The sequence below is a fragment of the Streptomyces hoynatensis genome, from assembly GCF_003626535.1.
Classification (GTDB): Bacteria; Actinomycetota; Actinomycetes; order Streptomycetales; family Streptomycetaceae; genus Streptomyces; species Streptomyces hoynatensis.
The window spans coordinates 54902-169373 of sequence record NZ_RBAL01000014.1 but is presented as its reverse complement, the minus strand read 5'-3'; the positions used below and the strand labels follow the sequence as shown (position 1 = coordinate 169373).

At 72.3% G+C, this 114472-nt stretch carries 101 protein-coding genes, 1 tRNA gene, 5 pseudogenes and 1 CRISPR repeat array (1 of these 108 only partly in view); of the genes and pseudogenes, 45 read left to right on the top strand and 62 right to left on the bottom strand.

Features of this window, described 5'->3' with window-relative positions; all coding sequences use genetic code 11:
• Nucleotides 1-460: 460 nt before the first annotated feature.
• A complete protein-coding gene (locus tag D7294_RS22325) occupies nucleotides 461-2248 on the top strand; it encodes a glycoside hydrolase family 15 protein (protein ID WP_120682551.1) in 1788 nt (595 codons plus the stop codon).
• Here the strand turns inward: D7294_RS22325 and D7294_RS22320 are convergent.
• Together D7294_RS22320 and D7294_RS22315 are read right to left on the bottom strand one after the other, a co-directional pair.
• Nucleotides 2214-3323: a sensor histidine kinase gene (locus D7294_RS22320; protein ID WP_120682549.1), complete on the bottom strand. Its 1110-nt coding sequence runs from the start codon at nucleotides 3321-3323 to the stop codon at nucleotides 2214-2216. The two genes, D7294_RS22325 and D7294_RS22320, sit on opposite strands and share 35 nt — an antisense overlap.
• Nucleotides 3316-4011, bottom strand: a complete 696-nt coding sequence (locus tag D7294_RS22315; protein ID WP_120682547.1) for a response regulator transcription factor — start codon at nucleotides 4009-4011, stop codon at nucleotides 3316-3318. Before D7294_RS22315 ends, D7294_RS22320 begins: the two co-directional genes overlap by 8 nt.
• A gap of 192 nt (nucleotides 4012-4203) precedes the next feature.
• On the opposite strand from D7294_RS22315, the gene D7294_RS22310 reads away from it, so the two are divergent.
• The gene (locus D7294_RS22310) at nucleotides 4204-5250 is read left to right on the top strand and encodes an endonuclease/exonuclease/phosphatase family protein (RefSeq protein WP_120682574.1); all 1047 of its coding nucleotides are present in this window, start codon (nucleotides 4204-4206) and stop codon (nucleotides 5248-5250) included.
• 272 nt (nucleotides 5251-5522) lie between these two features.
• On the top strand, nucleotides 5523-6677 hold the full coding sequence (locus tag D7294_RS22305) for a lipid II:glycine glycyltransferase FemX (protein ID WP_120682545.1): 1155 nt from the start codon (nucleotides 5523-5525) through the stop codon (nucleotides 6675-6677).
• Nucleotides 6678-6798: 121 nt separating this feature from the next.
• Here the strand turns inward: D7294_RS22305 and D7294_RS22300 are convergent, their stop codons facing one another.
• Nucleotides 6799-8142, bottom strand: a complete 1344-nt coding sequence (locus tag D7294_RS22300) for a UDP-N-acetylmuramoyl-tripeptide--D-alanyl-D-alanine ligase (protein ID WP_120682543.1) — start codon at nucleotides 8140-8142, stop codon at nucleotides 6799-6801.
• 238 nt (nucleotides 8143-8380) lie between these two features.
• Here D7294_RS22300 and D7294_RS22295 point away from each other — a divergent pair, with 238 nt between their 5' ends.
• From D7294_RS22295 to vanX, 3 genes are read left to right on the top strand one after another with little or no spacing between them, the layout of a single operon-like run.
• Nucleotides 8381-9421, top strand: a complete 1041-nt coding sequence (locus D7294_RS22295; RefSeq protein WP_120682541.1) for a D-isomer specific 2-hydroxyacid dehydrogenase family protein — start codon at nucleotides 8381-8383, stop codon at nucleotides 9419-9421.
• Nucleotides 9414-10457, top strand: a complete 1044-nt coding sequence (gene vanA-Sc, locus D7294_RS22290) for a D-alanine--(R)-lactate ligase VanA-Sc (RefSeq protein WP_120682539.1) — start codon at nucleotides 9414-9416, stop codon at nucleotides 10455-10457. The genes D7294_RS22295 and vanA-Sc overlap by 8 nt, the downstream gene beginning before the upstream one ends.
• Nucleotides 10450-11058 carry a D-Ala-D-Ala dipeptidase VanX gene (gene vanX / locus D7294_RS22285; protein WP_120682537.1) on the top strand — a complete coding sequence of 203 codons (609 nt, stop codon included), beginning with the start codon at nucleotides 10450-10452 and terminating at the stop codon, nucleotides 11056-11058. Before vanA-Sc ends, vanX begins: the two co-directional genes overlap by 8 nt.
• A gap of 842 nt (nucleotides 11059-11900) precedes the next feature.
• On the opposite strand, the gene D7294_RS22280 is transcribed toward vanX, so the two are convergent.
• The gene (locus D7294_RS22280; protein ID WP_120682535.1) at nucleotides 11901-12833 is read right to left on the bottom strand and encodes an aldo/keto reductase; all 933 of its coding nucleotides are present in this window, start codon (nucleotides 12831-12833) and stop codon (nucleotides 11901-11903) included.
• Between the two features lie 288 nt (nucleotides 12834-13121).
• Here D7294_RS22280 and D7294_RS22275 point away from each other — a divergent pair, with 288 nt between their 5' ends.
• Both D7294_RS22275 and D7294_RS33780 read left to right on the top strand, forming a co-directional pair.
• Nucleotides 13122-14444, top strand: a complete 1323-nt coding sequence (locus D7294_RS22275; RefSeq protein ID WP_120682533.1) for an MFS transporter — start codon at nucleotides 13122-13124, stop codon at nucleotides 14442-14444.
• A 794-nt stretch (nucleotides 14445-15238) separates the two neighbouring features.
• A complete protein-coding gene (locus D7294_RS33780) occupies nucleotides 15239-16075 on the top strand; it encodes a DUF4232 domain-containing protein (RefSeq protein WP_120682531.1) in 837 nt (278 codons plus the stop codon).
• Between the two features lie 104 nt (nucleotides 16076-16179).
• Here the strand turns inward: D7294_RS33780 and D7294_RS22265 are convergent, their stop codons facing one another.
• The 3 genes from D7294_RS22265 to D7294_RS22250 all read right to left on the bottom strand — a co-directional run bounded on the left by D7294_RS22265 (nucleotide 16180) and on the right by D7294_RS22250 (nucleotide 19524).
• On the bottom strand, nucleotides 16180-16905 hold the full coding sequence (locus D7294_RS22265) for an SDR family oxidoreductase (RefSeq protein ID WP_338325687.1): 726 nt from the start codon (nucleotides 16903-16905) through the stop codon (nucleotides 16180-16182).
• A gap of 886 nt (nucleotides 16906-17791) precedes the next feature.
• Entirely contained in the window at nucleotides 17792-18643 is an 852-nt protein-coding gene (locus tag D7294_RS22255; protein ID WP_206619541.1) for an arylamine N-acetyltransferase family protein, read from the bottom strand.
• A gap of 80 nt (nucleotides 18644-18723) precedes the next feature.
• Nucleotides 18724-19524 carry a helix-turn-helix domain-containing protein gene (locus tag D7294_RS22250; protein ID WP_120682527.1) on the bottom strand — a complete coding sequence of 267 codons (801 nt, stop codon included), beginning with the start codon at nucleotides 19522-19524 and terminating at the stop codon, nucleotides 18724-18726.
• A gap of 122 nt (nucleotides 19525-19646) precedes the next feature.
• On the opposite strand from D7294_RS22250, the gene D7294_RS22245 reads away from it, so the two are divergent.
• Nucleotides 19647-20003, top strand: coding sequence for a VOC family protein (locus D7294_RS22245; protein ID WP_120682525.1), 357 nt, complete (start codon nucleotides 19647-19649; stop codon nucleotides 20001-20003).
• 249 nt (nucleotides 20004-20252) lie between these two features.
• Here the strand turns inward: D7294_RS22245 and D7294_RS22240 are convergent, their stop codons facing one another.
• The gene (locus D7294_RS22240) at nucleotides 20253-20603 is read right to left on the bottom strand and encodes a zinc-binding dehydrogenase (RefSeq protein ID WP_158674681.1); all 351 of its coding nucleotides are present in this window, start codon (nucleotides 20601-20603) and stop codon (nucleotides 20253-20255) included.
• Between the two features lie 38 nt (nucleotides 20604-20641).
• On the opposite strand from D7294_RS22240, the gene D7294_RS22235 reads away from it, so the two are divergent.
• Nucleotides 20642-21079 carry a TetR/AcrR family transcriptional regulator gene (locus D7294_RS22235; RefSeq protein WP_120682521.1) on the top strand — a complete coding sequence of 146 codons (438 nt, stop codon included), beginning with the start codon at nucleotides 20642-20644 and terminating at the stop codon, nucleotides 21077-21079.
• A gap of 257 nt (nucleotides 21080-21336) precedes the next feature.
• The gene (locus D7294_RS22230) at nucleotides 21337-22785 is read left to right on the top strand and encodes a serine/threonine-protein kinase (protein WP_241562543.1); all 1449 of its coding nucleotides are present in this window, start codon (nucleotides 21337-21339) and stop codon (nucleotides 22783-22785) included.
• Here the strand turns inward: D7294_RS22230 and D7294_RS22225 are convergent.
• Nucleotides 22782-23087, bottom strand: coding sequence for a hypothetical protein (locus tag D7294_RS22225; protein ID WP_120682517.1), 306 nt, complete (start codon nucleotides 23085-23087; stop codon nucleotides 22782-22784). The genes D7294_RS22230 and D7294_RS22225 overlap by 4 nt on opposite strands.
• Before the next feature lie 754 nt (nucleotides 23088-23841).
• On the opposite strand from D7294_RS22225, the gene D7294_RS22215 reads away from it, so the two are divergent.
• Nucleotides 23842-26106, top strand: coding sequence for a protein kinase domain-containing protein (locus tag D7294_RS22215; RefSeq protein WP_120682513.1), 2265 nt, complete (start codon nucleotides 23842-23844; stop codon nucleotides 26104-26106).
• An 861-nt stretch (nucleotides 26107-26967) separates the two neighbouring features.
• On the opposite strand, the gene D7294_RS22210 is transcribed toward D7294_RS22215, so the two are convergent.
• Complete coding sequence (locus tag D7294_RS22210) at nucleotides 26968-27165, bottom strand: DUF397 domain-containing protein (protein ID WP_120682511.1); 198 nt, start codon at nucleotides 27163-27165, stop codon at nucleotides 26968-26970.
• A 5-nt stretch (nucleotides 27166-27170) separates the two neighbouring features.
• Complete coding sequence (locus tag D7294_RS22205) at nucleotides 27171-28001, bottom strand: helix-turn-helix domain-containing protein (protein WP_120682509.1); 831 nt, start codon at nucleotides 27999-28001, stop codon at nucleotides 27171-27173.
• Between the two features lie 270 nt (nucleotides 28002-28271).
• Between D7294_RS22205 and D7294_RS22200 the strand changes: the two genes are divergently transcribed.
• The 4 genes from D7294_RS22200 (at nucleotide 28272) to D7294_RS22185 (ending at nucleotide 35137) form a co-directional block, all read left to right on the top strand.
• Complete coding sequence (locus D7294_RS22200; protein WP_120682507.1) at nucleotides 28272-28487, top strand: hypothetical protein; 216 nt, start codon at nucleotides 28272-28274, stop codon at nucleotides 28485-28487.
• Nucleotides 28488-28613: 126 nt separating this feature from the next.
• A complete protein-coding gene (locus D7294_RS22195; RefSeq protein ID WP_120682505.1) occupies nucleotides 28614-33170 on the top strand; it encodes a DUF6531 domain-containing protein in 4557 nt (1518 codons plus the stop codon).
• 14 nt (nucleotides 33171-33184) lie between these two features.
• Nucleotides 33185-33604 carry a hypothetical protein gene (locus tag D7294_RS22190; RefSeq protein ID WP_120682503.1) on the top strand — a complete coding sequence of 140 codons (420 nt, stop codon included), beginning with the start codon at nucleotides 33185-33187 and terminating at the stop codon, nucleotides 33602-33604.
• Nucleotides 33605-34372: 768 nt separating this feature from the next.
• Nucleotides 34373-35137 (top strand): SDR family NAD(P)-dependent oxidoreductase, encoded by a 765-nt coding sequence (locus D7294_RS22185; RefSeq protein WP_120682501.1) that lies wholly within the window; start codon nucleotides 34373-34375, stop codon nucleotides 35135-35137.
• Nucleotides 35138-35298: 161 nt separating this feature from the next.
• On the opposite strand, the gene D7294_RS22180 is transcribed toward D7294_RS22185, so the two are convergent.
• Nucleotides 35299-35862 (bottom strand): DinB family protein, encoded by a 564-nt coding sequence (locus tag D7294_RS22180; RefSeq protein ID WP_120682498.1) that lies wholly within the window; start codon nucleotides 35860-35862, stop codon nucleotides 35299-35301.
• 97 nt (nucleotides 35863-35959) lie between these two features.
• Nucleotides 35960-36103 (bottom strand): annotated as a pseudogene (locus tag D7294_RS34105) (NAD(P)H-dependent oxidoreductase); the annotation flags it as partial.
• Between the two features lie 116 nt (nucleotides 36104-36219).
• On the opposite strand from D7294_RS34105, the gene D7294_RS22170 reads away from it, so the two are divergent.
• Entirely contained in the window at nucleotides 36220-36753 is a 534-nt protein-coding gene (locus tag D7294_RS22170; protein ID WP_120682495.1) for a VOC family protein, read from the top strand.
• Between the two features lie 226 nt (nucleotides 36754-36979).
• On the opposite strand, the gene D7294_RS22165 is transcribed toward D7294_RS22170, so the two are convergent.
• Nucleotides 36980-37402, bottom strand: a complete 423-nt coding sequence (locus tag D7294_RS22165) for a VOC family protein (protein ID WP_120682493.1) — start codon at nucleotides 37400-37402, stop codon at nucleotides 36980-36982.
• A 165-nt stretch (nucleotides 37403-37567) separates the two neighbouring features.
• Here D7294_RS22165 and D7294_RS22160 point away from each other — a divergent pair, with 165 nt between their 5' ends.
• Nucleotides 37568-38590 (top strand): helix-turn-helix transcriptional regulator, encoded by a 1023-nt coding sequence (locus D7294_RS22160; RefSeq protein ID WP_120682491.1) that lies wholly within the window; start codon nucleotides 37568-37570, stop codon nucleotides 38588-38590.
• 182 nt (nucleotides 38591-38772) lie between these two features.
• Here the strand turns inward: D7294_RS22160 and D7294_RS22155 are convergent, their stop codons facing one another.
• Nucleotides 38773-39456: a TetR/AcrR family transcriptional regulator gene (locus tag D7294_RS22155; RefSeq protein WP_120682488.1), complete on the bottom strand. Its 684-nt coding sequence runs from the start codon at nucleotides 39454-39456 to the stop codon at nucleotides 38773-38775.
• Nucleotides 39457-39671: 215 nt separating this feature from the next.
• On the opposite strand from D7294_RS22155, the gene D7294_RS22150 reads away from it, so the two are divergent.
• From D7294_RS22150 to D7294_RS32290, 4 genes and pseudogenes are all read left to right on the top strand, one after another.
• Nucleotides 39672-40229, top strand: a complete 558-nt coding sequence (locus tag D7294_RS22150; protein ID WP_120682486.1) for a hypothetical protein — start codon at nucleotides 39672-39674, stop codon at nucleotides 40227-40229.
• 165 nt (nucleotides 40230-40394) lie between these two features.
• Nucleotides 40395-40997 (top strand): hypothetical protein, encoded by a 603-nt coding sequence (locus tag D7294_RS22145; protein ID WP_147450892.1) that lies wholly within the window; start codon nucleotides 40395-40397, stop codon nucleotides 40995-40997.
• Between the two features lie 53 nt (nucleotides 40998-41050).
• Nucleotides 41051-41248 (top strand): annotated as a pseudogene (locus D7294_RS22140) (PIN domain-containing protein); the annotation flags it as partial.
• Nucleotides 41249-41435: 187 nt separating this feature from the next.
• Complete coding sequence (locus D7294_RS32290) at nucleotides 41436-41888, top strand: DUF1062 domain-containing protein (protein WP_174248408.1); 453 nt, start codon at nucleotides 41436-41438, stop codon at nucleotides 41886-41888.
• 247 nt (nucleotides 41889-42135) lie between these two features.
• On the opposite strand, the pseudogene D7294_RS33775 reads toward D7294_RS32290, so the two are convergent.
• Nucleotides 42136-42237: pseudogene (locus D7294_RS33775) on the bottom strand (DUF6228 family protein); the annotation flags it as partial.
• On the bottom strand, nucleotides 42231-42506 hold the full coding sequence (locus tag D7294_RS33770) for a DUF6228 family protein (protein WP_277751109.1): 276 nt from the start codon (nucleotides 42504-42506) through the stop codon (nucleotides 42231-42233). The pseudogene D7294_RS33775 and the gene D7294_RS33770, both read right to left, overlap by 7 nt.
• Nucleotides 42507-43701: 1195 nt before the next feature.
• Between D7294_RS33770 and D7294_RS22130 the strand changes: the two genes are divergently transcribed.
• The 3 genes from D7294_RS22130 (at nucleotide 43702) to D7294_RS22120 (ending at nucleotide 45177) form a co-directional block, all read left to right on the top strand.
• On the top strand, nucleotides 43702-44004 hold the full coding sequence (locus tag D7294_RS22130; protein ID WP_120682483.1) for a hypothetical protein: 303 nt from the start codon (nucleotides 43702-43704) through the stop codon (nucleotides 44002-44004).
• Nucleotides 44005-44182: 178 nt separating this feature from the next.
• Nucleotides 44183-44536 (top strand): hypothetical protein, encoded by a 354-nt coding sequence (locus tag D7294_RS22125; RefSeq protein ID WP_120682481.1) that lies wholly within the window; start codon nucleotides 44183-44185, stop codon nucleotides 44534-44536.
• Between the two features lie 353 nt (nucleotides 44537-44889).
• Nucleotides 44890-45177, top strand: a complete 288-nt coding sequence (locus D7294_RS22120) for a GNAT family N-acetyltransferase (RefSeq protein WP_338325686.1) — start codon at nucleotides 44890-44892, stop codon at nucleotides 45175-45177.
• A 418-nt stretch (nucleotides 45178-45595) separates the two neighbouring features.
• On the opposite strand, the gene D7294_RS22115 is transcribed toward D7294_RS22120, so the two are convergent.
• The 15 genes and pseudogenes from D7294_RS22115 to D7294_RS22040 form a co-directional block, all read right to left on the bottom strand.
• On the bottom strand, nucleotides 45596-46165 hold the full coding sequence (locus D7294_RS22115; protein ID WP_147450891.1) for a hypothetical protein: 570 nt from the start codon (nucleotides 46163-46165) through the stop codon (nucleotides 45596-45598).
• Nucleotides 46166-46362: 197 nt separating this feature from the next.
• Entirely contained in the window at nucleotides 46363-48414 is a 2052-nt protein-coding gene (locus D7294_RS22110) for a hypothetical protein (protein WP_120682477.1), read from the bottom strand.
• Nucleotides 48411-49538, bottom strand: a complete 1128-nt coding sequence (locus D7294_RS22105; RefSeq protein ID WP_120682475.1) for a hypothetical protein — start codon at nucleotides 49536-49538, stop codon at nucleotides 48411-48413. Before D7294_RS22105 ends, D7294_RS22110 begins: the two co-directional genes overlap by 4 nt.
• Before the next feature lie 119 nt (nucleotides 49539-49657).
• Nucleotides 49658-50311 carry a Crp/Fnr family transcriptional regulator gene (locus D7294_RS22100; RefSeq protein WP_241562541.1) on the bottom strand — a complete coding sequence of 218 codons (654 nt, stop codon included), beginning with the start codon at nucleotides 50309-50311 and terminating at the stop codon, nucleotides 49658-49660.
• A gap of 91 nt (nucleotides 50312-50402) precedes the next feature.
• The gene (locus D7294_RS31635; protein ID WP_147450890.1) at nucleotides 50403-50603 is read right to left on the bottom strand and encodes a hypothetical protein; all 201 of its coding nucleotides are present in this window, start codon (nucleotides 50601-50603) and stop codon (nucleotides 50403-50405) included.
• Between the two features lie 668 nt (nucleotides 50604-51271).
• Nucleotides 51272-51934, bottom strand: coding sequence for an IS30 family transposase (locus tag D7294_RS22090; protein WP_120682471.1), 663 nt, complete (start codon nucleotides 51932-51934; stop codon nucleotides 51272-51274).
• Between the two features lie 164 nt (nucleotides 51935-52098).
• Nucleotides 52099-52488, bottom strand: coding sequence for a hypothetical protein (locus tag D7294_RS22085; RefSeq protein ID WP_120682469.1), 390 nt, complete (start codon nucleotides 52486-52488; stop codon nucleotides 52099-52101).
• A 201-nt stretch (nucleotides 52489-52689) separates the two neighbouring features.
• A complete protein-coding gene (locus tag D7294_RS22080) occupies nucleotides 52690-53160 on the bottom strand; it encodes a DUF4279 domain-containing protein (protein WP_120682467.1) in 471 nt (156 codons plus the stop codon).
• An 84-nt stretch (nucleotides 53161-53244) separates the two neighbouring features.
• Nucleotides 53245-53658: a DUF4279 domain-containing protein gene (locus D7294_RS22075; protein WP_158674680.1), complete on the bottom strand. Its 414-nt coding sequence runs from the start codon at nucleotides 53656-53658 to the stop codon at nucleotides 53245-53247.
• Between the two features lie 46 nt (nucleotides 53659-53704).
• Nucleotides 53705-53920 (bottom strand): putative adhesin, encoded by a 216-nt coding sequence (locus D7294_RS22070; RefSeq protein WP_120682463.1) that lies wholly within the window; start codon nucleotides 53918-53920, stop codon nucleotides 53705-53707.
• 195 nt (nucleotides 53921-54115) lie between these two features.
• Nucleotides 54116-55039 (bottom strand): annotated as a pseudogene (locus tag D7294_RS22060) (RNA polymerase sigma-70 factor); the annotation flags it as partial.
• Nucleotides 55036-55974 carry an NAD-dependent epimerase/dehydratase family protein gene (locus D7294_RS22055; protein WP_206619540.1) on the bottom strand — a complete coding sequence of 313 codons (939 nt, stop codon included), beginning with the start codon at nucleotides 55972-55974 and terminating at the stop codon, nucleotides 55036-55038. The gene D7294_RS22055 and the pseudogene D7294_RS22060, both read right to left, overlap by 4 nt.
• A gap of 931 nt (nucleotides 55975-56905) precedes the next feature.
• Entirely contained in the window at nucleotides 56906-57664 is a 759-nt protein-coding gene (locus D7294_RS22050) for an SDR family NAD(P)-dependent oxidoreductase (protein ID WP_120682457.1), read from the bottom strand.
• 25 nt (nucleotides 57665-57689) lie between these two features.
• Entirely contained in the window at nucleotides 57690-59036 is a 1347-nt protein-coding gene (locus tag D7294_RS22045) for an MFS transporter (RefSeq protein ID WP_120682455.1), read from the bottom strand.
• A 79-nt stretch (nucleotides 59037-59115) separates the two neighbouring features.
• Entirely contained in the window at nucleotides 59116-59700 is a 585-nt protein-coding gene (locus D7294_RS22040) for a TetR/AcrR family transcriptional regulator (RefSeq protein WP_120682568.1), read from the bottom strand.
• 691 nt (nucleotides 59701-60391) lie between these two features.
• Between D7294_RS22040 and D7294_RS33885 the strand changes: the two genes are divergently transcribed.
• Nucleotides 60392-60880, top strand: a complete 489-nt coding sequence (locus D7294_RS33885) for an SDR family oxidoreductase (protein WP_338325685.1) — start codon at nucleotides 60392-60394, stop codon at nucleotides 60878-60880.
• Between the two features lie 11 nt (nucleotides 60881-60891).
• On the opposite strand, the gene D7294_RS22030 is transcribed toward D7294_RS33885, so the two are convergent.
• The 9 genes from D7294_RS22030 to D7294_RS21990 all read right to left on the bottom strand — a co-directional run bounded on the left by D7294_RS22030 (nucleotide 60892) and on the right by D7294_RS21990 (nucleotide 71675).
• Nucleotides 60892-61128 carry a hypothetical protein gene (locus D7294_RS22030; protein WP_147450889.1) on the bottom strand — a complete coding sequence of 79 codons (237 nt, stop codon included), beginning with the start codon at nucleotides 61126-61128 and terminating at the stop codon, nucleotides 60892-60894.
• Nucleotides 61129-61462: 334 nt separating this feature from the next.
• Nucleotides 61463-63339: direct repeats of the CRISPR family, unit length 37 nt; unit sequence GTTGCGATCCTCACCGACCGGTGCGGGCCGGTGCAGC.
• Nucleotides 63340-63512: 173 nt separating this feature from the next.
• Nucleotides 63513-63803 carry a CRISPR-associated endonuclease Cas2 gene (gene cas2 / locus D7294_RS22025; RefSeq protein WP_120682449.1) on the bottom strand — a complete coding sequence of 97 codons (291 nt, stop codon included), beginning with the start codon at nucleotides 63801-63803 and terminating at the stop codon, nucleotides 63513-63515.
• Nucleotides 63803-64834, bottom strand: a complete 1032-nt coding sequence (cas1c, locus tag D7294_RS22020; protein ID WP_120682447.1) for a type I-C CRISPR-associated endonuclease Cas1c — start codon at nucleotides 64832-64834, stop codon at nucleotides 63803-63805. The genes cas2 and cas1c overlap by 1 nt, the downstream gene beginning before the upstream one ends.
• Entirely contained in the window at nucleotides 64824-65495 is a 672-nt protein-coding gene (gene cas4, locus D7294_RS22015) for a CRISPR-associated protein Cas4 (RefSeq protein ID WP_206619539.1), read from the bottom strand. Before cas4 ends, cas1c begins: the two co-directional genes overlap by 11 nt.
• Nucleotides 65492-66361, bottom strand: a complete 870-nt coding sequence (gene cas7c, locus D7294_RS22010; protein WP_120682445.1) for a type I-C CRISPR-associated protein Cas7/Csd2 — start codon at nucleotides 66359-66361, stop codon at nucleotides 65492-65494. The genes cas4 and cas7c overlap by 4 nt, the downstream gene beginning before the upstream one ends.
• A gap of 71 nt (nucleotides 66362-66432) precedes the next feature.
• Nucleotides 66433-68190, bottom strand: coding sequence for a type I-C CRISPR-associated protein Cas8c/Csd1 (gene cas8c / locus D7294_RS22005; protein WP_158674679.1), 1758 nt, complete (start codon nucleotides 68188-68190; stop codon nucleotides 66433-66435).
• A 7-nt stretch (nucleotides 68191-68197) separates the two neighbouring features.
• Nucleotides 68198-68935, bottom strand: a complete 738-nt coding sequence (cas5c, locus tag D7294_RS22000; protein ID WP_120682441.1) for a type I-C CRISPR-associated protein Cas5c — start codon at nucleotides 68933-68935, stop codon at nucleotides 68198-68200.
• Nucleotides 68932-71226 (bottom strand): CRISPR-associated endonuclease Cas3'', encoded by a 2295-nt coding sequence (locus D7294_RS21995; RefSeq protein WP_120682439.1) that lies wholly within the window; start codon nucleotides 71224-71226, stop codon nucleotides 68932-68934. Before D7294_RS21995 ends, cas5c begins: the two co-directional genes overlap by 4 nt.
• Before the next feature lie 367 nt (nucleotides 71227-71593).
• Nucleotides 71594-71675 (bottom strand) — tRNA-Tyr (locus D7294_RS21990).
• Between the two features lie 132 nt (nucleotides 71676-71807).
• Between D7294_RS21990 and D7294_RS21985 the strand changes: the two genes are divergently transcribed.
• The 3 genes from D7294_RS21985 (at nucleotide 71808) to D7294_RS21975 (ending at nucleotide 74487) form a co-directional block, all read left to right on the top strand.
• Nucleotides 71808-72299: a YajQ family cyclic di-GMP-binding protein gene (locus tag D7294_RS21985; RefSeq protein WP_120682437.1), complete on the top strand. Its 492-nt coding sequence runs from the start codon at nucleotides 71808-71810 to the stop codon at nucleotides 72297-72299.
• A 368-nt stretch (nucleotides 72300-72667) separates the two neighbouring features.
• Nucleotides 72668-73780 carry a magnesium/cobalt transporter CorA gene (corA, locus tag D7294_RS21980; RefSeq protein ID WP_120682435.1) on the top strand — a complete coding sequence of 371 codons (1113 nt, stop codon included), beginning with the start codon at nucleotides 72668-72670 and terminating at the stop codon, nucleotides 73778-73780.
• Between the two features lie 80 nt (nucleotides 73781-73860).
• Nucleotides 73861-74487: a DedA family protein gene (locus D7294_RS21975; RefSeq protein ID WP_120682433.1), complete on the top strand. Its 627-nt coding sequence runs from the start codon at nucleotides 73861-73863 to the stop codon at nucleotides 74485-74487.
• Between the two features lie 38 nt (nucleotides 74488-74525).
• Here the strand turns inward: D7294_RS21975 and D7294_RS21970 are convergent, their stop codons facing one another.
• From D7294_RS21970 to D7294_RS21915, 12 genes are all read right to left on the bottom strand, one after another.
• The gene (locus D7294_RS21970; protein WP_120682431.1) at nucleotides 74526-74930 is read right to left on the bottom strand and encodes a YccF domain-containing protein; all 405 of its coding nucleotides are present in this window, start codon (nucleotides 74928-74930) and stop codon (nucleotides 74526-74528) included.
• A 15-nt stretch (nucleotides 74931-74945) separates the two neighbouring features.
• Nucleotides 74946-75809 carry a zinc metalloprotease HtpX gene (htpX, locus tag D7294_RS21965; RefSeq protein ID WP_120682429.1) on the bottom strand — a complete coding sequence of 288 codons (864 nt, stop codon included), beginning with the start codon at nucleotides 75807-75809 and terminating at the stop codon, nucleotides 74946-74948.
• A gap of 189 nt (nucleotides 75810-75998) precedes the next feature.
• The gene (locus D7294_RS21960) at nucleotides 75999-77627 is read right to left on the bottom strand and encodes an NADH-quinone oxidoreductase subunit N (RefSeq protein WP_120682427.1); all 1629 of its coding nucleotides are present in this window, start codon (nucleotides 77625-77627) and stop codon (nucleotides 75999-76001) included.
• Nucleotides 77624-79336 (bottom strand): complex I subunit 4 family protein, encoded by a 1713-nt coding sequence (locus D7294_RS21955; RefSeq protein WP_120682425.1) that lies wholly within the window; start codon nucleotides 79334-79336, stop codon nucleotides 77624-77626. Before D7294_RS21955 ends, D7294_RS21960 begins: the two co-directional genes overlap by 4 nt.
• Before the next feature lie 3 nt (nucleotides 79337-79339).
• Complete coding sequence (locus tag D7294_RS21950; RefSeq protein ID WP_120682423.1) at nucleotides 79340-81253, bottom strand: NADH-quinone oxidoreductase subunit 5 family protein; 1914 nt, start codon at nucleotides 81251-81253, stop codon at nucleotides 79340-79342.
• A 117-nt stretch (nucleotides 81254-81370) separates the two neighbouring features.
• The gene (gene nuoK, locus D7294_RS21945) at nucleotides 81371-81730 is read right to left on the bottom strand and encodes an NADH-quinone oxidoreductase subunit NuoK (RefSeq protein WP_120682421.1); all 360 of its coding nucleotides are present in this window, start codon (nucleotides 81728-81730) and stop codon (nucleotides 81371-81373) included.
• Nucleotides 81730-82275, bottom strand: a complete 546-nt coding sequence (locus tag D7294_RS21940; RefSeq protein ID WP_120682420.1) for an NADH-quinone oxidoreductase subunit J family protein — start codon at nucleotides 82273-82275, stop codon at nucleotides 81730-81732. The genes nuoK (D7294_RS21945) and D7294_RS21940 overlap by 1 nt, the downstream gene beginning before the upstream one ends.
• Entirely contained in the window at nucleotides 82272-82832 is a 561-nt protein-coding gene (locus tag D7294_RS21935) for a NuoI/complex I 23 kDa subunit family protein (protein ID WP_120682418.1), read from the bottom strand. Before D7294_RS21935 ends, D7294_RS21940 begins: the two co-directional genes overlap by 4 nt.
• Entirely contained in the window at nucleotides 82829-83782 is a 954-nt protein-coding gene (locus D7294_RS21930) for a complex I subunit 1/NuoH family protein (protein WP_120682416.1), read from the bottom strand. Before D7294_RS21930 ends, D7294_RS21935 begins: the two co-directional genes overlap by 4 nt.
• Entirely contained in the window at nucleotides 83779-84840 is a 1062-nt protein-coding gene (locus tag D7294_RS21925) for an NADH-quinone oxidoreductase subunit C (RefSeq protein ID WP_120682414.1), read from the bottom strand. The genes D7294_RS21930 and D7294_RS21925 overlap by 4 nt, the downstream gene beginning before the upstream one ends.
• Nucleotides 84837-85490, bottom strand: coding sequence for an NADH-quinone oxidoreductase subunit B (locus D7294_RS21920; RefSeq protein WP_120682412.1), 654 nt, complete (start codon nucleotides 85488-85490; stop codon nucleotides 84837-84839). Before D7294_RS21920 ends, D7294_RS21925 begins: the two co-directional genes overlap by 4 nt.
• On the bottom strand, nucleotides 85481-85852 hold the full coding sequence (locus D7294_RS21915) for an NADH-quinone oxidoreductase subunit A (protein WP_120682411.1): 372 nt from the start codon (nucleotides 85850-85852) through the stop codon (nucleotides 85481-85483). Before D7294_RS21915 ends, D7294_RS21920 begins: the two co-directional genes overlap by 10 nt.
• A gap of 273 nt (nucleotides 85853-86125) precedes the next feature.
• Between D7294_RS21915 and D7294_RS21910 the strand changes: the two genes are divergently transcribed.
• The 8 genes and pseudogenes from D7294_RS21910 (at nucleotide 86126) to D7294_RS21870 (ending at nucleotide 96695) form a co-directional block, all read left to right on the top strand.
• A complete protein-coding gene (locus D7294_RS21910; protein WP_120682409.1) occupies nucleotides 86126-87310 on the top strand; it encodes a sensor histidine kinase in 1185 nt (394 codons plus the stop codon).
• Nucleotides 87307-88614 carry a sensor histidine kinase gene (locus tag D7294_RS21905; RefSeq protein WP_120682407.1) on the top strand — a complete coding sequence of 436 codons (1308 nt, stop codon included), beginning with the start codon at nucleotides 87307-87309 and terminating at the stop codon, nucleotides 88612-88614. The genes D7294_RS21910 and D7294_RS21905 overlap by 4 nt, the downstream gene beginning before the upstream one ends.
• A gap of 307 nt (nucleotides 88615-88921) precedes the next feature.
• Nucleotides 88922-89581 carry a response regulator transcription factor gene (locus D7294_RS21900; RefSeq protein ID WP_120682564.1) on the top strand — a complete coding sequence of 220 codons (660 nt, stop codon included), beginning with the start codon at nucleotides 88922-88924 and terminating at the stop codon, nucleotides 89579-89581.
• 201 nt (nucleotides 89582-89782) lie between these two features.
• Entirely contained in the window at nucleotides 89783-91690 is a 1908-nt protein-coding gene (locus D7294_RS21895) for a 2-oxoacid:acceptor oxidoreductase subunit alpha (RefSeq protein WP_120682406.1), read from the top strand.
• Nucleotides 91680-92789: a 2-oxoacid:ferredoxin oxidoreductase subunit beta gene (locus tag D7294_RS21890; protein ID WP_120682404.1), complete on the top strand. Its 1110-nt coding sequence runs from the start codon at nucleotides 91680-91682 to the stop codon at nucleotides 92787-92789. The genes D7294_RS21895 and D7294_RS21890 overlap by 11 nt, the downstream gene beginning before the upstream one ends.
• Before the next feature lie 380 nt (nucleotides 92790-93169).
• Nucleotides 93170-94051 (top strand): EamA family transporter RarD, encoded by an 882-nt coding sequence (gene rarD / locus D7294_RS21885; RefSeq protein WP_241562550.1) that lies wholly within the window; start codon nucleotides 93170-93172, stop codon nucleotides 94049-94051.
• A gap of 559 nt (nucleotides 94052-94610) precedes the next feature.
• Nucleotides 94611-95174, top strand: a complete 564-nt coding sequence (locus tag D7294_RS21875) for a TetR/AcrR family transcriptional regulator (RefSeq protein ID WP_120682400.1) — start codon at nucleotides 94611-94613, stop codon at nucleotides 95172-95174.
• Nucleotides 95175-95191: 17 nt separating this feature from the next.
• Nucleotides 95192-96695 (top strand): annotated as a pseudogene (locus D7294_RS21870) (MFS transporter).
• Nucleotides 96696-96875: 180 nt separating this feature from the next.
• On the opposite strand, the gene D7294_RS21865 reads toward D7294_RS21870, so the two are convergent.
• Nucleotides 96876-97487: a TetR/AcrR family transcriptional regulator gene (locus tag D7294_RS21865; protein ID WP_120682398.1), complete on the bottom strand. Its 612-nt coding sequence runs from the start codon at nucleotides 97485-97487 to the stop codon at nucleotides 96876-96878.
• Nucleotides 97488-97882: 395 nt separating this feature from the next.
• On the opposite strand from D7294_RS21865, the gene D7294_RS21860 reads away from it, so the two are divergent.
• Nucleotides 97883-98623, top strand: coding sequence for an SDR family oxidoreductase (locus D7294_RS21860; RefSeq protein WP_120682397.1), 741 nt, complete (start codon nucleotides 97883-97885; stop codon nucleotides 98621-98623).
• 149 nt (nucleotides 98624-98772) lie between these two features.
• On the opposite strand, the gene D7294_RS21855 is transcribed toward D7294_RS21860, so the two are convergent.
• Nucleotides 98773-99429, bottom strand: a complete 657-nt coding sequence (locus D7294_RS21855; protein ID WP_206619538.1) for a TetR/AcrR family transcriptional regulator — start codon at nucleotides 99427-99429, stop codon at nucleotides 98773-98775.
• Nucleotides 99430-99510: 81 nt separating this feature from the next.
• Between D7294_RS21855 and D7294_RS21850 the strand changes: the two genes are divergently transcribed.
• Nucleotides 99511-100404: an NAD(P)H-binding protein gene (locus D7294_RS21850; protein ID WP_120682393.1), complete on the top strand. Its 894-nt coding sequence runs from the start codon at nucleotides 99511-99513 to the stop codon at nucleotides 100402-100404.
• A 239-nt stretch (nucleotides 100405-100643) separates the two neighbouring features.
• Here the strand turns inward: D7294_RS21850 and D7294_RS21845 are convergent, their stop codons facing one another.
• Nucleotides 100644-101675 (bottom strand): LolA family protein, encoded by a 1032-nt coding sequence (locus D7294_RS21845; RefSeq protein WP_147450888.1) that lies wholly within the window; start codon nucleotides 101673-101675, stop codon nucleotides 100644-100646.
• A gap of 346 nt (nucleotides 101676-102021) precedes the next feature.
• On the bottom strand, nucleotides 102022-103032 hold the full coding sequence (locus D7294_RS21840; RefSeq protein ID WP_120682389.1) for a polyprenyl synthetase family protein: 1011 nt from the start codon (nucleotides 103030-103032) through the stop codon (nucleotides 102022-102024).
• 150 nt (nucleotides 103033-103182) lie between these two features.
• Between D7294_RS21840 and fahA the strand changes: the two genes are divergently transcribed.
• The 6 genes from fahA to D7294_RS21815 all read left to right on the top strand — a co-directional run bounded on the left by fahA (nucleotide 103183) and on the right by D7294_RS21815 (nucleotide 108784).
• Entirely contained in the window at nucleotides 103183-104385 is a 1203-nt protein-coding gene (gene fahA, locus D7294_RS21835; protein WP_120682562.1) for a fumarylacetoacetase, read from the top strand.
• Between the two features lie 438 nt (nucleotides 104386-104823).
• Nucleotides 104824-105414, top strand: a complete 591-nt coding sequence (locus D7294_RS21830; RefSeq protein ID WP_147450887.1) for a hypothetical protein — start codon at nucleotides 104824-104826, stop codon at nucleotides 105412-105414.
• 164 nt (nucleotides 105415-105578) lie between these two features.
• On the top strand, nucleotides 105579-106148 hold the full coding sequence (locus D7294_RS32060) for a hypothetical protein (RefSeq protein WP_158674678.1): 570 nt from the start codon (nucleotides 105579-105581) through the stop codon (nucleotides 106146-106148).
• Between the two features lie 221 nt (nucleotides 106149-106369).
• Nucleotides 106370-106930 carry a hypothetical protein gene (locus tag D7294_RS21825; protein ID WP_120682385.1) on the top strand — a complete coding sequence of 187 codons (561 nt, stop codon included), beginning with the start codon at nucleotides 106370-106372 and terminating at the stop codon, nucleotides 106928-106930.
• Between the two features lie 346 nt (nucleotides 106931-107276).
• Nucleotides 107277-107837, top strand: a complete 561-nt coding sequence (locus tag D7294_RS21820; RefSeq protein WP_120682383.1) for a hypothetical protein — start codon at nucleotides 107277-107279, stop codon at nucleotides 107835-107837.
• A gap of 323 nt (nucleotides 107838-108160) precedes the next feature.
• Nucleotides 108161-108784: a hypothetical protein gene (locus tag D7294_RS21815; protein WP_120682381.1), complete on the top strand. Its 624-nt coding sequence runs from the start codon at nucleotides 108161-108163 to the stop codon at nucleotides 108782-108784.
• Nucleotides 108785-108871: 87 nt separating this feature from the next.
• On the opposite strand, the gene nuoN is transcribed toward D7294_RS21815, so the two are convergent.
• The 5 genes in view from nuoN to D7294_RS21790 are tightly spaced (at most 14 nt apart) and all read right to left on the bottom strand, a layout consistent with a single transcriptional unit that may run on beyond the window.
• On the bottom strand, nucleotides 108872-110479 hold the full coding sequence (nuoN, locus tag D7294_RS21810) for an NADH-quinone oxidoreductase subunit NuoN (RefSeq protein WP_120682379.1): 1608 nt from the start codon (nucleotides 110477-110479) through the stop codon (nucleotides 108872-108874).
• Entirely contained in the window at nucleotides 110476-112095 is a 1620-nt protein-coding gene (locus D7294_RS21805) for an NADH-quinone oxidoreductase subunit M (protein ID WP_120682377.1), read from the bottom strand. Before D7294_RS21805 ends, nuoN begins: the two co-directional genes overlap by 4 nt.
• 1 nt (nucleotide 112096) lies before the next feature.
• Nucleotides 112097-113992: an NADH-quinone oxidoreductase subunit L gene (nuoL, locus tag D7294_RS21800; RefSeq protein ID WP_120682375.1), complete on the bottom strand. Its 1896-nt coding sequence runs from the start codon at nucleotides 113990-113992 to the stop codon at nucleotides 112097-112099.
• A gap of 14 nt (nucleotides 113993-114006) precedes the next feature.
• Entirely contained in the window at nucleotides 114007-114306 is a 300-nt protein-coding gene (gene nuoK, locus D7294_RS21795; RefSeq protein WP_120682373.1) for an NADH-quinone oxidoreductase subunit NuoK, read from the bottom strand.
• On the bottom strand, nucleotides 114303-114472 hold the 3' portion of the coding sequence (locus tag D7294_RS21790) for an NADH-quinone oxidoreductase subunit J (protein ID WP_174248409.1). Its footprint extends 799 nt past the window's final position; 170 of the gene's 969 nt are visible here — the last part of the coding sequence; the start codon falls outside the window, past its right edge; it ends in the stop codon at nucleotides 114303-114305. Before D7294_RS21790 ends, nuoK (D7294_RS21795) begins: the two co-directional genes overlap by 4 nt.

Below are 114472 nucleotides of genomic sequence, written 5' to 3'. Positions count from 1 at the left end.
CACTTTCCGGCGAGAGGACCGGCCCCGCGCGGCGCGAACCGCCGCCGCCGCCGAAACGGAACGCACGCCCGCGGTGACCCCGGGTACCGCCTACGCGGTTCCCGCCCGCGCGGCGGCGAGCCCGGTGGCCGCCTTCGGCCGCCTCGATGGCGGCGTTGAGCCCGGTGAGCAACGCGCCGACGATCATCAGGTCGGGTGTCACTGGGCACTCCGAGCGCGCGGGCGAGAGAGGCGCGGGCACGGGGGCACCCGGGCGTGAGGGGGCGGGCGCGCGGGCGCGCGGGGCGCGAGCGGCGGCGGCGCGTGCGGGGGCGCGGGGGCGCGGGGGTGCGGGGGCGCGGGGTGGTGCGGCGGTACCCGGGTGGGGCGGGGATTGGGATGCCCGATGCGGGATACCCGGGCCGCAGACGTGGGTACCTTCGGCTGCGCCCGGGCCCCTGGGCGCACAGGAGGCTGACAGATGTCCGCCGAGATCGAGGACTACGCGTTGCTGGGCGACCTGCAGACCGGCGCGCTCGTGGGCCGGGACGGGTCCATTGACTGGCTGTGCCTGCCCCGTTTCGATTCGCGCGCCTGCTTCGCCGCGCTGCTGCACGACGAGAGCGCCGGCCACTGGAGGCTGGCGCCCGCCGCCGGGGGGACGGCCCACCGGCGGCAGTACCGCGGCGAGTCCCTGATCCTGGAGAGCGAGTGGCACACCCCCGAGGGTTCCGTGCGCGTCATCGACTGCATGCCGCCGCGCGGCGAGGCCGCGGACGTGGTCCGGGTCGTCGAGGGCCTCTCCGGCCGGGTGCCGATGCGGATGCATCTGCGGCTGCGCTTCGACTACGGCCACATCCTTCCGTGGGTGAGCCGCATCGAGGGGGACCTGAACACGGTGGCCGGACCCGACGCCGTCTGGCTCAGGACCCCCGTCGCCACGCAGGGCTCGGGCAACGAGACCTCCGCGGAGTTCACCGTCGGGCCCGGCGACCGGGTGCCGTTCATCCTGCTGTACCAGCCCTCGCACCTCCCGTCCGCCGAGCCGGTCGACGCGGAGTGGGCCCTCGCCGACACCGAACGGTTCTGGAGCACCTGGATGTCGGTGTGCGACTACCGGGGGCACTGGCAGGACGCCGTGCGGCGTTCCCTGGTCACGCTGAAGGCGCTGACCTACGCGCCGACCGGCGGAATCCTGGCCGCCGCCACCACCTCCCTGCCGGAGCAGATCGGCGGGGAACGCAACTGGGACTACCGCTACTGCTGGCTGCGCGACGCCACCTTCACCCTGCAGGCGCTGCTGGACACGGGCTTCATCGAGGAGGCGTACGAGTGGCGGGAGTGGCTCCTGCGCGCGGTGGCCGGGGACCCGGCCGACCTGCAGATCATGTACGCGCTGGACGGCACCCGCCGCATCCCGGAGTGGACCGCGGACTGGCTGGAGGGGTACGAGGGCGCCTCGCCGGTGCGGATCGGCAACGCGGCGGTCGACCAGTTCCAGCTGGACGTGTGGGGGCAGGTGCTGGACAGCCTGCACCTCGCGCGGGAGAGCGGCCTCGCGATGAGCGAGACGGCGTGGAACCTTCAGCACGCGATGCTGGACTTCCTGGAGGGGCACTGGAACGACCCCGACAACAGCCTCTGGGAAGTGCGCGGCGAGCGGCGGCACTTCGTCCACTCCAAGGTGATGGCGTGGGCCGGCCTGGATCGGGGCGTGCGGGCGGTGCACGAGGGCAGGCTGCCGGGTCCCGCCGACCGGTGGGCGGCGCTGCGGGACCGGATCCACGACGAGGTCTGCGCGAAGGGGTACGACGCGGAGCGCGGGACGTTCACCCAGTTCTACGGTTCGCAGGGGCTGGACGCCGCGCTGCTGCTGCTGCCCCGCGTCGGGTTCCTGCCCTGGTCGGACCCGCGGATGCGGGGCACCCTGGCGGCGGTGGAGCGGGAGCTGACCGAGGACGGCTTCGTGCTGCGCTACCGGCCGGAGGCCGACGGGGGCGTGGACGGGCTGCCCGGCACGGAGGGAGCGTTCCTCGCCTGCACCTTCTGGCTCGCCGACGCCCTGCACGGCACCGGCCGCGTGGCGGAGGCCAAGGCCCTGTTCGAACGCCTGCTGGCGCTGCGGAACGACGTGGGCCTTCTCAGCGAGGAGTACGACACCCGGCTGAAGCGGCAGATCGGGAACACGCCGCAGGCGTTCAGCATGGTGGGCCTGGTCAACACCGCGCGGAACCTCAGCGGCGGTGAGATTCGTACGGCCGCCGAGTAGCCGCCGGGGTGGCGGTGCCGGGGGTGGGGAGTTCGACGGTGATGCGGATGCCGCCGGTGGGGCGGGGGGTGAGGGTGAGGGTTCCGGCGTGTGCCTCGGTGATGGTTTTGACGATGGCCAGGCCCAGCCCGACGCCGGCATGGTCGCTGCGCTCGCTGTGGACGCGTTGGGTGCCGCGCCGGAAGGGCTCGGTGAGCGTCGCGGCCAGCTCAGGGGAAAGGTGCTCCCCGGTGTTCTCGACGGTCAGCACCACCGCGTCGGGGCGGGTGCCGGTGTGAACCCAGGCGGTGCCGCGTCCGGGCAGGTTGTGGACGATCGCGTTCTGCACCAGGTTCGTGGTCAACTGCAGCAACAGCGCACGCGAACCGAGCGTGGGGGCGGCGTCCCCGGAGGTTTCCAGGGTGACGCCGTGCTTCTCCGCCAGCGGCCACAGGGTTTCGGTGGCCTCCTCCGCCAACAGGGACAGGTCCACCCGTTCCCGGGTGAAGGAACGCCGGTTGGCCCGGCTCAGCAAAAGCAACGCCTCGGTGAGATCGATCGCCCGCGTATTGACCGCATGCAGCCGGTCGATAACCTCCCCCGGGTCCCGATCCGGATCGGTACGCGCCACATCCAGAAGCGTCTTCGAAATCGCCAGCGGAGTACGCAACTCGTGAGAGGCATTGGCCGCGAACCGCTGCTGCTCCACGATGTGCGATTCGAGCTGCTCCAGCATCGTGTCGAAGACGTCCGCAAGCTCCCGGAATTCATCCGCGGGCCCTTCCAGACGGACCCGATGAGACAGCGAACCATCCGCCGCCATCCGCGCCGCATGAGCAATCCGCGTCAACGGCGCCAGCATCCGCCCGGCAAGAATCCACCCACCCAAAAGACCGAACACCAGCAGAAAGACCAGGGCCGCGACGGCGGCAGGCGCGAAGCCGCGCAGGAGGTCGAATCTGGGGTCGCCCCTCGGCAGCCAGCGGACCACGAAGATCCAGGCGACGGCCAGCAGGAGGGCGCCGGCGAGAAAGAGAAACCCGGCATAGCTGAGGGTGAATTTCAGGCGGGCGCTGAGTCCTGGCCGTCTAGTCATGAGCGTCGCCGGTGCGGGTGGGGTCGGGGCCGGAGTCGATGCGGTAGCCGACGCCGGGCACCGTGGCGATGAGCCAGGGTTCGCCGAGTCGTTTGCGCAGGGCGGAGACGGTGATGCGGACGGCGTTGGTGAACGGGTCGGTGTTCTCGTCCCAGGCCCGTTCCAGGAGTTCCTCGGCGCTGACCACGCCGCCCTCCGCGGCGACGAGGACTTCGAGAACGGCGAACTGCTTTCTGGTCAATGCGACATAACGGCCGTCCCGGTAGACCTCGCGGCGGAAAGGGTCGAGCCGCAGGCCCGCGATCTCCCGCACGGGCGGCCTGTTGTATGCGCGCCTGCGGTCGAGTGCCCTGAGCCTGAGGACGAGCTCTTGCAGCTCGAACGGCTTGGTGAGGTAGTCGTCGGCGCCGAGTTCGAACCCGGAGGCCTTGTCGTCGAGACGGTCGGCCGCGGTGAGCATGAGGATCGGCATGCCGCTGCCCGAGGAGACGATGTGGGTGGCGATCTCGTCACCGGAGGGCCCGGGAATGTCGCGGTCGAGGACGGCGATGTCGTAGGTGTTGATGTCCAGCAGCCGAAGTGCGGTGTCGCCGTCCCCGGCGAGGTCGGCCGCGATCGCCTCCAGGCGCAGGCCATCGCGAATGGCCTCGGCGAGATAGGGCTCGTCCTCGACAATCAACACGCGCATAGCATGAATGCTACAAGTCGGCGCATATTGTCAGCGTATCGAACGTCGCATACGCGAGGGCAACATCGGTCCGCCTTGACTGGTGGGATGACGCGAACCCCGCCCTCGCCACGAACAATGCTCCGCCGGGTTCGCCGGCTCCTCCTCATCGCCCCGGCGACCGCCGCCCCGGCGACCGCCACGGCAACGACCATGCCGACCGGGTCGGCCGCCCCGGCGGCGTCCCCGCTCCCCGGCGCCCGGCCCGACGGCGGCCAGGGCGCCTGGCGAGGGCGCCTCCGCCGGGCGATCCGCGGCTGCTTCCGGCCGGGGCCCTGGAAGCGGGGCCTGGTGCTCGCGGCGCTGGCGCTGCTTCTCGGCCTGCTCCTGCTGGCGCACGCGGAGATCCCCAACGGCGGGACGGGAAACCTCGGCAGCCTGGTGGAGACGTTCCTGCCCTGGCTCGGCCTGTTCGTCCCGCCGCTGCTGGTCGCGGCCCTGTGGCGCCGCTCGGCCTCCGCGGTGGCCGCGCTGCTGCTGCCGGTCACGGCCTGGCTGCACCTCTTCGGGGGACTGCTCGTCGACAAGTCCCATCCGGGCCACAGCGACCTCACCGTGGTCAGCCACAACGTCGGCGCCGGCAATCCCGACCCGGCCGGCGCCGCCCGCGACCTGGCCGCCTCGGGCGCGGACCTGCTCGCCCTGGAGGAGCTGACCCCGCAGGCCACGAGCGCGTGCGAGGAGGAGCTGGCGAAGACGTACCCGTACCACACGGTGCAGGGCACGGTCGGGCTGTGGAGCAGGCTGCCGCTGTCGGACACGCGGCCGGTCGACGTCGCCATGGGCTCCCCCCGGGCGCTGCACGCCACGGTGGCCACGGACCGGGGGCCGCTCGCGGTCTACGTGGCCCACCTGGGCTCGGTGCGGGTGTTTCCCAGGAGCGGCTTCTGGACGATCCGGCGGGACGTCGGCGCGCAGGCGCTCGCCCGGGCCGTGGCCGCCGAGCGGAACGAGCGGGTGGTGCTGCTCGGCGACCTGAACGGCACCATGGACGACCGCGCGTTCGACGGCCTCACCTCGCAGCTGCGCTCGGCGCAGGAGGTGGCGGGGGACGGCTTCGGCTTCACCTGGCCGGCGACGTTCCCCGTGGCCCGGGTCGACCAGATCCTGGTCGGGGGCGTGCGGGCGGACAGCGCCTGGAACCTCCCGGCCACCGGCAGCGACCACCTGCCGGTGGCCGCGGGCATCAGCTTCGCGTGACCACGCGGGGCACGCAGGGCCGGAGGGCCGGAGGACCGGGAGACGGGGAGACCGCGGCCCCGGGCCCGTGCGGCGCCGGCCCGCCACCTATCGCCCGCGTATCGAAAACCGCATACGCGCCGGCAACAGCACCCCGGATTGACTTGAGGCATGCCCTACAGCGAACCAGTACCCACGGCAGCCCGGGGCCGGTGGCGCCCGGGGTGCGGCAGCGCCCCCTCCGGGAGCGCCGACGCGAAGACGGCGCAGGCCGGCGCGAGGACGGCGGAGAGGTGAGCGCAACCGCACACCGCCGGGGGGCGCGGCTCGCGGGCACGCGGCTGACCGTGGGGCCGATCAGCGCCGAACGGCATCTGGAGTTCGTGCAGGCGCAGCGGTCGGTCAGCTTCCTGCAGACGCCCGCGTGGGGCCGCGTCAAGACCGAGTGGCGCAGCGAGTCCCTCGGCTGGTACGACGGGCGGCGGCTGGTCGGCGCCGGGCTCGTCCTGTACCGCCCGGTGCCGCGGCTCGACCGCCTGACCCTGGCCTACCTGCCCGAGGGCCCCGTCATCGACTGGGCGGGCGAGATCGACGCGTTCCTGGGCCCGCTGGCGGACTATCTGAAGGCGCGCGGCGCGTTCGCGATCCGGCTCGGCCCGCCGGTGCGCACCCATGTGTGGGGCGCCGCCCGGGTCAAGGAGGGCATTGCCGATCCGGACATCGCGCGGCTCACCGACCTGCCCGGCGGGGAGGCCGACCCGGTCGGCGCCCGGGTGACCGGCCGCCTCGCGGAGGCCGGCTGGCTGCCGCAGAGCCCCCTGGACGGCTTCGGGGTGGGGCATCCGCAGTTCAAGTACGAGATCCCGCTGGCGGGCAGGTCCGAGGGCGAGGTGCTCTCGGGCATGAACCAGCTCTGGCGCCGCAACATCAAGAAGGCGGCCAAGGAGGGCGTCGAGGTCACGGTCGGCGAGGACCTGCAAGGCTTCCACGACCTGTATGTCCACACCGCGGAACGCGACCGGTTCACGCCCCGGCCGCTGCGCTACTTCGAGACGATGTACGCGGCGCTGCGGGCCGAGGACCCCGAGCGGATCAGGCTCTACCTGGCCCACCACCGGGGCGACCTGGTCGCCGCCACCCTCCTGATCCGCGTCGGCGCCCACGCCTGCTACGCCTACGGCGCCTCCTCCACCCACAAGCGCGAGGTGCGCGGCTCCAACGCCTGCCAGTGGGCGATGATCCGCGACGCGCTGGCGGGCGGCTGCGACGTCTACGACCTGCGCGGGATCACGCCCACCCTCGACGCCGGGGACCCGCACGTCGGGCTGATCCAGTTCAAGGCGGGCACCGGCGGTCAGGCGGTGAGGTACGCCGGCGAGTGGGACCTGCCGCTGCGGCCGATGGTCTACCGGGTCTTCGACCTGTACATGAAGCGGCGCAGGCGCTGAGCCGGGGGCCGCCGCGCACCGCACGGCGGCCACGGCGGCACGGGGTGCGGGACCGCGAAGTCACGGCGGCACGGCGGCACGCCGCCACGGTGCCGCGCCGCGGCGGGTTCCTCCCATCCCGCTAGGCGAGTTGGGCGGCGACCTCGTCGAGGCGCGCCCCGCGGGAGCCCTTCACGAGCACCAGGTCCCCGGCGGCGAGGTGGTTGCGCAGCCAGTCGACGGCGGCGTCGTTGCCGGCCAGCAGCACCGCCCGTTCGCCCGCGCCCTCGGCGATCGCCCGGGCGGCCTCCCCGACCGCGGCGACCACGTCCGCGCGGGCGGCGGCGTACTCCCCGACGGCGCGGTGCTCCGCCTCGCTGTCCTCGCCCAGTTCGAGCATCTCGCCGAGGACGGCGATGCGGCGCCGGGCCCCGATCGCCGCCAGGGCGTCCAGGGCGGCGCGGGTGGAGTCGGGGTTGGCGTTGTAGGAGTCGTTGAGCAGCACCGCCCCACCGGCCAGGTCGCGCGGTTCCATCCGCCACCGCGACAGCGAGGAGGTGGCCAGCGCCGCCGCTGCCGCGTCGAGGGGCACGCCGGCCGCCAGGGCGGCGGCCGCGGCGGCCGACGCGTTGAGCGCCTGGTGGGCGCCCACGTGCGGCAGCGTGACCCGGGCCGAGGCGCGGGCGGTCCGCAGCGTGAACGAGGGCCGGCCGAGCCGGTCGAGCGCCGGGTCGAGCACCCGCACGTCGGCGTGCCGCGCCCGGCCGAAGGTCAGCACGGGGCCCTCGGCGAACGCCCGCATCGCGGCCACCCGGGGATCGTCGGCGTTGAGGACGGCGGTGCCGCCGGGCGCCAGGCCCCGCACCAGCTCGCCCTTGGCCCTGGCGATGGCCGCGCGCGAGCCGAACTCGCCGAGGTGGGCCTGGCCGACGTTGAGCACGACGGCGATGTCGGGGGCGACCAGCGCGGTGAGTGCGGCGATGTCGCCGACGCGGCGGGCCCCCATCTCCAGGACGAGGAACCGGGTGGCCGGGTCGGCGCGCAGCATGGTGAGCGGCACGCCGAGTTCGTTGTTGAACGAGCCGAGGGTGGCGGTGGTCGGCGCGGCGCTCGCCAGCACGGCCGCGAGCAGGTCCTTGGTGCCGGTCTTGCCCTGGGAGCCGGTCAGCGCGACGACGGTCAGCCGGTCACGCAGCCGGGCCACGACGTGGACGGCGAGCGCCTGGAGCGCGGCCCGGACGTCCTCGACCAGGACGGTGGGCAACGCGGTGGGCCGGGAGCCGAGCACGGCCACCGCGCCGGCCTGGCGGGCCTGGGCGGCGTAGTCGTGGCCGTCGACGTGCTCGCCGGCGAAGGCGGCGAACAGGCCGCCCGGCTCGGCCTGCCGGCCGTCGAGCACGGCCGGGGCGGTCACCGTCACGGCGGCGTTGCCCTCGACCCTGCCGCCGACGACCGCGGCGATCTCGGCGAGGCTGAGCGGGATCACGGCCGGGCGGCGCGGACGCCGGCGAGCGGGAGCGCGCGAAGGAGGGGCGGCGGGCTGACGGGGTGTGCGGCGGACGCCGGTTCGCTGTGGGTCATGCCGCCAGTCAAGGCGCGTTGACGTTGCCGGCGCGTATCCGCTTTTCGATACGCGGAGAATAACCTTACCGGCCGGTAGTATATGGGCGGCTTATCGAAAACTGCATACGCGCCGGCAACGCCACGCCGCCTTGACTTGAGGCATGGTCTTCAGCGAACCAGCAAGAACGGCGGCCCATCCCACCTCCGCGCCGCCGGCCTCGTCCACCTCGGCCGCTCCGGCGACGGGAATCACCGTCTACGGATGCGGGCGGGACGAGGCGGTCCTGTTCCGGGAGCTGGCCCCGCGCCTCGGCGTGACGCCCACCCTCACGGAATCGGGCGCCTCCGAGGCGAATGCCGAACTGGCCCGGGGAAACCGCTGCGTCAGCATCGGCCACAAGACCCGGATCACCTCCCGCACCCTCCGCGCCCTCAGCCGGATCGGCGTCAGGTACATTTCCACCAGAAGCATCGGCTACAACCACATCGACGTGGAGTACGCGGCGAGCCTCGGCATTTCCGTGGAGAACGTCGCCTACTCCCCCGACAGCGTGGCCGACTACACCCTGATGCTGATGCTGATGGCGGTGCGCCACGCGAAGACCGTCATCCGCCGCACGGACGTGCACGATTACCGGCTGCACGGCATGCGCGGAAGGGAACTCCGGGACCTGACCGTCGGGGTGGTGGGCACCGGACGCATCGGCTCGGCGGTCGTGGAAAGGCTGCGGGGATTCGGCTGCCACACGGTCGCCTACGACAAACGCCCCAAGACGGCCGCCGACTACGTCCCGCTCGACGAGTTGCTGCGGTTGAGCGACATCGTCACGCTCCACGCGCCACTCGACGCGGACACCCATCACCTGCTGAATCGCCGGCGCATCGAGCAGATGAAGCCCGGCGCGTTCCTCATCAACACCGGGCGCGGCCCACTCGTCGACACCGAGGCCCTGGTCCCGGCGCTGGAAAGCGGAAGGCTGGCCGGCGCGGCACTGGACGTCCTCGAAGGAGAGGAAGGAATTTTCTACGCCGACCACAGGAACCGCCCCCTCGACAACAAGCCGCTGCTGCGGCTGCAAAAGCTGCCGAATGCACTCGTCAGCCCGCACATCGCCTACTACACGGACCACGCCCTGAGGGACATGGTCGAAAACTCCCTCGTCAACTGCCTGGAATTTGAGAGCACACATCAGCATGACTAGACTGAAGATCGGAATCATATTCGGCGGTGTCTCGGAGGAGCACCCGGTCTCCGTCAAGTCCGCGCAGGAGATCGCGCGGCACCTCGACGCCGAGAAGTACGAGCCGTTCTACATCGGGATCACCAGGAGCGGCGCCTGGCGGCTCTGCGACGGGCCCGAGCCGGACTGGGAGAACGGCAGGTGCCGCCCTGTCGTGCTCTCACCGGACAGAAACGTCCACGGACTGCTCGTTCTGGAGCAGGGACGCTACGGAACGATCGGCCTGGATGTGGTGCTGCCCGTCCTGCACGGCAAGCTCGGCGAGGACGGCGCAATGCAGGGCCTGCTGGAGCTCTCCGGCATCCCCTACGTCGGCTGCGACGTCCAAAGCTCCGCCCTGTGCATGGACAAGTCCCTCGCCTACCTCGTCGCCAAAAGCGCCGGGATCGCCACGCCCGCATTCCTGACCGTCGCGGCAAACGAGGACGTCGACCCCGACCGGCTCACCTACCCGGTCTTCGTGAAGCCGGCCCGTTCCGGCTCGTCCTTCGGCGTCAGCAAGGTGTCCGGAAAGGAGGAACTGCCGGGCGCGCTGGAAGCGGCCCGGAAGTACGACTCGAAGGTGCTGGTCGAGGAGGCCGTCGCCGGCAGCGAAATCGGCTGCGCCATCCTCGGAAACGATCCGGACCTGATCGCCGGCGAGGTGGACCACATCGCCCTCTCCCACGGCTTCTTCAGAATCCACCAGGAAAACGAGCCGGAAAGCGGCTCCGAGAACTCGACCCCGATCGTTCCCGCCGACATCCCGGCACAGGCACGCCTGCGCGTCCAGGAGACGGCAAAGGCCGTGTACCGCGCCCTGGGCTGCCGGGGAATCGCGCGGGTGGACATGTTCCTCAGGGAGGACGGCGAAGTGGTCCTCAACGAGGTCAACACCCTGCCCGGCATGACCTCCTACAGCCGCTACCCGAGAATGATGGCGGCGGCCCGACTGCCGCTTGCCGAGGTCGTCGACCGCTTGGTGTCCCTGGCATTGACGGGAAAAACCGATGCATGAGGACTTCGCCTTCGTCGACGAACTCGTGCCCGGGCTGCGCTGGGACGCCAAGTACGCCACCTGGGACAACTTCACCGGCAAACCGGTCGACGGATACCTGGTGAACCGGATCGCCGGCACCAGGGCCCTGTGCGCGGCCCTCACCAGGGTGCAGGAGAAGGCGGAATCGCTCGGCTTCGGCCTTCTCCTCTGGGACGGCTACCGCCCGCAACGCGCCGTGAACTGCTTTCTCCGCTGGGCACAGCAACCGGAGGACGGCCGGACGAAGGCGCGGCATTACCCGAACATCAACCGCGCCGAGATGTTCGAAAAGGGATACGTGGCCGCGAAGTCCGGCCACAGCCGCGGCAGCACGGTCGACCTGACGCTGTACCACCTGGATACCGGCGAACTCGCGCCCATGGGCGGCGACCACGACGTGATGGACCCCCTCTCCCACCACGGCGCACCGGGACTCACGGCAACGGAAGCGGGAAACCGGCGGCGGCTCCGGTCCCTCATGGAGGAGTGCGGGTTCCGCCCCTACGCCTGCGAGTGGTGGCACTACACGCTGGAGAACGAGCCCTACCCGGACACGTATTTCGATTTTCCGGTCGCGTAGCTGGTGTGGTGCGGCGCGGTGTTGTTCGGCGCGGCGCGGTGCGGCGGTGTTGTTCGGCGCGGCGGGGCGGACGCGCGGGGCGGACGCGCGGGGCGGAATCTGTGGGCGGTCTACGTGGCGGGTTGTCGGCCGGGTGCGGCGTCGTGCGGATGCACGAGGGGGAGGCTGGCTGCGGAAGGGGGTGCCGTGGGTGGCGGGGGGCCTTTGTCTGCCGGGGTGTTGGGGGTGGGGCGCCGTCCCGAGGTGGGTGGGGGTGTGGGCCGGTGTGTACGGGGGTGGCCCCTCTCGCCGGGGCGAGGGTCACCGATGCAGCTGCTGCCGCGTACGACTTCTCGACGCGGGCAACGGCCGGGCGCCGTTGTTGAGGCCATTCGCCGTGACGAGGGGACGCCGTGACGAGGGGACGCCGTGACGAGGGAAGGCCGTGACGAGGGGACGCCGTGACGAGGGGAGGCGGCCTGTCGTGTCGGAGCCTGGTGTCGGGCTCGCGGCGGCGGGGTCGGGCTGTAAGCGGCGAAGCGGTCCGCGGGCGGGGTCGTCCATGGGCGGGAGCGGTCCCCGGGCGGGAGCGGTCCATGGGCGGGAGTCGTCCGCGGGCGGGGGTGGTTGTCCACAGCTGTGGATGAATTGGCGGGCGGCCCGGGTCGCCCCCGGGCCGCCCGGCAGTGCGGGGAGGTGGGCGGCGAAGTGCCGGATGTTCTCGTCCCCGGGGGCTGGGCGGTGGCGGTGGGCGGAGCGGGGCGGCTGTTCTCTGGTCGGTGTCTGGCGCAAGTGCGCACGTCCTGGCGGGGGATCGCGCGTGGACGGGCCCATCTGCCGTATGGGTGGGGGTGGGTGGCCGGTCAGTCTTCCAAGGTCGACGGGGGCGTTCCGAGGGCGGCCAGCTCCGGCCAGAACGGCTCGGGAACGGCGGGGGCCTGGAGTTCCGCGAGCTGCGCGAGCCGTTCCGGGCGGCCGACGCCCACGACGGTCGAGGCGATTCCCGGGTGGCGCAGCGAATACCGGAGCGCCGCCGCGGGCAGGGGGACGCCCCAGCGTGTGCACAGTTCGCGGGCTCGCGCCAGCCAGGCCAGGAGACCGGGTCCCGCCTGGCGGTAGGCATAGGTCTCGCCCGAGCCCGCGAGGATGCCGCCGCCGAACGGGGCGGCGTTGAACACGCCGATGCCGCGGTCCGCCGCGTAGGCGATCAGCTCTTCCGCGCGGCGGTCCACGAGCGTGTACCTGTTGTGGGTCAGCAGGACGTCGAAGGCCCCGCTCTCGGCGTACCGGCGCATCAGGGACACCGGCCCCGCGGCGATGCCGACGGCCCCGACCAGCCCCTGGTCGCGCAGCTCGTGCAGCCCCTGCACGGCCCCGCCGGGCGCGAAGGCGTCGCGGACCTCGATCGTGTAGGGGTCGTGCAGGTGGAGCAGCGGGAGGCGTTCGAGGCCCAGGCGCGCCGTGCTCTCCTCGAACGAGCGCAGGACCCGGTCGCGGTCCAGCGCCCCGGTCTCCGGGTCGGCGTCGACCTTGGTGACGATCGCCTTGCCCACGGGCAGCCCCACGCGGCGGACGGCGCCCCCCAGCACCGTCTCGCTGCGGCCCTCGGCGTAGGCGTTGGAGGTGTCGATCACGGCGAACGGCCCGTCGAAGAGGGCTTCTGCCAGGGCGTTGGCTTCCGCGGCGGGTTCCCCCTGGGGTCCCGGCGGGTTGCCGAGGAAGGAGGTGCCGATGCTGATCGGCGTCGCGGAAAGGGAGGTCCCGGGCACGATCCGCGCGTCCGTCAGTCCGTCCATCGTTTCTCCCCGTTCTGGTCGTGCCGTGGCCGCCGACAGGCTCGCACGGCACCCGCCCGCGCGGCACCCCCGTTCCGGATGACGGGCACGCCCGGTGCGTTCCGGCCGTCGCGGGTCGCGCGCGGTGGGTGGTTCGCGCCGGGCGACCGCCGTGGGCGCCGGGGATGGGGGCCGGGCGAGGCGGCCGCGCCTCCGCCAGGGGGCGGCGAATTCCGTTGACTGCGGGCGGCCGAGGCACGAGAGTGACGCCCTGGTCGGGATCGACGGCAGGCGTGGGGACGGTGCGCGGTGGCTGACACGGACACGGCCCGCGGCCCGCAACTCGGCGCGGCCTCGCCCGAATCGCCCCTGTGGACGGCGGACTTCCGGCTGTTCTTCACGGCCCGCACCACCTCCCTGCTGGGCGACGCGATGCTGCCCGTCGCGATCACCGCCGCGGTGCTCGGGGCCGGATACGGCACGAGCGGCGTCGGCTACGCGCTGGCCGCGCTGGTGGCGCCGTTCGCCGCGCTGATCATCTTCGGCGGGGTGCTGTCCGACCGCTTCGGCGCCCGGCGGCTGATGGTGGTCTCCGACGTCACCCGGCTGTGCTTTCAGACGGTGCTCGCGCTGCTGTTCCTGCTGGGCACGCCGCCGCTGTGGCAGATCGTGCTGCTGCTTGGCCTGGTCGGGGCGGGCGGCGCGCTCTTCCAGCCGGGAGTCGCCAGCGTCACCCCGCGCATTGCCCGGGACGTGCTGAAGGCGAACGCGACCCTCCGCATCTCGGAGTCCGCCGCCGCCGTGGTCGGCCCCTCGCTGGCGGGCCTGCTGCTGGTCGTCTCCTCACCGGCGACGGTGGTCGCCCTCGACGCCCTGACCTACGGCGTCAGCGGCGCCTGCCTGCTCCTGCTCCGCTCGGTCCCGATGGGCGCGGCCGGGCGGGGCGGCGCCTCGTTCCGGGCCGATCTCGTCGAGGGGTGGCGGGAGTTCCGGGTCAGGACCTGGCTGTGGAGCGTCATCGTCGTCTTCATGCTGTGGCAGCTGGCCGGCGCCGGGCCCGCCACGACTCTCGGCAACAGCGCCCTGGTGACCGACTACGGAACATCCGCGTTCGGCCTGGTCATGTCGTCTCTCGGGGTGGGAAGCGTGCTGGGCGGGATCGTCGCGATCCGGCTCCGCCCGCGGCACCCGCTCCGGGCCGGCGCCTTCTCCATGGTCCTGTGGACGCTGATGCCGCTGGGGGTCGCGCTTGGCCTGCCCACGCCGCTCGTCGCCGGGTGCTACGGGGTGAGCGGGGTGGGCATGGCGTTCTGGGTCGTCATGTTCCACACCAGCGTGCAGACGCACGTCCCGCACGAGGTCCTCGGCCGGGTCCACGCCTACGACGCGGCCGGCTCGCTGGTGATGAAGCCGGTCGGGCAGGCGGCGGCCGGGCCACTGGCCGGGGCCGCGGGGGCGGTGCCGCTGCTCTACGTGTCCGCAGGCATGGCGCTCCTCACCTGCGCTCTGCTGCTGGCCATCCCGGCGGTACGCAACCTGAACCGCGCAGAACACCGACCACCGCTCCCCTCCGGCCTGCCGAAGGCGGCGAGCCAGCCCCCACCCCGGCGGCCACCGGCCCGCACCCCCTGACAGACCGGGAAGAGCGCCCGGCACCACCCCGCAGCTCCCCCGCCACGCAGAGCGGGCCGCTGGTGATCGCCCTGTGTGCCGGCGGGGCCTGTATGCAGACCCCGCCGGCCGGGGGTCAGGCGCGGGAGATGCGCCAGTCGGCGACGCTGGCGGCGCGGTTGTCGTAGACGTTGGTGCACACGTCGTACGTGCCGCCGAGGGGCCCGCGTTCTCGACCGGACGCCTCGCGCACTTGCGCTGCCCTTGCCCTGCCCTTCCGCAACGAGGAACCGAAGGGCCCGCGTCGCTACTCCGGTCACCCCGGTGGTCTTTCGTCACCGCGAATGGCATCAACAACGGCGCCCGGCCGTTCCCCACCCCGAGAAGTCGTACGCGGCAGCAGCTGCCTCTCTGACCCCCACCACCCCGAGACCCGCCACCCCCGTACACACCGGCCCGCACCCCCACCCACCACGGGACGGCGCCCCACCCCCCAACACCCCCGCAGACAGCCAACCCCCCGCCACCCACGGCACCCCCCCTTCCGCAGCCAGTCTCCCTCTCGTGCATCCGCACGACGCCGCACCCGGCCGACAACGCGCCACGTAGACCGCCCACAGACCCCGCGCACGGGCCCCGGCCTCTCCCCACGAACCCGCGCACCCGCGCACCCGCGCACCCGCGAGCAAAAAAAACGAGATTGCCGTGCCCTCCGCGCGAACTTCCGTGCGCCGCCCCGCATCGGACACGGGTGACGGAGCAGAGCGCGCCGTTCGCAGACGCGACGCGCAAGCGGGATGGCAAGGAGTAGGGCGATGGTGAACTTCCACGGCGGCGAGGCGGCTCAGGGCATCGGGGGCGCGCCGGTGGCGCACCGGAGCGCGGGCCGGGCCGCGCACCGGAGCCGGGGCCGGGCCCGCGGGATCGCGCTGGCCTCGGGCGTCGCCGTTCTGGGGCTGCTGCTCAGCGCCTGCGGGGACGAGGAGAAGCCGGGGGAACCGGAGAGCCTGTCGGGCACGGCACAGCCGGCGTCGGGCGACCGGGACAAGTTCCCGCAGGACGAGGCGACGGGTGAGGAGGCGCCGGAGGACGGGGCCCCGGCGGAGGGGGACGAGGCGGCGGACGGCGAGTCCGGAGGCGGCGAGGCGGCGCAGGGGGACGGGGCGTCGGGCGGCCAGCCGGACTCCGCCGCCTCGGATGACGGCGCGGGGGGCAACGGCGACGGCAGCGGTTCCGGAACCCGCTGCCACACCCGCGACCTGAGCCTGGAGATCGGCCAGAACCGGCCGGGCGCGGGGAACTCGCACTTCGCCCTCGTCGTCACCAACGGGTCCGACGAGAACTGCCTCCTCTACGGCTATCCCGGGGCGGCGTTCGTGGACGGCTCGGGCCGGCAGGTGGGCGGTGACCCGGAGCGCGAGGAGATCCCCGACATGCATCCCGTGGCGCTGGGCCCGGGCGAGAGCGCCTGGGCGGGTCTCTCCTTTGCAAACCCGAACATCAGCGGTGCCACCACGGCGGTGCCCGCGTACCTCTGGGTCACGCCGCCGGACGAGACCGATTCCCTGGCCATGCCCTGGACCCAGGGCGAGGTGCCCGTCTCGGGCGACGTCCCGTCCGTCTCCCCGTTCGTCCTGGGCGACGGCTCCTGAACGCGGCGGGCCCGCGCGTGGCGCGGGGCGCACCGCCGCCTGCGGCTCCGGCGAGGCGGGCGACGGGCCGCACCGGCACGGCGGCCCGTGCCCCGGCGGGGAGTTCAGCCCTGCTGTACGGGGACCACGATCAGTTCGGCGACGTTCACGTGGGCCGGTGCCGAGACGGTGAAGGCGACGGACTCGGCGATGTCCTCGGCGGACAGCGGCCGCAGGCCGGCCCGCATCTGCGCCAGCGCCTCGCGCATGTCACCGTTGCGCATGTCGTCTCCCAACTCGGTGAGGGTGACGCCGGGTTCGATGGCGTGTACGCGCACCTTGCGCGGCCCGAGTTCGGCCCGCAGGTTGCGGGTCAGATGCGCCACGGCGGCCTTGGTGGCGCAGTAGACGGACCAGTTGGGAAACAGGCCGTGCCCGCCGACCGAGCCGATGTGCACCAGGTCGGCCGGCCCGCTCTCGGCCGCGGCGAGCAGATCGCCGGCGAAAACGCGGCCCGTGAGCAGCAGCCCGCGCAGGTTGACGTCGAGCATGCGGTCCCATTCGGCGATGTCGGCGGACTCGAACGGCGCGCCGAGCATCGCGCCCGCGTTGGCCACGACGAGGTCCACCCGGCCGAGGGCGGAGCGCACGGAGGCCGCGGCCTCGGCGAGGGCATCGGAGTCCGCGAGGTCCACGGCCAGCGGCAGCACCCGACCTGCGGCCGCCGGACGCACCTCCTCGGCCAGCTCCACCAGCCGCTCCTCGCGGCGGCCGAGCAGCGCCACGGAGGTACCGGCGAGGGCCAGCCGCCGGGCGATCGCGGCGCCGATGCCACTGGTCGCGCCGGTCACGACGGCCACCCGCCCGGCGAGGGGGGTTGTGGGGGCGGCGGGGGCGGCGGGGGCGGCTGATACGGCGGACGCGGCGGAGGCGACAGGGGTCGCGGAGGGGGCGGGAGAAGTAGTCATGTCTCCACCGTGGGGCGAATGTGGGGGGCGCACCAGGTTGCGTTCCACCGGGGCGCGGGGGGCATGGGAGTGGTGCGGCCACCTTCGGTGGGGGCGGAAACGGTGGGGGCGGAAACGGTGGGCGGTCTACGTGGCGGGCCGTCGGCCGGGTGCGGCGTCGTGCGGATGCACGAGGGGGGAGGCTGGCTGCGGAAGGGGGGTGCCGTGGGTGGCGGGGGGTCCTTTGCCTGCCGGGGTGTTGGGGGGTGGGGCGCCGTCCCGAGGTGAGTGGGGGTGCGGGCCGGTGTGTACGGGGGTGGCCCCTCTCGCCCGGGCCGGGGTCAGAGAGGCAGCTGCTGCCGCGTACGACTTCTCGACGCGGGCAACGGCCGGGTGCCGTTGTTGAGGCCATTCGCCGTGACGAGGCCCGCAGCGGGTGCACCGATAGCGGGACACGGTGACCAGGGCCTGTTGCGGCAGTGGATCGTCGCTCGGCCTGCCGCCCTGAGGTGAAGATGACGTCGTCGGTGACCCAGGCGGCGCCGACCATTGAGCCGGGAGCTGCGCAACCCGGGGCCCCGCCAGGCGCCGCCCCGGGAGGACTTCGGCCGGCTCGCGCACACCGGCGGCCGGGTCCAGCCCTGCGTGCTCCACGCGGCAGACGTGCCGGGCCACGAGCGGACCGGCGGCCCGCCGCACGGCGGCGGCGTGGTCGTGCTGGTGGTCAGGCGCCGGATCGTGGAGGACCGGCCGGCCACGGCGGGCAGGAACCGGTGCGCCGACCGTCGTGTCAGGGCGTTGTCGCGTGCTGTCTCGCGGCTTCCCACTCCTGGTGCGCGGTGTGTATGCGGTGCCACAGCGCCGCTCGTGCGGGGGCGTCGACGTCGCTCAGGTTGAGGTGGAAGACGTCGGTCAGTGCGTCGTACCAGTCGTCGGCCGAGTCGATGGTCCGCTCGTACGTGCCTTCGGCGTCGATCCGGCGCAGCACGCAGCCGCGCAGCATGTCCACGCCCTTGGCGTCGCGGAGCTGGGCTTGGAAGACCCGGACGAATCCGGACTCGGGGGAGGTGGACAGCCTGTGGTGCTCCGCGGCGAAGGAGGACAGCTCCACGGGCTCGGGCGCGAAGACCATCGCCGTGAAGGCGCCGCGGGGGTCGTGGGTGAACCGCCAGCCGCCGGGCACCACCACCGACGGGGCCATCGCGTAGGTGAACGGCCCCTGGGTGTAGGTGCCTTCGCGCAGGGGCAGTGGCTCGTACATTCCGCCGGCGAGCCCGGTGTCGACCAGCCATCGCTCGCCGTCGAGCCCCACGGTGAGCGCGAGATGGTCGCCGCCCGGGCCCTCGGGGTCCTCGACCTCGCCCTGGACCCCGGCCCGGTGCAGGGTCACGTCGTAGCCGAGAGCCTTCAGCAGCGCGGCGAAGGCCCCGTTGAGGTGGAAGCAGTAGCCGCCGCGCCCGCGCAGGATCCGGGCGACGGATTCCGCGGCGCCGATGCCCGTCGGCCGTCCCAGCTGGTTGTCGAGGGTCTCGTAGGCGACCCGTTCCACCTGCGCCCGGTGCAGTGCCCACAGTGCTTCGGCGGTCGGGGCCGCCGGCCGGTCCACCCCCAGCAGGCCCAGATATCCGTCGACGTCGATCATGCTTTCCCTCATCATTCGAACGTCTGACCAGCTTAGCTGCCGGTACCGCACGTCTCGGGCCCCGCCTCCGGGCAACGACTTCACGCTGGCCGAGGCCCCGTGCCCCGGCGGTCCGCGTCGAGCAGTCGACGCAGTGCGGTCGGGGTGTGTCCCAGGTGTGCGCGGACGGTGCGGGTGAGGTGCGCCTGGTCGGCGAAGCCGAGGTCCGCGGCAAGGCGGGCGAGGCCGGTTTCGCCTTCCGCCAGCCGGTCCATGAACCGGCCGACGCGAACCCGGTTGCGGTAGCGGGTCAGGGAGACGCCCATCTGCCGGGAGAAGGCGCGGCTGAGCCGGTACGGCGAAGCGCCGAGCAGTCCGGCCAGGGCACACAGGCTCGCCGCCTCCGGCGCTCCCTCGATGATCGCCTCACGAGCCGCGGCGACCAGTGCGCGGTCGGCAGGCTTCGGCTGCTCGGTGGGCCGCCTGGCCGCGACCGTGACGAGCCGCAGCAGTTCCTCGGTCACGGCGTAGTCGATGTCGCCGCCGCGCGCGGCCGCCAGAACGCGGCGATGGGCCACGTCGACGCGCGCGTCCACGTAGATCGCCGTCGCGCTCTCGCCGCCTTCCCGGAATCCGGGCGCGAGGCTGATCGACGTGCACAGGTCGCCGCCTGCGGGGTGCGCGAACCGTTCCTCCTGTCCGGGCGCGCCCAGGTAGCCCGCTGTCGGGTCCAGGTCGGCCTCGTTCCCCCCGGCCGACCGCCGGAACCGGCCGCGCCGCACCAGCACCAAGCGGTGGTCTCCGCACTCCTCCGGCTCCGACCAGCGGGTGTGACGGGCCCGGCAGGCCACCGTGGCCACGGTGAACTCCGGTCGGGCAGCGAGGGTCGCAGCGGACAGCACGCCGCACACGCTATGCCCCGGGTACGACAACGCCCCGCAAGGATCTTCAAGACGCGGTGGTGCTCCGGCGCGGATGCTCAGTGGGCAGGCGACACAAGCGCCACACAGGAGGAGTCTTCGTCATGGCCGTCAGCACCCGACCCAGCGCCGTCGTCCTCGGCTGCGCCGACCCCAGGGCACTCGCCGAGTTCTACCGGAACGTGACCCGTGGGGAGATCACCCACAGCGACGGCGATTCCGTCTGTCTGGGCGACGGGCCCCTCCAGCTCGCCTTCCAGCGGATCGACGGCTACCGGGCGCAGCAGTGGCCGGAGAGCCCCGCGCATGCCCACCTCGACTTCACGGTCGCCGACCTCGCCGCCGCCGAAGAAGAGCTGCTGGTCCTCGGCGCGACCAAGCCCGACTTCCAGCCGGGCGAAGGCCAGTGGACGGTCCTGATCGACCCCGAGGGGCACCCGTTCTGCATCTCCGCCGCTTGACCACCAGTGCCAACGGCGCCCACCCGCAAGGACCTCGGCACGCCGCCCGGGCCACCACGCGCGGAAAGGACCTTCGCCGTCGGCAATCCCGTCGTTGCCGCGATCGTGTTCCCGGCCCGCGACCTCCAGGCCGGCTCAATGCCTGGACCACGGTCTTCGGCACCGGCCCGGCGTTCTCCCGCGCCGGAACTCGCCGACGCAGCCGGGTAGGCCGATCCTCGGCGGAGGGTGCAACACCGCGTGTGGGCGTTAGTCAACGAGGAGAACGAGCTTGCCACGGACATGACCGGTTTCGCTGGCCACGTGGGCGTCCGCGGCGCTGACGAGCGGGTAGGTGGTGATCGGCACGTTGATCTCGCCGGCGGCAGCGAGGGCGGCCACCTCCGTGAGGATGCCGGGCAGGTCGGCCGGCTCGCCGGACAGGAAGTGGGCGCCGAGTTGCTCGGCGGTCGCGTCGGCGAGGCTGATGACCCGTTCGGGCCGACCGACGAGTCGGATCAGGTCGGCGATCGCGCCGTGGCCGGCGACGTCCAGGGCGGCGTCGACGCCTTGAGGTGCGAGGGCAGCGATGCGCTGCACGAGGCCGGGGCCGTAGCGCACCGGAGTGACGCGCAGACGCGGTACGCAACCGAACAGCGATCCTCGCGGCCGCCTCCGAGCTGCTCGACCGTGGTGATGTCGTCACCGTCTCGGTGCAGGACATCGCGCAAGCCGCCGGCGTCAGCAAGGCCGCCGTGTTCCGGCACTTCGGCGATCGTTCCGGCCTGATCCGGCACATCCTCGAACCGCGCGCCACGACCCTGCGCGAGGCCGTGACCGGCGGACCGCCACCACTGGGCCCTGGAGCCGCCCCGGCCGACGCCCTCGCGGCCTACCTCGACGCGCTGTTCGACTTCGTCTGCCGCAATCGGGTACTCATCCGCGCCTTCGAGTACCTCGGCCCTGACGCTTACTACAGCAACGACGCCAGCCGGTTCTGGATCGCCGAACTTCGTCGTCGCTTGAGCGTCGTCAACCCCCGGCGCGACACGGACTACCTCGCCTACGCCGTGTTCACCGCATGCCCACTGAGGTAACCCCCCACCCGAGTCAGGGCAGATAGCGCCGGCACGCCGAGGTCTTCTCCATGAGCGGTGCAGGACCCGTCATCGGCGCGGCCTCGACCCCACACGCACCGACGGGCACCGCGCCCGCCGACGCGCCCCGCACCCTCCACTGCGAAGAGCCCCTTCGGCTGGGCGGCGAAAACCTTGCGGGAGAAGGGGAGGAGGCCGGTGCCCGGGTACGGGTGAGCAGCCCCGCCCCGGAAGGCAGGCCCGGTTATATTCCGTCCGTGGACGACGATGCGGCGCAGCTTCTCGCGGACCGGTACGAGTTGACCGGCCTGCTCGGCCGGGGCGGGATGGGCGCGGTCTGGCGTGCGCACGACCGGGAGTTGGGGCGGGACGTGGCCGTGAAGGAGCTGCGCCTGCCCGAGCATCTGGGGGCCGAGGAGCGGGCCACGTGGATGGCCCGGCTGGATCGCGAGGCGCGGGCTGCCGCGCGGCTGAAGCATCCGGGCATCGTGACCGTCTACGACCGGATCACCGGTGCGGACGGGCGGCCGTGGATCGTCATGGAGTGGGTGAACGGGGGGTCGCTGGACGACCTCATACGCCGGCAGGGTCCCCTGTCTCCGCAGCACGTCGCCGACATCGGGCGGCAGGTGGCCGCCGCGCTGAGTGCCGCGCACCGCAGCGGGATCACCCATCGGGACATCAAGCCGGCCAACATCCTCCTTGAGGACGGGCGCGCCGTCCTGACCGACTTCGGGATCGCCGCCCTGGAGGGCGACGTCACCCTCACGGCCACCGGCATGATCATGGGTACGCCTGCCTTCATGGCGCCGGAGCAGGTGCGGGGCCTCACGGCCACTGCCGCGTCCGACCTCTGGTCGCTGGGGGCCACGCTCTACTCCGCCGTGGAAGGGAACCCGCCCTTCGCGGGGTCGGCCCCGAGCGCCGTGCTGGTCGCCGTCGTGACAGAGGCCCCTGCCCCTGCCGTGCGGGCCGGGCCCCTCGCCCCCACGCTGGAGGGCCTGCTCCGGAAGGAACCGGCCGAGCGCCTCACCATGGAGCAGTTGCAGGCCCGGTTGGATCAGGTGGCCGGCGCGCCGCCGGCTCCCCACGCGCCGCCCGCGGAACCGGCCCACTGGCCCACGGCCCCCGCACAGCCGCCCGCCATACCGCCCGCCACGCCGCCCGCGGGTCCTGCGGGTGCGCCTGGGGCCCCTGGGGCGTCGGGAGGAGGAACGCCCGCCGGGGCCCGCGGCCGAATAGTCCGGCGGGTCGCGTGGATCGGCGCGGCAGTGGTGGCCCTTGTGGTTGCCTCGGTCCTGGCCACCCGCGGCGGGGATGAGGCTTACCGGGAAAATCTTCGGGTGGCCGAGGCCATGGGCCATCCGGCAACCTTCACCGTGGAGTCCAAGGAGCACGCCGACGGCGACCGGGCGCGGGTCGTCTACTCGGGGGGACCCATGACCGACGGGCCGAGCAGCCGGCAGTGGGCCGACATGGCGTCATGGCTGGAGGCGGCGCCGGGCATCGACTCGGCCGGGATGCCCGTCGACCCGCCCACGGATGCCTCCACGGAACCCCCCGCGTGCCTGACCGACGCCGTCGGATGCGTCTGGGGCACCGACATCGAAGACGGCTACGCCGAGCCGACCGTCCTCCTCGCCAACACCCAGGAGCGGGACGGCGAGTTGATCCTCGTGGTGGAGGTCGGTCCCTTTGGTGATTAGGCCGGGGGCGTGCGCCGGGCGGTGAACTCCTGGCGCAGGCGGCGATGCAGGGGGGCGATCAGCGCGGCGTTGGTCATGCCTGCCTCGGTGAAGCGGTGGAGGATGTTCGCGGCCTCGGAAAGCATCCGCAGGTCGGGGCTCCGGGCGAGGAACGCGTCGAGCGTCCGCGGGGCCTCGGCCTCGTTCGGCCGCAGGCAGTGGAGGAGGAAGAGGTTGCCCAGGGAGACGTCGTCCTCGGCCTCGGCCCCGCCGGCGAAGATCTCCCGGGCGCGCGCCCAGTGGGGTTCCTCGTCCTCGCGCAATTGCCGGGCAACAAACGCCCGGATGAGGTGTGCCCAGCCGGTGCCGGGCGAACGCTCCAGGGCCAGGGCGAGGTCCGCACGGGCGGCCTCGGCCGCGGGCCTCCTGCTCGGTGAACACGTCGAGCGGCACCTCGGATATCTCCGCGCTCCAGTCGGCCCAGTGCCGTTCGTCGAGTCGCCCCTGGCCCGAGAGCACCACCACGACGTTGGCCTCAAGCGAGCCGTAGGCGTCCGTGCAGATCATGTCGCGCAGCCAGGCGTCGAGTACGGGCCGGTCCGCTCGTCGACCTCGAAGAAGAGCACGACGAGCGGGTGGTCGCGGGCGATGGCGGCCAGGTCGTCCAGGAACGCGGGACCAGCTCCTGCCGCGTCAGACGTCGTTCTGCCAACCCTGGTCCCTCCCCGGTCATCCCCAACGCGGCGCGCCCGCACGGCTGTCAGGGCCGTGGGCGTGGCCACCCTGGTGCTCGGTTCAGGGTGCTGCAGGACGGTGCCGGCTGCAATCTCCCGGCTGCCGCGGGGCGTTGGGGCGGGGCCGTTGGGGTGGAGCCGGGCCGCGGGGCCGCGTGGCCGACGGGTGGCAGGGCCGCCAGGCCCCGGGGGCCGCCGGGCCGCCAGTCCCCCAGGTCGCCGGGCCTTCGCGCCGCCAGGCCCCCAGTCCGTCAGTCGCCCAGTCCCCCAGGCCGCCGGCCGGCCGGAGCTACGATGCGGGCTGACCGGGATGACAGTCGGACCGCAGCGGGGGGCTTGGGCCGTGGGAGACGGGGATCGGGTACTTGCCGGGCGTTACCGGCTGGTGCGGCCGCTCGGGCAGGGCGGCATGGGGGAGGTGTGGGAGGCCCACGACGAGAGTCTGCGGCGGCCGGTCGCGGTCAAGGTGGTCTCGGTTTTGGCGGGCGGCGGCGGCCGGGCCGCCGAGGCGCGGGCCCGTTTCCTGCGGGAGGCGCGGATCACCGCGGCCCTCCAGCATCCGAACATCGTGACCGTTCACGACCTCGGCGAGGCGGCCACCGCGGAGGGCACCACGCCCTTCCTGGTCATGGAGTTGCTCCGGGGCCACAGTCTGGAAGCCGTCATCCGCCGCGGCCCCGTCGGCGGGGCGGACACCGCGCGGTGGGGGGCGCAGGTCTGTGACGCGCTGGCCGAGGCGCACGCCGGGGGCGTGCTCCACCGCGACATCAAACCCGCGAACCTGTTCGTCACGGCCGCGGGCATCGTGAAGGTCCTCGACTTCGGCATCGCCCGCGCCGCCGACCCCGAGGCCACCGGCGACCGGCTGACCCACACCGGGTTCCTGGTGGGCACGGCCTCCTACATGGCGCCCGAGCAGGCGCGTGGGAATCCCGAGCGGCGCAGCGACCTGTACGCGCTGGGCTGCGTGCTGTTCGACATGCTCACGGGGCGGCCGCCGTTCACGGCCCCGGACGCCGTCGGGTACCTCATGGCGCACCTCAACGACCCTCCGCCCGCGCCGAGCAGCGTCGCGCCCGGCGTCTCCGGGGCGTGGGACCGCCTGATCCTGCGGCTGCTGGCGAAGGAGCCGCGGCTGCGGCACGAGTCGGCCGCCGCGCTCGCCGCCGAACTGCGCCGCCTCCAAGGGCAGGGCGGGGACGCGCCCGCGCCGGCCGCGGCGGACCTGGGCGGGCGGCCGGAGGACGCGGCGACCGCGACCGCCCCGGTGCCCGGGGTGGCCGCGCCGACGGCCGTGAGCACGGCGCCCGGCGGGCCGGCCGGCCCGAGGGGCCTCACCCGGCGCGGCCTGCTGGCCGGGGGCGGCAGCCTGGCCGCGCTGGCGGTGGCGGGCGGCGCGGGGGCGGTGTACGTCTCCGGGGACCCGGAGAAGGACCCGGTCGCCTGGTCGCGGAAGATCGACGGCATCGACCTGCTGAACGCCCCGGAGCCGCACCTCCTCGTGTCCGGCGGGCGCTGCGTCGTGGCCACGGGCAACGACTACCGCGACACCGCCGCCCTCTGCGCCGTCGACCTGGCCGACGGCGAGGGACTGTGGGAGGTCTCCCTCGACGGCCTGTGGGTGGGGGCCTCCCCGACGCGCTTCGCCGTGGCCGACGGCGTCGTTTTCGCGCTGACCACCAGCGGCACCGACAAGTCCACCAACGTGGTGCACGCCTTCGACGCGGCGGACGGCACGCGCCTGCTGCGGCGGGACCAGTCCCCCTCGCGGCTGGACGTGCACGGGCCGAGCGGCCTGCTGATCTCCGGCGAGGGAGGGCTGCTGACCGGCACCGACCCGCGCACCGGCGACTCCCGCTGGGTCATGGACGTCTCCTCGCCCTACGACGCCGCCTTCGTGCTCGCCGGGGACCTGGTGTTGTGCGACGGTGGGCCCGCGGTGCTCGCGGAGACCGGCGAAGTGCACTGGGAACGCTCGGACCTGGCCCCGAGGGGCGACCTGGGGCACGCCCTCGGCGAGGGGGTGCTGGCTTACGAGGCGGGCGAGACGGCCGCCGTCGACGTCGTCTTCCGCGCGGCGGACACGGGCGAGGTGGTGTGGCGAAGCCCGTACCGGGAGGAGGACCCGGAGCCCGTCGTCGGCGCCCTCCCGCCCCTCGCGTCGCTGGTGTCCGGCACGACCGTGCTCCTGCCGCCGGGCGCCGGGGAACGCACGAAGCCGACCGCCGTGGACGGGCTCACCGGGGAACAGAAGTGGACCTGGGACGGCGCGGGCGGCACGGACGCCAGGAGCGTGACGGGCGGGTTCGTCGTGCCCGCCGGGGAGACGACGGTGTGCCTGGCCGCCGACGACGGCTCGGAGCGCTGGCGCGACGAGGACGGCGGCACGCCGACGGTGCGGACCGCCGACGCGTACGCCGCGTTCTACCGCACCAAGCGGGAGCGGCTGATCCACCGCTGGACCACCGTGCGGGTCCTCGGCGCGGAGGGCGGCGACGAGGTGTGGAGGGGCCAGTTCGACAGCTCGACCGTGAGCGGCCCCGCGGCCGTCGAGGACCTGATCATCGTGATCGACGGGGACGGGATGCTGTGGGTCCTGCCGGGGTGAGTCCCTGCGCGGAGGGATTCGGCTTGCGGGGCCGCTGAGTTGCGCGCCGGCGCGCCCAGGCCCACCACCGCCTCCGGGTCCACCACCTGGCCCAGGCCCCGGGGCTTCACGTCACCGGGAATGGCATCGACAACGGCGCCCGGCCGATGCCCGCGGCGAGAAGTCGTACGCGGCAGCAGCTGCATCTCTGACCCCCGCCCCGACGAGAGGGGCCACCCCCGTACACACCGGCCCGCACCCCCGACCACGCCGGGACGGCGCCCAGCCCCAACGCCGCCGCAGGTCAACGACTTTGTGCCACCCCCGGCTCCCCCTTCCGCAGCCGGCCCGCTTCTCGTGCATGCGTACGGCGCCGCACCCGGTCGACGACCCGCCACGTAGACCGGCCACAGAGTCCGGGGTGGGGGGTGAGGATTTCGGTGCGGGCCTGTGGGCGGCGGGAGCGGAAACTGTGGGCGGTCTACGTGGCGGGGGGTTGGCCGGGTGCGGGTGGGTGCGGATGCACGAGGGGGAGGCTGGCTGCGGAAGGGGGGGGGTGCCGTGGGTGGCGGGGGGTTGTCTGTGTGCGCGGGTGTGGGGGGTAGAGCGCCGTTCCGGGGTGGGTGGGGGTGCGGGCCGGTGTGTACGGGGGTGGCTTCTTTCGTCGTGGTGGGGGTCAGAGAGGCAGCTGCTGCCGCGTACGACTTCTCTGTGTGGGCAACGGCCGGGCGCCGTTGTTGATGCCATTCCCGGTGACGAGGGGGTGGGTGGGGGTGCGGTTGTCCTGGGCGTTCCGGTGGTGAACTCCCTCCGCAACGCAGCGGCCAGGGCCGGCCGGAAGCCCGCCGGGCACCCGGTCATGGCCGCAGGCCCGCTGGGCGGTCAGCCCTTCACGTACGCCACGAACGCCGCCCAGGCATCCGCGGGAACGATCAACGCCGAGCCGGGAGCCTTACTGTCCCGCACCGGAACGACACCCGGGAAGCCGTCGGCAACCTCAACGCAGTTGTTCTGTCCTCCATCGCTGTAGCTGGACTTACGCCAGGCGGCACCGCTCAGGTCCGGGCTCGGAAATCGCATGCTCTCTAGCCGCCCTTCAACAGGTTGTGGATGAACTCCAAGGAGTCCTTGCGGGTGAGCGCGAGCGCACCGAGTTCATCGTAGGAGAGCCTGAGCTGTTCCACCGCCTCAGGCTCCTCGATCATTTCGCCGGATTTGCTGCCCTCCGAGTAGGCCGCGCAGGTGCCGTCGGGGAGCCACAAGATGGTCAGGGCACCCCCGAGGAGGGCGTGCAGCCCGTCCATGAACGGCAGGACCTGGAGGGTCACGTTCGGCAACTGGTCGTCGTCCAGGAGACGCTGCAACTGCCGATTCCAGGCTTCCCGGTTCTTCAGCGGGCGCCGGAAGACAGCCTCGTCCATCACGACACGCAGATGAGGAGCGGATTCCTCGCGGCGCAGGATGCGCTGCCGGTCCACGCGCAGGGCGAGTTGTTCCTCAAGAGCATCCTCCTCATCAGGACGGTGCGGCCTGGACCACAGCAACTCTCTGGCGTACTCCTCGGTTTGGAGTAGTCCCGGGATGGTCTGTGGGACGTACATCTGCATGACCCTCGCCCTGCCCTCCAACGCCATGTACCGCTGGTAGCGCCCCAGGTAGGCGTCGTCCTTGGCGAGTGACCAGAGGTTTTGGAGGCTGCGGCGGGTTCCGTAGACCTCGTCGAGGCGTCTGGCCGTGGCCAGGTCGCCGAGGCGTTCGCCGCGTTCCAGTTTGCCGAGGTAGGAGCGGTCGTACCGCGTCGCCTCCGACAGGTCGCCCAGGGACATGCCGGATTCCTCGCGGAGTTGGAGCAGTTCGTCCATGTACTTGCGTCGGGCCGGTGCGATCTGGTCCGGCGCCGGCTTGCGTGGGGCCATCGACTTCCCTCATCCGAACGCGCGTGTGTGGCCCGTCGCAGAGGCCACGTCAACCTGCTGGTCAGCGCCGTACCCACGGAGCAAACCTGGTAGTCGTCCGACTACAGAAAGAAGTCCGATCGTGCTGCCTCAGCCCTCCACAGCCACCGAGTCCCCTGCGCCTGGCACCGCCTGTCCCCATCCAGGCGAGCTGAAGGACATGAAGCAGTCGCCCGAGGGTTTGCGCTGTGCGGCCTGCGGCGCGCTGATCTACGGCCGTCCGGTCAGCCGGTGAACCTGCCGAAGGCCGAATGGGCCACCGTGCTGCCGTTCCCCGCGGGGACCCTGGTCAAGGACAAGTCCGGTCGGCGGGGAAGGCTGATGGGCGGCCTGATCGAGCGGAGCAAGGACACGGGCAGGATCGTCCGGCAGACGGCGTTCCTGCGGCCTGTCGGCGGCGGCTACGAGTGGCAGGCGCCCCTCGACGAACTCAGCCGGGCCGAATGACGGGAACCGCCGCCGGGCTTTGCCGTGTCCCTTGAGTGACGACCAAAACCGTTGGCCCGCTTGGCCCTTCATGTCTACCGTGCCCTGTATCGCACACGTCGCTTGATCGTCGGGGGGAGAGAGATCATGGCGCGTCCGTCCGACTGGAGTCCGGTGGACATGGACTCCGATCCGACGCCTGGAGATCCCGAGGAGATCCGGACGCTGGCCGATTCCCTCCAGGACTTCGCCGACGACGTCGGCGAAGCATTGGGAAAGATCCGCGCCATGGCCTCCGATCGCGCCATGCAGGACTGGGCCGGATTATCCGCCGAAGCCTTCCGCTCCGAATTCGACGAAGTCCCCGGCAACCTCACCAAACTCCACACCAGCTACCAACTGTGCGCCCAGGCCCTCTCCGCCTACGCCCCCCAACTCGACACCGCACAAGGCATGGCCGACCGCGCCCTCCAACGCGCCCTCGAAGCCCAAGCCGACCTGACCACAGCCCAGGGGCAGCTGGCCGACGCACAGGACTGGGTCTCGCGCGCGGGCGAGGAATCCGACCGCCTCCAGCAGGAGGGGCAGGGCAGCAGCGCCGCGCCGCCCGACGAGGCTCAGGTGCGTGCCGCCACCCGCAACGCCCAGGCCGCACAGGAGGCCGCCTCCGCAGCCCAGACCCGCGTGGAGGACGCCCAGCAGCGGCTGGACGCGGCCCGTGAACTCGCCCGCCAGGCCCGCGACATGCGCGAGGACGCCGCCCGCACCTGCGCCCAGGGCATCGACGAGGCCTCCGACGCCGGCATCCACAACCGCCACTGGTGGGAAGACGCCATCCACTGGGTCACCGAAAACTGGGACACCATCGTCGCCGTCTGCAAAACCATCGTCGCCGTCCTCGGCATCGTCGTCATGATCATCGGCGGCCCCCTCGCCTGGGTCGTCCTCGCCGCCGCCCTCGTCGTCCTCGCCGACACATTGATCAAATACGCCAACGGCCAAGCATCCCTGTGGGACGTCGCCTTTGCGGCCCTGGACTGCATCCCCGGCATGAAAGGCATCACCACCCTCGGCGGCCTCGCCCGCGGACTACGCGGCGGCCTGTCCGCCGCCCGCACCGGCCTGCGCGGGCTGCGCCAGGGCATCCGCGGACTCGGCCAGGGACTCCGCCGGATGGGGCGCGGCGGCGACAACCTCGTCTGCCGCACCGACCCCATCGACATGGCCACCGGCGAAATGATCATGGACGCCGTCGACGTGACGCTGCCCGGGGTCCTGCCTCTGATCGTTCGCCGGCACCACCGCAGCAGCTTCCGCCACGGCTCCTGGTTCGGCCCCTCGTGGGCCTCCACCCTCGACCAGCGCCTGCTGCTCGACGAGGCCGGGCTGCGCTTCGTCACCGAGGACAGCATGGTGCTCGACTATCCGCGCCCCATCCCGGGTGAGGAGGTCCTGCCGGTGGAGGGCCCGCGCTGGGGTCTGTCCTGGGACGGCGTGCCGGGCGCCCCCCTGACCGTGCACCAGCGCGACACCGGGCAGACCCTGCACTTCGCGCCGGTCGCCGGCCGCGCGGGTGGGGAAGTTCCCCTTGTCGCGCTCAGCGACCGCAACGGCAACAGGATCGAGCTTCGTTACGACGCGCACGGGGCGCCCAGCGAGATGATCCACCACGGCGGCTACCACCTCGGCGTCACCTGCGCCGACGGCCGCGTCACCGCGTTCCGGCTGCTGAGCGCCCCCGACCGGCCGGTCCTGGTTCGCTACGGCTACGACGAGGCCGGGAATCTCGCGGAGATCTACAACTCCTCCGGGCTGCCGCTGAAGCTGGGCTACGACCAGCAGCGGCGCGTCACCGGCTGGGAGGACCGCAATGGCACCTGGTACCGCTACACCTACGACGAGCAGGGCCGGTGCGTCGCGACCGACGGCACCGGTGGCTTCCTGGCCGGCAGCATCGTCTACGACGCCGAAACCCACCGCACCCTGTTCACCGACTCCCTCGGGCACACCACCGTCTACCAGTTCAACGACAGCTACCAGCTGATCACCGAGACCGACCCGCTCGGCCACCACACCCACCGCACCTGGGACCGTTACGACCGCCCCCTCACCGTGACCGACCCGCTCGGCCGCACCACCACCTACGCGTACGACGAGAACGGCCACGTCGCCGTCGTCACCCGGCCTGACGGCCATCGGGTGGAGTTCGAGCACAACTCCCTCGGCCTGCCGGAGCGGATCACCGAGGCCGACGGCGGCATCTGGCGGCAGGAGTACGACGAGGCGGGCAACCGCGTCTCCGTCACCGATCCCGAGGGGGCCGTGACACGGTACGCGCGCAATCCGGCAGGTGCGATCACCGCGGTCACGGACCCCATGGGCCACGTCACCGCCCTGGAGCGCGACGGCGCGGGTCAACTCGTCGCCGCCATCGGTCCGACCGGCCGGGAGACGCGGTACCGGCTCGATGCGTTCGGCCGGGTCGCCGAGGTCGTCGAGCCACACGGGGGCATCCGGCGGCTTGAGTGGTCCGTCGAGGGAAGGCTGCTGCGCCACACGGACGCGCTGGGCGGCACACAGACCTGGGTTCGGGACAGCGAGGGGAACTGCCTCACCCACATCAACGAGAACGGCGGCCGCACGGAGTTCGCCTACGGCGCCTTCGACCTGCCCGTGCTCCAGGTGCGCCCCGACGGCACGCGCCACACCTTCCGGCACGACACGGAACTTCGGGTGATCCGGGTGTCGGGCGATGCGGGCCTGACGTGGGAGTACGCCTACGACGCCGCCGGGCGCCTCGTGGCGGAGGTCGACTTCGACGACCGCCGTACGCACTACAGGCGTGACGCGGCCGGGCAGCTGAGCGCACGCGTCAACGCCGCGGGGGAGGTCGTCTCCTTCACGCGCGATGGCATGGGCCTCATCGTGGAGAAGGACGCGGCGGGGAAGGTCACGCGGTACGAGCGCGATCCCGCCGGGCGGGTGACACGGGCGGTGGGACCCGACGCCGAGCTGATCCTCTCCCGTGACCGCATCGGGCGTGTCCTGGCCGAGACCTGCAACGGCGCGACGGTCACCCACGCTTACGACGAGGTCGGACATCCGCTCCACCGGACCACGCCCGGGGGCATCACCACGGAATGGGCCTACGACGCGACGGGCCGACCGCTTGCGCTCGCCGCGGACGGCCATCTGCTCACCTTCGGGTACGACACGGCCGGCCGGGAAACGGCCCGGCGTTTCGGCAGCGTGCCGTTCCTGACGCGGGCGTGGGACCGCGGTGGGCGTCTGGTCAAGCAGAGCATCGTCAGGGCGGGCGCACCGGTCCGCGAACGCGACTATGCCTACCGCGCCGACCACTACCTCGCGGCGGTTCAGACGCAAGAGGGCGGGCTCTTGGGCCCGGTGGACGTTGCCCGCTTCGGCCTGGACGCCGACGGACGCGTGACCGAGGTGAACAGCCCTGCGGGCAACGAGTCGTACGCCTACGACGCGGCGGGCAACCTGGCCTTCGCCCAGTGGCCCGCGGCGGCGGGGACACCGGCGGCCGTGGGTGACCGGACATACTCCGGCACCGTGATCAGCCGTGCGGGTGGCACCCGGTACGAGCACGACGCATCCGGGCGAGTGGTCCTGTGCCAGAAGAAGCGGCTGTCGCGGAAGCCGGACACCTGGCGTTACTCCTGGGATGCGGAAGGGCGTCTCACGGAGGTGCGCACCCCGGACGGCAGCCGATGGCGCTATCTGTACGACCCGTTGGGAAGGCGGATCGCCAAGCTCAGGCTGGGCGAAGACGGCGCGGTCACCGAACGGGTGGACTTCTCCTGGGATGGTGCGTCCGTCGTCGAGGAGCGCCGTTCCCTCCGTGGGGAGCAGGCCGGACGGCACACCGTCACCTGGGATTACGTGGGCAACCACCCCGTGGCCCAGCGGGAGCGGCACTCGGCAGTCGACGCCCCGCAAGGCGAGATCGACGAGCGGTTCTACGCCATCGTCACCGACACCGTGGGCGCGCCCACCGAACTCGTCGACGAGTCGGGGCAGATCGGCTGGCACCACCGCACGAGCCTGTGGGGCAACCCGCTCGCCCCGAGCACGGGGCCTGCCCGCACCCCGCTGAGGTTCCCGGGCCAGTACGCGGACGAGGAAACCGGCTGGAACTACAACTACCATCGCCATTACGACCCGGAGACCGCTCGATACGCCTCGCCCGACCCCATGGGGCTGACCGCGGCTCCCCATCCGGTGGCCTACGTGCGCAATCCGCACATCTGGTCCGACCCGCTCGGCCTTGAGGGCTATCTCGACTTCTTCACCGTGCAGAGCCCCGAGGACGCGACGCGGCTTCGGGGGGACGGCACGCCCTGGCCGGGCGAGGCCACGCGGGGGCAGTGGGGCGACGGCGTCTACTCCTGGGGCACACGGCAGGATGCCGACGCGTACGCCGACCTGCTGCGCAACCGCAGAGGCGCCAACGTCGAGGTGCTGCACTTCCGGGTCTCCGAGGCGGACTTCGCGGCGATGAACCGCGCGGACATCACGGCCATGCCGGAGGCGGACGCCGAGGCATTCGTCGACCGTCACAGCAGGCTTTACGGTGAGGGCGTACCGCACAACCGGGACTACATCCGTGGGTTCACGAACAACTTCGGCAACGAGCACTTCTTCAGCAGCGCGGTCTTCTGCCGCCTGAAATTCAGCTAGGTCGGGAGAATCGCATGGCACGGGAGTATCGCTACCGTTTTCGGGCACCGGGCGGCAGAGGGGGCCTGGCCGCCGACCTGCGTGCCGAGGCGCACGTGCCGCCCGCCCCGGTGGAGCGCGGTGTGCGGGTCCACCGGGGCGTGTCGCTGGCCGTTCCGGATGGCCTGTACTGGCGGGACGCGGCCTGGCTGGCGGCGGGAGTCGACCTGTCGGGGCCCGCGCTGGCCGAACGGTTCCCTGCCGGGCTGCTGATCGAGGTCCACGAGCTCACCTATCCCCTGGCCGACTACCGCTCGGAGGCGGCCGCCCTGGCGATGGACGGCTGGCTGCGGGCGGAGTTCGGCCTGCCCGCGACAGGGGCGGGCGTCAGCGCGACCTCCGGGGGGCTCGCGTTCCAGTGGGGCGAGCACCGGGACCCGCTGCGCGAGCGCTGACGCCGTGCCACGTCCCCGGGTGGTGTGATCGGGGCCCGGAATCCCACCTGGGGCAGGTCAGCTCCGACCGCTGCCCCTGCCGACGGCATGACCGCGCCCCTCCCCCTCGCCGTACGCGTGATGTGCGGCCGACCGGGGGCTGTGCGCGGTCTACGTGGCGGGTTGCCGGCCGGGGCGGGGTCTGTAGGCGGCCTACGTGGCGGGTGGTCGGCCGGGTTCGGCGTCGTGCGGATGCTCGAGAGGGAGGCTGGCTGCGGAGGGAGGGGGGGCCGGGGGTGGCGGGGGGTTGGCTGTCTGCGGGGGTGTTGGGTGGTGGGGCGCCGTTCCGGGGTGGGTGGGGATGCGGGCCGGTGTGTACGGGGGTGGCTTCTTTCGCCGGGGCGGGGGTCAGAGATGCAGCTGCTGCCGCGTACGACTTCTCGGCGTGGGCAACGGCCGGGCGCCGTTGCTGAGGCCATTCCCGTCGACGTAAAGCAGTCATTCACCGGGCGCAACGTGGGCAAGGTCGTCTCCCCGGGGGACCGAGGGCCTGCCCTGGCTCACATCCAGGGGGCCCGTCCTGGTTCGTGCCCGAGGAGACGGCGCAGGCGTGGAGGGGGGAACGTACCGCCCTTCAACGGCCGTCGCCCGGCGCGGGGGTGACGCGCGCCACACCGCTGCGCCGTCACAGGGCCGGTGAGTGCGGCCTCTCCATGGCACCGGGACGACCGCGCCGCACGCGCGGCGCCCGCGACACCGTCACACGCCTGAGAAGGAAGGGACTCCCCCATGGACGAGCGCACTTCACCGCGGCAGGTGGCCCTGATCACTGGTGCGAACAAGGGGATCGGCCGCGCGGTCGCCGAGTTGCTGGCCGCGCAGGGCGGCACCGTTCTCGTCGGCGCCCGGGACGCCGGGCGCGGTGAGGCGGCCGCGGCGGCGATACGGGCCGCGGGGGGCGACGCGTACCCGCTCACGCTGGACGTGACCGACCCTGCCACGGCCCAGGCCGCCGCCGCCTGGATCGGCGACCGCTTCGGCCGACTGGACATACTGGTCAACAACGCCGGCATCTCCGGTTCCGGCCAGGCCGCGCCGCAGGATGCCCTCGACCGCGTCCCCAGCGCGGTGGACGTGGACCTGGTCCGCGAGGTCTTCGCCACCAACGTCCTGGGCGTGATCACGGTGACAAACGCCGTGCTCCCGCTGCTGCGACGGTCCCCGGCCGCGCGCATCGTCAACGTCTCCAGCCACGCCGCGTCCCTGACCATGACCGCCCAGGTGGACGGGCCCCTGTCCGGGCTCACGTCGGCGGCCTACTCGCCGTCCAAGGCGGCTCTCAACGCCCTGACCCTGCAGTACGCGAACGAGCTGCGGAAGGAAAACATCCTGGTCAACGCCGCCGCCCCCGGCTACGTCGACACCGACATCAACGGCCACACCGGCCTCCTCACCCCGGCACAAGGCGCAGCCGTGGTGATCCGCCTGGCCACCCTCGGCGAGGACGGCCCCACCGGCGGATTCTTCAGCGAAGAAGGCCCGCTGCCCTGGTAGCGGCCGGCGAGGCCACCCACAACGGAACCCGGCGACCGGCGCGGACCCCTTGCGTTCCTCCGCGCCGGGCCCCGGGGTGGGCAAGTGGGAACGCCGACGGCCCGCCGCCGTATCCGCTGTGCGTGCGACCGGGCGAAGTGCGATCGCCGGTTGCCGGGAAGTCATGTCGGGCGCGGCGCGGCCTCGTCCTGCCGACGGTAGAGGTCACGCAGCAGGGAAATCTCGGCGCCGTGGTGGATCATCTCCCTGTTGACGTGCAGGATTCTGTTCTCCATGGGGAACCGCTCGGGACCCACCCGGGGCGGGTTCTCCAGGTCGGCGTCCGAGAGTTCGCGGACCCCGGCGTTCCATCTCCCGTACATGTCGTCGAGCTGTTTCAGCGCCTCGTCGGCGGTCCCCGCGTAGGCGAACGTCTCGAAGTCGACGTCCTGGCCGCCGAAGTACCAGCCGACCCGGTAGCCCAGGCAGGAGACGATGAGGTGCGCCAGCCGCCAGGCGATTGTCGTCACCGGCGGGGGCACCGGTTCCGGGGACGCGAAGTCCATCGCCCATTCCCCCGAGCCTGCCGACACCGGTGCGGCGGACGTGCCGCGCGGGCGGATGCTCCAGCAGCCGGGCACCGGCTCCCAGAAGTACTCCTCATCGGCAAGACCGTGCAGCCGCGGCCGCAGGTTTTTCTGCCAGTACCAGTCCAGCTGGTCCGCGAGTCGCTCGCTTCTTGTCATTTCCGCACACTACCTACCGCGGAGACCCGGCTGTGCCCCTCGCGGTCGCCGTCGCCGGGAGTGGGCCGCGGGAGCGTACCGCGCCGGGAGGTGAACACGGGCGCAGGGCGTGTTCCAGGACCAGCGCGTGGTGATCCCCGCCGCCGGTCGCGGTGAGGAAGACGGGCTTGTTCGCGAGGGCGTACTGGCCGGCCAGGTCGGAGAAGTGCTTGAACAGGCCGGGGTACGAGCCGCGGAACACAGCACTCGGCGAGGTCGGCGAGGGGGTACGTGGGGCCTGGGCTTGTTCAGGAAAGAGGCGTGCCTCTTTCGTCGCTAGCGTCGGCGTTGGCAGGCAACGTCGGCGAGAGGACCGGTATGCCGGAGCAGATCAACTTCCAGCCCGAGGGGTACACCACGGTGGCGCCGTGGGTCGTGACCGACGACACGGGGGCCTTCCTCGACTTCGTCTCCCGGGCGTTCGGCGGACAGGAGCTGGGGCGGGTGGTGACCGAGGACGGCTTGATCGGTCACGGTGAGATCCGCGTGGGCGACACCGTGGTGCTGGCGTTCGACCGGCACGCGGACTGGCCCGCGATGCCGAGCCTGCTCCGGGTGTTCGTCGCGGACGCGGACCAGGCGCTCGCGCGGGCCGTCGCGGCCGGTGGGCAGGTCGTCACCGCGCCGGCGGACGATGCCTTCGGGCAGCGCGGCGGGCGCGTCAAGGACCCCTTCGGCACCATCTGGTGGGTGGTCAGCCGGGTGGCGGAGGTCGCCGAGGAGGAGATGTGGCAGCGGCTGGCGGACCCCGTCTACGCCGGGGCCATGCGCGTGGCCCAGGAGACGCTCGACGCCGAGTTGAGCGGTCGACGCCGCGGCCGCAGCAGCGCGCCCGTCAGGGCGATCGGCTGAGCGGTCAACGCCACGGCTGATCCGTACCGAGGTGGGGCACGTCCGCGGTCGGCTGCCGCCGTGCGCGGGGCGCTCGTTGCCCAAGGCGCTCGTTGCGCCCGGGCGTTCCGAGGTGGCCGGTGTTCCGGGGCGCCGGGCGTTCCGAGGTGGCCGCGCCGCCCGAAGCGCCCGCGCCGCCCGGTCGTCGTCGTGGCTGCGCGGGCGGCCGGGCGGTGCGGGCGCGGTTTCAGCTGTGGTGCGGCGCGGCGACGTCCAGCACCCAGGTGACGCCGAAGCGGTCGGTCAGCATGCCGTACAGCGGTGACCACTGCGCGGGCTCCAGCGGGCGCACGAGGGTCGCGCCCTTGGCGAGCCCGGCCCACAGGGCGCTGATCTCCTCGGCGTCCTCGCCGCGCACGGAGACGAAGAACGGGTTCTCGCCCTGGTTCCACGGCAGGTGGGAGGGCACGTCGTAGGCCATGATGTGGAAGCCGTTGTCGCCGGCCACCTCGCCCCAGGTCACCCAGTCCGCCTCGGTCTCGTTCTGTACGGCGCCGGCGTCCCGGTAGGTGACCGCGACGGTACGCCCGCCGAACACGGACTGGTAGAAGTCCAGTGCCTCCCGGGCGGTGCCCCGGAAGTTGAGGTGGGTGGTGGTCGTGATGGGCATGGCCTGCTCCCTGCCTGCGTTGAAGTGGCTGTTGCGCCGGCCGTCCGTCCGGCTCGGCGGTGGCCCGCCGTGGCCGGGGTTGCTCCCGAACGGCGGGTGCGCGATCGCCACGGTAGGAGCCGTAGCGGACAGGGTGTGTCCGCTACCGCGGGGAGGGTGAGGGGCATGCACAAGACGTCGTCGCGGCTGCTTGCGCTGCTGTCGTTGCTCCAGGCGCACCGTGACTGGTCGGGCGGGGAACTCGCCGGGCGGCTCGACGTCACCCCGCGCACGGTGCGCCGGGACATCGACCGCCTGCGGGAGCTGGGTTACCCGATCACCACCGTCAAGGGGCCGGCCGGCGGCTACCGGCTGGCGGCCGGCGCGCACCTGCCGCCGCTGCTGTTCGACGAGGGCCAGGCCGTCGCGCTCGCCCTCGCCCTCCAGACCGCGCCCCTGGGCACCGCGGTCGGCGAGGACGCCGCCCGTGCCCTGGCCACCCTGCGCCAGGTCATGCCTGCCCGCCTGCGCCGCCGGATGGAGTTGCTGCGCCTCACCGCCGTCCCGCCTCCCGCGGGCCGCGGCACCCCGCGGATCGATCCGGAGCTGCTGGTGGAGTTGAGCCGCGTCGTCCACGCCCGGGAGGAGTTGCGCTTCGACTACGCCCCGGGTCAGGGCTCCGCGGGCGATCTTCGCCGCGCGCAGCCGCACCACCTGGTGGTGTGGCGCCATCGCTGGTATCTGGTGGCGTGGGACCTGGATCGCGAGGACTGGCGCATCTTCCGCGCCGACCGGGTCCGGCCGCGCACCCCCACCGGCCCCCGCTTCGCCCCGCGTCCGCTTCCCGGCGGCGACGTCTCCGCCTTCGTCACCGGCCGGTTCCGGGGCGGCGACGGCAGCACCGAGGACTGGCCCTGCCGCGGCGACGTCGTCCTCCACCTTCCGGCCGCCGAGGTCGCGCCCTTCGCCGAGGGCGGGATCGTCGAGGAACTCGGCCCCGACCGCTGCCGGCTCGTCCTCGGCTCCTGGTCCTGGACCGGGCTCGCCGCGGCCATCGGGGGCTTCGGCGCGGACATCGAGGTCATCGGCCCGCCCGAACTGGCCGCCGCCTTCGGGGACCTCGCCACCCGGTACGCCCACGCCGCCCGCACCGCCCGCACCGCCCACGCCGCCCGCACCGCGGAGCCGGGGGCGGGCGCGGGGCGGTGAGAACGCGCCACGTTCCGGGGCGGCGGGGCGAGACGGTCCGGGGCGGCGAGGCACGTTTCGCTGCGGCGCCGGGGTGTGAGCCGGCGCAAGTGCGTTCCGTGCGCCGGATTCGGGCAACGAGGGCGCGCGGCTCGTCCCGGCCGCCCTCGGCGCCTGGCGCGGTCGGCCGGGCCGCCGGGGGGTTACGCGCCGGGGGGCGAGCAGGCGATGTCGGAGACCGCCGTGGCTGCCGAAGGCGCCTGGCCGGAGGCGGGAGCGGCGCCCTCGTCGGACTCGCGGCTCTGGTGGACGCGCAGCAGACCGTCGATGCCGCGCAGCAGGGTCTCGCCGGCCTGGACGGGGTCGCCGAGGTAGCCGGCGCTCATGGCGCCGTCGCGGAGCATGACGAAGTGCCGTCCGGCGTATGCGGCGGAGGTTTCCGTGATCTTGGCGAAGAGTCCGGTGACCGTCTGCAGGTACCACTCGCGGTGTTGGACGACGGCCCGGTGGACCGGGTGGTCGGGAGCGGGGTACTCCGCCGCCGCGTTGAGGAAGGCGCAGCCGCGGTAGCCGGGCGAGCGGATCTGCTCGGCCAGGGAGGCGCCGATGCCGCGGAGGATGTCGTCGGCCGGCGCGTCCGTGGCCGTCAGGGAGCCGACCTGGGTGCGGATCGCGTGGTCGACGCTTTCGATGTAGGCGACGGTCAGGTCTTCCTTGCTGCGGAAGTGGCGGTAGAAGGTGGCGTTGGTGACCTTCGACTCGGCGACCAGACGGTCGACGCCCACCGCGTGGATGCCCTCGGCGTAGAAGAGTTGCCCGGCCGTCCTCAGGAGCCGCTCTCTGGCCTCGGAGACCCTCCTGCCGGTGCGCGCTTCCGTCTGATTCATACCGCCGACTGTAGCAGGTAGAACGGTCTCTCTTGCTTAACCGGCCGAGGGTGTGCCAGTCTCTCAACGAGAGAGAGCGTTCTCTCTACCTCGGGGCGGCTTCCCGCGTTCCGTGCTGCTGCCACACGCCGCGCCGCCCCGGGGGAAGCCACACGCCCCGGCCGTGGACGGCCGGACCCGTCCCGCACCCGTTTCCGCACTCACCGGAGGACCTCATGGCATCCACCACATCCACCGCGCGCCTCGCCACCACGCCCGCCCTGCGACGGCTGTACGTCGTCCGCTTCGCCTTCGCCGTCGCCTGGGCGGCGCTCCTCCTGGTGTCCGGCTCCGACCTCACCGCCTGGGTCAGGCTGCTGCTGGTCCTCTATCCCGCCTTCGACGTGGCCGCGGCCGTCGTCGACGCCAGTTCGGCGCGCGTCGCCGGGCCGGTGAAGGGCCTGTACGTCAACATGGCCGTCAGCGCGCTGGCCACCGCCGGCGTCGCGGTCGCCGGCGCCTCGGGCGTCGCCGACGTGCTGCGCGTCTGGGGCGCGTGGGCGATCCTCTCCGGCCTGGTCCAGCTCCTCGTCGGCGTCGCGCGCCGGCCGCTGGGCGGCCAGTGGGCCATGATCCTCAGCGGCGGCATCTCGGCCCTGGCCGGTGCTTCCTTCATCCGCAGCGCCGCGCAGGACGACCCCTCGCTGACCACCCTCGCCGGCTACGCCACCCTCGGGGGAATCTTCTTCCTCATCTCGTCGATCCGCCTGCCCCGCCCGGCCACGAAGGGCTGATCCCGGCCGGCCGATCCGCGTCGACCGGGCAAGGGGGGTGCCGTGGGCGGCGGTGGGGTTGGTGGGGCCGGTGGCCGGCGGGCGGCGGGGGCCGGTGGCCGGCGGGCGGCGCGGGCCGGTGGCCGGCGGGCGGCGGTGTCAGACCCGGCGGGCATCCTGTCTGCCATGGATGTGCCGCGAACCCGGCCGCCGCGCGACCGCCACGAGCTGGACGCGGTGCTGAGCCGCGGCTTCGACCTCATCAGGGCCGTCGTGCCGAGGCTGGAACACCGGCTCGTCGGCACGGCGGCTGCTTGCCTGCAGGGCGTCGACGTGCCGGTGGGCGATGTCGACCTCCTCGTCGCCCGGCGCCAGGACGTCGACGCCGTGGCACAGGCCCTGGCGGGCCTGCCGTGCGTGACGGCGCCACGGTGGATCGAGGCGTCCGGGCAGTACTTTGCCTGCTACAGCCTGGACGGCATCCGCTTCGAGATCAGCACGGTCGAATCGCCGTGCGCCGAGGACGGGTGGGAGTGCCAGGGCCCCGGCCCGTGGCGGCACTTCGTCACCGTGGTCCGCGGCGGGCACCGCATCGACTGCGTGAGCCTGGAGCTCCGGCTGACCACCGAGTTCCTCCGCGACCGCCCCGACAGATACCGGCCCCTGCTGGCCCACCTCGGCGCCCACGGCGCCGACCTCCCGCTCCTCCGGCAGAGCATGGCCGTACGCAGGGTCCCGCACACGCTCGCGCGCCTGACCCGGGAACTCCAGGCAGCCACCCCGCCCTGATCCGCGGCCTCCCGGGCTCGCCCCGGACCGCAACGGGCCGGCGGCGCCGAACAATGCGCCGCTGGATGCGCCGCGGGCGCGTCGCCGTCCCGGAGATCACCGAGGACCACCTGGCCGCCGCTCAGTCGGTGCGCGCCCGCCACCGCGCCCTCGACCTCGACCTCGCCGACGCGGTGAACGTGGCCCTGGCCGCCGACTACGGCACCGACGCGGTCCTCACGCTCGACCGGCGCGGCTTCCGGGCCGATCGGAGGCGGCCACCCGGCCAAAAGTCGGTGGAGCCGCACTCCCGGGTGCCGTTACCGTGTTCCCGCCCGCAGTCACCCCGTCGAGGACACGCCGTTGTACACCGAGTGAGATCCCTCGAGCGCTGATCCGTCGCGCTGTGCGCCGCGCTCCTTTTCGCTGCGGTCTTCTCACTGGAACCGGTGTATCTCTGTGTCCAAGAACCGGGTGTTCATGCCCGCCTTCCTGCCGTTCGTTCTCCGCCGTTGCCACCCGCGCGCCCTCGGCCGCTTCGCGGCGAACGGCAGCTTCCACATCCCTGTGAACCACGAGTTCCTCGACGCCTGGCTCCTCGCGCCGTACACCGGCCGCGGGAAGGGCGCCGGGCCCACCGTCCTGGGGCGGGTGAACGGGCGTTCCCCGCAACGCGCGTTCCCGAACCCGCTGCGTGGCAACGGGCCCGGCCCGGCGGCCGCACTGCTCCCGGAGCAGGTCGTCCGGCGCCGTGGCGTGGGCGGCCCGGGCCGAACCGACCGGCCGGCCTGGCAGTCGCCGTACGGCCCGCCGCCGCGCCGGTCGGCCCGCGGCCGGTGGGCGCCCGTGCCGGTGCCGGCCAGGTCCCGGCTCCCGGAGCGGCGCGGGTTCCTGTGCGGCCGGTGCGACTGACCGCCGGGAGCTGCGGATTGCCGCCAGGCGAGGCCACAGGACCGTCGGCCGCGGAAAGCCGCGTGTCCCCCGGCCCGCCTGAGCGGCACCCGCACGGAACGGCACCCGCTGGGAGCGGAACTGCGCCCGCTCGGAGCGGAGCCGCACGGAGCGGCACCCGCATGAAGCGGCCGTGGGCGGCCTCCCCCTGGCGGAGAAATTCCCGCAGTTCCGCAGCCACAGCCGTCATCCCCTCCCCGGCTTCCATCACCGTCGTCACCGTGCACGTCCAGTCGACGGGGAAAAGGCCGGACCGAAGGGTCCAGCCCAGACGCACGTGACCGCCCGCCCCGAAGGTCGCCGTCACCATTTCAGGTTGTTGCCGTTCCAGACCCGTTCCCCCGCCCACCCGCGGAAGTCACGCGCGAGGCCGTCGAAGAACGCATCCATGTCGTCCCAGGAGGTGATGGTCACCGTGTCGAGCCGCGCCCGCACCCCCTCGGCAACGGCCTCCACCGCGAAGGCCGTCTCGTACTCGTCCACCCGCGACCAGTCGAACAGCCGGACAGAGGCCGCCGGCGTCCCCGGCCCCCGCACCAGGAGTTCGACCCGCCCGGACGCCGCCTCGATGAGACTCACCCGCCGAACGATACGGACCTCGCCCCGGCGACGGCATCACCGATTCCGCGGCCCGGGACCGCCGCTCACCCCCTTCCCAGTCCCGGCAACGCCGCCGCACCGCATGCGCCGCGACGGCCGTACCGAGCGGCGCGCGACCCTTTCCCTGACCACGTCAACGAATCGGGCGCGGATGCGGCTGTGGAGGGGAGTCGTGCGGATTCGGCGACCGGCCCCCGGAGACAGCATCAATTACCTTGGCTCCCAGGTCCACATCACCGGAGGCCACCACCGAACCGCCGAGATCGCGGACCGAGTCGGCCGCGGAGAAAAGTCTCCCGACGTCCTCATCGAGTTCTTCATACGCGCATGACCACCTGCCTCAGCATCCGCCTCTTCGCACAGCACACCGCCTGCGTCTTCGCCGCCGCAGGCAAGGCATGGGTGGGCCTCGCCGACGAACCGGCCACCCACCCCGCGGCCTGGGCACGGATCTGGGGCAGCCACGCCCCGGCAAGCGAGGCCGACATCAGCGGCCTGCTGCGCCGACTCTCCGAGGAACTGCGGCTTGAGACGGCGCCCGGCCCCACAGGCGCCGGCCCTCGGACCATCGTCGCCGGACACTACTTCTTCGACGGCTGGGAGTACTGGGGACCAGGAAACCCCGCCCCTCTGCTTCCGAACACGGCAACCCACTACACAAGCGAAGCCCGCACGGCATCACTCGAGGACCTGGCCCACTGGCAGCCCCCGGCGAAGAGACGTGAAGCTCTATCCCTACATCGGCCCCCGGGAACACCTCGCCAGAGCCCGGCCTGAAGCCGCCGGTCACGCCATCACCTCCCGCGGAGACCTCTCGGCATGGCTCGCCCAACAACCCTCAGACGACCTCGCCGAGCCCTTCACCTTCACAGTCGACGGCAACCTGCTGCTCCGTCTCGCCCTCCGACGAAGTGAACACGTCGTCTGCGCCGAAGGCGCCCGTGCTCGCCGCCGGAGAAATCAGCTCACGAGCGGCGTGTGCCGATCACAGAAGTTGCATCTGTGGCCGGCAAGAACTCGTCCAGGAGCGGTCCGATCCAGGCGGATGAGACGCAGCCGCCGGCCGCGATGGAACGGCGGTTTGATCGACCAGCTCGTCTCCGGCCCCCGCCCTCGCCGCTATGGGCCGCTACCCGCACCTGGGCATCGGCTACCACGCCGAGAGCCAGGTCAGGTGCACGCCGCAGGGCGGGGCACCCGCCGGAGCAACGCACTGGGCCAGAGCGTCTCCTACGCCTGTGACGCGCGCGGCCAGATCACCGCCAAGGATGTCGACGGCGCCCTGACCTCGTACGAGTACAGCACCCTCGGAGCGATGACCCGCGCCACGGGCCCCGACGCGGACATCCTCTGGGAACGCGACGCCATGGGGCGCGGCCTCAGCGAGACGGTGAACGGCCGCCGCCTCACCATCCGTTACGACGCCGCAGGACAGCGCTTCGCCCGCACGGCCCCCGTCAGCGCCGTCACGGAGTAGGGCTACGACCTCGCCGGCCGTCGGGCCGAACTCGACGCCGCGGGACGCGTCCTGGGCTTCTCCTGCGACGCCGCCGGGCGCCAAACCGCCGCCGAATTCGGCGACTTCCGGCACCTTCGAGTACGCTTGGGACGCACTCGGACGACTCACCGGGTCCACGGCCACCACGCCCGAGCGCATGGTCGAGAACCACTCCTACGTCTACCAGCCGGGCGGGCAACTGGTCGGCGTACATGACGCGGAGCGCGGCGAGACCGCGTTCACCCTCGACGCGGCCGGGCACGTCACCGCAGTGCAAGGGACACGCTGGAGTGAGCGCTACGCCTACGACGAGGCCGGCAACCCGACCGACGCCACCTGGCCGAACACCCTCCCCGGCCACGACGCCAGGGGGACCCGGACGTTCGAAGGCAGCCGCGTCATACGGGCCGGCACGTACTCCTCCACGTACGACGCCCCGGGGCCCGGACAGCAGCCCATCATCGCCAACGACGGATACTGGCGCACGTTCCTCCCCCTCGTGCCCCGCTGAGAAGGACTGCCCCATGATCTACGTCGGATTCTTCCGCGAGATGCGCGAGACCCCGCCCGAGATCTACCGCGACTCCCCCACGACGCCATGGCGGAGCCGGGAGACTACGACGCGGACGCGGTGGCCGCGTCCGCGACCTGGGCTTCCGCGTGGGCTGACGACGTCGCTGTCACGCGGGAGGCGACCGGCGTCATCCGGTCATACCACCGGCCGTCTCCGCGAGAGTGACGCGGGGAGTGACGAGGTGGTGGCGGCGTTCGCCCGCTTGCTCCCGCAGCTGTCGCGGACCGCGGCGCCGCTGGATCGCGACGCGGTGACACGGCTGGTGAACCTGCCGCACCAACACGGTGCTGATGGCCCGGGTCCGAGGCGAGATCGTCGGCACGCTCACGCTGGTGACGTTCCCCGTCCGGTCCGGGCTGCGGGCCCGCATCGAGGACGTGGCCGACGACGAGCACGCCCGGGGCCAGGGGGCCGGCGCTGCGCCGGCGAAGGAAGCGTTGTGCCTGGCAGAGCAGGCAGGTGCCCGGACCGTGGACCTGGCGTCGCGTCCCTCACGGCGGACAGCGAACCGGCTCTACGAACGGCTCGGGCAGGCCCGCCAGTCAGGAGTGTACCGGTTCCCGGGGAGTGGCCGATAGCAGGCCGCCCCGGCCCGTTGCTGCGCCCGGTGTGGGCGAGGTGCCAGCCCTCTGGACGCCAGCGGATCGTCACCGAGCCCGTCGCCATCCCGGGGCACAGCTCGGCCCCCTCCCTGGGCCCCCCACGAGACCTCGCGCAGGTCGGCCGCGAGGTCCGCCGCCTGTCCCGCAACATCGCGCCCGCGGATGCCCGGCCTTGGTCCGCAACGGCCTCAACGCCGCCTGCGCGGCGCTCCGCGCCGGCTTAGCCTCCGCGAGCTCCGCATCCTGCGCGTCGATCAGCGCGGTGACCGGCTCCAGCCTGGCCTTGAGCCGCTTGAGCGGACGTACAGGTCCGCACGGACATCCACACGACACAGCTCAAGGCGTTACGGTGCCCGGCCGGGGGGCGATGCTGCGGTTTCCCGAGCTGTTATGGCTACGCGGCGCTCCCCGTCTCCCCACCGCTCGTGGCGCCAAGCGGCGGCGGCACGAGAGTCTGGAGGATGGTGTCCAGTAGATCGATGGCTCGCGTGCGGGTCGCCGGGTCGTGGAAGGCGGCGAGCAGTTCCTCTACGCGTGCCCTGATCGCCGCGTTCTCGTCGGGTCGGCCGCGCGCCATATCGGCGCGCAGGGCGTCCGTGAGCAGTCCGAAGGCCGTGAGCACGGATCGGGTCTTCGCGGCGGGGTCCCCCACGGCGAACTGCGCGTCGGCGTATCGGTCAACCCACCAGGCCAGCCCAAGCCGACGGTCAAGCAGCAGTTCCCGCAGGGCTTCCAGGCGCGCGAGTTCGGCAGCTGCCCTCACCTGCTCATGTTGCACGGCTGCTTCGCGTCGTTGCGCGGCCGCGCTGGTCTCTTCTGACACGCTCAGCGCCGTCCGACCGCTTACGCTCAGCCGGGAGTCGGACCTGATCGGTGTCGACAGCTCGCGGTTGATCGCGGCCTCGGCATCGTCCGCCTGCACGACCGAGTACCGCTCGGCAACGCTCGCGGCGACGTCTCTCACGAGAGACCTGGCCACCGCATCGCCATGCAGGATGCTCCCCGAAGCACCGCTCGGCTCCCACCTGTGAGTGATGACGGCATCGAAGTGAAGTGCGTGGTCGGCGCTGGGCAACCGGGTGGAGAAGGCCGAGGCCGGCCCTCCCCACCCGCTCCGCGCAACGCCTCGGGCGCGGTTGCGACGGAACACGGTCACGCTCCTCAGGCCGCTCGGTCCGCGTGGTCGGCCGAACGGCGCGCGGCCCTTTCCCTGACTACGTCGACGAATCGGGCACGGAGGCGGCTGCGGAAGGGAGTTGTGCCGCCGATGACCCGGTTCAGGTCGTCGCCGAGAGCGTCCGCCTCATCGGGGAAGATCACCGCAACGATCTCCTCCACCGCCTCCGCCGTCGGGCCGTTCTCGGTTCCCACCGCGTCGCACCAGCTGCCGAGCACGGTCGCCGCCCGGGCGCGTAGTTCCTGCCGCCGCCAGACCGCGCGCCAGCCGTCGCGCAGCAGTTTCCTGACCGCATCGCCCCGCGCTCCCTCCGCGCGCAGCAGCCCGTACGCCGTCGGCTCGGCGTCCCCGGCCGCGGCTTCGGCGAACACGTCGAGGAAGACGGTCCCGCTCGGCGCCCCGGGGGTCGAGGCGGTGGTCCACTGGACGAGCGCGTTGAGGACGTGCGGGGACAGTTCGGGGTTGCCCAGCAGATTCCTGAGCGCGGCAACGGCCGCCTCGCGCACGCCGGGTTCGCCCGCCTTGTCGAGAACGTACCTCAGTCGGGTGAGCGCGATGTGGGGATACTCGCGGCCCAGGCGTCCGCGGCATACGGCGATGACGGCCTGCTGGCGTTCCGGCATGGTCGGCGCCTTGGCCCAGAGCGAGAGCTCCTTGCGCATCGCAGGCCCCAGACGCACGTCGGTGGCCAGCCGGTCGACGAGATCGACGGCAAGGTCGGCGTGGCGGCTCCCGCCCCGCAGCCATTCATGGGTGAGCCAGGAAACGCTGTCCAGTCCCTCGGTCTTCGCCATCGTGGTCAGGACCTCGGCCAGCCGGGGCAGGCTTTCCTGGGCGATGCCCTTCGGCTTGCTGATCGCGGAGAGCCAGCGCATGAGGATGGGGACCAGTTGCGGGCGCTTGCGCCATACGTGCTGAAGCAGCGCCTGGTCGATTCCGGGGCGGATGGCGGACAGGGAGACCCTGCCCTCCCTGAAGTCCAGACCCGCCGCCGTGCACCGCTCGGTGTCGTCGGCGCCGGCCAGCGGACCGCCCTTGCGCGGTGGCCAGTTGAGTGCCGCATCGGCCAGCAGCAGGTCCGCAGCGTCCAGGACGGTGCGTGCCGGGGCCCCGTCGAGGAAGGCCGCCGCGATCTGCAGGGCCCGCCGTTCGGGTGCGCGGGCGTCGTCGGTACCGAACCATTCGGTGAGCTTGTGCTCCCAGCCGAGGAAACGGTCGCGGGCCTCACCGTCCCGCTTGTCCTTGGCCTGCAGAACGACGTCGGCCAGCCGCACGCCCTCCTGCGGCGACTCGTTGCCGCTCAGCAGTCCGGCGAACACGCTCTCGGGATCATCGAGCCATGCGGCGCGGACCGCACGCTCGGCATGCGACATGATGGCCCGGCGGGCGATCCTCAGCGCGGAAGGTCGCCGCATCCGTATCACGGCGGCCGGGGTGGCGCGGCTGTCGGCGAGACCGCCCTCCCACACTCGCTCGGTGGCGACGATGATCAACCTGGCGCCCACGGCACGGGCCCGGATTCCGTACTCGGCGAGCTGCTCGTGGAAACGTTCGCCGAGCGGCTCGTGGACTCCCGTCAGGTTGAGGAGGTACCCGGTTTGGGGCTCGCAGGGGAGGCGGGTTGCGTCCGGCTCCTCCCAGTCGGGGTACAGCTCGAAGATCCGGGTCAGGTCCTTGATCATGTCGTTCAGGTGACGCAGTGCCGTCGTGCGGCGTCCCGAGCCCTCGGGGCCGAGCAGTGCGAGGACCGCGTTGCCCAGCGGGTTGATCTGGGCGGCGGGATCAGCCGCCGGCTCGTCGAGCGTGATGTGCGGGGTCTCGAAAAGGTGGTCGGGGAGGATGAGCCGCGGGTCGACCGGGTGGGGGCTCAGCAGCGCCAGCCCGGCCACATACGTGTAGATGTTGACGTCGCGCATCGCCAGGTTCATGTTGCCGCCCACGCTGACGTCCTTCAGGCTGGGGCGGAACGGGGCGACGCCCTGGGCCGGAGACGAGTCGTCCGGGAAGTCCTGGTACAGCTCCTCGTCCGTGGTCATCGGTCCTTCTTCCAGACGTTGGTGTCGCGGCCGCTCGCGATGAAGTCGCCGCCGCCGGTGTCGATGTCCGTGAACACCTGGCCGGAGCGGAATCCGCTCGGGGCGGATGTGGCGGGCGGCACCATGGCGAGGAGGCGCACGGCCTCGGCGGCCTCCGCGGATCGGTCCGCGACGACGGCGAGTTGTTCAGCGGTGCGCTGCGTGAAATGCGCCGCAAGGTGCTCACGCGCGGCGGGGTCCTGGCCCGCAAGAGCCTGCTCGAAGGCGTCGAGCTGATGAAGCATCTGTTCACTCGCCTCCGGCGCATGCCTGCCGAGTAACGCCGCGCAGCGCGCACGGACGTAGGCCCAGGTGTCGGTGGCCATGGCTCCGATCACAGCGCTGGCGGCGAGGGCGGCGATCTCTGCGGGGGTGTTCATGCGGGACCTTCCCAACTCTCGCGCTGATGTGGTCGCGTTGCGGCTCTCGCCGTTGCTCACCTCGGCGGTGGACGCCCGAGCAGGTGCCGAGGTACGTGCGACCGCAGCCCGGATGTCGGCCGGGCCGTGCCCGGGAAGGTGAATCCAGCCGTAGCCGGTGAACTCTTTCTGCTGGATGTGCACCCGGGCGTATTCCTCGGGATTCAGGCCGTGCGCGCGCAGCCGGACCACGTCCTGGTAGAGGCGGTCGGCGACGATGACCACCAGGTTCGTCGAGGTCACGGCGGCCAGCACGCGCTTGAGCTGCGGGGCGTTCAGGTATCGCGCCACGGAGACCGGGGTGGGGCCGCTGTAGCCCAGGGCGGCGGTGCGGGCCACGCCGATGTCGAATGCCAGGCGCAGCCGGAGCCGTTTGGCCGCGTCGTGTCGGAGGTTGCGCTCGGCCAACGTCGCGGCCAGGTGCCGGACGAAGTCGCCGAGCAGGGCCGCCTCCGAGGTGTCTTGAGGAAGCACGGTGAACTCCTGGTCGCCCTGTGCCTGCCGGCCCCACCGGGTCCGGTCGAGTCCACTGAGGACCGCCGCGTCTTCCAGAATCCGCACCAGGTCGGCCTGCGCGGCCTCCTGATGCGGGGTGTCGAGCCTGCTGTATTTCTCCACATCGACCGCCATGCACAGATGGCGGGTGATGATGTCCTGCGGTGTCATGGGACGCCTGTCTGATCGGGGGTTGGTGCGCGTGGCCTGGCCACGCGTGTGGGCGTCAACTTTCGTCCCCCGGACCCGTGGCACCGAGCGATCCGCATAAGTACGGCCTTTCTTGCGGATCAGGCGATGCCTGGGGGAAGATGACCGATTTCCCTCAGACGGCGCAGGTCAAGCACGGAGATACGCCGATGGCCGGTCGTCAGCAGACCCTCTTCACGCAGCGCGCGAAGCGCCTTCTGGACGGTGTCCTCCGCCGAGCCGGCCAGCGCGGCCAGCTCCGGCTGGCTCAGGTTGACCCCGATGACCAGCCCCTGAAGCACCGGTCGCCCATGTGACGCGGCGAGTTCGGCGAGCACCCGGGCCAGCCGTACCTTGACCGGGTAGCCTGCGAACTCGATCCGGCGTCTGTTCGCCCAACGCAGCCGCTCGGCCACCACGCTGCCCATCGAGAGGGCGGCTTCCGGATGTCGCCGGAAGAAAGCGTGCAGGTCGTTCTTCTGCACGACACCGGCCCGGATCGCGCCGCAGGCGGTCACCGTCGCAGACCGCGGCTTGCCGTCCATGGCGGCCATCTCGCCCACCACGTCGCCGCTGGCACGGATCGCGAGGAGAGCCTCGTGCCCTTCATCCAAGCGCGCGCTGATCTTGGCGATCCCGGAGAGCAGAAGCACCACGTGCGTGGACCGATCCCCCTCGCGCATCAGGCTCTCACCACTCTGGTACTGGCACGGCGCTGCCACGTGGAGGAGTTCGTCCCGCAGCGGGTCGGGCAAGCCGCCGAGGTAACTCCGCCGAGGCCAGTTCCTTCCCGTCCTGCGACGCTGGGACTCGTAGTCCGGTGGCACGTCCCTGCCTCCCCACCCCTCATGCGACCGCATCGCCGTACTTGCCGGATCTGACGGACACCTCCCCCATCATCTTTCGTCGGCCGAGCAGGCGAAAGACGGCATGGGCGCCGGGTCGGACGACGGAACCACCCCGCAGTTGCCCCTCAACGCCTTCCAGATCGCCTTCGAGGCCCGCCTCACCCCCGACCGACAACTGATCACTCACCACCCTGCTCACGCACGAAGGGGCCAGGCGGGACGATGAAACACGGTGAGCCGCACGGGGAACCGGCCGGCGCACGACGGGCTGACGCCGCGCAATGCCCTCACTCACCACGTCGGCTGCCACCCAAGCAAGCCGACTCGGGATCGCCTGGTGCGGCGTTGCCCTCGGGGCAACGTACGCGCCGCCGGTCCGAGCGATGCGCGAGGCCGGTCGCGCTCGCCCTTACGCTGACGTTGGTTCCTCGCGGTCAGGGTCAGCGAGCGTAGGACGCGAGGCGATCCGCGAGCGCGGTGACGCGGCCGCGGAGCTCGTCGGGGTGCTCGATGACGAACGGCCGACGCGTGGCCAGCGCTCGGTGGCCGGGCCCTCGCCGACCGCGGACTCCTGCTCCTCCAGGCTCGCGACGGCGGCCGGAAGGCGGGCCCGGATCTGCTGGAACGTCCCGTGGACCCGCGGCCGGCGGGCAGGTGCCGCCACCGGCACCCGATCCGACGGCGGTGGCCGCGCAGTTGCGTGGCAAGGAAACGAAGAGTCCGGCTGAACACGTCGAGCCCGCGCGGGCAGACAAGCACGTGAAACCTCTGGTTGGACGTGGTGATCTTGGTCATGAACCCGTTCATCAGGGGTTTCATCCATGAGTCCAGCCAACTATCGGCGCAGCACGGGAAGTTGGCAAAGGCTCAGTCAATCGCAAGGACAGAAATTAGCCCACATAGCAGCTTCTTACCTGGACTCCAAGGATGAGGAGGTGGTGTCAATCCGTTGAAGCAACACTTTCGGTCAGAGCCCGTGGGAAGGCTTCTTGTGGGGCGCGGTAGCCGGGGGCGGTTGTTGATCTCTTCGGCGACGGCGGTGAGATAGGGCTGATGGCTGGTGATCTCGCTGCCCTTGGGGAGGTACTCGCGGATGATGCGGTTGGTGTCCTCATTCGTGGGCCGCTGCCAGGGCGAGTGCGGGTCGGCGAAGTACACGTCCAGACCGGTGGCGAGGGTCAGGGCTGCATGGCGACCCATCTCGGCCCCCTGATCCCAGGTCATGGACTTGCGCACCAACTCCGTTATTCCGTGGATCTGTTCGGCCAGTACGGTGGACAGGCCACTGGCGTTCTTCCCCTCGGGAAGGGCGAGGATGATGCAGAAGCGGGTGGCGCGGTCGACGAGGGTGGCCGCGGCGGACTTTCCGTTCTTCCCGACGATCAGGTCGCCTTCCCAGTGACCGGGGACCTTGCGGCCCAGTGCCTCTGCGGGGCGGTCGTGGATGGATCGCATCCCGGCGATGCGGGCGCCTTGGGAAGCGTCCGGCCTGCTGCGGGGGCCGCGCCGTGTTCTCCTGCTGGGCAGCATGACCCCAGGCGGGCAAGTTCGCCCTTGGGGAGTGCGTAGATCCAGGTGTAGACGGCTTCGTGCGTGCTCCCCGTGGCGGCGTCGGCGACGGTCGTGCCCGCTTCCCCAGAGCGCGCCCCTGCCGGAAGTAGCCTGATTCACATCTTGCCCACCAGGATCGCCCGCTACTTCTTCGAGATCATCGAAATACCACCCTGCGCGAGAGAGAACACCCGAATAAACGCATCCCGAACTTCCAAATCTCGATCGAGTCGCTCCAGCGCCTCGAATCTATCCGGATCAACATCGACCGCGGCAATTCCACCAGCGTCCCTGCCGCCAGGGGTCGAAAACAACACGAGGCATCGATAGGCGTGGACGTCACCCCCTCGTTCCTCGCGCATCAGCGACTGGAGTAGCATGTCCGCTTCCCCGACCTGGCTCCGAAGTGCGTCCACTGATGACCACCGCGTCGCCCAGCCACGCTTCTCCGCCTCCAACTGAATTTCGAGCAATGTATTGAAACTGATGCGGCATACACGGAAGTCCGGGTCGGTCCAACGAATCAGAGGCATCGAAGCACTAATCCTCTCCGTAGCGCGGTGACTCCCTGCCCCGCGACCGTGCCCACGATCGCCTCGATGCCCACTCGCACTCATGCCGTCCGCAGATCCGCGGTCGGGCCGTCGCCACGCGTACAGGCGGGCAGACGCCGCTGGGTGCGTGCGCGGTCGGTCAAAGGTGCCCCTGAAGCGGCGGGGCCGTGGGCACGCCGCTCAGCCGCGGTCCTGTTCCGTCGCGTTCTCGCGCTGGTCGAGGATCTGGTCGAGCAGGTCCTCGGCCGTCTCGGTGACCGGCGCCTCGGTGCTGAACGAGAGGGCCAGTCCCAGCTCATTGACGCGCGACAACACGTCGGGCGGCAGAGTCAACTCGGCCCCGGACTCCACGAGGCCCGAGACGTCGATCGAGACCCGGTGGCCCTCCGCACGCAGTGCCCTCAACTGCGCCGACAGGGGCCTCACCCTTGCCAGCAGCGCGTCGAGCAGCGACGGCAGCGACGTGCCGGGGGCGTCGGCGACCAGGCCCCAGCATCCGGCCCCCGCGCGGAAGGCGGGCACCGCGCCCGGCGCACGGCTGAAGTCGGGCGGCACACCAAGCCGTTCGGTCACCGATCCGGGGTCCAGATCAGCCCCGCTGACCAGCAGCGTCACGGCGAGTTGCGCCCACTGCCTCTCGCTCCCCATCATCCCGCTCTCTTCTTTCCCGTCTCTCCAGGCTTCCCAGACCGGTGTCCCCCGCCCGGCATCGTGCCTCGGACGGGACGACGGCGTTCAGCGCTCGCTGGTACTGACCGCGAGGCGGAGTGGCACGCCCAGCGCCGTCAGCCGGCCGAGCGCGACCGGTGACAGTTCGAAGAACGAGCCGGTCCCGACGAACCCGAACAGCCGCAGCAACACGTCGTACCCCTCCTGGCGCAACTCCTGCAGGCCCACGGCCCGCGGCTCCACCGTGCCAAGCAGTTCGTCAAGCTGCTCGGCGAGCGGCGTGGCCTGCGCGCTCACCTTCAGCAGCCACAGACCCGCCTCGTCCGCCTCCGGGTCCCACCGGTCGGGTCCGGGACGACGGCTACCGGTGGGGTCGAGCCCGAGGTGCTCGCTGATCCGCTCCGGATCGAGATCGCTCCCGCGCACCTCCAGCGCGGCCTCCGTCACCACCCAGGACCGTTCGGTATGTGTGTAGTTCACCGCTGGATCCTCTCTTGCCGCGATGGCTGACCGCCGGGCGCCGCGCTCACCTGATCTCCCGGCATGCCGCCCCGTGCACGTTGCCCATGCCCTCGCTCCGCAGGTCGCTCAGCGATGTCCGCTCGGCGACCGTGAGGGAGTTCTCGAAGACGCTGAAGCCACCGCCCGAGGCAGCCGCCGGAGCGGCCAGGGTGTAGTTGGGGATGACATCACCCGCCTGGAACGTCTCGACGGCGGCGTTCGGGTAGACGCCGGCCTCCACGGCAACGCCGTGGAGGCGGCAACGCGTGGGGCTGCCGGGTCACGGCCGTGACCCGGTGTCCGGCGGCGAGTGCCTGGCCCGTGAGCAGGCGGCCGGTGGGGCCGTTGGCCCCGAAGACGGCGAGGCGCACGCCGGCTGTCCTTCCTGGTTGCGAGGCATTCCGGTGAACGTCCGCTCGGCACGTCGGCCCGGGGCCCGCTGTGCCGCCTGCGTTTCGCGCAGGACCGCCCAGCCGTCCGCCACTGGGCCGACGTGCGCAAGCTTGTCGGGGTTGCTCACGGTGCGGATGGTCTCGATCTGCCCGTTGCGGATGTCGAGCGCCCAGGTGTTGACGACGTTGCCGGTGCGGTCTCGGAAGATCGCCCCTTGCTGGCCGTTGACCCGGTGCGGTTCCACGAGGCCGCCGGTCCGGGAGAACGCCGGGAGGAGGGTGGCGAGGAGCCGGGAGACGTGGTCGACGCCGAAGATGCCCTGGGCCCACCGCGGGGCCTTGCCGCCGCTGTCGGCGACCATGCGGACGTCAGCGGCGAGCAGTTCCCGCAACCTGTCGACGCTCCCCTCCCGGAGGGCGGCGAAGAACCGATCGGCGAGTTCTTCGTGCGCACGCCGGTCGGTCTCGAACCGCGGCCGGCCGGCGTCCATGTGGCGACGCGCCCGCACCGTGAGCTGGCGGCACGCTGCCTCCGAGCGGCCCACCGCCGAGGCGATGTCCCGGTAGTCGAACCCGAACACCTCGCGCAGCACGAACACCGCCCGCTCCAGCGGGGTCAGCCGCTCCAGCAGAAGCAGGGCCGCCATGGACACCGAGTCGGCCAACTCCGCCGACCGCTCCGGGTCCTGGTAGGGGTCCGACAGCAGCGGCTCGGGGAACCATGGCCCGGCGTACTCCTCCCGGCGGACGCGAGCCGAGCGCAGCACGTTGATCGAGATCCGCGTCACCACCGCCGACAGGAAGGCTTTGACCGAGGTGGGAGGCGTGGCGGACCCCTCGTAGCGCAGCCACGTCTCCTGCACCGCGTCCTCGGCCTCGCTCACCCTGCCCAGGAGCCGGTAGGCGATCGAGAACAGCAAGGGCCGCAGCTCCTCGAACTCCTCGGCCCTGGACGTCGATCCGCTCACGCCAGTTCCGCCTTGAAGCCCTCGCGCCACGACGGGTAGCGCAGCTGCCAGCCGAGTTCCCGCTTGGCCTTGGCGTTGGAGAAGCCGCGCCCCTCGGTCATCATCACCACTGCCTGGTCCCCGGCCAGCACCCGCGCCAGCCACACCGGAATCCGCATCGGGCGTTTCGCCCCCGCGCACGCCGCCAGGTGCGGCAGCCACTCGCCGGCCGGGGCCGGCTCGTCGTCGACGATGTTGAACACGCCCGACGCCCTCTGCTCCACGGCCAGCACGGTGGCGCTCGCTGCGTCATCGAGATGGATCCAGGAGCTGTAGCCGGTGCCACGGCCGACCAGGGGATACTGCCGCTTGCGGATCAGCTCGACCTGGTCGTCAATGGCGCCCGGCCCGTAGAACGCGCCGTACCGCATCACCGCGCCGCCGGCCCTGAGGACGGAGTCCTCCGCGTAGCGCAGCGTCTCCAAACCGATCTGCGCCGCCGTGCCCACCAGCATGTCCAGCGGGTCCTCCTCGGTCTTCACCCACCCGCCTTCCCGAATGCCGTTCCAGCTGGCGTAGCCCTGGGCAACGACATGGGAGACGCCGGTGGCTTCCGCCGCGGCCAGCAGGTGGTCCGTGCCTTCGCGACGCAGACGGTTGGTGAGGGCGAACCAGCGGTCCGGGTGCTTGATGTCGGGCTTGCCCGCGTGCCTGATCGAGATCGCGGTCATCTGGTGCACGACCACTTCCGGCTGGGCCTTGGCCACCGCCTCGCCGACGGACGCCGCGTCCAGCCCGTCCATCACGACGCCGGCGGCGCCCAGTTGCCGCGCGAGATCCACCCCGGCCGGGCTCGTGCTCGTCGCCGTCACCTCGTGCCCGCGCGCCACGAGCTGCGGCACCAGCCGCCGCCCCAGAACCCCGGTCCCTCCTGCCACGAATACGCGCATGACCATCACTCCTGACGTGAGCGCCGCTTGCCTTCGCTACCCGAGACAAGACAGCCCGGCTCCCTGTGACATGGAGGAGGAACGCCGCCGTCCTCGTCGGCGCCCCGGCCCACGGGCGCCGACGGCGATCGCTTCGGCGGCCTGGACGTGCCGGTCGACACCGCCGGCATCGCCGGCGCCGGCCGGGCCGCGCCCCCGAAGGCTTCTGCCGGGAGTCGCTGGGCGCCGCGGTGGACCGTCGGCGCCCTCGCCCGCCGCCGAGCCCGGCGCGGAGGAACGCAGGCTGCCCGCCGGCGCGGCCTTCCCCTCTGCCGTGGCCTCCCCCTCTGACGTGGCCTCCCCCTCTGAGGTGGCCTCCCCCTCTGAGGTGGCCTCCCCCTCTGAGGTGGCCTCCCCCTCTGACGTGGCCTCCCCCTCTGAGGTGGCCGCCTTCCGCAGTGGCCCAAGGAGCAATCGCCCCCGGACGAGCGCCCTCGAAAGGGCACATCCCCACAAGGGGCTGCCTTGACGTGCATTGGAGTGTGCTGCTGCGCCGCAATGCCTCCCCGGCGAGGCCGCTTTCCGTCGACGGGAGTGGCATCGGCAACGGCGCCCGGCCGTACCCGCGGTGAGTAGTCGTGCGCGGCAGCGGCTGCATCGGTGACCCCGGCCACGGCGAGACCTGCGCCCCCGTATCCACCGGCGCGCACCCCCGGCCCGACCGGGACGGCGCCCAGCCCGGGGCCCGTTGCAGAAAAACGCCCCCTGCCACCCCCGGCGCCCCCTCGGCAGCCGGCCCGTCTCCCGTGCATGCGCACGGCCCCGCACCCGGCCGACGGCCGGCCACGCAGACCGGCCACAGGCTCCGTTCACGAGTCGCCGCTCCGGCCCGGCACGCTCCCCTCCGCCGTGGCGGAGATTCCTGCCGGCGAGGGGCGACGCCGAAGCCCACGGGCCGTCAGGCCGAGGCTCCACTGTCGATGACCAGGTCGGTGCCGACCACCGCGCCGGCTGCGGGGGAGGCGAGATAGAGCACCGCGGCCGCCACTTCCTCGGCTTCCGCGACCCGGCCGAGCGGGTTTTGCGTCTTCACGCGCTCGGCACGGTCGGCCTCGGTCTCGCCGGGCCGCAGCGACATGGGAGCGGCGGAGGCGCCGGGGCTGACGGCGTTGATGCGGATGCCCTGGTGGATGTGGTCGAGAGCGGCGGCGCGGGTCAGCGCGGAGACCGCCGCCTTCGAGGTGATGTACGCGGCGAGGTTCGGGGTGCGGAGGTGGGCGCCCAGGTTGGAGGCGATGTTGACGATGGAGCCGCCACCGTTTCCCTTCATGTGCGCGATCTCGTGCTTCATGGCCAGCCAGACGCCGGTGACATTGGTGCGCAGCACCGCCTCCCAGTCCTCCTCGCTCACCTCGCCGACGGGTACGGTGCCGCGGAGTATTCCGGCGTTGTTGACCGCGATGTCCAGCCCGCCGAACCGGGTCACACTCCGGCGTATGAGGTTTTTGACCTGGCCGGAGTCGGTGACGTCGGCGGTGACGGCGGTGGCCGTGCCGCCGGTGGCCTCGATGAGACCGACCGTCTCGTCCAGGGAGGCCGCGGTGCGTCCCGCGGCGACCACGGATGCGCCCTCGGCGGCGAAGGCGAGCGCGATGGCGCGGCCGAGGCCGGAGCCTGCGCCGGTGACGAGGACGGTCTTGCCGGTGAAGCGGTTCATTGCGGTGGCTCCCTTGAGTGATGGATTACCTGGTGCGGTGGTGCAGAAGGGCGACGGCGGCGAGTGCGGCCCCCGCTGCGGCCAGGGACGAGGCGTCGCTGCCGAGCGTGAGCAGGATCGCGAGCAGGAGGGTCGGGCCGAATTCCATCGCGGTGTTCAGCACGCCGCCCGCGAGCCCGGCCCGTTGCTGCGGCACGCCTTCGGTGGCGAGCACGGCGCCTCCCGCGAAGGAGGCCGCTGCGCCGGCCGGCAGCAGCACGAGGCCCGGCAGCAGTCCCCACCCGTAGGAGAGGTGTGCGTCGAACCCGGTGAACGCGAGGAGGGCGAGCCCGGCCGCAGCGGTGCCGAGCCCGGCGGCCGTGACGGTTCGGGCCCCGTACCGGCCGATGAGCGGTCCTGCCGTCCGGCTTGAGGCGATCAGCGCAACGGCGAACGGTGCGAACGCCGCCGCGGTCTGCAGCTGTGACCAGTCGCGCGCCTGCTGGAGTTGGAGCGAGAGGACCACGAAGGTCATCGCCGTTCCGCAGGCGCTCAGTGCGATGGCCGCGAGAGCCAGGACCCGCTGCCGGTCACGCAGGAAGCCGGGCCGCAGCAGCGGGTCGCGGACGTGGCGCTCGGCGTACCAGAACGCGGCCAGCAGCACGATCCCACAGAGCAGCGGCGCGAGCACGCCGCCCGACGACCAGGGGCGGGTGTCGGTGACGATGAGCCCGTAACTGGCGAGGGAGATCCCGGCGGTGGCGAGCAGAGCACCCGGCAGGTCGAGAGTCCTGCTCCGGCTCGGCGCGGTGTCCGGCAGCAGCCGGGGCGTGAGGACGAGGGCTGCGAGGGCCACCACGAGCGGTATGGCGAAGGCCCAACGCCACGACAGCAGCGTGGAGATGACGCCGGAGAGCAGGTTGCCCGCGGTCGCGCCGAGCACCGAGAGCCCGCCCCAGGTGGCCATCGCCCTGCCGTACTCGGTCGGGGAGGGGAAGACGGCGTGCAGCACGGCCATGGCGGCGGGCGCGATCAGGGCCGCCCCCGCTCCCTGCGCAAAGCGCGCCACGAGCAACATCCCCATGCCGGGGGCGAGCGGGACCAGGGCCGAGGCGGCGGCGAAGAGGAGCAGGCCCGCGGTGAGGGCACGCCGGCCCCCGTAGCGGTCCGCGAGGCGTCCGCCGAAGAGCAGCAGCCCGGTGAAGGTCAGTCCGTAGGCAGCGTTGAGCAGGATCACATCCGCGCGGGCCAGATCGAATTCGCGCGCTATGCGAGGCAGCGGTATGGCGAGCGCGGCGAGCGTGAAGATCAGCGTGGTCTGGACGCCACCGAGGAGGACGAAGGCGTATCGCCGATGCACGGCGGCGACGCGGCCGGCGCCCATGGCGGTCATGCCTTCCCCCTGATATTTGACCGATCGGTTCATTATTTGGCCATGCGAAAGGGAGCCCGGTGGATTCGCCGGAGGCGGGTCAGCCCAGCAGGGCCAGGGCCTGTTCGGCCGCGTCCCGCACCCGGGCGGAGTCGTTGGACGCCTTGCCGACGATGCGCACCCCCTGGAGCAGCACGAACAGCATGCGGGCCAGCGCCCGCGGGTCGCGGTCCTCGGGCAGCTCGCCCTGAGCCTGGGCCCGCACGAGCGCGGAGTGCAGCAGGGTCTCGATGTGCTCCCAGCTGATCTCGACCCGGCGGGCCGCCGCAGGGTCGTGCGGCGCCAGCTCGGCCGCGGTATTGGTGACGAAACAGCCGTTCAGCCGGCCCTCGGGGGAGGCGGCCTCTGCGGCGAAGCGGCGCACCACCGCCCGCACCGCAGGCAGTGCGGGGCCCGGCTGCGACAACTCGGCAAGGAGAGCCGAATCGCGCGTCTCGGCGTACCGGTCCATGGCCTTCAGGTACAGCTCGTGCTTGCTGCCAAAGGTCGCGTAGATGCTGGCACGGCCGATGCCGAGGTGCTCGACCAAATCCGTCAGCGACGTCGCCTCGTAGCCGCGCCGCCAGAACAGCTCAAGGGCCGACTGCAGCGCGGCGTCCGGATCGAATTCCTTGGTCCTGGCCACGTCGAAGACCATAAGCCTCTCTGGAATGATCGGTCAAATAACCGGGCGCCGCGGCCGGCCCCGGCACGCCGACGCAGGAGAGACGGGGAACCCGCCGGCGAGGTCGGCGACGGTGCGCTCCCCGGTGGCGGACCGCCCGAGGAGACGGGCCTGCGGGCAGACGGAGAGCCCAGGCCGCTCGCCGTGGAGCGACCCTCCCTCCGGCACGAGCGCCGGCCACGGCCCTCGCGCGCCCCCCACCGCCCGCCGTCGACGCCGTGAGCACGGGTCTTCAGGACGCCGCCCCGGCCGCACCCTCCACCCGGCTCGGCGACCGCTGCCTCCCCGGCAGAAGCCTCCGACCAGGCACTTCCCGAGTCCCGGCGCCCGCCGCCCCACAACTGCCCCACAAGCGAAGCGTCACGGCCCCCCAGGCCCAACGCGCCCCCTTCGCCAGGCACCCGAAGCGCCCCACCCCAGTAACCTGAACACGCGTCGATCGACACCGGACACCACACCAGCACGCATCGCCCCGCACCACCACCTCAACGGCAAATGACAGCTATGTCCAACTTCCAGCAAGTAAGCAAAACCAGCCCCCACCCCAACTAAACCCGCAGGCCACGAACTCTGCTCCCCGCGCACGCGGGGTTGTTCCCGAAGCTCGGCCAGCCCCTCGCGGACCGCCGCCCTGCTCCCCGCGCGTGCGGGGTTGTTCCCGCCCCCTGTTCTTCGCGGTCTCCCAGTACCTCCTGCTCCCCGCGCACGCGGGGTTGTTCCCCACTGGGAGCGCGCCATCGAGTCCCACGCCGCCTGCTCCCCGCGCACGCGGGGTTGTTCCCTTCTTGGCCATGTCCTGGGTATTGGAGATCAGCTGCTCCCCACACACGCGGGGTTGTTCCCGTGTAAGAGCCGTCGCCCAGTTCCTTTACAGTCTCCCCAGCACAAGCCTCCGACCAGGCACTTCCCGAATCCCGGCGCCCGCCGCCCCACAACTGCCCCACAGGCGAAGCGTCACGGTCCCACAGACCCCGGCACACCCACCTCGCCCGGGCAGCCGATCTCCGCCCGCCGCCTGGTCACCCCGCAGGAGGTCGCCAAGGTCATCGCCTTCCTGCTCTCCCCCACCTCCAGCGGCATCACCGACGTCAACATCCCCGTCGACAACGGGCAGAACACGCCCACGCCGGACGGCTCCTGAACGCCCCGCGCTCAGGCCGCCACGCCCAGAACCGGCCGGGCCCTGCGCTCGAAGGCCCACACCACCGGCACCGCCCGGAACGGCGCCAGACGGCCGCGGAAGTCACGCAGGGCCTGCACCGAACGCTCGCTGTGGACCCCGCCAAGGAAATCCAGCGCCCCCCCCGCGGCGGTCACGGCCTCCTCCAGCCGGCCCTGCTGGAGAAACCGCGACATGGCGAACGCCGGCGAAAGCCATGGCTGGGTCACGCCAACTCTCGTGAAGGACACCCGGGGCACGGCCGCTCCCAAGGCCGTCCGCGACAGCGGAGACCCACTCGACCGGCGCGGCACGAGGGAGTATGCGTCTGTCACCGCTGCGACGAGGCCGCCTGCGTCAGCCCGGCCCACCTCCGCCTCAGCACCACCGCAGGAAGCCGCGCCGAATGGGCCACCCGCCACCGCAACCCCCACACCCCCTCGCCGATCTCCGCGGCCTGGCTGATCGCGCCCCGCGCTAATGCGGCTGTCGTCCGCACCGACCTCGCCGACGGTGCAGGTGCAGCGGCCGGGACCGTGACATCCCGGATCGCCGCGGGGCGAAGTTGCGATCCTCACCGACCGATGCGGGCCAGTGCAGCCCTCGATCGTCTGCATCACCAGGTCGCGCGTGGGCATGTTGCGATTCCTCACCGACCGGTGCGGGCCGGTGCAGCCCGGGGTGACCGCGATCACCGTGGCCATCTACCCGGAGTTGCGATCCTCACCGACCGGTGCGGGCCGGTGCAGCCTCGAGCCCCTCGCCGTCCGTCCACGGCCTGAGGGGTTGCGATCCTCACCGACCGGTGCGGGCCGGTGCAGCCTTCTTGACGCCGTTGCGGAGCTGGCGCTGGTGGAGTTGCGATCCTCACCGACCGGTGCGGGCCGGTGCAGCAGTCGGGCCGCGACTGCGGCCGCGCAGAGCCCAACTGTTGCGATCCTCACCGACCGGTGCCGGCCGGTGCAGCCCGGCGCTACTTCGACGGCCTCAGCCGCGCGGAGCAGAGTTGCGATCCTCACCGACCGGTGCGGGCCGGTGCAGCCATGGAGGCGTGGGTCGGCGACGCGAAGACGCTGTAGTTGCGATCCTCACCGACCGGTGCGGGCCGGTGCAGCGCTCGGCGAACTCGGGGTGCCCGTGCGGCCCTCCGTGTTGCGATCCTCACCGACCGGTGCGGGCCGGTGCAGCGCCCCCGTGGCCACCGCGGACACCGAGACGCACACGAGTTGCGATCCTCACCGACCGGTGCGGGCCGGTGCAGCCGCCCAGCGGCCGGCGATGACCTGCGTCTCCGTGGCGTTGCGATCCTCACCGACCGGTGCGGGCCGGTGCAGCAGCACGGATGGCTGGTGGACCTCCTCGACCCCAAGCAGTTGCGATCCTCACCGACCGGTGCGGGCCGGTGCAGCGACCCGCATATCGTGGATGTTGACACCGGCGAGGTGGTTGCGATCCTCACCGACCGGTGCGGGCCGGTGCAGCCGCCGACCGTCCCGGGCCGCCACTCCCGCACATACGAGTTGCGATCCTCACCGACCGGTGCGGGCCGGTACAGCCCGCGCGGGCGGCTCCGTCTCCGGCAACCGATCCAGGTGTTGCGATCCTCACCGACCGGTGCGGGCCGGTGCAGCCGGCACCGCCGCCGTGCGGGACACAGTGGGCTGGATGTTGCGATCCTCACCGACCGGTGCGGGCCGGTGCAGCGGCGCAGCCCGCGTACGTCGCCCGGTCCGGCGCCGGCTGTTGCGATCCTCACCGACCGGTGCGGGCCGGTGCAGCGACGGCTCCCCTTCGCCACCCCGGACTCCAGAGGAGGTTGCGATCCTCACCGACCGGTGCGGGCCGGTGCAGCCTGGTACATGGACACCTCGCAGGCCGCGGCGAAGGGTTGCGATCCTCACCGACCGGTGCGGGCCGGTGCAGCCTCGACCTGCTGCGCACCGCCGCCGCCAACGCACGGTTGCGATCCTCACCGACCGGTGCGGGCCGGTGCAGCCTTCCAGTCGAACGTTTAGCGCAGACTCCACCCCAGGGCGTTGCGATCCTCACCGACCGGTGCGGGCCGGTGCAGCGCCGGCGAGTTCACCGCGCTCGTCTCGGTGTTCGGGTTGCGATCCTCACCGACCGGTGCGGGCCGGTGCAGCTCCGGCGTGCGCACCGGAGCACCCCCGGAGGAGAGGAGGTTGCGATCCTCACCGACCGGTGCGGGCCGGTGCAGCCTGCGTTCAGCGGTGGAGTCACCAGGACCTCCCCGTTGTTGCGATCCTCACCGACCGGTGCGGGCCGGTGCAGCCCGCCGGTGAGGATCAGCAGCATCCCGTAGAGGGTGCTGTTGCGATCCTCACCGACCGGTGCGGGCCGGTGCAGCGGCGGAGAGACGACCGTGCTGCTCAACCGCGGCAAAGTTGCGATCCTCACCGACCGGTGCGGGCCGGTGCAGCGCCGGTTGACCAGCGGTTTTCGTGTTCGGGGCGTGTGGGTTCGAGTGGACGGTGGGGGATGAAGGGGGGCATGTAGGGCGTTTTGCTTCGGTGTGGGTCGCGTGTCGGGTGTCAGCTTGGGGTTCGGAGGTGGTCATTAGTGCAGGCTCCTTCCTGCGGCACCTGCGAGGGTGTCACAGGACCAGGTCTTCTCGGTGGGGGTGGGGTCTGGCGGTGCCGAGGGTGTGGATCTGGGCGAAGCCGTCCTTGGGGAGGCGGTATATCCGGATGCTGTCCTTGCTCGTGTCGATTATGTCGTCGAGGGCGTCGATCAGGTGGAGTAGGTCTTTTTCGTCGGCGACGATTTCGAAGACGGAGTACTGGACGCGAAGACCGTGTCCTTCACAAAGTTTCGCGACCTTGCGTAGACGGCGGCGTCCTGCGGCTGTGGTGGTGTCGACGTCGTAGGTGAGGAGGAGGTCCATCAGGAGGCGGTCCAGGGGAGGTAGCCGGGGAGGTCGCCTCGTAGGTGGCGGGCGAGGAGGCGGCATTGGATGACGGGGAGGAGACCGCCGGGGACGGGTTGGGCGGCGATGGTGTGTGGCCAGGTGCGGGTCTTCCATTCTTGCCAGGCGGTGAGGGTGATTTTGCGGCCATCGTCGGTGAGGCGTACGGCGCCCCCGTCGAGGGTTTCGAAGTGTTCGGCGCGGAGTTGTCGGCGATTAAGGAGTGTGAGGGCGAAGCGGTCTGCGAGGACCGGGCGGAATTCTTCCATCAGGTCCAGGGCGAGGGCGGGTTTGCCTGGGCGGAGGCCGTGGAGGTAGCCGAGGTAGGGGTCGAGGCCGATTTGTTCGCAAGCGCCGTGGACCAGGTTGCGTAGCAGGCCGTAGGAGAAGGACAGCAGCGCGTTGGCCGGGTCGGTGGGTGGCCGGCGGGTTCGTGTGGTGAGGGGTGGAATGCCGTCGGCGGGACGTAGCAGGTGGCGCATGGTGGAGAAGTAGGTGCGAGCTGCGCTGCCTTCGATGCCCATCGCGGTGTCGATGTCTTGCGCGGCGGGAAGGCGTTCGAGGAGGTCGGCGAAGTCTTCGGCCGCGGCTCGGAGGGCTCGTTTCGGCGCGGAGTCTGCGTCTCGGGCGGCCTTGAGGACGATCCATCGAGTGTTGCGGATCTTCCCGGCAACGAAGGGCCTGGCGATGGTGAGGCGTTGTTCGGGGTCGGTGTGGGCAAGGTGTTGGGCATGGCGTAGGAGGACGTTTCCGCGGGTTGGGCCGTCGAGGCGTGCTTGGAATCGTCCGGATTGGGTCATCCAGGTGATGGGTCTGCTGTCCTCGGCGCAGCGGGTGATGAGTTCTGTGCTGAGGTGGATGTGGCCGTACAGCACGATTGCTTCGATGCGGCGTAGTGGGAGCGTGCGGCGGGGCGTGTCGGGAATGTGGATGCGTAAGGAGTCCTGGTCGAGGCGCAGTTCGGTTCCTTGGGTCTGGACGTAGAGGGTGTTGAGGAGTTCAGTCGTCACTGGGGTTTCCGTCGGGATCTGGGTCGGGGGCGTCGTAGAGGGCGGCGAGGGCTTTTCGGTAGCGGTGGGTGTTGGCCAAGGCGTGGGGCATGCAGTCGGTGGCGAGCGAGCATCTGCGGCAGCGTTTGTCCGCTGCCGGGGGTGGCATGTGCTGTCGGGTGAGCATCGTGCGGATGGCCGTGGTGACGTCGGTGACGCGTTGGCGTAGGTCGTCGGTGACGGGGATGGTGTGCCGTCGTTTGTCGCTCCCGGAGTAGATGGCCGCGTGCGGTACCGGGCGTTGGAACATCTCCGCCAGGCAGATGGCCTGTGCTGCTGCTTGGAGGTCGGCGGGTCCTCCGGGGCGGTAGCGGCCGGATTTGTGTTCGATAGGGAGCACGACTCCGTCTCGGTGGAGTTCCACGGCGTCGCAGATGCCGAACAGCCCAAGGCCGTCGTGCCAGACCGGCAGAGCGTGTAGCGTGCGCGTGCCTGCCCGGGATTGGCTGCCGGGCGTGTCGACGCGCTGGTGAGCGAGTGTGCCGCGGACGGTCGCGGCGTCGTCGGACCAGGTGGCTTCCAGCAGGATCAGCGCTGCCTGGCGGGGGCAGTAGGCGAAGTGTTCAAGGGCGGAGAGGGGGACCTGCGGCAGGTCCCCCATGGTGGCGTCGGCCCCGATCATTCCACCAGTGCCTTCGCGGTGACGCCGTTCGGGAGGGCAGCCTGGTCGAAGGTGATGCCGCTGTAGTCCGTGAAGGAGCGCGCGGTGGCGTCGCCCAGGGGCTTGACGTTCACGAGGTCGAGGAGGCGGCGAGCGGGGGCGCGTCCATAGGCGTCGTCGTGTGTGAAGACGTACAGTCCGCGGAGGTTGAGGTCGCCGCGGGCGGCGGCCCGGTCGTGGTCGAACATGAGGGTGAAGGCCCGCCAGAACATCGCGAGATCGTCGGCGGTGACGCCTGTGCGGGCGGCAAGGGGGGCGCTGAAGTGGCCTTCTCCGCGGTAGAGGGCGTAGGGCACGATGTGCTTCGAGCCCATTTCGGTTTCCTTCTTATCGATGTCCTCCTGCTTTGTCGGGGTGACGCGGGTGATCCCGATCTCAAGTGGGGTGATGGGGTCGACGGAGCGGGAGAAGCTGAGCTGGAGGGGTCCTTGGACGCGGCCGGCCTGCTTGTCTTTCTTTCCTGTGGTCATGACGGCTCCGAACATTCGGACGTCGAAGAAGGTGTTGCACATCCAGTCGCGGGCGCTGTCGGTGGTGGCCCGGTCGCCGAGCTCGGCGTGGGCGCGTTCATGCTGGGTGTTCAGTGCGGTGCCGGCTTGGACGTAGATGTTGTATCGGCCGGTGGTGTCGTGCTCGGTGAGGAGCGCGACCGTGGTTCGGATCTTGCGTTTGATGGCGACATCGGTGATCAGGCCCTGACCCGAGATGGGGTCGGTGCGAGGCATGCCGCCGCTGTCCGGATCGCCGTTGGGGTTGCTGTCTCGGGCTTCGATGTAGAAGACGAAGTCGTGCTTGCGAGTGGGGTCGCAGTGAGGTTCGTCGGTCATGGCTGTCCTCCGGGATTCGTTCGGGGGTGTGTCTCGGCCCCGTGTTGGGGCCGGGCAAAGAGCTGGAGGTTCTACTGGTCGCCGTCGCCGTGTTCGCGGGCGGCGGCGAAGTCGGCGGCGCGCTGCTGTTCGTAGCCGATGATGAAGATGCCCTGCTCACGAGGGTTGAAGGTGAGAGGAATGCCAGCGTGGCCATCCATGGCGGCGAAGACCTCGCCGAGGCGTTTCTCCAGAGCGACTCGGGCTCCGGCGTTGTCGCGGCGCAGGCGCTTGAGGTGGCCGACCGCGTCGCGGCGCAGGGTGGCGAACACGGCGGCGGGCGCGGTCATGGCTGTGCGGAAGTACTTGTCACGCAGTGTGGTGTTGACGTCTGGGCCCAGGGCCTTGCGCTGGATGGATTCCAGGACGGCGAAGGCTCGGCCGCACAGGTAGGCGGGATCGGTGTTGTTCTCGTCGAGTCGGGACACGAGTTCACGTTCCTGGTAGACGCGGATGAGGATCAGGCGCAGCAGGGCGATGCGGGCGGCATCGATGTGGCCGTCGGCGCGAATGCGTTGCAATAGGTGCGGCAGGAGTTGGGCCGGGGGTCCTGCGCGGTGGAGGGCGGAGTGCAGAAGCGTGCGTTCGAGACCGTGGTGGCCGGTGTCGGCGACGTAACGGTTGCGGGCGGTGTCGCGGCGTCCGCTGGCCGCGGCCAGCAGCCACAGCGGTAGGTAACGGTCGCGGTCCTGCCAGCCGTCGTAGACGGCGTGGTCGCGATACCAGGCGCCGAAGTTGGCCTTGACACGTTCGACAGAGGTGTTGACCCAGTCGCGGACGACGACGCGGGCGTTGTTGAGGGTGAGGGTGAGGCCGAAGAAGTCGTTGCTGTCGACGTCTTCGAGGCTGGTGGGGTCGGCCTCCCGTCGGAGGGCGTCGAAGAAGTGCGCGATGTCCTTCGGGTCGGGGTCGGCGTCGTAAAGGGCGTGGGTGATCTTCTCCTGGACTGGTTCGCGGGTCCACCAGAGGAAGACGTGATCGGGCCCTCGGCGGTGATGTTCGGGCGCGGCCAACAGGTGGTTGAGCACGGCCATGGCCCGCGATCCGCATTCCTCGCACACCGGTGTGCCGGCCAGGCCGTCGCTGATCCCGCCGCGGCCATGGGCGGCGGCGTTGATGCTCACCAGTTGCGCGTCCCGTCCCCGCCCGCTGCTGGGGATCGCGCCGGCCTTGACGCTTTCCGGGATGGTGGCCAGCAGGGGGCGCGTTTCGCCACACACCAGACACAGGCCCGGGGGCGTCCCGCCCGCCTTGCGCCGGCGGACGGTCTCTGCCCAGGCCTTCTGCGCGGAGGGCAAGGTGTGCAGCCAGGTGTCAGCCACCAGGAGAGCCACGATGTCGCCCGCGGCGATGCCTTCTCCCTCGGCCAGGCTGGTCAGGGAGTTGTCGTCCAGGAACCGCAGCAGGGCGGCGACCGACCGTTCACCGGAATTGGTCGACGCCCACTGGCGTAGGAGAGTGAGGTACTCCTCGTGGCGTCGGCGTGCCTCCTCGGTGGCAGCCTGAGTGATCTCGCCGGTGGTGGGATCGGGCTTGGGCACGCCAAGGACATACTGTGCGGTGTCGACCAGCAGGTTCGCCGGCGGGAGCTTTCCGGAACGGTAGGTATGCGGCACAGGCATGATCTGCGGGGGGACCGAACTGCCCTTGGGTGGGCGGACGTCGCTCACGCCAACGCGCGCGCCGTCTGCTGTGATCGACACCACCCAGTGGATTTGCTTGGCCCGGTAGTGAGGCGGGGGGAGCTCGGGGATACGTGCGGCCTGGTCGGTGAGGAGTTTCAGGAGCACGATGCGTTCACCGCTCTCCGGCGTCTGCGCGCCACGGTCCGGAGGGCATCGCGACAGCCGACTCGGGCAGCGGTTCCTCCACCGTGAGCACACCGGCTTTCAGCTGAGCGCGGAACCAGCGATAGCGCTCGCCGCCGTCGGCGTACTCGATGGAATGCAGCATGATGCCGAGCTCCTCGTTACGCGGAATGGGGCTCCGGTCCGTGGCCGGGCCGAAGTCGGCGGAAAATTCGCGGCAGCCGAGGAACGGCTGCGAGAAGCAGGCCCCGCGGACGATCCGGCGCCGCAGCTGGTCGCGGTACTTGGCCTCGGGGGCGCCGGCGTCGGGATGCACCCGGAGCTGGGTGTGGATGCGGTAGGCGACATCCCGCAGCGCCACCGTGTTGCGTTGGTCCCGGTCCCGCTCAACGTCGTAGTGGTGCGAAGGATCGGCGCGCAGTGCGCGAACCTGGTGGTCACTGATCGTCGACTTCACCTCGTTGCGCCGCAGCTGCGTCCACTCGATCTCCTTGAGGACCTCGATCCTGCGGATCACGTAGGTGAACTGCGGCTTCCAGAAGATGGCCTCCAACAGGCCACGGGCGGCGGAGGGAGTCATCACCGGATAGCTGACACGCTCGACCTTCAGCTCAGGTCGTGTGAAGCAGGCCAGCGCGCCGCTGGTCTCGACCACGATGTCCGGATGGGTCCAGCCGTCCGGGTCTGGGCGCCGTGCGAGACGTTTGCGGCTTGGGGTCGACGTCATACGGTGAAATCCTCCCTGTCCTCGGGCGCGTCCGGCTCCAGGCCGCGCTGATCGTGGTACTGGCCGTGGCCCACCCACAGGAGCAGGTCGCCGATCACTGGTTCAGCCAGCCCTTCCCGGACGGCTCTGTTCGCTTGGTGCCTGGGCAGGGTGGCGGTGTGAGGCCGCAGGCGCCGCAGGGCGTCCCGCAACCCGCCTTTCCCGTCACGGAGTACCTTGACGGCCTCCTCGACGAGCTGCCGCTGCTCTTCCGTACGGATGACGACGACCGGCGCGGCGGCCTCGTCCTCGATCATGCGGAACTTCCTGTCCACCTCGGGGAAGTCCAGCTCCACCCGAAGCTTCTCGATCTCGCGTCCCAGGCCGCCAGCGCCTGCCTGCTGGGCGACGAACCGGCTGCGGTAGTAGCCGGCGAGAGCCGAGAGATCGTCCGGTGCGGCCAGATCCGGACCGAAACGGTTTCCCGTCTCCGTCATCGCCGCGTTCCTCGACGGGTCCTTCGGCTGCTTGCCGTCCGTGGGCCGGAAGATGACCACCGTGCCCAAGCCGTCCAGCCGCATGTCGCGGTTGCAGCGCCCCGCGGCCTGCTGGAACGACTCCACCGGTGCCCACGCGCGGTAGACACACGGGAAATCCAGGTCGACCCCCGCCTCGATCAGAGTGGTCGACACCACGTACAGCGGGGGCCGTTGCGGCAGCGGTATGGCCAGGTGTCTGCGGATGGCCTCGATGGTCTCCCGCCGGTGTTCGGCTGTCATTCGGCGAGAGAGATGCAAGACGCACGCATCCGTGCTCTTCTGCAACAACCGATGCAGAGTGGCGGCATCGTCAGTCGTGTTGACCACGGCGAGCACGTGCTCGTGCTCCACCATCTCCTCGGCGATGCTCGTCCACGTCACGTCTTCGCCCAGGCGCCACTCGTACCGGACCCGCCGAAGCTCTTCGAAGAATGCAGCCGGCTCCTCGACGATGTCGCGGATCTCGAAATCCTGCAGGCCAGGAAGCGAACCGAACTCCGGCTGGGTCGCCGAGGACAGCACCACCGTGGTACCGAAGTGCTCCACCAGCCCGCGCAAGCCGCTCAGGATCGGCACCAACAACCGGTCCGGCAATGCCTGCACCTCGTCCAGCACGATGACCGCACCGGCCAGCCGGTGCAGCTTGCGCATCGCAGCCGGCCTGTGGGAGAACAACGACTCGAACAGCTGCACCGTAGTCGTCACGGCGAAGGGCGCGTCCCAGTTCTCCGCCGCCAACCGCGCCCAGCTCTCGGCCGCGGAGTCGAGATCGACGGAACTGTGATGTTCCAATACGACCCACTCGCCCCGTGCCCGGTCCTCTGCCTCGTCACCGCCCGCCGAGTCGAGCAGCCGCCGGTACACAGCAGCGTTCTGCTCGGTGATGCTGGTGAACGGGACCGCGGTGATCACCCGGTCCATGCCGTGCGCCGCGGCGTGGTGCAGCGCGAACCCCCCGGCCGCCAGCGTCTTCGCTCCCCCGGTCGGCACATGGAGTCGGTACATACCCGGTTCGCCCGCCGCGGCGCGGACCGCCAGTTCGTAGATCTTCTGCCGCGCCGCATCCATGGGAGACGGAGCCCGCTCGGCCAGCATCTCTTCCCGGCGCCGCTCGAAGCGCCGCGTCAACGCCTGCATGTCGGCTACCGGACCAAGACGCACCGGAGCCGCGTCGAAGTGCGCCTCAGTATCGAGGTAGTCGGCGTCCACCAGGCAGCTGAACAGCATCCGCAGCAACAAGTCCAGCCGCACCCGGGTCTCAGCCAGCGAGCCCTCCGTGACCCACTGCGGAACCGCTGGCGGCACCCGCGGACGGATCTCCGGAACCAGCCGCTCGACCGCGTCGATCGCCTCCTGCACCGCCCGGGCCTCAGGAGAAGCGCGCAGGACGCGCTTGAACATGCCCTTCAGAGACGGCTGATCCGGCAGCCCTCCGTGGTGCCCGTACACCACCGCGCCGAACTCTCTCGTCAGATGCTCCGCCGCCAGACGCGCTCCGGCTTCCTTGTGCGGGACACCCACCCGCCCACCGGATGATTCAACCTTGAGCAAGGCCTGGCGCCAGGCCCGACAGCCCTTACCGACGTCGTGCACGAGAGCCAGGTACGCCGCCAACTCCCCCATGGCGAAGACGTCCCCGAACCGCCGAGCCAACGCGGCAGACCCCCGCAGATGGGCCTCCAAGCCGTGCCGCAGCCCAGAGACCTTACTGCGGCTGTGAGCCAACAACGACGGCGCACCGCGCTCACCCGGTAACGCTAAGTTCTGCTCCATGGGCCAGACCGTACCCGGGCCCACTGACACAGATGGCCCAAACCCTCGAATCCGCCCGGCTCACATGGTTGGTGGGCTGCTCCCCGCCCACGCGGGGTTGCTCCCGTGCGGGCCCGGGCCGCGGCCGACAGCGACGACGCGGCCAACGCCAAGATCTCCGCCCGGCTCGGGGAGCGGCGCGGCGGGCGGGCCTGAGGCCGTCGGCCGGCTCCGTCCTGCCGCACACATGCCCCACACGCGCTGGTCGGCGCCCGGAATCGGGTGGGACGAATCGGACACAAGGGGCGTTTGACCGGCGGGCCGTTCGATGGACGAAAAAAACGGCCCTCGCCTGCGTTCTCGCAGGTCAAGGACCGGTTGTTGAGGGTGGCGGCGCCAGGATTCGAACCTGGGAAGGCTGAGCCGGCAGATTTACAGTCTGCTCCCTTTGGCCACTCGGGCACACCGCCTTGCAACGCGGCTAACGATACCCGATGCCCGGGGGTGGTTCGCCACTCGGTTGTGCGGGGTGGAGGGTGGGGTGGGTGGTTAGGCTGTCCGGCGACCGCGCCCGTCCAGCTACCGTGAGGAGCCTTCACACCATGGCCGACTCCAGTTTCGACATCGTCTCGAAGGTCGACCGGCAGGAGGTCGACAACGCCCTGAACCAGGCGGCCAAGGAGATCTCCCAGCGCTACGACTTTCGCGGCGTGGGCGCCTCGATCGCCTGGTCGGGCGACGACCGGATCGAGATCCGCGCCAACGCCGAGGAGCGGGCCAAGGCCGTGCTCGACATTTTCCAGTCGAAGCTCGTCAAGCGGGGCATCTCGCTGAAGGCGCTCGACTCGGGGGAGCCGCAGGCGTCCGGGAAGGAGTACCGGCTGTTCTCCACGATCAAGGAGGGCATCTCGGCCGAGGACGCGAAGAAGGTGGCCAAGCTGATCAGGGACGAGGGGCCCAAGGGCGTCAAGGCGCAGGTGCAGGGCGACGAGCTGCGGGTCAGTTCCAAGAGCCGGGACGCCCTGCAGGAGGTGCAGCGGCTGATCCGGGAGCGCGACTTCGACTTCGCGGTGCAGTTCGTCAACTACCGCTGAATCGTTCCGGGGTGGGCGGAGGCGAGGGGGCCTTGGCCGCGTGGGGCGCGCGGCCGGGTGGGTCCTGGTGCCTCCGCCTCGGGTTGCGGGGGCCGGGGCCTGGCGGGGGTGTGGGGGGCGTCGTCGTGCGGTGGGCCGGGGCGCCGCGCCCGGTGGGTTTTGCGGTCCCGTCTGGGGCAAGCGGGCAGAATGGGGGAACGCCGCGCTGGTGGGTTCAGCCGGCGAGAAGACGTGCCTCAGGGAGTTCCCGCAGGTCAGCATAGGCAGGTGGGGCGCCGGGCGGCTCCGGGGATCGGGCGGTGGCTTGCGGCCACCGCCGGGCGGCGCGGCGATGGCCTCCACCCGGACGTTACGGAGCACACGTGTCGATGATCCGCGGCCTGCGCAGGGCCGTTCGTATCGGATACGGGCGGGTGGGCACCCGCGAGGGCGCGCGGCCGGTGGACTTGAGCCATCCCGCCAGGTCGCCGCTCGGGACGGCCGTGGTCAACTGCGCGGTGTATCAGAACGGGGTGCGCAAGAGCGGCAGGGCGCGGCCCGCCGAGGCGGTGGAGGTGGCGCGCAAGAAGCGCGGCGGGTTCGTGTGGATCGGCCTCCACGAGCCCACCGAGGAGGAACTCGGCGCCATGGCCCAGCTGTTCGAGCTGCACCCGCTGGCGGTCGAGGACGCGGTGCACGCCCACCAGCGGCCGAAGCTGGAGCGTTACGACGACACGCTGTTCGCCGTGTTCAAGACGGTGCGGTACGTGGAGCACGCGGAACTGACGGCGAACAGCGAGGTCGTGGAGACCGGGGAGATCATGGTCTTCCTCGGGGAGGACTTCGTGCTCACCGTCAGGCACGGCGGCCACGGCTCGCTCGGGCCGCTTCGGGAGGATCTGGAGGCGTCCCCCGAGCAGCTGGCCAAGGGGCCCTCTGCGGTGCTGCACGCCATCGCCGACCATGTGGTGGACCAGTACCTGGATGTCGCGGCGGCCGTGCGGGACGACATCGACGAGATCGAGGCAGCCGTGTTCTCGGAGGCGGCGCGGCGGCACGGCGCGGGCCCCGGGGAGATCTACCAGCTGAAGCGTGAACTGCTCGAACTGCGGCGGGCGGTCGCGCCGCTTGACCGGCCGCTGCAGCAGCTCTCGGACGGCGGGCTGCCGATGATCGCGCCGGAGATCCGCAGCTACTTCCGGGACGTGGCCGACCACCTGACCCGGGTGACGGAGCAGATCACCGGGTTCGACTCGCTCATCGACTCGATCCTGCAGGCCAATCTGGCGCAGGTGACTGTGACGCAGAACGAGGACATGCGCAAGATCACGGCCTGGGCGGCGATCCTTGCCGTGCCGACGATGGTCACCGGCGTATACGGCATGAATTTCGACCATATGCCCGAGCTGCACTGGCGGTTCTCCTACCCGCTGGTCATCGGTGTGATCTTCGTCGCCTGCCTGCTGATCCACCGCGGTTTCCGCCGTAACGGCTGGTTGTGAGCCGGTTCCTGACCAAAGTCTGGTGAACGCTTGCCGAAGGGCAGGTCCGCCGCGGGATTCGCATTGCCTAGGCTGGCTCTGTGGACAACGCGATCCTCGACGCAATCGAAGGGTTTGTCGCCACCCCCTGGGTGTACGTGGCACTCTTCGCCGTCGCCAAGCTCGACGGCTTCTTTCCTGTGGTGCCCAGCGAGACCCTTGTGGTCACCCTGGGGGTTTTCGCGGCCGCGGACGGCCACCCGAACCTCTTCCTCATCATCATCGTGGCGGCGCTCGGCGCCTTCGCCGGGGATCACATCTCCTATCTCATAGGCCGGAAATCCGGCTCCAGGATCTACGCGAGACTGAAACCCGGCAGCCGCACCCACCGCGCCTACGACCGGGTGGGCACGATGCTGGAGCAGCGTGGGGGGCTGATGCTGATCATCGCCCGTTACATTCCGGGCGGGCGGACGGCGGCGACCCTGATCACCGGGGCCACGCGGTATCCACTGCGGTCCTTCGCGCGGTACGACGCGGTGGCCGCGCTGAGCTGGGCGGCCTATTCGGCGGGGATCGGCTTCGTCGGCGGCTCGGCGTTCGAACGCAACCCGCTGCGGGGGGTGGCGCTTGGCCTGGGCCTGGCGCTGCTGATCACCGTGATCCACGAGGGCGTCCGCATCCTGCGACAGCGCCGCGCCGCCGCCCGGGCCGCCGCCGGCGAATGACGGCGGCCCGGACGGCGACGCGGCGCGGGCCGGCGGGCTCAGGCCCAGCGGTAGCTGGGGTAGGCGTGGGTGCTGGTGGGGACGATCCGGCGGCCGAGGGGCAGCAGCGAGATCGGCACGAGCTTGAAGTGGGCGAGGCCGAAGGGGATGCCGATGATGGTCAGGCAGAAGGAGACGCCGAGCACCAGGTGGGCGATCGTCAGCCACAGGCCGGCGAAGATCAGCCACACGGCGTTGCCGAGGCCGCTGGCCAGGCCCGCCTCGGGCCGGTCGGTCACCCGGTAGCCGAAGGGCCACAGGACGTACGCCGCGATCCTGAAGCAGGCGATGCCCCAGGGGATCGTGACGATGAGCACGCAGCAGATCAGGCCGGCGAGCGCGTAGCCGATCGCCATCCACAGCCCCGAGAAGATCAGCCAGATGAGGTTCAGGAGGGTACGCACCCTCCCAGGATGGCCTCAGTACCGGTGGCCCGCCAGCCGCTCCAGGCGCGCGATGCGCTCGGCCATCGGCGGGTGCGTGGAGAACATCCGGGACAGTCCTTCGCCGCCGCGGAAGGGGTTGGCGATCATCATGTGGCTGGCCGTCTCCAGCTTCGGCTCGGGCGGCAGCGGCAGGGCCCTGGTGCCGGCCTCCAGCTTCCGCAGCGCGCTGGCGAGGGCGAGCGGGTCGCCGGTCAGCCGGGCGCCCGAGGCGTCCGCCTCGTACTCGCGGGAGCGGCTGACGGCCAGCTGGATGAGTGAGGCGGCGATCGGGCCGAGCAGCATGATCAGCAGCATGCCGACCATGCCGGGCCCGTCCTCGTCCTCGTCGCGGCCGAGGGGCACGAACCAGGCCAGGTTCGCCAGGAACATGATCACCGAGGCCATGGCGCCGGCGAGGGAGGAGATGAGGATGTCGCGGTTGTAGACGTGGCTCAGCTCGTGGCCGATGACGCCGCGCAACTCCCTGGCGTCCAGCAGCCGCAGGATGCCCTCGGTGCAGCAGACCGCGGCGTTGCGTGGATTGCGGCCGGTGGCGAAGGCGTTGGGGGCGTCGGTGGGCGAGATGTACAGGCGGGGCATCGGCTGCCTGGCCGCTCCGGCGAGCTCCCGCACGATGCGGTAGAGCTCGGGGGCCTCGAACTCGCCGACCGGCCTGGCGCGCATGGAGCGCAGGGCGAGCCGGTCGCTGTTCCAGTAGGCGTAGCCGTTGACGGCCAGGGCGACCAGCAGGGCGATGAGCAGGCCGCTTCGGCCGAAGAGGCTGCCGATCAGCAGGATCAGCACGGACATGCCGCCCAGGAGGGCCGCAGTCCTCAGTCCGTTGTGCCTGCTATGCACGGGTGTGCCCTCCAGGATGAGCGCGCGTGGGGGTGCCGGGGGGTACCGGTTGGCGCGGTTTCTCCTCTGCCAGAGGACACAACGCCCTGCGGGGACGATCCGTTCCCGGGCCCGGGCGGGGCCGTCGGCCCCGGGGGCGGGGGCGCCCCCCGGACGGGCCGGGGGCGGGGACTCACCGCGGGGAGCGACTCACCGCAGGACGCCGGGGGCCAGGCCGAGGATCAGCTGGGGCGCCACGGAGAACGCCGCACCGGCCAGCGCGCACAGGGCCGTCGCGGCGGCCAGGGGCGGCACGGGCCGCGGCGGGGCGGGGGACCCGGCGGGGGCGGGGCGGAACAGCAGGGCCGTCCAGCGCAGATAGTAGGCGAGGGCGAGCGCCACGTTCAGGGCCGTGACCACCGCGAGCGGGCCGAGGCCGGCGTCCACGGCGGAGCGGAGGACGGCGACCTTGGCGAAGAGCCCGGCGAGCCCCGGCGGCAGCCCGGCCAGGCACAGCAGGAAGAAGGCGAGGGCCAGGGCCGTTCCCGGCTGCCGCGCGTACAGGCCCGCGTAGTCGGCCAGGCGCCTGGCGCCGTGCCTCCTGGCCAGGTGGGCGGCGACCGCGAAGGCGCCGAGGTTGGTCACCGCGTACATCAGGGCGTAGCCGAGGAGGGCGCCGAGGGCGTCCCCGGGAGCGGTGTAGGCGGCCGCGGCCACCGGGACCAGCAGGTACCCGGCCTGGCCGATCGAGGACCAGGCGAGCAGGCGGACCACGCCGTCCGGGGCCGCGGCCGGGGTGCGCAGCGCGGCGGCGTTGCCCGCGGTCATCGTGCAGGCGGCGAGGACCGCGAGCACCGGTCCCCACAGGCCGCCGTAGCCGGGGAAGGCGCCCGTGGTGACCAGGACGAGCCCGGCCAGGCCCGCGGTCTTGCCGACCACCGAGAGGTACCCGGCCACCGGCAGCGGCGCCCCCACGTAGGTCTCGGGCACCCAGAAGTGGAAGGGCACGGCCGCGGTCTTGAAGGCGAAGCCGGCCAGGGTCAGCACCACGCCGGCCTCCGCGAGGGTGGCCAGGCGCGGGTCGGCATCGGGGAGCCGCTCGGCGATCTCGGACAGGTGGAGGCTGCCGGCGCCCGCGTAGACGAAGCTGATGCCGAGCAGGCCGACGGCCGTGGCGGTGACCGAGGTGAGGAAGAATTTCAGCGCGGCCTCGGGTCCCGGGCCGCGGCGGCGCAGCCCGACGAGCGCGTAGGCGGGCAGGGTGGTGATCTCCAGGGCCACGACGAGCGTGGCCAGGTCGCGGGCGGCCGGCAGGAGGGTGGCCCCGCAGGCGGAGCAGAGCAGCAGGAACCAGAACTCGCCGCCCGGCAGGCTCCCCTCCCCCGCGCCGCCCGACGCGCCGGTCCCCGAAGCGTCCCTCTTCGGCGCGCCGGTCCCCGGCGTTTCCTTCCCCGCGGCGCCGTTCCCCGCGGCCGCCTTCCCCGAGGCCGGGTGCGGGGCGGCCGGGTGGCGGGAGGCGGGGCCGGTCTCGGGGAGCGAGAGCAGGGCGGCGAGCAGGGCGCCGCCCAGCACGATCAGCTGGACGGTGAGGGCGAACTCGTCGGCGCGGTAGGAACACAGCCCCGGGTCCGCGGCCAGGCAGAACGTCGCCCGGTCCGCGCCCCGCAGCGGCAGCAGCGACAGCCCGGCGAGCACGAGACCGGCCACGGCGAGCCCGCCGAGCAGCCCCTTGCGGGCGGGGGGCAGGAAGAGGTCGGCGAGCAGCACCGCCACGGCCGCAAGCGCGGCGATCAGCGGCGGGCCGAGCGCCGGCCAGTCGACGTCCTGGAGCGCGTTCATCCCGCCACCCCCGCGAGCAGGCCCCGCACGGCAGGACCGGTGAGGTCGAGGAGCAGCGCGGGGCAGAGCCCGGCGAGGACGGTCAGCGCCGCCAGCGGCGAGAAGGCCGCGTACTCGGGCGCGTGCAGGTCGGGCAGCGGCTGTTGCCCGGCCTCGCCCATGCACACCCGGCGCACGACCTGCAGCAGGTAGGCGGCGGTGAGCAGGGTGCCGAGGGCGGCGAGGGCGAGGAAGGTGGCGTACGCGGGCCGGCTCAGGCCCTCGGCGGGCTGGTAGGCGCCGAGCATCGCGAGGAGTTCGCCCCAGAACCCGGCGAGACCCGGCAGGCCGAGGGAGGCGAGGGCGGCGAAGGCGAGCAGGCCGCCGAACCGGGGCGAGCGGCCGTAGAGCGCGGCGCCCGCGGCCCCGGCCAGCCGGTCGAGGTCGGTGGTGCCGGTGCGTTCCCGCAGCGAGCCGACGAGGAAGAACAGCAGGCCGGTGACGAGGCCGTGGGCGATGTTCGCGAAGAGGGCGCCGTTGACTCCGGTCTGGGTGAGCGTGGCGATGCCGAGGAGCACGAAGCCCATGTGGCCGACGGAGGAGTAGGCGATCAGCCGCTTCAGGTCGCCCGCGGCGCCCTCCCGCACCAGGGACAGGCAGGCGAGGGCGCCGTAGAGGATGCCGGCGACGGCGAAGGCGCCGAGGTAGGGCGCGAAGGTCCGCATGCCCTCGGGGGCGGCGGGGAGCGCGATGCGGACCAGTCCGTAGGTGCCCATCTTCAGCAGGACCCCGGCCAGCAGCACCGAGCCGGTGGTCGGGGCGGCGGTGTGCGCGTCGGGCAGCCAGCTGTGCAGCGGCCACATCGGCGCCTTGACGGCGAGCCCGAGGCCGATGGCGAGGACGGCGAGGAGCTGGCTGGTGTGGGAGAGGCCCTCGCCGTGCGCGGCGGCCAGGGCGACCATGTCGAAGGTGCCGCCGTCGAGGCCGAGCAGCAGCAGGCCGAGCAGCATCACGACGGAGCCGAGCACGGTGTAGAGGACGAACTTCCAGGCCGCGGCCGCGGCGCCGCCCGCCGCCCGGCCCGGCGTCCCCTCCCCCGCAGAGTCCGCCGGGTCCTCCGCAGAGTCCCCCGGGTCCGCCGCCGGGTCCGCCGGGTCCCCCGCCGCGTCCGGCGCTTCGCCCGCGGCCCGGCCCGCGGGCGTTCCCTGGGCGCCTCCCCAGCGGGCGATGAGGAAGTACATCGGGACCAGCACCGTCTCGAAGGCGAGGAAGAACAGCAGCAGGTCAAGGACGGCGAAACTCGCCAGGGTGCCGCATTCGAGCAGCAGCATCAGCGCCACGAAGGCCCGCGGGTCGCCGCCGCCCGGCGGCCGGACGTAGGCGTGCAGGGCGCAGAGGAACGTCAGCAGCGCGGTGAGCACGAGCAGCGGCAGGGATATGCCGTCCACGCCCAGGTGCAGCCGGACGTCGAGGGCGGATATCCAGCCGACGTCGGTCTCGGCCTGTACCCGGCCGGGCTGCCCGTGGTCGAAGCCGGCGGCGAGCAGCAGGGCCGCGGCGAGCACCGCGCCGGTGACGGTGACCCCGTGCCGCAGCACGTCGCGCTCGGGTCCGCCGGCGCCCCGCAGCCCCGGCGGCGCGGGCAGCAGGGCGGCGCCCGAGCCGAGCAGGGGCAGCGCGAGGACGGCTATGAGCAGGAGGCGCAGCGTGGTTTCTGACAGCGGGAACACGGGTCACTCTCCGGCGGCGACGAGGACGGCGGCCACGGCGATCACCAGGACGCCCGCGACGATGGCGCTCAGGTACGTCTGGACGTTGCCGGTCTGGGCACGGCGGGTGAGGGTGCCGAGCCAGCCGGGGGCGGCGGCGGCGCCGCGCACGTAGGTGTCGACCACGGCCCGGTCCAGGAAGGCGACCAGGCGGGCGGCGGCCCTGGTGGGCCGGACCAGGGCGGCGGTGTAGAGGGCGTCGAGGTGGAAACCGGCGGCGGCGTGGCGGCGCAGCGGACCGAGGAGCGCGGGGGTGGGGTCGACGCCGGTCTCCTCGGAGCCGATGGCCTCGTAGGCGCCGCGCCAGGTGGCGTACGCGGCGAGCCCGCCGGCCAGCGTGGCGCCCACGGCGAGCAGCGAGATGCCGGGGCCGGGGGCGAGGTCGCCGTCGTCGAGCCAGCCCGGCAGTGGCCAGGCGGCGAGGCCGAGCAGCAGGGAGGGCACGGCGAGCAGCCACAGCGCGGCCGTGACGGCGGGGGCGGCGGGCGGCGCGGCCGGTGGCTCGCCGGCGCGGGCGCCCACCGGGTCGTGGAAGACGGCCAGCCACAGCTTGGCGGCGTAGGCGGCGGTGAGGACGGCCGCGGCGAGCCCGGCGCACAGCACCAGCCAGCCGGCCGCGGCGGGGGCGCCGGTGTGTCCCGCGGCGGTGTGCCGGGCCGCGCCGAGCACGGCCTCCTTGGAGAAGAAACCGGAGAACGGCGGGACGGCCGCCAGCGCGAGCAGGCCGATGGTCATGGTCCCGTAGGCGTCGGGGGCGCGGCGTTTGAGGTCGCGCAGCCGGGAGAGCGCGGTCAGCGAGCCGGTGCCCGCCGCCTTGATCAGCACGCCGGCGGACAGGAAGAGCAGGGCCTTGAACGCGCCGTGGGTGAGCAGGTGGAAGACGGCCGCCTCGCGGTCGGCGGCGGCGAGCGCGCCGGTCATGTAGCCGAGCTGGCCGATGGTGGAGTAGGCGAGCAGCCGCTTGAGGTCGTCCTGGGCGAGGGCGGCGAGGGCGGAGCCGACCATGGTGAGGGCCGCGACGGCGGCCAGCACGAGGAGGGCGGCGGAGGAGGCGGCGAAGACCGGCAGCAGCCTGGCCACGAAGTAGACGCCGGCGGCGACCATCGTGGCGGCGTGGATGAGGGCGGAGACCGGGGTGGGGCCCGCCATGGCGTCGGGCAGCCAGGTGTGCAGCGGGACCTGCGCCGACTTGCCGGCCACCCCGGCCAGCAGGAGCAGCGCGATCAGGGTGGGGTGGGCGAGTTCGAGCGGGGAGGGCGGGGAGGCGAGCCGGGCGAGGATGCTGCTGATGCGGAAGGTGCCGGCGTCCCCGGCCAGGGCGAACAGGCCGATCAGGAAGGGGACGTCGCCGAGCTTGGTGACGAGGAAGGCCTTCAGGGAGGCGGCGCGGGCGGCGGGCGTCTCCCAGTGGTGGCCGATGAGGAAGTAGGAGCAGGCGCCCATCACCTCCCAGCCGACGAGGAGCACGATGAGGTCGTCGGCGTAGACGACCAGCAGCATGGCCGCCGTGAACAGCGAGACGAGGGCGGAGTACGAGGGGTAGCGGGGGTCCTCGCGCAGGTGGGCGGTGGAGTAGAGCTGCACGCAGCAGGCCACGACGGAGACCAGCACGGCCACCAGGACCGCGAAGCCGTCCAGGTGGAGGGCCAGGTGGACGGTGGGGGCGTCGCCCGGGTCGGCGAGCGTCGTGGCGGCGGTCAGGGGCTCCGCGCCGGCCTGCCGCACCGCGACCAGGATCGCGAGGAGGGCGGAGGCGAGGGTGGGCAGGACGGCGAGCGGCTGGACGAAGCCGGGGGCGCGGCGCCCGGTGAGCAGGACGAGTGCCGCCGCGGCGAAGGGCAGGAGCGGCACGAGGGCGGCGGCTGTGATGGTGTTCACGGGGTCTCCGGGTGGGCTGCGCCGCGGCGAGCGGCCGCCCGGGTCAGCGGCGGCGGGGTGGGTGGGGCCCCGTGGGCCGGGCGGGGCCGGGGGGACCGGTGGGGGAGGGAGCGTGGCTCACGGCGTGGGGTGCTCCCCGGGTTCGCCGGGCGCCGGGCGCGGCGTGCCGCGGGGCTCGCGCAGTTCGCGCAGCCGGTCGACGGCGGAGGTGCCGCGCTCGCGGTGGACGAGCAGGACGATGGCGAGGCCGATGCCGATCTCGGCGGCGCCCAGGGCGATGAGGAACAGCGTGAAGACCTGGCCGGAGCGCAGTTCGTCGCGCAGCCAGACGTCGAAGGCGACCAGGTTGAGGCCGACGGCGGCCAGCATCAGCTCGACCGACATCAGCACGAGGATCGCGTTGCGCCGGGCGAGCACCCCGTACAGGCCGGTGCAGAAGAGGAGGGCGGCCAGCACGACCGGGTAGACGAGGTGCATCAGCGTTCGCCTCCTTCCGGCCGCTTCCCCGGGCGCCTGGAGAGGACGATGGCGCCGACGAGGGCGGCGAGCAGCAGCACGGAGAGCGCCTCGAAGGGCAGCACCCAGGCGCGGAACAGGCCGTCGCCGACCTGCCGGGAGGTGCCGTGCGGGGTGTCGAGGTCGATCCAGGTGGTGCGGAACGCGTCCACGAGGAGGGTGACGAGCACGCCCGCGGCGGCGAGGGCGACCACGAGGGCGACCGGGCGGTTGCGCGAGTCGGCCTCGGGCGAGGGGCCGATGGGGGCCCGGGTGAGCATGAGGCCGAACAGCACGAGGACGACGACCGAGCCGAGGTAGATCAGCACCTGCACCCAGGCGACGAACTCGGCGGTGAGCAGCAGGTAGTGCACGGCGATCCCGCCGAGGGCGACGACCAGCCAGAGCGCGGCGTGCACCAGGTGCCTGCTGGTGACGCAGAGCACGGCGGCGCCGAGGGTGACCAGGCCGACGAGCACGAAGACGACGTCCTGGCCCGAGGGGGAGAGCAGTTCCCTGCCGGTCATCCGGCCTCCCCGCCCGTCGCCTCCCCGCCCTCGGCGGGCCCGCCGTCCCCGGCCCGCTCGGCGGCGCGGCGGGCGGCGGTGACCTCCTTGGGCTCCTCCGCGGCCTCGTCGAGCGGCGCCGGCTCGGGCACGGTCCACATCCACGCGCGCAGCCGGTCCCGTTCGTGGGTCAGCTCCCGGATGTCGGTCTCGGCGTACTCGAACTCGGGCGACCAGAAGAGGGCGTCGAACGGGCAGACCTCGACGCAGATCCCGCAGTACATGCACAGCGCGAAGTCGATGGCGAAGCGGTCCAGGACGTTGCGGCTGCGGGGGCGCCCGCCGGGGGCGGCGGGCGGCAGGGTCTCCTTGTGGGAGTCGATGTAGATGCACCAGTCGGGGCACTCGCGGGCGCAGAGCATGCAGACGGTGCAGTTCTCCTCGAAGAGGGCGATGACGCCGCGGCTGCGGGGCGGCAACGCGGGCTGCGTCTTCGGGTACTGCTGGGTGACGGCCCTGCGGGTCATCGCGCGCAGCGTGATCGCCAGGCCCTTGGCGAGTCCGGAACCCCAGCTCATGCGGTCACCACCCGGAGGGTGCCGGTGAGGGCGATCTGCGCGAGGGCCAGCGGAACGAGCGCGGTCCAGGCGAACCGCTGGATCTGGTCGGCCCGCAGCCGCGGCCAGGCGACGCGCGCCCAGATGACGGCGAAGCTCAGCGCCCCGGTCTTCAGCAGCATCCACAGCCAGCCGAGCCGGCCGGCGGCCGGGCCGTGCCAGCCGCCGAGGAAGAGCACGGCGGTGAGCGCGGAGAGGACGACGATGCCGGCGTACTCGGCCAGCAGGAACAGGGCGAAGCGCAGGCCCGAGTACTCGGTGTAGGCGCCGAAGATGATCTCCTCCGGGGCGATGGGGGCGTCGAAGGGCGGGCGTTGCAATTCGGCGAGGCCCGCGGTGAAGAAGACGGCGGCGCCCACGAGTTGCCAGGGGACCCACCACCAGTGGAACGCGTCGAGCACGCCAGGCAGGCTGAGCGTGCCCGCGGCCATGGCGACCGAGGCGGCGGCCAGCAGCAGGGGCAGTTCGTAGGCCATCAGCTGGGCCGCGGTGCGCAGGGCGCCGAGCAGCGCGTACTTGTTCGCCGAGGCCCAGCCGGCCATCAGCGAGCCGAGGACACCGACGCCGAGGACGGCGAGGACGAAGAAGATGCCGGCGTCCAGGGACTGGCCCACGAGTTCGTCGGGCCCGAGCGGGATGGCGACGAGCACCACCAGGTAGGGGAGGAGGGCGACGGCGGGGGCCAGCCGGAAGACGCGGCGGTCGGCCGCGGCCGGGACGATGTCCTCTTTCTGGGCGAACTTCACGCCGTCGGCGACGAGTTGGGCCCAGCCGTGGAAGCCGCCCGCCTGCATCGGGCCGAGCCTGCCCTGCATGTGGGCCATCACCTTGTGTTCCGCCTGCCCGACGAGCAGCGGGAGCACGAGGAAGGCGGCCAGCACGCAGCCGAGCCGCAGCAGGAGGTCGGTCAACGGCCCTCCTCGCCCGGCGCTTCCTCGGCCCCGGCCTGCGCCTCGTCCGGCGCGCCCTCGGTGCCGGCCTGGGCCTCGTCCGGTGGGTGGCCGGCGGGCCGGGGGCGGGCGTGCCAGGGCGCGTCGGGGGTGCGGGGGGCCGGGCGCCCGGCCCGTTCGCCCGGGGCGGCGGGGCCCCGTGGGTCCGCGGGGTCCGCGGGGCCCTGGGGGCGTGCGGCCGGGGGGCGTGCGGCCGGGGCGGCGTGCCCCTGGCCGGGCTCGGCCGGGGCGGGGGGCTGCGCCTGGCGCTGGCTGGCCGAGCCCTGGGCGGCGGAACGGTTGCGGCGGGGGCGGCGCGGCCCGGCGGCGGGGCGGGGGGCGGCCGGGCCCGGGCGGTCCTCCCGGCCCTGCGGGGTGCCCGCGCCGGGCTGCCCTGCGGGGGGCGGCGGCGCGAGCTGCCCGCGGCGCGGCCCCCACTCGTTCGGGTCGGGAACGCCGGGCGGCAGGCTCTGCCTGCGGCGCGGCCCGGCGGCGCGCCCGGCCCGGGCCTGCGGCGCGGCCCCCTCCCGGGCGCCGGATTCGCCGGATTCCCCGGGCTCGCCGGGTTCCTTGGCCCCCGGCCAGGCCTTCGCCACCCGGGCGGCGAGCACGAAGTCCTTGCGGAGCGGGTGCCCCTCGAAGCCCTCGGGGAGCAGCAGCGGCCTGAGCCCGGGGTGGCCCGCGAAGTCGACGCCGAACATCTCGGCCGTCTCCCGCTCGTGCCAGGCGGCGCCCCGGTACACCCGGGTGGCGGTGGCGAGCGAGGCGCCCTCGCGGGGCAGGGAGGTGCGCAGCAGCAGCTTGCGCGGCGGCCTGCCGAGCGCCACGACGTGGGCGCAGACGAACAGGCCGCTGCCCGGCTCGTCCACCGCGCTCAGCCAGTCGAGGAACCCGCAGCCCAGGTCGTCCCTGGCGGCCAGCAGCGCCCGCTCCCAGCCCGCCGCCGGCACGTCCACGGTCAGCACCTGGTAGCTCTCCGAGGCCACGGCGCCCTCGCCGAAGAGCTCCGCCGCCTCACGCGGCAGCCAGCCCACCGTCACGCGCCGCCCTCCTCCCGGCCGGAGCCACCGCCCGCGCCGCGCTCCTCGCCGCCGCCCGCGCCGCGGTCCTCGCCGCGCTCCTCGCCCGCGCCGGGCGCCCGCGGCTCCGGCCGGACCAGGCCGCTGGTGAGCGCGGCGGCCGAGGGGCGCGGCGGCGCGGCCTCGCGCCCCGGCGCCGACTCGGCGGCGATCTTGTCCTGGAGCCTGAGGATGCCCTGGAGCAGCGCCTCGGGACGCGGCGGGCAGCCCGGCACGTACACGTCCACGGGGATCAGCTGGTCCACGCCCTTGGTCACCGCGTACGAGTCCCAGTAGGGGCCGCCGCAGTTGGCGCAGGCGCCGAAGGAGATCACGTACTTCGGCTCCGGCATCTGCTCGTACAGGCGCCGCACGGCGGGCGCCATCTTGTCGGTGACGGTGCCGGAGACCACCATCAGGTCGGCCTGCCGCGGCCCGGGCGCGAAGGGGATCACGCCGAGCCTGATGAAGTCGTGCCGGGACATGGAGGCGGCGATGAACTCGATGGCGCAGCAGGCCAGGCCGAAGTTGAACACCCACAGGCTGTAGCGGCGGCCCCAGTTGAGGATCACCTTCATGGGCCGCGGGGCGAGCCTGGCCAGGGGGCCGGGGGTGACGGGTCTCACGTCCATGCCAGGACCCCCTTCTTCCAGGCGTAGAGCAGGCCCACCGCGAGGAAGCCGAGGAAGGCGAACATCTCGGCCAGCGTGACCCCGCCGAACGCGTCGCCCGCGAAGATCGTCGCCCAGGGGAAGAGGAACACCGAGTCCACCGCGAAGATCACGTAGAGGAAGGCGTACAGGTAGTAGCGCACCTGCGTCTGCGCCCAGCCCTCCCCCACCGGGTCGACCCCGCACTCGTAGGGCAGCAGCTTCTCCGGCGTGGGGGCCAGCGGGCGCAGCAGGCGGCCCGCGGCGAAGGCGCACGCCACGAAGAGCACGCCCACGACCAGGACCAGGCCCACGACCGCGTAGCCGTGGAAGTAGTCGGGCACTGTGCGGCCTCCGGCGTACCAGGGGGAGCGGGAACACGGGGATACGGGGCGATGGGGCTGTCCGGGGCCGGCGGTCGCCCGCCGGTTCCGCGGGCACGGGCGGGCGTCCGCGGGTGGGGGCACCACCGACGGGAGGCGAGTCTAGGCGGTGCGCGGCCGGATGTGACCACGGTCCCCGCGGTATCCACGCGGTCGGGTGGTGGGGATATCCCCACCGACGTTCACCGACCCACCCCATGGCCTCCGCTTGCGCGGCCCGGCACCCTTGAGGCCATGACCAGCAACGTGTCCCAGGCTCCCGAGGAGCTCCCGCCGCCGCGGCTCGCGCTCGGCGCGCAGACCTGGCGGGAGTGCGGGTACCTGCTGATGGGCCTGCCGGTGCACCTCGTGGCCTTCTGCTACGTCCTGCTGTGGATCTACGCCGGTGTGCTGCTTTCGATCACCGTGATCGGCCTGCCCCTCCTCGTCCTCGGCCTGCTGGGCTGCCGCCGGCTGGGCGCGTGGGAGCGGTCCAGGGCCCGGGCCATGCTGCGGCTGGCCATCGACGAGCCGAGCCCGCTGCCGCGTTCCCGCGGGGCCGGGTTCTTCGCCTGGCTGTGGTCGGGGCTGAAGGACCCGGTGGGCTGGCGCACCGCGCTGTTCTTCGTCGTCGGGCTGCCGTGGGCGGTGTTCGCCTTCTGCGTGACGCTGGTCTCGCTGGTCGTGGGCTGGCCCGCGCTGCCCTGGCTGGCCCGCTGGCTGACCAACGTGGACCGGGCGCTGGTGCGCGGGCTGCTCTCGCCCTCGGACGGGCTGGAGCGGCGGATAGCCGAGCTGGAGCTGGACCGCGCCTCGGTCAGCGACACGGCGAGCGCCGATCTGCGGCGGATCGAGCGGGATCTGCACGACGGGGCGCAGGCCAGGCTGGTCGCCCTGGCCATGGACCTCGGCCTGGCCAGGGAAAAGCTCACCGAAGACCCCGAACAGGCCGCCCGCATGGTCGAAGAAGCCCACGGCGAGGTCAAACTCGCCCTCCAGGAACTCCGCGACCTCGCCCGCGGCATCCACCCCGCCATCCTCACCGACCGCGGCCTTGGCCCCGCCCTCTCCACCATCGCCACCCGCTGCACCGTCCCCGTCACCGTCGACGTCGAACTCACCACACGACCCGCAGAAGCCATCGAAGGCATCGCCTACTTCACCGCCTCCGAACTCCTCCAAAACGTCAGCAAACACAGCGCCGCCCACCACGCCACCATCGAGGTCTGGCGCACCGACGACCGCCTCATGCTCCAAGTCACCGACGACGGCAAAGGCGGCGCCCACGCCACCGGCGGCACCGGCCTCGCCGGCCTCGCCGAACGCCTCGCCGCCGTCGACGGCCTCCTCGCCATCCACTCCCCCACCGGGGGACCGACCACCGTGACCGCCGAACTCCCCTGGCGCGACCGCACCGCCGTTGAAGGAGCCTCCCGATGAGCACCGCCCTGCGTCTGCCGTTCCAGCTGCGCGCGCTGCGCGAGGGCCTGTACGGGCTGCTGAACTTTCCGGTGGGGCTGGCCGGCTTCGTCTTCGCCGTGACCGGGCTCTCGGTCAGCGCCGGGCTGCTGATCACCTTCGTCGGGCTGCCGCTGATGGCCCTGGTGCTGTGGACCCTGCGGGCCCTCGGCCACCTGGAGCGGGCCAGGGCGAGGGTGCTGCTCGACCACGACGTGCCGCCGCCGGAGCCGCTGCGGCTGCACCCGGGCCGCCGCGGCCCGATGGCCTGGATGGGCGCGCTCCTGCGCAGCAACGTCTCCTGGCGCGGCGCCGCCTACGCCCTGCTGCACTTCCCGTGGGCGGTGTGCACCTTCTGCGTGGTGGTGACCGTGTGGGCGGCGGGCTGGACGATGCTGCTGTTCCCGCTGTGGTTCTGGACCATACCCACCTTCACCGACGAGCCGGGCGTCGGGATCAACACGGACGGCGAGGGCCACGGCTGGTACTGGGACAACCCCTTCGAGGTGGCCCTGGCCGTGCTCCTGGGCTACCTGGTGCTGCTGGCGGGGACGGCGCTGATCCGCGGGATGGCGGCGGTGGACCGGCTGCTGGTGTCCGGCCTGCTCGGCCCCTCGGCCGCGGCGGCCAGGATGCTGCAGCTGGAGTCGGACCGCTCGGTGGTGGTGGACGCCTCGGCCGCCGATCTGCGGCGGATCGAGCGGGATCTGCACGACGGGGCGCAGGCCAGGCTGGTCGCCCTGGCCATGGACCTCGGCCTGGCCAGGGAAAAGCTCACCGAAGACCCCGAACAGGCCGCCCGCATGGTCGAAGAAGCCCACGGCGAGGTCAAACTCGCCCTCCAGGAACTCCGCGACCTCGCCCGCGGCATCCACCCCGCCATCCTCACCGACCGCGGCCTTGGCCCCGCCCTCTCCACCATCGCCACCCGCTGCACCGTCCCCGTCACCGTCGACGTCGAACTCACCACACGACCCGCAGAAGCCATCGAAGGCATCGCCTACTTCACCGCCTCCGAACTCCTCCAAAACGTCAGCAAACACAGCGCCGCCCACCACGCCACCATCGAGGTCTGGCGCACCGACGACCGCCTCATGCTCCAAGTCACCGACGACGGCAAAGGCGGCGCCCACGCCACCGGCGGCACCGGCCTCGCCGGCCTCGCCGAACGCCTCGCCGCCGTCGACGGCCTCCTCGCCATCCACTCCCCCACCGGCGGGCCCACGACGATCACCGCGGCCCTGCCCTGGCGGGAGCGCGCGGCCCGGGTCGCCGGCCCCCGCTGAGTCCCGTGCCCGACGCAGACCGGGACCCAACGGCCCCGGCCCTGGCGCGAACGGCCCCGGTCCGGCCGCGGGCCGGGCCCGGGAGGCGGCGGGCCGGGCCCGGGAGGGCGCGGGCCGGGCTCGGGAGGGCGCGCGGGGGCCCTGGGAGGGCGGGCGCGGGCTTGCGGGGGCGCGCGGAGGAAGGCAGGGGCCCGCGGGGGACGGAGGGGGCGCGAAACCGCGCGCCCGGTGCCGCGGCATCCGGTACGGTCCCGCCGGGTGAGATGCTGCCAGGGCACACAGAGCTCGTCGGATGGGGGCGCCGGACGTGAGGGTAGTGATCGCCGAGGATTCGGTCCTGCTGCGGGAGGGCCTGACCCGGCTCCTCCACGACCGCGGGCACGAGGTCGTCGCCGGAGTCGGCGACGCGGAGGCGCTGATCGCGGCGGTGGAGGAATTCGCCGCCCGCGGGGAGCTGCCCGAGGTCGTCGTGGCGGACGTGCGCATGCCGCCGACGCACACCGACGAGGGGGTGCGCGCCGCGGTCCGGCTGCGTCAGCGCCACCCCGACCTGGGCGTTCTGGTGCTCTCGCAGTACGTGGAGGAGCAGTACGCCACCGAGCTGATCGCCGGCTCCAGCCGCGGCGTGGGCTACCTGCTGAAGGATCGGGTCGCCGACGTGAGCGAGTTCGTGGAGGCGGTGGCCCGGGTCGCGGCCGGGGGCACGGCCCTGGACCCGGAGGTGGTCGCCCAGCTGCTGGGCCGCAGCAGGAAACAGGATGTTCTCGTGGGACTCACCCCGCGGGAAAGAGAAGTCCTCGGCCTCATGGCCGAGGGCCGGACGAACTCCGCCATCGCCCAGCAGCTGGTGGTCAGCCACGGCGCGGTGGAAAAGCACGTGAGCAACATCTTTATGAAACTCGGCTTGGCGCAGAGTGACACAGATCACCGGCGGGTTCTGGCGGTTCTCACCTATCTGAATTCCTGACCCCCCTGACACGCTTGAACTGCGGCTCAGCCATGCCTGCTGGCGGGGCTTAAGGCACGCCTCAGGACCGCTCAAGGGCGGCCGGAGAAGATCGGACGTCGACGCGGCGGCTGCACGTCCATCATGTGATCACCTTCAGGAAGGCAACCCTTACCCGCGTACCATGGCTGACAAGAGCCGCCTCGAAGGAGGGCTACAGCAGTGACCACTGAGGTCGACCGGACGAGCCGGGACAAGAAGGACGTCAGGCGTCTGGACCGGGTGATCATTCGGTTCGCCGGCGATTCCGGGGACGGAATGCAGCTGACGGGCGACCGTTTCACCTCGGAGACCGCTTCTCTGGGTAATGACCTGTCCACGCTGCCGAACTTCCCGGCGGAAATCCGCGCCCCCGCCGGGACGCTGCCGGGCGTCTCCTCCTTCCAGGTGCACTTCGCCGACCACGACATCCTCACCCCGGGCGACGCCCCGAACGTGCTGGTGGCGATGAACCCGGCGGCGCTGAAGGCCAACGTCCCCGACCTGCCGCCCGGTGCGGAGATCATCGTCAACACCGACGAGTTCAACTCCAGGGCGCTGGCCAAGGTCGGCTACGCGGGCAACCCGCTGGAGGACGGCTCGCTGGACGCCTACCACGTGCACCCGGTGCCGCTGACCACGCTCACCGTGGAGGCGCTCAAGCCCTTCGACCTGACCCGCAAGGAGGCGGGCCGCTCGAAGAACATGTTCGCCCTCGGTCTGCTGTCCTGGATGTACCACCGGCCGACGGAGAACACCGAGGCGTTCCTGCGCGCGAAGTTCGCCAGGCGCCCGGAGATCGCCGAGGCCAACATCACGGCCTTCCGCGCCGGCTGGAACTTCGGCGAGACCACCGAGGACTTCGCCGTCTCCTACGAGGTGGCCCCGGCCGCCTCCGCGTTCCCCGCCGGGACCTACCGCAACATCTCGGGGAACCTGTCGCTCGCCTACGGCCTGATCGCCGCCTCGGTGCGCGCCGACCTGCCGCTCTTCCTCGGCTCCTACCCGATCACCCCCGCCTCCGACGTGCTCCACGAGCTGTCCAGGCACAAGAACTTCGGGGTGCGGACCTTCCAGGCGGAGGACGAGATCGCGGGCATCGGCGCCGCCCTCGGCGCCTCCTTCGGCGGCTCGCTCGGCGTGACCACCACCTCGGGTCCCGGCGTGGCCCTGAAGTCGGAGGCCATCGGCCTGGCCGTCTCCCTGGAACTGCCGCTGCTGATCATCGACATCCAGCGCGGCGGCCCCTCGACTGGCCTGCCCACCAAGACCGAGCAGGCCGACCTGCTGCAGGCCATGTTCGGCCGCAACGGCGAGGCGCCGGTGCCGATCGTGGCCCCCGCCACCCCGGCCGAGTGCTTCGACGCGGCCCTGGACGCGGCCCGCATCGCGCTCACCTACCGCACCCCGGTCTTCCTGCTCTCCGACGGCTACCTGGCCAACGGCTCCGAGCCGTGGCGGGTGCCCGAGGTGGACGAACTGCCCGACCTGCGGGTGCAGTTCGCCACCGGGCCGAACGTCACGCTGCCCGACGGCGGCCAGGCGTTCCACCCCTACCTGCGCGACCCGGCCACGCTGGCCCGCCCCTGGGCGATCCCCGGCACCCCGGGCCTGGAGCACCGCATCGGCGGGATCGAGAAGCAGGACGGCACCGGCAACATCTCCTACGACCCGGCGAACCACGACCACATGGTGCGCACCCGCCAGGCCAAGGTGGACGGCGTCACCGTGCCCGACGTGGTCGTCGACGACCCGAGCGGCCCGCCCGGCGAGGGCGCCAGGGTGCTGGTGCTCGGCTGGGGCTCGACCTACGGGCCGATCACCGCGGCCGTCCGCCGCATCCGCCGCGAGGGCGGGCGGATCGCCCAGACCCACCTGCGCAACCTGAACCCCTTCCCGGCCAACCTGGGGGAGGTGCTGCGCGCCTACGACAAGGTCCTCCTGCCCGAGATGAACCTCGGCCAGCTCGCCCTGCTGCTGCGCGCGAAGTACCTGGTCGACGTCCAGTCCCTCACGCAGGTCACGGGCCTGCCCTTCAAGGCCGAGCAGCTGGCATCCGCTTTCAAGGAGGCTCTCGACGATGACCACTGAGGCGCCCGCCGTGCCCGGCACCCGCACCGCACTGGCGCTGGTGCCCACGGCCGACACCCCCCAGACCGCCAAGGACTTCAAGTCGGACCAGGAGGTCCGCTGGTGCCCCGGCTGCGGCGACTACGCCGTGCTGGCCGCCGTCCAGGGCTTCCTGCCCGAGCTCGGTCTGGCCAAGGAGAACATCGTCTTCATCTCGGGCATCGGCTGCTCCTCGCGCTTCCCGTACTACCTGAACACCTACGGGATGCACTCCATCCACGGCCGCGCCCCGACGATCGCGACCGGCCTGGCCGCCTCGCGCCGGGACCTGTCCGTGTGGGTGGTCACGGGCGACGGCGACGCCCTCTCCATCGGCGGCAACCACCTGATCCACGCGCTGCGCCGGAACGTGAACCTGAAGATCCTGCTGTTCAACAACCGGATCTACGGGCTCACCAAGGGCCAGTACTCGCCGACCTCCGAGACCGGCAAGATCACGAAGTCCACGCCGATGGGCTCGCTCGACACCCCGTTCAACCCGGTGTCCGTCGCCCTCGGCGCGGAGGCCTCCTTCGTGGCGCGCGCGGTGGACTCCGACCGCAAGCAGCTGACGAGCGTGCTGCGCGCCGCGGCCGAGCACCACGGCTCCGCCCTGGTGGAGATCTACCAGAACTGCAACATCTTCAACGACGGCGCCTTCGAGGTCCTGAAGGACAAGAAGCAGGCCGAGGAGGCCGTGATCCGGCTGGAGCACGGCAAGCCCATCCGGTTCGGCGCCCCCCTGCCCGTGGAGGAGGGCGGGGACGGCCTCGGCTCCAAGGGCGTGGTGCGCGACCCGGCGACCGGGGACCTGAGGGTCGTCGACGTGGCCAAGGAGGGCACCGAGGGCGTGCTCGTGCACGACGCCCACGCGGCGTCGCCGACCACGGCCTTCGCCCTGTCGCGGCTCGCCGACCCGCACACCCTGCACCACACGCCGGTGGGCGTCTTCCGTGACGTGTCGCGTCCGACGTACGAGGACCAGATGGCCGAGCAGCTGGAACGCGCCGTGGAGCAGCGCGGCAAGGGCGATCTGGCGGCCCTGCTGGCCGGAAACGACACCTGGACCGTCGCGGGCTGACCTATCCCCCCCAGGCCGGACCCGCGACGCCGGCGCCGGTGCCCCCGCCCTCCCCCCCGGCGGGCGGCACCGGCGCCTCTTTGTGCTCCCGCGTACCCGTGGTTGCCGCTGCCGGCGTCGTTTCCCGTCGTTCCCGTTCTTCCCGTCGATCCCCTCGTTCCCCTCGTTCCCGTCGTTACCGTCGTTACCGTCGTTACCGTCGTTCCGGTTGCTCGCCGGGGCGTGCGTTCCGCGTGCCGCGCCGGGGCCGCCCTCCGGCGGGCCACGAGGCGGCATTACGCTCGCATACGTCCATCGTGCGGGCGTTCGAGGAGGCTGTGGTGGGTGCTGCCGAGGCGCGCAGCCGAGCGGGACTCGCGTTCGGCCTGGGCGCCTTCGGGATGTGGGGGCTGCTGCCCCTCTACTGGGACCGCCTGGAGTCGGCGGGCGCCGCGGAGGTGATCGCCCACCGCATGGTGTGGTCGCTGCCCACCGCGCTGGTGCTGCTGGCCTTCGCCGGCGAGTGGTCCTGGATACGGCCCCTGCTGCGGCAGCCCAGGCGCCTGGCCCTGCTGGCCGCCTCCGCCGTGCTGATCGCGGTCAACTGGTACCTGTTCATCTGGGCCGTCGGGCAGGACCGGGTCCTCGAAGCCTCGCTGGGCTACTTCATCAATCCGCTGCTGACCATCGCCTTCGGCGTCCTCCTGCTGCGGGAGCGGCTGCGCCGCGCCCAGTGGGCCGCGGTGGGCATCGGGGTCCTCGCCGTCCTCGTGATGACCCTCGCCTACGGGCAGGTGCCCTGGGTCTCGCTGGCCATCAGCGTCAGCTTCGGCCTCTACGGCCTGGTGAAGAAGCAGACCGGGCTCGACGGGCTGGCCGGCTTCTCCGCCGACTCCGCCCTCCAGTTCCTGCCCGCCCTCGCCTTCCTCGTGGTGCTGACGGCCCGCGGCGACTCCACGTTCACCGGCGAGGGCGCCGGGCACACCGCGCTGCTGGTGTGCAGCGGCCTGGCCACCGCCCTGCCGCTGATCTTCTTCGGGGCCGCCGCCCTGCGGCTGCCGCTCGCCACCCTCGGGCTGATGCAGTACCTGACCCCGGTCACGATGTTCCTGCTCGGGCTGCTGGTGTTCCACGAGGAGATGCCGCCGGAGCGCTGGGCCGGCTTCCTGCTGGTGTGGCTCGCGCTGACGGTGCTCACCTGGGACCTCCTGCGCCAGGCCCGCCGCGGCCGGCGCGCCGCCGCGGCCGGGCGCACCCCGGCCGAGACCACCCACGCCGGCTGAGACCGCCTCGCCGGCTGAGACCACCACGTCGACGAAGCCCGCCCGCGCCGACGGGGACCACCCGGGCCGGGCTGGCGGGGGGGACGGCCCGTAGGGGGCTGGTACGGGGGCCGCGTCGGGACCTGCCCTGGCCGCGAGGGAGCGCCGCTCGGATCCCGGTCGAACGCTGGTCGAACGCCGGTCGGCCGACGATCGGCCGACCGTCGGGCACCGGTCGGCCGACGGTCGAGCGAGGGTCGAACAGCACTGGACATGCACGGGAATTGAAGGGAAAGCGGTTGTGACCCGTCCATACGGCGGCGTAGGCTGATCACATATAGAACGGAACGGTCTCGTTCCATCCCGCTCGATCTTCCCGGCGCGGTCCGCCCGTTCTCCCCCGCCCGTCACCGAGCCCCCCGAGGGCCGCCCAAGGAAGGAGCGCGCCATCTCCCGGCCCCCCTCGTCCCCCTCCCCCGCGCAGCCCTCCGCGGGAGCCCGCGCGCAGTCCCCCGCCCCCGGGCAGCCGGGGGCCGCGGCCTCCCCTTCGGCGCCCGCCGCCTCCGTCCGCCGGCCCCGCATGACCGAGGAACGGGAGCGGGAGGTGCTGAGCACCGTGGTCGACATCGTCCGCGAGAGCGGCTACGAGGCGCTGACCATGGACGCCGTCGCGGCCCGCGCACACTGCGGGAAGGCCACCCTCTACCGGCAGTGGCACAGCAAGCCGCGGCTGGTCGCCCGCGCGATCTCCGCCGTGGGCCACGCCAGCGGGAACGCCCCGGCCGCCGACACCGGCAGCCTGCGCGGCGACCTGCACGCCCGCTTCCTGTCGATGATCGACAAGTGCCGCGAGGACACCCCGCTCATCGCCGGTCTCGCGCACGCCGCCCTCGTCGACAGGGAACTGGCCCGGGCCATGCGCGAGGCCCTGATCGAGACCGAGATGGCCGAGCTGACGGCCATGGTCGACCGGGCCGTCGCCCGGGGAGAGCTGACGGCCCGCCCGGCCGCGCTCGCCCACCTGTCCCAGCTGATCTTCGGCGCCGTCCTGACCAGGCCGCTCTTCGAGGACGCCTACGCCGACGCCGACTACCTGGTCCGACTCCTGGACGAGGTGCTCATGCCCGCCCTGACGCACACCTGAAGTGGAGAACGCCACCGATGTCCCAGACCACGACCGACGCCACGGGCGCGGCCAGGTCCCCCCGCACCACCGCCGATGACCCCGCCACGCGCCGCTGGTGGATTCTGGCGGTCATCGGCATTGCCCAGTTGATGGTCGTCCTCGACGGCACGGTGGTGAACATCGCCCTGCCCTCGGCCCAGGCCGACCTCGGCTTCTCGGACAGCGACCGCCAGTGGGTGGTCACCGCCTACGCGCTCGCCTTCGGCAGGCCTGCTGCCGCTCGGCGGCCGGATCGCCGACCTCTTCGGCCGCAAGATCACCTTCCTCGTCGGCCTGGTCGGCTTCGCCGCCGCCTCGGCCATCGGCGGTGCCGCAGGCAACTTCGAGATCCTGGTCTCCGCCCGCGTGCTCCAGGGAATCTTCGGCGCCCTGCTCGCCCCGGCCGCGCTCTCCCTGCTCACCACGACCTTCACCGACGCCAAGGAGCGCGCCAAGGCGTTCAGCGTCTACGGCGCCATCGCCGGGACCGGCGGCGCCATCGGCCTGCTGCTCGGCGGCTTCCTCACCGAGCACCTCAACTGGCGCTGGACGCTCTACGTCAACCTGATCTTCGCGGTGCTCGCCTTCGTCATGGGCAGCGCCCTGCTGGTCAGGACCGCCCGCGACCGGTCCGCCACCCTCGACGTGCCGGGCACCGTGGTGGTCTCGGCGGCCCTGTTCGGCATCGTCTACGGCTTCGCCAACGCCGATTCCCACGCCTGGAGTTCCGCGGCGACCTGGGGCTTCCTGGCGGCGGGCGGCGTGCTGCTCGTGGTGTTCTTCTGGTGGCAGACGCGCGCCGCCCACCCGCTGCTCCCGCTGCGGGTGCTGCTCGACCGGGACCGCGGGGCCTCCTACGCGGCGGTGCTGATCAGCGGCGCGGGCATGTTCGGCGTCTTCCTCTTCGTCACCTACTACCTGCAGCAGACCAAGGGCTACACGCCGGTCGACACCGGCCTCGCCTTCCTGCCGATGATCGGCACGCTGACGGTGGCGGCGACGCTCTCGAACACCGTGCTCTTCCCGCGGCTCGGCGCCATGCCGATCGTCGCCTTCGGCATGGCGGCCTCGGCCGGGGGGCTGGTCTGGCTGACCTCCCTTCAGGTGGACAGCGGCTACGCGGCGCGCATCATGCCGCCGCTGCTCCTCCTCGGCGCCGGCCTGGGCGCGGTGATCGCCCCGGCGATGAGCCTGGCCACCTCGGGCGTCGCACCCGAGGACGCGGGCGTCGCCTCGGCGCTGGCCAACACGGCGCAGCAGGTGGGGGGTTCGATCGGCACCGCGGTGCTCAACACCCTGGCCTCAAGCGCCGCCACCGACTACCTGGTCGGCCGCGACCCGACCGATCCGGCCGTGCTGGCGCAGGCGAGCATGGAGAGCTACTCGACGGCGTACTGGTGGTCGGCCGGCTTCTTCCTGGTCGGCATGATCGCCAGCCTGATCCTCTACCGCCGCGGCGCCCCGAAGGCCGGCGCGGCGGTTCCTCCCCTCCACATGTGAGGTTCCGCGCCCCGCGGTCCCCGGGGGCGCCCCCGCGGGGCCGCGGTCTCCCAGGCGCCCCGCCACACGCCCCCGCCGCACGCCCCGGCACCCCGCCCGGTCCCCCACCGGACGGCCGCCGGGGCGCGCGGCGTTCCTCGTGGGGACCGCGGGAGCCGGGGGCGCGGGGGTCCGTGGGGGTCAGGGGCGCAGGCCGTGCAGGAGGTTGCGGACCAGCTGGGCGGCGAACTCCGGGGTCACCGGCAGGTTCGGCAGCAGGAGCCGGTGGTAGCAGGCGCCCCACAGCTGGTCGACGACGGCCTCCAGGTCGACGTCGTCGCGCAACTCGCCGCGTTCCCTGGCGCGTTCCATCGCGGCCACGGCCAGGGCCCGCCGGGGCCCCGAATAGCGGGTCAGCAGCGCGGTGGCGAGCTCCGGGTCGGTCTGCGCCTGGCCGATGAGTTCCGCGATGACCCGGCCGGCCGGGGTCTCGGCGAGGAGGTGGACGAACGCGCCGAGTTGGGCGGTGAGGTCCGCCTCCAGGTCGCCGGTGTCCGGGAAGGCCAGGGTCGTCTCCACGGCGTGGAAGTAGCCGTCCAGGGCCAGGGCGCCCTTCGAGGGCCACCACTTGTAGATCGTCGTCTTGCTGGCGCAGGCGGCCTCGGCGACCCGCTCGATGGTGAAGGCCGTCATTCCCTCGCGCAGCAGCAGCTCACCGGCCGCTGCCAGCACGTCCGCCCTGACCTCCGCCGCGGGCCGCCGGCCGCGGCCTCGCCTGCGCCGCTCCGCCGGCCGTGCCGCCTCCGTGGCCATCGGTCCCCTCTCCCATTCGTCCGCGTGTGTCTGCGGCCCGCCCGTGCCGGGGCCCGGACGTTCCGGTGCCCGCGCCGCCCAGCCTGGCATATGGACGCGGCGTCCACAAGTGTGGTTTTATGGACTCGGCGTCCACAAATGCGGTCCGCCTCGGGCCGCGCCGGACCCGCGTCCGCCTCACCGCGCCCCCCGGGACGGGAGGCAACCCGGCTCGTGCGGCGAGCCCGCGCCTCGCGCGGCGAGCCCGTGCGCCGGCCCGTCCACCGGACCGTGCGCCGGACCGTTCAGCACGTCGTTCACCCGCTCGTTCAGCCAGCTCGTTCACCCCGCTCGTTCAGCCAGCTCGTTCGTCCAGCTCAGCCGGCCGGTTCTGCCGCCCGGCCCAAGGAGGCTTCATGTCAGGCACCGCACACACCAGGGTCGCGCTCGTCACCGGGGCGTCGGGCGGCATCGGCCGCGCCGTCGCCCTGCGGCTGGCCGCCGAGGGCATGGCCGTCGGCGTGCACTACGCGGGCAACGCGGCGGCGGCCGAGGAGGCCGTCGCGGAGATCCGGGCCGGCGGCGGCTCGGCGCTCGCCCTCCGGGCGGACGTCGCCGAGGAGGCGGAGGTTGCCGCGGCCTTCGACGCGGTGGAGTCCGCCTTCGGCGGCGTGGACGTGGTCGTCCACACGGCCGGGGTGATGACGCTGGGCCCGGTCGCCGAGTTCGGCCTCGACGACCTGGACCGGATGCACCGCACCAACATCCGCGGCACCTTCGTCGTGGCCCAGCAGGCGGCCCGCCGGGTGCGCCGGGGCGGGGCGATCGTCACCTTCTCCACCACGGTGACCCGGCTCGCCTTCCCCGGCTACGCGGCCTACGCGGCGAGCAAGGGGGCGGTCGACGCCATGACCCTGGTCCTGGCCCGGGAGCTGCGCGGACGCGAGGTCACCGTCAACGCGGTGGCCCCCGGGCCGACCGCCACCCCGCTCTTCCTCACCGGCAAGGACCAGGAGACCGTCGACCGCCTGGCGCACCAGGCGCCGCTGGAACGGCTCGGCACCCCCGAGGACATCGCGGAGGCCGTCGCCTTCCTCGCGGGCCCCGGCCGCTGGGTCAACGGGCAGGTGATCTACGCCAACGGCGGCATCGCCTGACCGCCCGGCCGACCGGGCGGCCCGCCCGTTCGGACCGGCAGCCCGACCGGCAGCCCGACCTGACGGCTCGACCCGGCAACCCGGCCTGACGGCTGGGCCCGACCACTCCGCCCGACGGCTCGGCCCGACGGCTCGGCCCGGCCGCCCGGCTACCCGGCCGCTCCGCCGGGCAGGGCCGCCGCGACCAGGCGGCGGATCGCGTCCAGTTCCGCGCCCTCGGCCGCGGGGGCCTCGGCCGGGGGCTCCTTGGCCGCCGGCTCGATACCGAGCAGGGTGCGGAACAGCCGCGGCAGCACGGTGCGGCCGAGCAGGTCCTCCGCGAGCGCCGGCGCCTCGGCCCCCTCCAGCCCGTACCGCTCGGACAGGTAGGCGGCCAGCCGCTCGTAGGCGCTGGCGAACACGGCGTCGAAGTAGGCGTGCGCGTGCTCCGGCTGCCGCTCGGCCCCGGCCATGCTCAGCCGGCAGGTCTGCACCTGGGGCTCCCACACCATCAGGCGCAGGAACCGGTCGCAGAACAGCGCCACCGCCTCCGCCGGGTCGTCGGCGTACGCGTCCGGGGTCCGCAACCTCCCCAGGTACAGCTCCCGGATGAGTCCGAGGACGGCGAGGAAGAGCTTGTCCTTGCTCTCGAAGTGCGCGTACAGCGAGCGCTTCGAGGTCCCGGCGCGCGCCGCCACGGCATCCATCGACGCCCGCTCGTAGCCGCTTTCGAGGAACACGTCCTTGGCCACGAAGAGGATGTGGCGGCGCAGCTCCTCCCCGCGGCGCTGCTCGCCACGCCTGCGCGGCCCCTCCGCCCCGGTCACCGGCACCCACCCCGAGAAGTAAACGGTACGGTAGAGTTTACCTGTCGAGGCATTGCCGTCCCCTTCCATGGGAGAGAAGTCATGATCGTCATCACCGCACCTACCGGAAAGATCGGGCACCAGGTCCTGAACGGGGTCCTCGCGGGCGGGGAGAAGGTCCGCGTCGTCGTTCGCGACCCGGCCAGGCTGGCCCCGGGCGTCCGTGAGCAGGTCGAGGTCGTCCAGGGCTCGCACGGCGATCCGCGGATCGTCGACCGCGCCTTCGACGGGGCAGACGCCGTGTTCTGGCTGCTGCCCGGCGACCCCCACGCGGCCAGCGTAGACGAGGCGTTCTCCGGCTTCACCCGGCCCGCGGCCGAGGCCCTGCGCGACCGCGGGGTCAAGCGCGTCGTGGACGTCAGCGGCCTGGGCCGCGGCACCGCCCAGGCGGGCCACGCCGGGCACGTGACCGCCTCCCTGGCCATGGACGACCTCATCGCCGGCACCGGCGTCGCCTTCCGTGCCCTGGCCGCGGCCACCTTCATGGACAACCTGCTGCGCCAGGTCGAGGTGATCAAGGCACAGGGCGCCTTCTTCGGCGTCCTCGACCCCGGCTTCGCGCTGCCCGCCGTCGCCACCCGCGACATCGCGGCGGTCGCCACCCGCCTGCTGCTCGACGACACCTGGTCGGGCCGGGAGGAGATCCCCCTGCTCGGCCCCGAGGACCTGTCGAACGAGCAGATGGCCGCGATCGTCTCCGAGGTGCTCGGCACCCCCGTCTCCTACCGGCAGATCCCGGCCGAGGCGCTCCGGGAACAGCTCACCGGCCTCGGCACGTCCGAGGCCATGGCGCAGGCCATGCTGGACATGATCGCGGCCAAGGAGAACGGCCTCGACCACGGGGTCGCCCGCACGCCACAGCACGCCGCCGACACCCCCACCACCTTCCGGCAGTGGTGCGAGGAGGTCTTCAGGCCCGCGATGCAGGCGGCCTGACCCGCCCCGGCCGCCACGCCCCCGGCACACGGCCGGCCGGGAACGGCCCCGCCCTCAAGGCCCCGGGCCCCAACGCCCCTGGCCCGCACGGCCCCGCCCCCAACGCCCCGTACCGCACGGGCGGGTGAGGGGCGAGCGCGTGCGGGCCGGGCCGGCCGCGGGCCGCGTCCCGGCAAGCCCCGGGGCCGCCGCCCGGGGGCGGGCGGCGGCGCCGGGCCGGGACGCCCTCGGGGCGCCCCTCAGGCGCGGTCCCCTGAGGCGGCGGCCGCCTCGTCCAGCAGGCCGGTCAGGTGCTCGGCGAGCCCCTGCAACTCGGGCACGTCCTCCAGCCGTTCCAGCCCCTCCAGCATGTCGCCCTCCAGCTCGTCCAGCCCCTCGAACTCCTCCGGGTCCGGCAGCCAGGTCTCGTCCGTGCCCTCGCCGCCCGGCAGCTCGACGCCCTCGGGCAGCAGCCCGCCGAGCAGCGCCTGCGGGTCGAGGTCCCGGACCTCCGCCCCGCTGGGCGGGGTGAAGTCGAAGACCGCGCCGGCCGGCTTGGCGTAGTCGATCTGCGTGAAGGCGACGTCGACCGAACGCCCGCCGGGCCCGTCCGCCGTCAGCGCGAGCGGCACCCCGGTCTCCCCGTCCACGGATATCCGCAGCCGCTCCAGCGGCGCGTCCTCCCCGGCCGGGCGCACCACCAGCTGGTAGGCGCTGCGGCCCGCCACCCTGGCGGTGCCGTCCACGGAGATGTCCGCGTGCTCCCCGGCCGCGTCCAGCAGCCGCTGCGCGGCCTCCCGCGGCGTCAGGTCCCCGGGAGCCTCCGGGCTCGCCTCCCCCTCCGCGGCCTCCTCGGGAAGCTCGGAGCGGTAGACCGTGCCCTCCTCGCTGTCGTAGAGCCAGAGCCGGTCGCCGTCGTGTATCACGGTCAGCTCCTCCGAGCCGTCCACCAGGGAGACCCGCTGCCGCTCCGGCCCGTCCATCGCCACCTGCAGCGTGCCGTCCCCGGTCGCCAGCCCCGCCAGGCGCCCGGCCGGGCCGTCGAGGCCGTCGAGCACCCCGTCCAGCATGCCGCCCCACTCCGGCAGGCCGAGGTCGGTCTGCACCCGCACCGTCCCCGACAGCTGCTCCGCGTCCGACTCGGCCATCCGCACCAGCAGGTCCTCGGCCGACACGTCGGGAAGGTCGGGGCCTCCGTCGCTGGCCAGCGCCGGCCACACTCCCACCCCCACCGCGGCGAGCCCGGCGAGCACGACGGTCGGCACGGCCGCCCGGCGGATACTCCTGTGCATTGCCATCTGATGCCCCTCCACTCGGTTCTCGGCACTACCAAGTGCACCAGGCCGGGGCCATTCAGACATCAGCCATCGGGATCGATCCGCGTACTACCAAGGGATGACCGCGTGGCCGCGCGTACGGCCTGAACCCGTAGGGGATGTACCCAGGGCGGGCGCCGCCGCAATCCCCCCGCCGCCCGGGCAGGCCACCCGCCGCCCCGGGCACGGCCGTTCGCCGCCCGGCGCACGGCCCTTCGCCGCCCCGGGGACCGCCGTTCGCCGCCCGGCGCACGGCCCTTCGCCGCCTCGGGGACGGCCGTTCGCCGCCCGGCGCACGGCCGTTCGCCGTGCCCCAGGCCCGTTACGCCGTCCGGTCCGCGACCGCGTCGCACAGCTCGGCGAGCGCCGCCCTGGCCGGGATGTCCGGCAGCGGTTCGAGCGTCTGCCGCGCCTGCGTCGCGAACGAGAGGGCGTCCTGCCGCGCCCGTTCCAGCGCCGGGTGCGCCCGCAGCCTGGCCAGCGCCTCGGCGTGCCGCGCGTCGTCGCTGAGGTCGCCCGCCAGCAGGTCGAGCAGCTCCCGGTCCCCGGCCGAGCCGCCGCGTGCGACCATCTCCCGCAGCCGCAGCACCGGCAGCGTGGCCACGCCCTCCTTGAGGTCGGTGCCCGGCGTCTTCCCCGACTCCTGTCCCTCGCTGGCGATGTCGAGGACGTCGTCGGCGAGTTGGAAGGCGATGCCGATCCGCTCCCCGTACTGGGCCAGGGTGTCGACGACGCTCTCGGACGCGCCCGCCGTCATCGCGCCCATGCGCCCGGCGACGGCGATCAGCGAGCCCGTCTTGCCCGCGATCACCTCCAGATGGTGCGCGATCGGGTCCTCGCCCTCCTGCGGCCCCGCGGTCTCCTGGATCTGCCCGGTCACCAGGCGTTCGAAGGCCTCCGCCTGAATCCGGACGGCCTCGGGGCCGAGGTCGGCCACTATGGTCGAGGCCCGCGAGAAGAGGAAGTCGCCGGTGAGCACCGCCACCGAGTTGCTCCAGCGGGCGTTGGCGCTGGGCACCCCGCGGCGCACCTGCGCCTCGTCCATGATGTCGTCGTGGTAGAGCGTCGCCAGGTGCGTCAGCTCCACCACCACCGCGGAGGGGACCACGCCCGGCGCGTACGGATCGCCGAACTGGGCCGCCAGCAGCAGGAGAAGAGGCCGGAAGCGCTTGCCACCCGCGCGCACCAGGTGCTGCGCCGTCTCCGTTATAAAGGGGACGTCGCTCTTGGTGGCCTCGATCAGACCCGTCTCGACGGCCCTCAGCCCCGCCTGGACATCGGCCTCCAGCGCGGGGTCCCGCACGCTCGCCCCGAAGGGCCCCACGACGGTCACGAGCGATCCCCTGTCTTTTCGGTGCGTTGTCTCCGGCAGCGTAGCCGGTTCGAAGTGGATCAACGCGGGGACGTACCGTCTCGCGCGGTGGCGGGGCGGGTTTGCCGGAAGCCGGCGAAGCCGCCCGGGGACGGCACTAGGGTGACCGGCATGCCCGAGGACGGCCTTTTCGGCATCGAGAACCTGCCCTACGGCGTGTTCAGCACGGCGGAGCGGCCCGGCGAACGGCGGCTCGGCGTCCGCCATCTCGGCCGGGTGCTCGACCTGGGTGCCGCCGCCGCGGCACTCGGCGCGCCACACGCCGAACTGCTGACCCGCCCCTCGCTCAACCCGCTGCTGGCCGCGGGCCCCGCGGCCTGGCGGGCGGTGCGCGCGCGGGTCCAGGACTGGCTGTCCGGGCCGGACGCCGCCGAGCGGCTCGGCCCCTTCCTGCGGCCCCTGGGCGCCGTGCGGATGCATCTGCCCTTCGAGGTGGCCGACTACGTGGACTTCTACGCCAGCGAGCACCACGCCGCCGCCGTCGGCCGCATCCTGCGCCCGCAGGCCCCCGGCCTCCCGCCCAACTGGAAGCACCTCCCCATCGGTTACCACGGGCGGGCCGGCAGCGTGCAGGTCTCGGGCAGCCCGGTGGTCAGGCCGCACGGCCAGGGCAGGCCCCCGCGGGGCGCGGAGACGCCGGCCTTCGGGCCCACCAGGCGCCTGGACTTCGAGGCCGAGGTCGGCTTCGTGGTGGGCGTGCCCTCGGCCCCCGGCACCGCCGTTCCCCAGCACGCGTACCGCGAGCACGTCTTCGGCCTCTGCCTGCTCAACGACTGGTCGGCCCGCGACATCCAGGGCTGGGAGTACGTGCCGCTCGGCCCCTTCCTCGGCAAGTCCTTCGCCACCTCGCTTGCCGCCTGGGTGACGCCGCTCGACGCGCTGGAGGCCGCCCGGGTGCCGCCCCCGCCGCGCACCCACCCCCCGCTGCCCTACCTGGACGACGCCGGCCTGCCGCCTGAGGGGCTCGACCTGCGGCTTGAGGTGCGGCTGAACGGCCACCTGATCGCCGAGCCGCCGTTCGCCGCGATGTACTGGACGCCCGCCCAGCAACTGGCCCACCTGACGGTCAACGGCGCCCGGCTGCGCACCGGCGACCTGTACGCCTCGGGCACGGTCAGCGGCCCGGGCGAGGACCAGCGCGGCTGCCTGCTCGAACTCACGGAGGGTGGCCGCCGGCCGCTCCGACTCGGCGGCATGGAACGGACGTTCCTCGCGGACGGTGACGAGGTCAGCCTCACGGCCTGGGCACCTGGCCCCGGCGGCAGCCGGATCGGGCTCGCCGAGGTCAGCGGGCGCATTCTGCCCGCACGCTGACCTTTCGCCATTCCCGCCCGCACTTTCCGCCTCGCACGCCCTTCCGGCCCGCGCCGCCCCTTTTCCCCGTTTTCCCCGGCTCCTTCGCCGTTCCTTCCCGGCCCTTCGCCATTCCTTTGCCGTTCCCTCCCGCGCCACTTCCGTTCCCACCCGCGCGACTTCCGTTCCCACCCGCGCCACTTCCGTTCCCACCCGCGCGACTTCCGTTCCCTCCCGCGCGACTTCCGTTCCCGGCGCCTGCCCCGCCTCCTCAACCGGCGTCATCTCCGGCTCGGGCGAGCCGCATTCCGCCCGGAGCCGCCCGGCGCGCTCACCCGGGCGCGGAAAGCGGGTGGCGCACCCGTTCCGGGAGGGGGCACCCCCGCGTTGCACAGGGGGCGAAGGCGCCGGCACCACGCCGAGAAGACACCGAGCAGGCGCCGAACCGGGAGGCGAGGGATGTCATTGCACAGGCCAACGAGGAGGACGCTGCCCGCCGTCGCCGCGGCCGCCTTCCTGGCGCTCACCGGCTGCGGGGGCGACGCCGCCCCGCGCCAGGACGGCCACCCGGGCGGCGAACCCGCCCACCCGGCGGGCCCCGGCGCGACCGCAGGAAGCGGGTCGCCCGGCTCCGCCCGGGAACGGGCCGGCGCAAAGGAGGAGCCGGGCGGGCCCACGCCCCGCCCCGCCGCCTCCTCGGGGGACCCCGGCGGCGCCTCCCCGGGCCCCCGGGAGGGCCGGGTGCCGGACAACGAGGAGCTGGCCGGCAGCTGGTACGTCGGCTACGCCCCCGAGGACCCGGCCATCGACATCGAGCCCGGCACCCCAGGCGAGTCCGCCTACGCCGTCACCTACTACGAGGACACCGACCCACGGGGTGAGGGGGACGTGTGCCACGGCGCCGTGGACCGGGGGCAACTGGACGTGACCTGCGACCAGATCGGGGAGTCCCTGTGGCCCGACACGCACGCCACCGTGACCCTGGTGGACTCGGCGATGACGGTCACCTGGGCCTCGGGCCGCGTCCAGACCTACCACAAGGGCCTCTGAGCTGGGCGGACTTGAGGAGAGCCGGTGAAAGGGCCGCGCAGGCGGCGTCGGCATACGTTGCAGTATGGAGGCGATTGCCATAGGCGCGTAACAGTGACACTTACCCCCTCCGTCACTGCGTTAACCTCAACCCCTCAGTTCACCCATACGCACGAGGGGATTTCATGCGTAGGAACATTCGGCTCGCCCTGCCCGCGATAGCGGCGGCGGCGGCGCTCGCCCTGACCGCCTGCAGCGACGACGACGACAGCAACGAGTCGTCGGGCAGCACGGGCGGCGGCCAGTCGCAGACCGAGGAGAACGCGCAGGGCGACGACGGCGCCGAGAGCGACGGCGGCGACGGCGGAGCGGCCGCGGCCGGCGGCTCGGCCCCGACCAACGAAGACCTTGAGGGCTTCTGGACCACCGGCGAGACCGGCGACGAGCCGGACGCCAGCTCGCTGATGTTCAGCGACGGCTCCGCCAACTTCGTCGAGAACTCCGGCGAAGAGGGCGACGTGTGCACCGGCTCGGTCAGCGACGGCACCATGACGGTCGAGTGCTCCCAGTACGGGAGCGAGCTCTGGCCCGACACGGAGGCGACCCTGACCATGGACGGCGACACGCTCAACGTCACCTGGGCCTCGGGCACCACCCAGACCTACACCTCGCTGCTCGGGGACCTGGGCGACCTCGGGGACCTGGGCGACCTGGGTGACCTCAGCGACCTGGAGGACCTGGAGGGCCTGGGCTGATGAACCGGCGGCCGGGCCCGACGGGGCCCGGCCGTCATCGAGGAGGCAGACGGTGGCCGGGACCCGCGGGTCCCGGCCACCGTCACGTTCCCGCCCGCCGCGAGCGGCGGCCGTGCGTCTCCATACGGCACTCCCCTGGCATGGACTCGTAACAGCCGGCCGCCCCCGGCCACCGCCGCGATACCCTGCCGGGCACCGGCTCAAGGTATCGAGGGGATTTCATGCGCAGCTCCATACGGCTGGCCCTGCCGATCGTCGCCACGATGGCGACGTTCGCGCTCGCGGGGTGCGCCGACGACGACGGACACGGCACCTTCGGCGCCATCGGCGGCGGAGGCGGCGAGGCCATCGACCCGGGCGACTACGTCCCGGACGACTCCGACCTGCCCAGCATGCCGTCCGACGAAGGAGACACCGGCTCCGACGCGGGCACCACCGACGGCGGCAGCACCGACGGGGGCACCACCGACGGCGGCCTGGGCGGCGGCATGAGCGACGGCTCCTTCGACGGCGACTGGTACGTCGACCCCACCCACCAGGACGAGTCGCACAACCTCTATATCCTGGGCACGAGCGCCGCCTTCTTTGAGGACCTGGGTGCGGAAGGCGACCTGTGCGACTCCGGCACGCTGAACGGTCCCAACCTCACGCTCGGCGGCTGCTCGGTGTACGGCGAACAGGAGTGGACCGACATGACGGCCACCCTCAGCCTCAACGGAGACGGCACGCTCCAGGTCGTCTGGGCCTCGGGCCTGACCGAGACGTACGTCAACGTCGGCTGACAGCGCGGCCGAACGCCAACGACGGGTGGCCGGGCCCAGGACGGGCCCGGGCCGCCCGTCGGCGTTCCCGCCGGGAGCCGCCGCCTTCTGCAACGCATCCGCAATGCGCCGGGGATGGCCCCGGGGAGCCGCACCGGCGAAGATGGTCGGGCCCGGCAACGGCACGGCCCGGGGGCACGGAGCGCCGTCCACTCGGCAAGATCGCTTGCACGCGGGAACGACCCGCCCGCCAGCGCGGCGCATCGATCCGGCACCCTGGTACGAGCGCGCGACGCTTCGGTCCGCCCGTTGGCGCGGGCGCGGCCCGCGAACACGCGGAACAAGAGTTTTCCTACGAGGGGATACCATGCGCAGCTCCATACGGCTGGCCCTGCCGATCGTCGCCACGGTGGCGACGTTCGCGCTCGCGGGGTGCGCCGACGACGACGGACACGGCACCTTCGGCGCCATCGGCGGCGGAGGCGGCGAGGCCATCGACCCGGGCGACTACGTCCCGGACGACTCCGACCTCCCGAGCATGCCGTCCGACGAAGGAGACACCGGCTCCGACGCGGGCACCACCGACGGCGGCACCACGGACGGCGGCAGCACCGACGGCGGCCTGGGCGGCGGCATGAGCGACGGCTCCTTCGACGGCGACTGGTACGTCGACATCAGCAACCAGGCGGAGTCGCACAACCTCACCATCACCGGTACCACCGTGATGTTCTTCGAGGACCAGGGCGTCGAGGGCGACTACTGCCCCTCGGGCACCTTCTCCAACGGCCAGATCCAGCTGAGCGGTTGCGTGCAGCTCGGCTCGGAGCAGTGGACCGACACCACGGCGACCGCGACCCTCAACTCCGACGGCACCATGACCGTCGTCTGGGCCTCCGGCCTCCAGGAGACCTACACCAACGCCTACTGAGGCGGCACGAAAAGGACCGTGCGGTGGCCGGGTTCCCTCCGGGGGCCGGCCACCGTTGCGTTGTTCCCGCCGCCCACCCTGCGTTGTTCCCGCCGCCCACCCTGCGTTGTTCCCGCCCCCCACCCTGCGTTTCCCGCCCCCCGCCTGGCGTTTTTCCCGCCGTTCGCCCGCGCAGCAAGATCCACTTTCCCGCGGGAATGCCCCTCCCCCATCACCGACGTATCAATACGGCACGCTTTGCCATGGCTGCGTAACACCGCGCGCCACGCATTCGCGCACGCGATAGCCTGCCGAAAGCAAGTACGAAAGTGTGAGGGGATTCCATGCGCAGCTCAATACGGCTCGCCCTGCCGATCGTGGCCGCCGCGACGGCACTGGTGCTCACCGGCTGTAACGACGACGACGGTGACGGAGCGTTCGGGTCCGTCGGCGGCAGCAGCGGCGGGGAGCAGGACGGCGGCTCGGCCGACGGCGGCGACGGCGGCGAGGACACGGCCCCGCCGAGCGACACCACCGGTGGCGACACCGGTGACACCGGCGACACCGGTGACACGGGGGACGCGGGGAGCGGCGGCACCGGCACCGCGCCCACCGCCGAGCAGCTGGAGGGTGACTGGTACACCGGCACCGACCCGCTGTCGGCCAACCTGGAGATCAGGAGCGGCGAGGTCACCTACTACGAGGACCTCGACGTGGAGGGCGACCTGTGCCAGGGCCAGGTCACCGACGCCGGCCTCTCGCTCAGCGGCTGCCAGCAGTACGGGGACGAGTCCTGGACCGACATGTCGGCCACCTGGACCCTCGAGTCGGAGAACGTCCTCAACGTCACCTGGTCCTCCGGCCAGACGCAGACCTACCGCAACGCGGAGACCGGTGGCTTCAGCGAGGAGGAGGTCGCCGAGATCAACGAGACGATCGAGCGCCTCCAGGGCCTCAACTTCAACTGATCCCGGACCGGGCACTCATGCCGGTGGCCCGGCTCCCCCCGTGGGAGCCGGGCCACCGGCATGCGGGGCCCGCGGCGGGCCGCCGCGTCACCTGACGAACACCCCGGCCTGGTCGGCCAGGTCGAGGAAGTACTGCGGCGCCACACCGAGCACCACCGTGGCCGCCGCCGCGACGCCGACCACCGACATCGTCAGCGGGCTGGGGATCACCACCGAGGGGCCGTCCGGCCGCGGCTCGCTGAAGAACATCAGCACGATCACCCGGATGTAGAAGAACGCCGCGACCGCGGAGGCCAGCACACCGACGATGACCAGGCCCATCCCGCCCGACTGGGCGACCGCGCTGAACACCGCGAACTTGCTGGCGAAGCCCGAGGTCAGCGGGATGCCGGCGAAGGCGAGCAGGAACAGGGCGAACACCGCGGCCAGCAGCGGCGAACGCCGCCCGAGCCCGGCCCACTTGGACAGGTGGGTGGCCTCGCCGCCCGCGTCCCGCACCAGCGTGACCACGGCGAAGGCCCCCAGCGTCACGAAGGAGTAGGCGCCCAGGTAGAACAGCACCGAGGACACGCCGTCCTCGCTGACGGCCACCACGCCGGAGAGGATGAACCCGGCGTGCGCGATGGAGGAGTAGGCCAGCAGCCGCTTCACGTCGGTCTGGGTGATCGCGATGACCGCGCCCGCCACCATGGAGGCGATCGCCACGCCCCACATGACCGGCTCCCAGTCCCACTGGAGGCCGGGCAGCACCACGTACATCAGCCGCAGCATCGCGCCGAAGGCGGCGACCTTGGTGGCCGAGGCCATGAAGCCGGTGACCGGCGTCGGGGCGCCCTGGTAGACGTCCGGGGTCCACATGTGGAACGGCACCGCGCCCACCTTGAACAGCAGGCCCATCAGCACCATCGCGCCGCCGATCAGCAGCAGCGCGTCGTTGCCCATCGTGGAGGCCAGGCCGGGCTCCATGTGGGAGGGCTCGCCGCTGATCACGTCCGCGATGCCCGCGTAGGAGGTGGTGCCGGCGTAGCCGTACAGCAGCGCGACGCCGAACAGCAGGAAGGCCGAGGCGAACGCGCCCAGCAGGAAGTACTTCACCGCCGACTCCTGCGACAGGAGCCGCCGGCGCCTGGCCAGGGCGCACAGCAGGTACAGCGGCAGCGACAGGATCTCCAGCGCGATGAACAGCACGAGCAGGTCGTTCGCCGCAGGGAACAGCAGCATGCCGCCGACCGCGAACAGCAGCAGCGGGAAGATCTCGGTCGTGGTGTGACCGGCCCTGACCGCTTCCTGCTCGGCCTTGCCGCCGGGCACCGCGGCGGGCTGCGCGGCGAAGGAGTCCACCCGCGCCCCGTGCGCCACCGGCTCAAGGCGCCGCTCGGCGAAGAGGAACACCGAGACCAACCCGACCAGCACGGTCACGCCCTGCAGGAAGAGCGCCGGCCCGTCCACGGCGAGCGAACCCATGCCGGCGATCTGCGACTTGGAGGTGCCGTGCCCGTTCGCCGCCAGGGCGACGACCGCGGCGAAGGCGCCGGCCAGGCCCACCGAGGACACCACGACCTCCGCGGCGTACCTGGCGGAACGCGGGGCGAACGCCTCGATCAGCACGCCGACCACGGCGGCCGCGAACACCACGAGGCTCGGCGAGAGCGCCACCCACTCGATGTCCGGAGCCTGAAGATCCCCGGGGTTCATTCGGCTGCCTCCACTTCTGACACGTCGATCTGCGGTTCTGGGTCGGTCTGGTGGACGTCGGAGAGCGTGTGCTCCACCGCCGGGTTCACGATCTCGGTCAGCGGCTTCGGGTAGACGCCGAGGAAGAGCAGCAGCCCGATCAGCGGCGTCACCACGGCCAGCTCACGCACCCGCAGGTCGGGCAGCTTCTCCAGGCCCGCCCGCACCGGCCCGGTCATCGTCCGCTGGTAGAGGACCAGCACGTAGAGGGCCGCGAGGACGATGCCGGTGCAGGCGATGATGCCCACCGCCTGGTGCCGGCTGAAGGTGCCGACCAGCACGAGGAATTCGCTGACGAAGGGCCCGGTGCCGGGCAGCGAGAGGGTGGCGAGGCCGCCGACGAGGAAGGTGCCCGCCAGCACCGGCGCCGTCTTCTGCACGCCGCCGTAGTCGCCGATGAGCCGGGAGCCGCGCCGGGCGATGAGGAAGCCGGCGACCAGCAGCAGGGCCGCGGTGGCGATGCCGTGGTTGATCATGTACAGCGTGGCGCCGCCCTGGCCCTGGCTGGTCATGGCGAAGACGCCGAGGACGATGAAGCCGAAGTGGCTGATCGAGGCGTACGCGATCAGCCGCTTCATGTCCCGCTGCCCCAGCGCCACCAAGGCGCCGTAGAGGATGCTGACCAGCGAGAGCACCAGGATCACCGGGGTCGCCCAGTCGCTGGCCTCCGGGAAGAGACCCAGGCAGAAGCGGAGCATCGCGAAGGTGCCGACCTTGTCGACGATCGCGGTGATCAGCACGGCCACCGGGGCGGTGGCCTCGCCCATCGCGTTGGGCAGCCAGGTGTGCAGCGGCCACAGCGGCGCCTTGATCGCGAAGGCGAAGAAGAAGCCGAGGAACAGCCAGCGCTCCACGCCGGTCGAGAAGTCGAGGTCGCCGGAGGCGCGGGCCTCCAGGATCGCCTGCAGCGAGAAGGTCCCGGCGTCGAGCTGGTCCGCGGTCTGGGCGTAGAGGCCGATCACCGCGGCCAGCATCACCAGGCCGCCGACCAGGTTGTAGAGGAGGAACTTGACCGCCGCGTACGAGCGTTGCCTTGCCTGCCCCTCCTCGCCCTGCTCCCCCGCCCGGTCGCCGAAGCCGCCGATGAGGAAGTACATCGGGATGAGCATGGCCTCGAAGAAAAGGTAGAAGAGGAAGACGTCGGTGGCGGCGAAGGACAGCACGACCATCGCCTCGACCATGAGGATCAGCGCGAAGAAGCCCTGGGTGGGCCGCCAGCGGCGGGTCGCCTGCGGCTCCCCCTCCACCGGGTCCGCGTCGTTCCACCCGGCGCCGATGAGGAAGGGCACCAGCACCGCGGTGAGCGCGATCATCGTCGCCCCGATGCCGTCCACGCCCAGCTCGTACCTGACCCCGAAGTCCTCGATCCACGAGTGCGACTCGGTGAGCTGGAAGCGGTCGGCGCCGGAGCCGGTGTCGAAGCGCAGCAGGACCGCCGCGGCGAAGCCGACCGTGACCAGGGAGAAGGCCAGCGCCAGCCATTTGGCGCCGGTGCGCCGCGCCGCCGGGACCGCGGCGGTGGCCACGGCGCCGATCGCGGGCACCGCGGCCGTCGCCGTCAGCAGGGGAAATGACATCTCAGACCGCCCTCATCAACAGGGTCGCGGCGACCAGCAGGGCCGTACCGCCGAACATCGAGACCGCGTAGGAGCGCGCGAACCCGTTCTGGACCCGCCGCAGCCGCCCCGACAGGCCGCCGAAGGCGGCGGCCGTGCCGTTGACCATGCCGTCGACCAGCTTGTGGTCGAGGTAGACCAGGCCGCGGGTCAGGTAGTTGCCCGTCTGGACGAACGCCACGTGGTTGAAGTCGTCCTGGAGCAGGTCGCGCCGCGCGGCCCGGGTGAGCAGCCGGCCGGCGGGCGCCACCGCCGGCACCTCGCGCCGCCCGTACTGGAGGTAGGCGCCGCCGACGCCGAGCAGCATGACGACGGTGGCCGCGATCGACACCTCGCCGTGGCTGACCGGGGAGTCGCCGTGGGCGAGGCCGGTGACGGGCTCAAGCCACTTCACGAAGCGCTCGCCCGAGTCGAAGACGAAGCCGGCGGCGACCGAGCCGACCGCGAGGATCAGCATCGGCACCGTCATGACGAGCGGCGACTCGTGCGGGTGCGGCTCGTGCCCGGCCTCGTCCGGCTGCCAGCGCTTCTCGCCGAAGAAGGTCATCAGCATGATCCGCGTCATGTAGTAGGCGGTCAGCGCCGCGCCGAGCAGCATCACGCCGCCCAGCAGCCAGCCCTCGTTGCCGCCCTTGGCGAACCCGGCGTAGATGATCTCGTCCTTGGAGAAGAAGCCGGACAGGTAGGGGAAGCCGATGATGGCGAGGTAGGCGAGGCCGAAGGTGGCGAAGGTGATCGGCATGTGCTTGCGCAGCCCGCCGTAACGCCGCATGTCCACCTCGTCGTTCATGCCGTGCATCACCGAGCCGGCGCCGAGGAAGAGACCCGCCTTGAAGAAGCCGTGGGTGACCAGGTGCATGATCGCGAAGACGTAGCCCAGGGGGCCGAGCCCCGCGGCCAGCATCATGTAGCCGATCTGCGACATCGTGGACCCGGCGAGCGCCTTCTTGATGTCGTCCTTGGCGCAACCGACGATCGCGCCGAACAGCAGCGTGACCGCGCCGACGGTGATGACGACGGTCTGCGCGTCGGGCGCGGCGTCGAAGACCACGCCGGAGCGGGTCACCAGGTAGACGCCCGCGGTGACCATGGTCGCGGCGTGGATCAGGGCCGAGACCGGGGTCGGGCCCTCCATCGCGTCGCCGAGCCAGGACTGCAGCGGCACCTGGGCCGACTTGCCGCAGGCGGCCAGCAGCAGCATGAGGCCGATGCCGGTGAGGGTGGCCTCGCTCGCCCCGTCGACGCCGGCGAAGACGTGCGTGAAGGAGAAGCTGCCGAAGGTGGTGAACATCAGCAGGATGGCGAGGGAGAGGCCGACGTCGCCGACACGGTTGACGACGAACGCCTTCTTCGCCGCGGTGGCCGCGCTCGGCTTGTGCTGCCAGAAGCCGATCAGCAGGTAGGAGGCCAGGCCCACGCCCTCCCAGCCGACGTAGAGCAGCAGGTAGTTGTCCGCGAGGACGAGCAGCAGCATCGCGGCGAGGAAGAGGTTGAGGTAGCCGAAGAAGCGCCGCCGCCGCTCGTCGTGCTCCATGTAGCCGACCGAGTAGAGGTGGATCAGCGTGCCCACGCTCGTGATCAGCAGCACGAAGGTCATCGACAGCTGGTCGAGCTGGAAGGCGACGTCCGCGCGGAAGTCGGCGACCGGGACCCAGCTGAAGAGGTGCTGGTGCAGGCTGCGTTCCTCGCCGTCCTTCCCGAGCAGGTCGGTGAAGAGCACGAGGGCGAAGACCAGCGAGGCCGCGGAGGCGGCGAGGCCGAGCCAGTGGCCCACCCGGTCGAGGCGCCGCCCGCCGAGCAGCAGCAGCGCCGCGCCGAGCAGCGGCGCCGCGACGAGCAGTCCGATCAAGTTCGTCAACGTCCTCAGACCCCTTACAACTTCATCAGGCTGGCGTCGTCGACCGAGGCCGAGTGCCGGGAGCGGTAGACCATGACGATGATCGCCAGTCCGACCACCACCTCGGCGGCGGCCACGACCATCACGAAGAACGCCATGATCTGGCCTTCGAGATTGCCGTGCATGCGGGAGAAGGTGACGAGCAGCAGGTTGGCGGCGTTGAGCATCAGCTCGATGCACATGAACACCACGATGGCGTTCCGCCGCAGCAGCACCCCGCAGGCGCCGAGCGTGAACAGCAGGGCGGCCAGGTAGAGGTAGTTCTCCGGGTTCACTTGCGGGCCTCCTCGGCGTCCCTGCTCGCGGCCGCCGCGTCGCCGGTGCTCCCGGCGCCGTCCTCGCCGGCGGCGGCCTGGGTGGTCTGCGTGGCCGGCGGTTCTTCCGCGCCGCCGGTCACGGCCGCGCCGCGCGGGGCGGTCACGGCCCGCTTGGGCCTGCGCT

Coding starts and splice junctions, on each gene's coding strand:
- D7294_RS32060 (WP_158674678.1), top strand. CDS start 105,579: ATGCGTAGGAACATTCGGCTCGCCCTGCCCGCGATAGCGGCGGCGGCG.
- D7294_RS21935 (WP_120682418.1), bottom strand. CDS start 82,832: ATGAGCTGGGGTTCCGGACTCGCCAAGGGCCTGGCGATCACGCTGCGC.
- D7294_RS22195 (WP_120682505.1), top strand. CDS start 28,614: ATGGCGCGTCCGTCCGACTGGAGTCCGGTGGACATGGACTCCGATCCG.
- D7294_RS21850 (WP_120682393.1), top strand. CDS start 99,511: ATGATCGTCATCACCGCACCTACCGGAAAGATCGGGCACCAGGTCCTG.
- D7294_RS21940 (WP_120682420.1), bottom strand. CDS start 82,275: ATGACCGGCAGGGAACTGCTCTCCCCCTCGGGCCAGGACGTCGTCTTC.
- D7294_RS21920 (WP_120682412.1), bottom strand. CDS start 85,490: ATGGACGTGAGACCCGTCACCCCCGGCCCCCTGGCCAGGCTCGCCCCG.
- vanX (WP_120682537.1), top strand. CDS start 10,450: ATGCATGAGGACTTCGCCTTCGTCGACGAACTCGTGCCCGGGCTGCGC.
- D7294_RS22050 (WP_120682457.1), bottom strand. CDS start 57,664: ATGAACCGCTTCACCGGCAAGACCGTCCTCGTCACCGGCGCAGGCTCC.
- D7294_RS22165 (WP_120682493.1), bottom strand. CDS start 37,402: ATGCCCATCACGACCACCACCCACCTCAACTTCCGGGGCACCGCCCGG.
- corA (WP_120682435.1), top strand. CDS start 72,668: ATGATCCGCGGCCTGCGCAGGGCCGTTCGTATCGGATACGGGCGGGTG.
- D7294_RS21890 (WP_120682404.1), top strand. CDS start 91,680: ATGACCACTGAGGCGCCCGCCGTGCCCGGCACCCGCACCGCACTGGCG.
- D7294_RS22320 (WP_120682549.1), bottom strand. CDS start 3,323: ATGACTAGACGGCCAGGACTCAGCGCCCGCCTGAAATTCACCCTCAGC.
- D7294_RS33780 (WP_120682531.1), top strand. CDS start 15,239: ATGGTGAACTTCCACGGCGGCGAGGCGGCTCAGGGCATCGGGGGCGCG.
- D7294_RS21805 (WP_120682377.1), bottom strand. CDS start 112,095: ATGTCATTTCCCCTGCTGACGGCGACGGCCGCGGTGCCCGCGATCGGC.
- D7294_RS21845 (WP_147450888.1), bottom strand. CDS start 101,675: ATGCACAGGAGTATCCGCCGGGCGGCCGTGCCGACCGTCGTGCTCGCC.
- D7294_RS22120 (WP_338325686.1), top strand. CDS start 44,890: ATGGCCCGGGTCCGAGGCGAGATCGTCGGCACGCTCACGCTGGTGACG.
- D7294_RS22205 (WP_120682509.1), bottom strand. CDS start 28,001: ATGGCCCCACGCAAGCCGGCGCCGGACCAGATCGCACCGGCCCGACGC.
- D7294_RS21865 (WP_120682398.1), bottom strand. CDS start 97,487: ATGGCCACGGAGGCGGCACGGCCGGCGGAGCGGCGCAGGCGAGGCCGC.
- D7294_RS21910 (WP_120682409.1), top strand. CDS start 86,126: ATGACCAGCAACGTGTCCCAGGCTCCCGAGGAGCTCCCGCCGCCGCGG.
- D7294_RS21820 (WP_120682383.1), top strand. CDS start 107,277: ATGCGCAGCTCCATACGGCTGGCCCTGCCGATCGTCGCCACGGTGGCG.
- vanA-Sc (WP_120682539.1), top strand. CDS start 9,414: ATGACTAGACTGAAGATCGGAATCATATTCGGCGGTGTCTCGGAGGAG.
- D7294_RS21825 (WP_120682385.1), top strand. CDS start 106,370: ATGCGCAGCTCCATACGGCTGGCCCTGCCGATCGTCGCCACGATGGCG.
- D7294_RS22105 (WP_120682475.1), bottom strand. CDS start 49,538: ATGACACCGCAGGACATCATCACCCGCCATCTGTGCATGGCGGTCGAT.
- D7294_RS22045 (WP_120682455.1), bottom strand. CDS start 59,036: ATGACCGCCATGGGCGCCGGCCGCGTCGCCGCCGTGCATCGGCGATAC.
- D7294_RS21985 (WP_120682437.1), top strand. CDS start 71,808: ATGGCCGACTCCAGTTTCGACATCGTCTCGAAGGTCGACCGGCAGGAG.
- D7294_RS22255 (WP_206619541.1), bottom strand. CDS start 18,643: ATGATCGACGTCGACGGATATCTGGGCCTGCTGGGGGTGGACCGGCCG.
- D7294_RS22280 (WP_120682535.1), bottom strand. CDS start 12,833: ATGGACGGACTGACGGACGCGCGGATCGTGCCCGGGACCTCCCTTTCC.
- D7294_RS22210 (WP_120682511.1), bottom strand. CDS start 27,165: ATGCGATTTCCGAGCCCGGACCTGAGCGGTGCCGCCTGGCGTAAGTCC.
- D7294_RS22090 (WP_120682471.1), bottom strand. CDS start 51,934: ATGCTGCCCAGCAGGAGAACACGGCGCGGCCCCCGCAGCAGGCCGGAC.
- D7294_RS22150 (WP_120682486.1), top strand. CDS start 39,672: ATGGCATCCACCACATCCACCGCGCGCCTCGCCACCACGCCCGCCCTG.
- D7294_RS21875 (WP_120682400.1), top strand. CDS start 94,611: ATGACCGAGGAACGGGAGCGGGAGGTGCTGAGCACCGTGGTCGACATC.
- nuoK (WP_120682421.1), bottom strand. CDS start 81,730: ATGCACCTCGTCTACCCGGTCGTGCTGGCCGCCCTCCTCTTCTGCACC.
- D7294_RS21960 (WP_120682427.1), bottom strand. CDS start 77,627: ATGAACGCGCTCCAGGACGTCGACTGGCCGGCGCTCGGCCCGCCGCTG.
- cas5c (WP_120682441.1), bottom strand. CDS start 68,935: ATGACGTCGACCCCAAGCCGCAAACGTCTCGCACGGCGCCCAGACCCG.
- D7294_RS22325 (WP_120682551.1), top strand. CDS start 461: ATGTCCGCCGAGATCGAGGACTACGCGTTGCTGGGCGACCTGCAGACC.
- cas7c (WP_120682445.1), bottom strand. CDS start 66,361: ATGACCGACGAACCTCACTGCGACCCCACTCGCAAGCACGACTTCGTC.
- D7294_RS22295 (WP_120682541.1), top strand. CDS start 8,381: ATGGTCTTCAGCGAACCAGCAAGAACGGCGGCCCATCCCACCTCCGCG.
- cas4 (WP_206619539.1), bottom strand. CDS start 65,495: ATGATCGGGGCCGACGCCACCATGGGGGACCTGCCGCAGGTCCCCCTC.
- D7294_RS21995 (WP_120682439.1), bottom strand. CDS start 71,226: ATGGAGCAGAACTTAGCGTTACCGGGTGAGCGCGGTGCGCCGTCGTTG.
- D7294_RS22155 (WP_120682488.1), bottom strand. CDS start 39,456: ATGAATCAGACGGAAGCGCGCACCGGCAGGAGGGTCTCCGAGGCCAGA.
- D7294_RS22310 (WP_120682574.1), top strand. CDS start 4,204: ATGCCGACCGGGTCGGCCGCCCCGGCGGCGTCCCCGCTCCCCGGCGCC.
- nuoN (WP_120682379.1), bottom strand. CDS start 110,479: ATGAACCCCGGGGATCTTCAGGCTCCGGACATCGAGTGGGTGGCGCTC.
- D7294_RS22170 (WP_120682495.1), top strand. CDS start 36,220: ATGCCGGAGCAGATCAACTTCCAGCCCGAGGGGTACACCACGGTGGCG.
- D7294_RS22055 (WP_206619540.1), bottom strand. CDS start 55,974: ATGGTCATGCGCGTATTCGTGGCAGGAGGGACCGGGGTTCTGGGGCGG.
- D7294_RS22180 (WP_120682498.1), bottom strand. CDS start 35,862: ATGACAAGAAGCGAGCGACTCGCGGACCAGCTGGACTGGTACTGGCAG.
- D7294_RS22245 (WP_120682525.1), top strand. CDS start 19,647: ATGGCCGTCAGCACCCGACCCAGCGCCGTCGTCCTCGGCTGCGCCGAC.
- D7294_RS22315 (WP_120682547.1), bottom strand. CDS start 4,011: ATGCGCGTGTTGATTGTCGAGGACGAGCCCTATCTCGCCGAGGCCATT.
- fahA (WP_120682562.1), top strand. CDS start 103,183: ATGCCCGAGGACGGCCTTTTCGGCATCGAGAACCTGCCCTACGGCGTG.
- cas2 (WP_120682449.1), bottom strand. CDS start 63,803: ATGGACCTCCTCCTCACCTACGACGTCGACACCACCACAGCCGCAGGA.
- D7294_RS22110 (WP_120682477.1), bottom strand. CDS start 48,414: ATGACCACGGACGAGGAGCTGTACCAGGACTTCCCGGACGACTCGTCT.
- D7294_RS22145 (WP_147450892.1), top strand. CDS start 40,395: ATGGATGTGCCGCGAACCCGGCCGCCGCGCGACCGCCACGAGCTGGAC.
- D7294_RS22125 (WP_120682481.1), top strand. CDS start 44,183: ATGGTCGAGAACCACTCCTACGTCTACCAGCCGGGCGGGCAACTGGTC.
- D7294_RS22085 (WP_120682469.1), bottom strand. CDS start 52,488: ATGCCTCTGATTCGTTGGACCGACCCGGACTTCCGTGTATGCCGCATC.
- rarD (WP_241562550.1), top strand. CDS start 93,170: ATGTGGGGGCTGCTGCCCCTCTACTGGGACCGCCTGGAGTCGGCGGGC.
- D7294_RS21905 (WP_120682407.1), top strand. CDS start 87,307: ATGAGCACCGCCCTGCGTCTGCCGTTCCAGCTGCGCGCGCTGCGCGAG.
- D7294_RS21860 (WP_120682397.1), top strand. CDS start 97,883: ATGTCAGGCACCGCACACACCAGGGTCGCGCTCGTCACCGGGGCGTCG.
- D7294_RS22160 (WP_120682491.1), top strand. CDS start 37,568: ATGCACAAGACGTCGTCGCGGCTGCTTGCGCTGCTGTCGTTGCTCCAG.
- D7294_RS22190 (WP_120682503.1), top strand. CDS start 33,185: ATGGCACGGGAGTATCGCTACCGTTTTCGGGCACCGGGCGGCAGAGGG.
- D7294_RS22185 (WP_120682501.1), top strand. CDS start 34,373: ATGGACGAGCGCACTTCACCGCGGCAGGTGGCCCTGATCACTGGTGCG.
- D7294_RS21815 (WP_120682381.1), top strand. CDS start 108,161: ATGCGCAGCTCAATACGGCTCGCCCTGCCGATCGTGGCCGCCGCGACG.
- D7294_RS21830 (WP_147450887.1), top strand. CDS start 104,824: ATGTCATTGCACAGGCCAACGAGGAGGACGCTGCCCGCCGTCGCCGCG.
- D7294_RS22080 (WP_120682467.1), bottom strand. CDS start 53,160: ATGATGGGGAGCGAGAGGCAGTGGGCGCAACTCGCCGTGACGCTGCTG.